This is a genomic window from Chryseobacterium lacus, from assembly GCF_003336205.1.
Lineage (GTDB): Bacteria > Bacteroidota > Bacteroidia > Flavobacteriales > Weeksellaceae > Chryseobacterium_A > Chryseobacterium_A lacus.
This window is the reverse complement of the sequence record NZ_QPIE01000004.1, coordinates 1-115,343: the sequence shown is the minus strand read 5'-3', so window position 1 is coordinate 115,343 and position 115,343 is coordinate 1. Positions and strand designations below refer to the sequence as shown.

The following is a 115,343-nucleotide window of genomic DNA, read 5'->3' as shown; positions in this document are numbered from 1 at the left end:
AGGAGGCTATTAAAACCGTACATGATATGTCGATCAACAGAGAATTAATGAAAAAATTGATCGATTATAAAGCGAGTCATTTAAAAGAATATACGAATTTTATTGTGGATTTTGAGTTTAAAGAAACCAATGTGGATCCTGTATTAACCGTTGTTACCCAAGAACAAGAGACATTTCTGGATATGATGCTAAGTGAGATAAAGGACGAAGAATGTGAGGATGAATTTCAGGAAAATTTCATCAACCGCTGTGCGATCATTGTCACACCCTTAGAACCCTTTATTAACTGGTGTTCCGATTTATTTGCAGAAGAATTGGACTACGAGATTTTACGAGAAACAAGAGTGTATTTGGTGAGCGAAGACATTAAGGATCTGGAAGTGTGGATGCGGAAAAAATATAGCAAAATATTCGAATTTGAATTAGATTCCTGGCGTACTGATAAAAAGAAGTGGCCACAACGGAGAAATTTCAAAATGTTCAAAGAATGGTTTCGGTATGATGTCACCACAACGATCTTTGATTTCGAAAAAACACCTTTTTCTAAGCAGTTTTAACGTTAAAAGCACGTCACCCGATATTCGTACTCCGTTTTTCGGATATTTCCGTTAGTCAAAACTTCGGTGCTCACTACTCCGGATTCAGCTATGGTTCCGTCTGCGGTGCAATCGGTAGTGTTGATGGGTTCTTCGGTTCCCTGCGCGTTCCAGTCGGTAGTCGCCACAACATTATCAGAAGTTCCCTGATAATCAACCGTTCGTTGCCATCTTAGTTGGGAGCAATCACAATCAGTTGTAGAATTGTTACACGCCATCAAAAGCATAGATGAAAGAATAAGAATATATTTCATGATAAATAGTATTTAAACTGAGAATAAACTTGTCTGAAGAAAATATCAAAACTTTCACCATTTACTGCGATGACGGATGAAAAATGAATATCATGTAAAAACAATTTGAATTATTGGAAGTTGATAAAGAAAAATTTAATTTCAAACATTCTGCTAACGAGATTTTCACCGCTGGTCTTCTCTTAAAAAAATACTATCTTTGTTTTCTATGGAAATTATTAAAGAAAAAGTAGCTCACGATATTCTGTTGAAAGCGTACCGCCACATGATGCTGGCCCGTGCAATGGCCGATGTTTACGAGGAAAACAGATCCGTCACTACGTATGTTCATTCCACTTCCCGTGGCCACGAAGCCATACAATTGGCTACCGCTTATCACCTCACAAAAGACGACTGGGTTTCCCCGTATTACCGAGACGAAAGCCTGTTGATGGGCATCGGTTTTGAGCCTTACCGTTTGATGCTTCAGTTATTGGCGAAAGCTGAGGATCCTTTTTCAGGAGGCCGTTCTTATTATTCCCATCCTTCCAGTAGAGAAGAAGATAAACCGAAAATTATCCATCAAAGTTCTGCTACAGGAATGCAGGCGATTCCTACTACCGGTGTTGCGCAGGGAATTCAGTATATCGAAGAATTTAATCTTCAGCAATTTGACAATAATCCAGTCGTTGTGTGTAGTCTGGGCGACAACTCTGTCACTGAGGGCGAAGTAGCGGAAGCATTTCAATTTGCGGCACTTCATCAACTTCCCGTTATTTTTCTGGTTCAGGATAATGAATGGGGAATTTCCGTTACTAAAAAAGAAGCTCGCACTTCTGATGCCTACGATTATGCAGCAGGATTTGTCGGACTGAACAGGATGCGTGTAAATGGAACTGATTTCGCTGAAAGTTATCTGGCGATGAAAAAAGCCGTGGATTTCGTAAGAACGGAACGCAAACCCATGCTCGTATGCGCCTCCACAGTTTTGATTGGCCACCATACTTCCGGCGTTAGAAGAGAATTTTACCGTGATGAAACCGATCTGGAAAAACACCGTGCAAAAGATCCCGGAATACTCTTGAAAAATCACCTGATTCACGACGAAGGTTTTGATGAAAAAAATCTTGATGAAATAGAAATTCAATGCAGAAAAGAAATTGAAGAAGCATTTGAAAAAGCCATAAAAGCAGAGGATCCCAAAGCTGAAAGTGTAGCTGATCATGTTTTTGCGCCAACTCCCATTACCGAAGAAACCGGAACGCGAACTCCTGAAGGACAGGAAAAAATTGTAATGGTGGATGCCGCCATTCATGCGATACAGGAACTGATGTGGAAACATCCCGAAGCTTTATTGTACGGGCAGGATGTGGGTGAAAGAATTGGTGGTGTTTTCCGTGAAACGGTAACATTGGGAGCCAAATTCGGCGTAAAAAGAGTATTTAATACAGCGATTCAGGAAGCTTATATTATTGGTTCTACCGTTGGAATGAGCGCTGTAGGATTAAAACCTATTGTTGAGGTTCAATTTGCGGATTATATTTATCCGGGCATCAATCAGCTGATTACAGAAATATCCAAATCATCTTATCTTTCCTATGGTAAATTTCCTGTGAGCAGTATTATTCGTGTTCCCATCGGTGCGTATGGTGGCGGCGGACCGTATCACAGCGGAAGTGTCGAAAGTATTCTTGCCAATATTAAAGGAATTAAAATAGCCTATCCCAGCAACGCAGCCGACTTCAAAGGTTTGCTGAAAGCAGCGTATTATGACCCGAATCCGGTGATCATGCTGGAACACAAAGGACTGTACTGGAGCAAAGTTCCCGGCACCGAAGATGCTAAAACAATAGAACCCGCAGAAGATTATATCCTTCCGTTCGGCAAAGCCAATCTTATTCTGGAAGCTGATGAATCTGAGATGAAGAAAGGAAGAACAATGGTGGTTGTGACTTACGGAATGGGCGTTTTCTGGGCGAAACAAGCAGCGAAAAAGTTCTCAGGAAGAGTAGAAATTATTGACCTCCGAACATTGATTCCTTTGGATGAAACCCTCATTTTTGAAAGAGTCAAACTTCACGGAAAATGCATTGTACTTACTGAGGAACAAATTCAGAATTCTTTTGCTGAAGCATTGGCACACAGAATTTCAAAAAACTGTTTTCAACATCTGGACGCTCCGGTGGAAGCAATTGGAGCTATGAATCTTCCGGCTGTTCCGATTAATTTAATTCTTGAAAAAGAAATGTTGCCCAACGCAGACAAGCTGGCTGGAGCAATAGAAAATATTTTAAAATCATAAAAAAAGACCTTGGCAACGAGGTCTTTTTCACTTTTTTTGGAATCTAAAAGTCTGGACATTCGGTCTCCCGAAATTCTTTTAGCAGATTTTCAAATACTTTTTGCACCGGCAGAACTTCCTCAATCAGAGAAGACACTTGCCCTATTTCCAGTTCGCCTTCTTCCAGATCACCTTCGAACATTCCCCGTTTTGCGCGGGCACGACCTAAAGTTGCTTTCAGATTCTCGACATTTCTTCCATTCTCGTACAGTTGATCTATTTCTTGAAAAAATTTATTTTTTACCATCCGTACCGGTGCGAGTTCTTTCAAAGTTAACTGAGTATCTCCTTCCCTGAGTTCGGCTATTTTCTGTTTCCAGTTGTCATGCGCGCTCGCTTCTTCAGTAGCCGCAAAACGGGAGCCGATCTGAACGCCGTCTGCACCCAGAATCATCGCTGCTTTCATTTGAGAGCCCAACGCAATTCCTCCGGCAGCAATCAACGGTGTGGAAATGTGTTTTCTCACATTCGGGATGAGACAAAAAGTGGTCGTTTCTTCTCTTCCGTTGTGTCCTCCAGCTTCAAAACCTTCGGCTACTACAGCATCCACACCGGCCTCTTCGCATTTCAATGCAAATTTCGCCGAAGAAACGACATGCGCTACTTTTAATCCTTCTTTTTTCAGGGTTTCCGTATAAGTTTTAGGATTTCCGGCAGAAGTAAAAACAATTTTAACACCTTCTTCGAGAATAATGTTGATAATTTCTTCCAGATTAGGATAAAGCATAGGAACATTCACCCCAAAAGGTTTGTCCGTTGCCGCTTTACATTTTTGAATATTTTCTCTCAAAATATCAGGATACATACTTCCTGCACCAATTAATCCTAAACCTCCACAGTTCGACACTGCCGATGCGAGACGCCATCCGGAGTGCCAGATCATCCCGCCCTGAATAATGGGATATTGAATTTCAAAAAGTTTGGTGATTTTGTTTTGTTCTTCGCTGTACATCTTTTCCGCGATCCCAAAATGTATAAAATTCGACATGTTTTACCTTCAAAAAAATTAATATTTCCTATTTCAACTTGGCTATACTTCTATTCCATTTGTCGTAAATGAGATATAAAGCTGCTCCTGCAAAAGGCAAGAAAATCAGCATGAGTAGCCAAACAACGAGATTGATACCTTTCTCATTTCTCATCATTTGCATAAAAGCAAGAATCAGCAATAAGAAGTAAATTATGGTTCCGAACAACATGAGAAAGGGAGATATGATCATTGTAATAGTTTTAAATTGTAATTTGATTACCAAATGTATTGAAAAGGAATTTATTTCGCAAAAATCCTACCCTTGCAGACTAAAAAAATCCCCCGTTTTTTGAACGGAGGATGAATTTTTCTATTTCGTCAAAATCGCTTTCTGGAGATCGCCTTCGAAAGTACAGTTGGAGTAGCGGTTGTCGATACTGATAAATACGTGCGGAATTCTTTCCTTCACCCATTTGTCGATCATTTCGCTTTTCTTTTTGTTGAGTGCCATTTGCTTGATGCGGTCATAATCGGTTTCAATAGACAATTGGTGTGCAGGAATTGAGTCTTCGATTTTCACCATGGTCACCACTTTTCTGCGGTTCATTTCATCTTCGTATACTTCGGTGATGTCGCCTTTGTTGTACCCTGCAATCTGGTAACCCAAAGTTGGCGGAAGAGAAATTCTTTCCAGTTTATCGGAGCCGTCATTATTGGTCAGGATTCCGGCGTTGAATTTTGTTCTTTTATCGTCTGAAAATTTGTAAGCCGCTTCTTTAAACGTCATTTTCCCATCCATAATCAAGGTTCTGATGCTGTCTAATTCTTTTTTTGCTGCCGCAATTTCGTCGCTATTCGGCGTGGTCGCAATGAGAATATGCCGGGCATCATAAATTTTACCTGCTTTTCTTTCGAGCTGAATGATGTGGAACCCAAATTCCGATTCTATAGGATCGGATATTTCCCCTTCCTGAAGATTTAATGCTGCCGCTTCAAAAGGTTTTACCATCTGCCCGCGGGAAATATTTTTCATCAAACCGCCGTTGGCCGCAGATCCGGGATCTTCCGAATAAATGCGCGCCTGACTTTCAAACGATTCGCCGCTCAGGATGTCCTGCTTTATCTTTTTAAGTCTATTGATAATTTCCTCTTTGTGTGCTTCTGTCAACTTAGGATACATACTGATTTGAGCCAGTGTCACTTCATCTTTTACTTCAGGAAGCTGGAGCTTAAAGGTGTTGTAGAAATCGGTTACTTCGTTTGGCGTTACATCCGCTTTCATAGTGATGCTCTGATATTTTGCCTGTCCGTAATATTGATCAGTATCTATTTTTTCAATAGCATTTTTCATTTCAAAACCCGTTCTGAATTTGTATGCCGAGAGCATAGCTCTTTCATCCGGAAACTGAGAAAGGATCTGATTGTATTTCATCTCCACATTTTCTCTGATGGCGGCGGAACGGTTTTCAATCAGCGTATCTCTTTTGGCCTCGTGAACAATAATTTTATTGATTAGGATGCTTTCCATCACTTTGCATTTATCCAGCATCTGGCTTCCCTGTTGCTTGGCATAATTGATTTGCTCCTCCACATCCGATTCCAGCACTATTTCATCACCTATCACTGCAGCGATACCGTCTACCAACTGTCCTTTTTCCAGCTGTGCTGAGACCTGAACTGAAACTAACACAAAGAAAACTCCCAGTAAAAAAGAGCATTTTATCCTACTCATCCTATATATTTTTTTTAAATCAATCTGCAAATTTATAATTCTAAACCAATTAGGCTTCATTTTTTGTTATAATAATTTCTTAAACTTTAAAATCTAAAAAAAATTATACTTCCACTTCGAATGTTGTCAAATCCTTAAACTGCGCAATTCTTTCCGAAATTTCAGCGGGTGTAATTTCTTTCAATCTTTCAGTTCCGAATTTCTCTACAGTAAAAGATGCTAATGCCGAACCCACAATAATGGCGGATTTCATGGTTTCAAAATCAAAAGTTTCTTTTTTCACGAGATAAGAAGCAAAACCTCCGGCAAAAGTATCTCCCGCTCCTGTAGGATCGAAAACTTCTTCCAGCGGAAGTGCAGGAATGGCGAAAACTTTCCCTTCATGAAACAACAATGCGCCGTGTTCTCCCTTTTTAATAATGACAAATTCAGGACCCATGGCATGGATTTTTTTTGCTGCTTTCACTAAAGAATATTCTCCGGAAAGCTGGCGCGCTTCTTCGTCATTAATGGTAATCACATCTGTTTTCGAGACCATTTCCATCAGCACTTCCCAGGCCGTATCCATCCAGAAATTCATGGTATCCAGAATCACCAGTTTCGGGCGGTGGTTCATTTTTTCAAGAACAGAAAGCTGAACTCCCGGATGAAGATTTCCGAGCAATAACACTTCGGCATCTTGCATAGAATCAGGGATTTTAGGATCGAAATGTTCCAAAACATTCACTTCGGTTACTAAAGTATCGCGGGTATTGAGATCGTTATGATACCTGCCGCTCCAGAAAAATGTCTTTCCTTCTTTGATGATTTCAATTCCTTCGGTATTCACACCACGGTTGTTCAAAAGATCCATATCTTCCTGCGGGAAATCGCCTCCTACTACGGAAACAATCCCGGATTTTACATTCATTACAGAAGCGGCCAGCCCGATGTACGTAGCAGCACCGCCCAATATTTTATCCGTTTTACCGAAAGGAGTTTCGATGGCATCAAATGCTACGCTTCCTACGACTAATAATTTCATTTTTTTAAATTTCAGTTAAATACTATCGTTTTTATTTCCACTCAAAAGTGTCTATCAGATGTTGCATATCTTTTTTCACGTACTCCACTGCCGGAGCCAGAGAATCCGGTTTTGGCCTTGAATTGAAATACAGATACGCCGTTACAAAATGCCGCGTGCTGTCCGTAATATAAAATTGTAGATTGGAAGCGCTCTGGCCTTTCAGCTCATAAAAATTTCCGAAAACTCTTTTTTCAGGATATTCAAAAGATTTTGTATCGATGGAACTGGCCTTTACAGTATGTTCATACACCATTTTCTCCGCTTCTTTAATGTGAGCCTGCAGATCACCTTTGATCGGAAAATAAGTAATAAAAACTTTTCCCTTCATTTCAGGATAATTCAGATAAAACCAGCAGGGCTTTTTCGCATCTTCGATCGCTGCAAAATCTGAAAATTCAAAAGTATAATGACAGTCGTTTTCAAACTTCGCGTATTTTGATTCCGGATATTCGAGCCTCAGCTCACCCGATGGTTTCGGAACAGGGTCTTTCGCACAGCTGATCAAAGAAATGGCAAGGCCAATACAGAAAAAATGTTTTAACATTCTGCAAAAATACCTTTTTTTCTGCGGAAGACAAACAGGATTGTTCCGTCATTTTTCAAAGCGGATTTTCAGATAATTTTCCAGCGGTTTTGGAAATGATTTCGCTGCAGATTGCTCATAATCTACAATATGAAAGCCACCTTCTTCTGCCAAATTTTCAAATTCTTCCTGAGATTTGATGATAAAATGCCGAATGATAACGGTGAGATTCCGGTGTGTCAGCTTATGTTTTATTTCAGTAGAATCCAGTTCGTACGTTTTGTATTTTTCATCAATTTCCGTTGGAAATTCATACAGTTTTTTCCAGATGCTGCTTTCGTTGCGACGTCGAATGAGAAAATGATCACCATGCTGCACAAAAGCATACTGAAGTTGCAGTTCGGTAGGTTTTATTTTTTTGAGTTTTTTAGGAAATTCGTGTACTTTTTTGAGTTGAAAAGCAGTACAATCAGCGTTTAATGGACAAATTTCACAATATGGATTTCTCGGCCGGCAAATTTCGGAACCCAAATCCATCATCGCCTGATTGAATTCACCAGCTTTTCCAAGAGGCATCATCAACAAAGCTAGACTGCTGAAATGCGAAAATGCACCGGTTGTAGAAATATCATAATCATCAGCAAAAATGCGGCTCAATACGCGATAAAAATTCCCATCCACCGCAGGAAGATGGCCTCCAAAACAAATGCTGTGCACAGCGGCTGCGGTATATTTTCCTACTCCTTTCAGCGACAGAATATCGTCATATTCTTGTGGAAAAACCCCTCCGAAATTTTCCATAATCTGATGCGAAGCCTTATGAATATTGAGAGCACGGGAATAATATCCGAGTCCTTTCCAATGAAGAAGCACTTCATCCGAAGAAGCTTCTGCTAAAGTTTGCACGTCGGGAAAACGATTTATGAACCGATGATAATGATTAAGTCCCTGTTGTATTCTGGTTTGCTGAAAAATAATTTCGCAGATCCAGATTTTGTATGGATCATCTGTCTTTCGGAACGGAAGATCTCTTCCGTGTACTGAGAACCATTTCAATAGCTTTACACCAATGCAAAGAAAATCAGGGTTTTGTTTGTTTGTTTTCAAAAATAAGTTTTATATTTGCACACCAAAATTAAAAAGAAAAACAGAAAATGACAAAGGCAGAATTGGTAAATACCATCTCAAGTAAATTAGGGACTGAAAAAGCTGAAACTCAGAAAATTATAGAAGCTTTCATGCATGAGATCAGAAGTGCAATGTATCAGGGTGATAATGTTTATCTGAGAGGTTTCGGCTCTTTTATTATCAAAACAAGGGCAGCCAAGACGGGAAGAAACATTTCTAAGAATACTGCTATTGAAATCCCCGCTCACAATATACCGGCTTTCAAACCCTCCAAAACTTTCACTGAAAAAGTAAAGGCTAAAGTAGCTGTAAAATAATAACTGAGTAATAACATTTTAAATTTTTAGAAATGCCAAGCGGAAAGAAAAGAAAAAGGCACAAAGTAGCCACCCACAAAAGAAAAAAAAGAAGAAGAGCAAACCGACATAAAAAGAAAAAATAAGTCTCTTCTGACTTCAGAAATATATAGTATAGTTGGTGTTTTTTATTTAAAATAAAGTCTCACCGACTATATTTTGTTTTAAGCAAACCCTAACTCCATTTTCATCTATTAAAAATAATCTTATGAAGCAATGAAGAAAGAACTTATTGTATCGCATGAAGATGAGCTGACCAAAATAGCCCTGCTGGAAGACGGCCGCCTTTTTGAACTCCATGAGCAGGAAGACAAAACCGACTTCGTAGTAGGCGATCTGTTTATCGGTAAAGTAAAAAAACTGGCTCCCAACCTGAATGCCGCTTTTGTAAATATCGGGTACGGAAAAGATGCTTTTCTACATTATCACGACTTAGGACCGGAGTTCCTGACCTATAAAAAATTCCTGAAAGACACGCTCAGCAAAAAGCAGACTTCTTCCAGTCTGAAAAATTTTCCCATTCAAAAGGAAATTAATAAAAATGGCACCGTAGACCGTGTCATTGCCAAAGACGATCTCGTTTTGCTCCAAATTACCAAAGAACCTATTTCCACAAAAGGCCCGCGTATTTCTACGCAAATTTCTCTTACAGGCCGATTTCTGGTGTTGATCCCTTTTGACAATAAAGTTTCCATTTCCAAAAAAATAGGTACTGCCGAAGAACGCGAACGCCTGCGCAACCTGATAGAAAGCATAAAACCTGAAGGCTTCGGGGCGATTATCAGAACAGTTGCAGAAGGAAAAAAAGTGGCTGAACTGCACAATGACATGAATCAACTGGTGCAAAAATGGGAAACCACTTTCAAAAATATTCAGAAAAACATCATTCCCAGCAAGGTACTAAGCGAAGACGATAAAGCTTCTGCTATTCTGAGAGACAATTTCAATGCAGATTTCGTGAGCATTATTTGTGATGACGAGCAGATGGTGAGTGATATGAAAAGCTATCTGGAAGTTATTGCTCCGGAAAGAAAAAATATTGTCCAGTATTATGATCATCATATTCCTTTATTGGAATATTATAATGTCGAAAAACAGCTGAAGCAAAGTTTTGGAAAACACGTTAATATTTCCGGCTCCAGAGGTGCTTATCTCGTAGTGGAACACACTGAGGCTTTGCACGTTATAGATGTGAATTCAGGCCCGAATTTATCTTCAGCATCCACCAATAAAGAACATGCTTTGAACGTAAATAAAATGGCTGCAACAGAGATTGCACGCCAGCTGCGGTTGCGGGATATGGGCGGGATTATTGTGGTAGATTTTATCGACATGCCCAATGCAGAACACCGGAAAAACCTGTACGAACATCTGAAAGAAGAAATGAAACGTGACAAAGCGCGACACAAAATTCTTCCGCCCAGCAGATTCGGGCTTATTCAGATCACCAGACAGCGGAACCGTCCGGAAAAACAAATTGAAACCAAGGAAGAAAATCCAAATGCTACAGGAGAAATTCTGGCTCCAATCGTAGTGGTGGAACGCATGGAAGAAGCCATCAGAAACTTTATTCAGAAAGAGAAAGGCAAGCTTTTCCTTCATGTACATCCTTTCGTAGAAGCATATCTTACCAAAGGCCTCATGAGTATCCAAACTAAATGGTACCTGAAGTATAAAAAATGGGTCACCATCATACCACGAGACAGCTACAAGTATCTGGAATACAAGCTTTATAACAGCAAAAAGGAAGAGCTGATGAGCTATTCTAATTAAAACAATTAGTGGAAATTTACATAAATTTAAATAGTTGTAAATGAAATTAAAAAAAACATTTCTCTCAATTGCTACCCTTTTCAGTTTATCTACAATTGCTCAAACTGAGCCCAAATATCCTGAACTTACACAAAATATGAAAAGGGTGGATCTTCTTATTCCGAAAATTCAAGATCCGGAAAATTATAGAGTTGAAGTTCGCTTCGGTACCGAAGTGAAAATATCAGAATGTGAAAACACAAGAAGTTTTGATTTTAATATTAAAAATTTAAAAAAAGATTTCGGGTTGCCAAACCGATATATGTATTATTACATTGGAGAAAACCAACCTATTCAAATTTTGACGTTTACAGAGACGAAAGAATGTAATCCCGATAAACAAATCACCAAAAAAGTACTGAGTGATCAAAATATATTTATAGAAAATATCGCAACTCAGCCCACTCCTTTTTTTATTCCTAAAACTTGGACTGTTGAATATAGACTATGGAAAGTGCATACTGATTTCAAAACCGCTAAGTAAAACTGAAACAACTTATGCGTTTTAATTGAATAACTTTAACCTTTTTTTTTAACATCATCTGTTCACAATTATTAAATTTGAACTATGAAATTTGATGGAAGAGATTTACTGAACAGAATAAAAAATACAAGCCTGTACGGAGAGCACGCTCACTCAGTTTATTCCCCGCCCTACCGCCCTCTTTTTTCTTACGAAGAAATTCTGGAAAAAAATCCGCGTTTTGCGGCAGTCAACATCCTGTTGTATTTTAAAAATAATGAATGGTATTTCCCTTTGATGCAGCGTACAGAGCATGAGCGCGACCGTCACAGCGGGCAAATTTCGCTTCCCGGAGGAAGCCGTGAAGCGCAAGATAACAGTTTTGCCCACACCGCCATCAGAGAAACATCTGAGGAAATGGGAATTGAAAAACCTTACATTCGTATTATCAGGGAAATGTCGCCGGTGTACATCCTTCCCAGCAATTTTTATGTACACCCGTTCGTTTCTTTCACCAAAAAAAATCCGACATTCATTCCACAGAAAAATGAAGTTGTGGAACTGATTGAATTTCCGGTATCAACTTTGCTTCAACTTCCAGATAAACCTGAAATGATGGTGCTTGCCGGTTCGCGAAATGTAGAAGTTCCTGTAATCAATTTTGAAGGTTATCGCATTTGGGGAGCCACTTCCATGATTCTGAGCGAATTCAGCCAGGTTTTGAAAAATATGTAACTTTGCAGATTATGTTAAAACGAATGGCGAAAAAGAACATTTTCACCGATGCATTTGGTACACCGTATGTCTTCAAAAGACTGATTATTTTTATTTTAGGAATTGTTTCTTACAGAAGATTCAACGGGTTCAATAAACTGACGATAACAGGAACCGAACATCTTCTGGATTTGCCCGATTCCAACGTACTTTTTGTTTCTAATCATCAGACTTATTTTGCTGATGTAGCTGCGATGTACCACGCTTTCTGTGCTGTAAATAACGGCTATTTAAACACCATTAAAAATCCGGTATATCTGCTGAACCCCAAAGTAGATTTCTATTACGTAGCAGCGGAAGAAACCATGAACAAAGGGATTCTCGCCCGAATTTTTAAAATTGCAGGCGCTGTTACCGTGAAAAGAACTTGGCGCGCTGAAGGCAAAAATGTAAACCGGTTGCTGGACATGACCGAAGTGGACAATATTATGAAAGCTTTGGACAACGGCTGGGTGATTACTTTTCCACAGGGAACCACTGCCGCTTTTGCGCAGGGAAGAAAAGGAACAGCCAAACTGGTGAAAAACCAAAGGCCCATTGTTGTTCCCATCAAAATAAATGGCTTCAGAAGAGCGTTTGATAAAAGAGGACTTCGCATAAAAGTAACCGGAGTACGTCCGACGCTGGAGTTTAAAAAACCGCTGGAAATAGATTATGAAACCGAAACAGCACAGCAAATTCTGACCAAAATTATGATTTCCATAGAACAGACTGAAGATTTTAATTTATTGCATCAGTATGAAGAAGAACTGAAAGCAAAGAAAAAAGCAGAATTACCTTCCTAATCTCTTTATATGAAAAAAATAACATTCCTGCTCATCTTGTTTTTTATCGCTTCCTGCAACACACAAAAAGTGTATTCCGATTATGATTACAGTTATTCCAGAAGCGGAGGTTTTGCACCTGTGTATGAAAACTTTCTCATCAAAGGGAATAAAGCGCATTATTCTTTCGAAGGCCAGGGAAAGAAAATCAAGAAAAATTTTAAGATTTCTTCCGACGAAATTCAAAAACTAGAAGAAGTATTGGCTGCGAATAATTTTCGGATGATACAGGAAGACCGAAAAAAACTCTACGATTACATCAGTACTACCATAAAAGTTAATGTCGGTCAGCAATCTGCCAGCAAAAGTGACGCAAGTTACATCATGGAACAAGACCAGGAAAAATGGGATCGTGTGACACAGGCTTTTCAGGAGCTTCTGAAATCCAAACTGAATACAAACCCCTAAATTAAATATTAAAGATAGCATGAACATCGCTGACGCCTTTGAGAAAGCACAACATAAAACCCGGGTTCTTGTCGCAGGAAATGAAGTGCAGCAACTGCTTAAAAACATTTTGAACTTTCATGGAAAAAATTTTGATGAGATTACTGAAACTTCCACGGATACAGGAAACGATTTTGCGCTTTATTCCACTCAGGACCTCATCGCAGGTTCCGATTTCCGGCCTAATATCGCACTGATTACAACACCTGTAAATGCTGAGGAAAGCCAATTACTTGTCAGCAAGATGACTTCGGGCGGAGTTCTAATTTATCCAGAAAATCACGTTATTTTCTCGGAAGCGTTACAACAAACCTCAAATTATTTCAGACAACTTCCCTACAGCACCTCCGAATACAGTCAGAAAGACGGCTATTTTATCGCTAAAACATCTTTAGGCGAACTACCCTTGGAAATTCAGAAATCAGACACGATGATGCATCTGGAAGGCCTCAGATTATGTTGTCAACAATTCGGGCTGATGGAAGAAGAATTTTATGAGGCGTTGCTGGCGGTTTCTTCAATGTGATTCTTATAACATAGTCATAAAAAAAAGTCCTTCCACAGTTGCGGAAGGACTTTTTGGTTTAAAAGATTATTAATCAATAATTTCAAATTCTATTGGCATGGTACCTGTTCTGAGGTTTCCGATTTCATCATACGCTGCTTTGGAAAGGTCCAGTGCTCTGGCGGCATGAAACGGGCCACGATCGTTAATAGTTACCACCACACTTTCGCCGTTTCGCAGGTTGGTTACTTTTACTTTAGTACCAAAAGGAAGCGTTCTGTGCGCTGCTGTGAGTTTTGTGTTATGAAAAACCTCACCGCTTGCTGTTTTTCTTCCATTAAATTTGTCGTGATAATACGACGCATAACTTGTTTTTACCTCTTCATTATCTTTGGTATTATTCTTGAAAGAATAAAGGCCAAGAGTTGAAATCATCATTATGATTACGAGAATTCCTCTTTTCATCATTTTGAATTTTTATTGGTTTGACGAGGGCAAATGTAAACTGAAATAATAACCCTTCAGAATTATTGCGTTAATGAAAGTTAATAAAACGTTAAATAAAACTTAAAATTGCTGTGAAACACCGTGAGAAAAGCCTTTCCGAAAGGATGTTAAATAGTGTTAAAAGAAGCGGTTAAAAGTTAATTTAATTAACTAATTCTATTATTCTAACTGATTCCTGAAAAACACATGACATTGATCATCAATTCAATACAAAAATAAAACGCTCAAAAATGAGCGTTTTTTCTATCAAAATGAAAAGATATATTTCTGAAAAGGAAATTATACCAATATTCCATATAAATCGAATTCTTCAGCAGCGGTTATTTTAATATTCATGAAGCTTCCTGAAGAAATATAAACGTTACTGGCTTCCACAAGTACAGTATTATCGACATCCGGAGAATCAAATTCTGTTCGTCCCACAAAATAATTTCCTTCTTTCCTGTCGAAAATACAACGGAATACTTTACCGATTTTTTCCTGATTTTTCTCCCAGGAAATCTGTGATTGCAGTTCCATGATTTCCTCTACTCTTCTCTCTTTCACTTCCTGTGGAATATCGTCCTGAAGATGGTAAGCATGTGTATTTTCTTCGTGAGAATAGGTAAAGCAGCCCAGTCTGTCGAACCGCTGTTCAGCAACCCAGTTTTTCAATTGCTGAAAAACCTCTTCCGTTTCGCCGGGATATCCTACAATCAGCGTGGTACGAATGGCCATATCCGGAGCATATTCCCTGAATTTTCTGAGCAAATCATTTGTTTTTTCGGCGGTTGTTCCTCTTCGCATCGATTTGAGAAGATCAGAATTAATATGCTGCAACGGAATGTCAATATAATTGCACACTTTAGGTTCGGTGCGGATGATTTCCAGAACATCTTCCGGAAACCCTGAAGGAAACGCATAATGCAGCCGAATCCATTCAATTCCGTCCACGGTTACGAGTTCGCGCAAAAGATCTGCAAGTGCTCGTTTCTTATACAAATCTAAACCGTAATACGTGAGATCCTGTGCAATAAGAATCAGTTCTTTAGTTCCGTTTTTTGCGAGATTTCGCGCTTCCTCAGATAACTTTTCTATCGGTTTTGAAATATGACCGCCTCTCATTAAGGGAATGGCACAAAAAGAACACGGCCTGTCGCAACCTTCCGAAATTTTCAAATAAGCGTAATGTTTTGGAGTTGTTGTCAGTCGCTCTCCTACCAGTTCGTGTTTATAATCTGCACCGAGTTGTTTCAATAAAAATGGCAGCTCCCGGGTTCCGAAATACTGATCTACATTCGGAATTTCCTTTTCCAAATCCGGTTTGTACCGTTCGGAAAGACAGCCCATCACAAACACTTTTTCCACTTCGCCTCTTTCTTTGGCTTCTACAGCATCCAGAATGGTATTGATGCTTTCCTGCTTGGCATTATCGATAAAACCACAAGTATTGATCACCACAATATCACCACGATCCTCATGAACAACTTCTTTTCCGTTGGCAGATAATTGCCCCATCAGCACTTCAGAATCCACTACGTTTTTGGAACATCCCAGAGTGATGACATTAATTTTCTTTTTTCCTGTTGATTTTGTGCGCATAGTAAAAGTTCGGATAGATTAAATTGACAACCGCTGAACATCAGAATTGCAGGGTGCAAATTTAGCAATAAAAAAAGAACCATTTCTGATTCTTTAAAAGTTATAGGATATTAAAAATTTCCCTGACTGAAGGCGGGTAGATTTTTATCTTTTTCAGACAGAATAACCTCTGACAATGGCAATTTCCAGTCAATCATGAGATCAGAATCATTCCAAATGATGCCCCCTTCCGATTCTTTGCTATAATAGTTGTCACATTTATAAGCGAAAATTGCAGTCTCAGAAAGCACTGCAAACCCGTGGCCGAAACCTCGGGGAACATACAGTTGTTTCTTATTTTCGCCGGAAATTTCCAGCCCGAACCATTTCCCAAAAGTGGGAGAATCGTGACGTAAATCCACTGCTATATCCCAAACCCTACCTTCCAGACATGATACCAGTTTCGCCTGCGCATGTTCGCCTTTTTGTAAATGAATTCCCCGGAGAACGCCAAAGGTGGATTTTGAAATATTATCCTGAACGAAATGCCCGTTCATACCGGTAATTTCTGTGAATTTTTTCTCATTAAATTTCTCATAGAAATAGCCGCGTTCATCCTCGAAAACAGTGGGTTCTATAATGTAGCAATCCTTCAAAGGAGTTTCAGAGAGGGTCATAATCGATCTTTTATTAAAACATAAAATGTATTGAAAATAATAGCTATATCATTAAAGACGCTTTGATTATCGATATATTTCATATTCAGCCTAAGTTTTTCAGGCATAATTTCCTGTATATACGCTTCTTCGGGATCATTAGATTTTGCAAGAATTTCGCTTTCATTTCTGAATTTAATAGAAGCATAATCTGTGATTCCCGGCTTTACGGAAAGCACTCTTTTTTGTTCATCGTTATAAAGTCGGGTATATTTTTCCACCTCAGGCCGCGGTCCCACAAACGACATATCGCCCATTAATACATTGAAAAGCTGAGGAAGTTCATCCAACTTATAATTCCTGAGATAATATCCTACTGAAGTCACTCTTGGATCCTTATTTCCTATAGTAAGAGCACCTTTATCAAAAGAATTAGGATGCATGGTTCTGAACTTTAAAACCTTGAATACAGAGCCATTTTTGCCGATGCGTTCCTGACTAAAAAGCATTCCGCCCTTACTATCAAAAAGGACAAAAATACCAATTATAATGAACAAAGGGGAGAAAAGGAGAATCCCTAAAGCGGAAAAGAAAATATCAAATATTCGTTTCATTTCCAATTACCCGCTCATAAGATTCTTCAACTACTTTACAGATAAAATCAACCTGGTCATCCTTCAGTTCCGGATAAATGGGAAGTGATATTTCCCGAGAGTAAATATCATAAGAAACAGGATAATCTTCCATTTTATAACCAAGATCCTTAAACAAAGTGAGCATTGGCATTGGGATAAAGTGTACATTTACTGACACTCCTTTATCTGCAATTTCATTAATGATTTCATTCCTTTGGCCTTCAGATATATTTCGGATTTTCAAAGGATATAAATGATAGCTAGAGGTGCGTTGATCATCTTTTAATATCGGAAGCTGAGCCCAAGGTTTGTTATTGAAAAATGCCTGATATCTTTCTCCTACTCTAATTCTTTCTGGAAGTATTTGCCCTGAGTATTTTCTAATTTGAGCCAAACCCATTGCAGCACACAGATCCGGCATATTTATTTTCAATCCTGGAAATACAATATCGTACTGCCAGCTATTTCCGCCACCTTGAGATTTTGTAAAAGCATCTTTAGTTTGTCCATTCAATGTCCATAGCCTGAGAACACGGTACTCTTCTGCATTTTGGAAAGGAGCGGGTAAATTAAGGGATATTGCGCCACCTTCTGCTGTGGTTACATTTTTAACTGCATGAAAAGAAAAAACGGTGATATCCGTCAGTTTTCCTGTTCGTAATTTTTCATAATTAGCTCCAAATGAATGGGCTGCATCTGCTAGCAATAAAATTCTGCCGAGCTTGTGTTGATTTTCTGAATCTGGTGAAAATTTTGATTTTATTTTTTTATTATTCACCAAGTCATTTAACTCCTTATAGTGGCAGGGCAAACCAGCAATATCCACCGGAATAATCACTTTGGTACGCTCAGTTATCGATGCTTCTATTTTATCAATATCAATTGTGAAATCTTCTTTTACGTCTACCATCACTGGAGTGGCACCGCATCTTATCACTGCTAAGGCTGTTGCACAATAGGTATAAGCAGGAACGATGACTTCATCTCCTTTTTTTACACCAAACCACTTTAATACAAGAATAGCTCCAGATGTCCAAGAATTTACACACAGTGTATTATCAACATCTGTGAATCTAGAAATCTCATCTTCAAAAGCCTTGACTTTGGGACCTGTGGTTATCCAACCTGACTTCATAGTGTCCACTACTTCATTGATTATGTCTTGATCAATGTAAGGCGGCGAAAACGGAATTTTCATATATTATTAAAATATTTTATAAATCTGTACATTTTTCTCCCTCGAAAACTCTCAAAAACTTCTAATACAACATATCCTGAATCTCTATAAAACCGCACAGCCTTTTCATTTTCATCATAATCTGTTGTTAAAGCAACGGGTAATAGATCAGGATTGTAATTATTAACCTCCGATTCAAAACCTTTTAAAAGCAACTTCCCATACCCTCTCTTATTTTTCTTGCTGGCTATACTGAGGAGTTCGGCAAATATAATACTATTTTTATCAGATTTAATAATTTTATAACCAACTCTTAAAAGTGAAGCGGGTTTGGCAAAAAGAAGTTTTATTCCAATGAGAAAGAAACTGAGAAAATTATTTTTAACAATTTTTTTGTAAAAACCCCTGTTATCTCTGGTTCCGGCCACAAATCCCTTTACCTCGCCCTCATCTTCCAACACGAGAAGAATGCCGGGTGATTTAAGGAACGCCTTATAAAAAATTCTCAGAAAAGAACTTCCTAAGGATGTTAAAAAAAAATTATGAAAACGGTTCATATGGATCTCCACGATCTCAATAATATCCGATGAGTTAGCTTTCCTAATGGTCATTTTGTGTTTTTAATGATATAAGTGTTTAGCCTTTCAGTCCCGGCTGCACGCGAAAATTTTTCAGCATACAAGTTTAAACTGTTTTTTCGTATTCTTACTACTATTTCCTGCGAATATTGAATCAGTTTTAATGCAGCTTCTTCAAAACCCGTATTATCTTCAGAATGAAACACTTCACCCAATTGAGCTTCTGTAACGAAAGCACGCGCTTCTCCTTCTATTCCGGCTAATAATGGCTTGCCGATTCCGATATAGGCCTGAAGTTTAGAAGGGATAATGCTTTCATAAATCGGATCTTTGATCAAATGTAAGAATAAAGCATCGGCTGCCTGCAGGTATTTACCGATTTCGTTTTCGGAAACCCTTCCGTGTAAAATCACATTTTTGTTATGACCTACTTTTTTTTTTAACAGTTTGAAATCCGTTCCGTCTCCAAAGAAATGAAAAAAAATTTGATGATTTTTTTCAGTGATGTTGTTAATTGCTGAACTCAATTTGGACAGACCTTGATGAACTCCGATATTTCCTGCATACACAATATGAAATCCATTATCTTCAAATTGATATGATGGAGTGATTATAGTAGGATGACTTTCTATCATTGACCAATTGTAGAGAGTCAGAATACGATCTGGCGAAATATTCTTAGAAGCAACGATTTTACGGAAACTCTCTGATACAGTGACAAATAAATCGAAAGTTTTATAATAAAAATGATTTAATAAAAAATCCAAGATATTAATCATCACCTTCGAGTTGATAAAACCCGAAACTCTTATATTTTCCGGAAAAACATCTTGAATATCCAAAAGGATTTTTGATTTGGGTTTAAAAACTTTAATCGCCCACGCACAAAAAATGACAAATGGAGATGACTGAAGAATGTAGTAGAAACTATTTCTTTTTCCGTATTTTAATACAGCCAGAGCCGAAAAAAAACCGAATATAAAATAATTCAGTGCTCGTTTCATACTGTTCAAACTGTGGTCAGCATACGTGAAGACGCGAACGACCTGAATTCCGTCCATGGTTTCTTCTGCAAAAAATTTATTTTTATAGCCGGCATAAATCTTCCCTTTCGGATAATTTGGAAAGCTCGTTATCACGACAGGATTCCATCCTTTCTCCCTAATATTTTTGATGAAATCAATATCTTTCAGATAAGGTTCCGGAGTAAAAAACTGTGCGATATAAAAAAAATTTCTGCTCATTGATTTTCGTTTCATTTCATACGATTCGAAGTTGCATGTTCTAAGAATAAATTTACTAGTTTTTCCACGTATTTATCAGCTGTGAAATTCTTTTTGTAAAAGGAAATAGCTTCTCTTGATTTCTTATGGTACTCATCGGAATCATTAATCATATTCCGGACAGCATCAGCAATTTGCACCGGTGATTTAGGCTCTACAAAGAAACCGTTATCTGGATTTACCATCGTGGGAATCAAACGATATTTTGTAACAATGGGAACACAGCCGTAAGCAAGAGCTTCGAGGACGGAAACAGGTTGTCCTTCGTTGATATAATAGCTTGGTAATAAAAAAAAATGATTTTCGGAAAACTGCCGTGCTTTTTCGTAACCGTATAATCCTTCTGTATAAGTTACTTTACCCTCCAGACGATTTGTCTTGATGAAATTAAAAAAACTTTTTTTTGCTTCTGTTGCAGATTTAAACATTTCATCTTCTCCATCTTCTAAAATTCTCCCGGCAAATACAGCAGTGACATTATGGTTATATTCATTCACTAAAATATTTATGGCTTCCAAAACATCCCAATATCCTTTACCTTCAATTAAATTACTAAGATAAAAAAGTTTTACCGGCTCTTCCTTTTTTATTTGCTTAGGAATCATTGCTGCCATGTCTATTTTCTCAGGAAGCCCGTTAGGAATTGAAATCACTTTGTTATGATAATTTGGAAGAAAGCTAAACTGTTGCTTAGTAAAATCCCCCTCTACAATGATACATTCTACTTTTCGGAAAGTATTCTTGATCATTTCTTGAACTTTCTGACTTTGAGAAGAATAAAACTTGCTATAATTCGCACCGAACTGATGCGCAATAACTTTCTTACCAAATAAATAAGCGACCCGGATAAAAATATAATCTCTCAGAAAACCAACCTTAGACTGTGCTGTATTGATATAAACAAGAGTTAGTTTACTTGTAGTCATCATAACCCAAATGAACTGGAAGATAAGCAGGAAATTATCAATGAGTTTCGTAAAATTAAATTTGCCTGAGACTCTTTTTTTATGAAAATCCGGATCAATAGACTTTCCGAAATCGACCACTTTAGTAGAAATTCCTTTTTCTTCGAGTTTATCCACAATCAACTGAAACATCATCGACTGTCCGTTAACTAAGGTATTGTTCTGTGTGGTGGCTCCCACCATTATCAATTCTTTCATTTAGTCAATCCTATTGATCCATTGCTCAACTTTCAGCAAGCCATCTGTCAGCTTCGTTGTCGGTTTCCATCCTGTTTCACGGTGTATCTTGTCAATGCTTAAAACATTATAAGCACAATCAAAATTTCTGGATAATTTTTCATTCAAGCTGATTGGCTTTTTTGCTATTCGGCTGATTTCATCAACGATTTCTTTTATACTCCGGGCTTCCCCACTTCCAACATTGTACTTTGTGACAGCTCCGGGATGCTTGATTTGAGTAATACATTTTAAAATTGCATCTGAAAGATCATCTACATATACAAAATCCCTGATAACTTTTCCGCCGTTGTAAAGATCTAATAGACCGTTTTCTTTCACAGCCCGGAATGCAAAACCAATTATACCCTGCGGCTTATTAAGATTCTGGTAGGGGCCGTAAACATTTGCCGGACGCAGGATATAACTTTCAAATCCCGAAATACGAGTCAAAAAATCAACATAATTTTCAGTGATTAATTTAGAAAGCCCGTATGTAGATATAGGATATTCAGAAGTTTCTTCAGGAATCGGAATACGTTGAGCCACATCTCCATACACAGTACCGCCCGACGAGAGATAAATGAATTTTTTCATCTGGATACTTCTCGAACTTTGTTCGAGAAAACGGATTACGGGTTGGGTATTAAGCATAAATTCTTCAGCCAAACTGGCGTTTGAACCAGGAACGGTAGCATTTACTAACCAAATAACGGTACTGCAATCCCGAAGAGCATCCAATAATTCATTCAGGATGTTTACATCAAGGGTAATCTGCTGATAATTTTCATCTTCAAAATTTCGAAAAAAACTGCTGCCAATAGCTTTTACTTTCATCCCGTGGGAAAGTAAAAATTCACTTAAATTAGTACCGATGAAGCCTCCTCCACCTACAATAGCAATTATGTTCATAGACAATTTCGGTTAAGTAGTTTATTTTGGTATTGCTTCTGCCAGATGTGGGTTATTCATTTATACGGGTTTTTTAAAAATATATAAATTATCAAGCAAACTATTGATTTCATGTAACGGCACAAATTAACAAAATATATTTTATACATTTATTGAATAATCGTTTTCCATGAGAATATTGCCTACTATTTTTGCTTTCCTTCTTTCATCTTTGCTTTTCAGCCAGAAAATGAATCTTACTGATTTTGCTCATTCCAAAACAGGGGATGACATTCTAAAAGCAGTTTCCATTATTAAAAGAGATTACTCTGCCAAAAAGAAACGAGTTGTACTGGAAATTCCACCAGGGATTTATACACTCACCCAACCTCTTGTTTTAGATAAATACATCAGCTTGGAAGGTGATGCATCAGGAGGAACAGTATTGCAGGTAAAAGTTCAGAATATGGAAGGTATAATTTTAGAAAATAATCGGAGCGAAACTGATATCAACAGTGGCTACAATACAATCCGTAATCTGACCATTACCGGACCTGATTTCGGGAAAAATCCATTCGAATGGAAAGACACCAGCAAAAACAATATCCGAAGTATCGGTATAAAAATTCAGGGATTAAGAAACCGGATTGAGAACTGTACCATAGATGGTTTTTCTATGGAGCGGCATTTTGGTGTCAGGAAGTTATTACAATTACATCAGCGATAATTTCATTAAAAATAACCGTATTGGAATTACTCTTGAAAACACCTCAACTAGTGCTTTCATTAGGGGAAACGAATTGCGGATGAACGGCGCTGGTTTGCTGATAGACCAAAGTTCCTACGCTAATTTTATCAGCAATAATATGATAGAAAATAATCTGGGGAATATGCTGAATGAGCCCAACTCTAAAGATTCTACTGTATCTGCAGGAAATGGATTGATCATCAAAAACTCAACAAACAATTTTGTACAGAATAATTACTTTGAACAACACTATAATAATATTGTGCTTCACAATGCTAAAAACAACTATATTTCTTCCAATTTTTTCGGTGTGACACAGTTGGAAAACAAAACGCAAAACATTTTGAACCTGTCTGGAAAAACATCTCATAATGTTATTCAAAATAATCAAACAATGGGAGCTACACCAAAAACGGATGCGTTACGGATTATCTTACAAAACAACAGTGATTTATCATCGAATGTAATTGACTTTGGGAAAGACAATAATGAAATATTAAAATCAAAATTCGTAGAAAAAACGATTAATGAATGATTCCTATTTCCCGAAAATTTCTTTTACTTTCTGTATTTCCAAAAGAAATTTATTCTTTCTTTCCATATCTCCAAATATCCTTGCAGCAAGTAATTTCAACTGATATTCTCTGAGGAAATTTTTAAGAAACTTTCGTTTGTTTACGGAATATTTATTAAGGTAATAATACAATGCATTCATTTCGCTTTCAAACGCTTTTTCAGAATAAGCTGTTCGATTTCCCACCAGATGATAATATATTTTCTCAGACTTGTATTTCACATGAAAGCCTCCTTTCTGTAATCTGTTGGTAATATCTGGCTCCTCATAATACATGAAAATATTTTCGTCAAACAAGCCAACTTCTTCGAAAGAACTTCGGCGAAGAAAAAGAAAAGCTCCAGCAAGATAATGTTGTTCCGAATTGAATGCTTCTATTCGGTTCATATACTTCATAATCCACCCACTCAATGGATTTTTAAACTCCGGTTTCTGGTAGAAGGAATAATTGGAACCCCCCATTTGCTTATAGCCCAGCAGCGCAAGTGTTATATTTTCTGAAAATTCGGAAAGCACATCGAAAAGTATAGAAGACCCAAAACGTACATCCGGATTCATGATACAAACAATATCCCCTGATGATGCCCGTATTCCAATATTATTGCCTTGTCCATACCCTAAGTTTGTATTATTATGAAGGTATTTTACAGATAGAATCTGATTCAATGAATGAGATTCTGTTATCTTTTTCATCTCTTCAGCGTTTATTCCGGAACTGTTATCTACTACCAGAACTTCCAAGAACTGAGGTTCAATATCTCTGTATTCCTCAATAGAAGAAAGACAGTCATGAATATACTGTTGGGAATTGTACGTGACTATGATTATGCTTACTCTTATTGCCTCCATAATTCTATTAAATAGCGTTCTCTCTGAGGGGTTTTGTGTTTATCAAATACTGATTCATACGGAAAGAATACTGAATAATATTTTGCATTGCCATAATTAGAAATAAACAATTTAATTAACAAAATCCCCGAGAACCCGACAATTACTCCGGAAAGTAAAATTTTGCGTTTAATAGCGTTTATATTTAACGTTTGATCATAAATGAAATCAACGACAAAAATTATCAATGGTATATAAATGTAATTTAATAAACGATCAAAACCAACCAAAACTTGTGACAAAATAGATAGTACTAAAAACGAGGATAATAACCAGTTATGCTCGTCCGAAGTTTTATTTTTAGCAAAATATAAGAGAAATGGGAGAAAAACCAATACTCTTAAAAAGTAAAAAAATACGATTCCTGAACCACTAAATTGAAATCCTAAATAAACGTTTCCTCTTTCAGACATTGCTTCAGTAAAAAACAAAGAACTTAGGACATCATAAAATACAGTTTTACCAATAATTAGTGGTATTGAAATGATGATTGAAAGAAAGACAAACTTACGTGTGAATTTAATCAATTTAAAAAAAGGTAGAAATATTAAAATGACTGCAGAAATATGAAAGAAAAAAGCAAGTAGAACAAACCCGTAATAATGGAACCATTTATTTTTTTTAAAAAAACCGTATGACAACAAAAAACAACAAATAGCCAAGATTTCTCTCTGAATCTCAAAGCCATAATATAAATAAAGTAAATTAATAAATAAGATAAATAAACAAGTAAAAGGCTTGGCAGAATATTTCCATAAAAACCAAAAAAGAACTGAATTGAATATAACTGAATGGACAAACTGATAAAAGTAATAATCTGGGTTGAAGGTTTTACAAACAGCTACCATCAAAATCCACAATGGCTGGTAATTCATTGAATTTTTGAATTCAATAAAGTACAGATAATTCTTAAGTGTGGGATATACAAAAAAATAATTCTCATAAAGTAGAGCATCTCCACCAACCCGATAACGCAGACCAGTCATAAGAGTGCAAATCACAAATAATAAAAAGTAATACGGCTTGAGGAATAATGCCTTATTTCTTATCTCATAATGAAATATTCCAAATAAACAGATAAAAAATATCAATAAGTAAATCATCGTCTTTTCATATAAGAAGATTAACAAAAGTCATTATGGGATGCCGAAAAAACAGCCAGATATTATTATAGAGATACATAATTTATTTTTTCGCCATAGCTATAATCCTGCTGAGTATGTTTCTATAAAACAGGAAATAGATCAGTCCATAAGAAACCAACGCCAACGTACTCCCACTAATAAGTTTCACTGCAACAGTTTCAACATCTTTAACCAAAAAATGTACGGCAACAAAGATAGCAAACGAAATCAAAAAGGGTGGTGAAACAATGGCTATCTGCTTTAAAAGTGATTTATTTAATACGGTTTGTGCAAAAAATGAAGTAATTAAAAATTGTAAAACCTGCTGTATTAAGATTCCGTAACCTATAGCTAAAATTCCATGTTTTACTGTTAACAAAAGTATAGCGAAACCTATAATTTTTGTGATGATTTCAATTTTAAGAAATAATGTTGTTTTATTTTTCACCTGAAAGAGCATCATATTATTCACAATCAATGGATAAAAAGCATATCCCATACACAACAAAGTAAAAACTGGCGCCATATCTGCCCATACTTCAGAAAACAAAAAAATGATAAGAGGCTGGGCAACGGCAGCCATAATAAAAAAAAGAGGAAAAAAAATTAGACAGCAGACAGTGGTATAAAATTGATTCAGTTGGAAAAGCTTGTCATTATCATTTTGATGTGAAGAGAAAAAAGGAAATAATACCCGCTGCAATACATTGGTAAGAACACTGGCTGGCATCTGAGTAAATTGGCTGGCTTTTGTATAAAGTCCTAAATCTGCAGTTCTGAGAACTCTACCAATTAGAATAGGATATGCATTGAAGTAAACAGCCTGAATAATAGCAGAGATCATTATTTTAGAACCAAAAGATAGTAGAGATTTCAAGGAGTTAAAGGAGAAAACCCAATCAGGAGTCCAACGATATCCTATCCACAAGAACAACGCGTTGAATAATGTCATTAATAAATTTTGATACACCAATGCCCATACTCCATAACCGTCAAAAGCCAACCATACCGCTACCCCACCTGAAAGAAACACAGAAAGAAGCGAGTATTTTGCTTGCAAACGAAAATCCATCGCTATACTAAGTTTCGCTTTATGAACCATAATCGAAGAATTGAAAATAATACTGAGTGAAATCACCCGGAGAATAGTTGCAAGATTTTCGATATTAAAAAAAGCTTCCACAGAAGGTGCTGCCAAGAATATCACCAAATAAATAATAGCAGCCGCAAGAATATTAAAATAAAAAACCGTAGAAAAATCTTTCTCAGTTCGATTCAGTTTCTGAATAAGTGCGTTGGAAAAACCCCCTTCGGTAAGGGTGAGGGAAAGGGTTACAAAAACCAAAACTATGGCAATGACACCATAATCCCTAGGCAACAATAAACGTGCAAGAATAAGCTCCAAAACCAGCTGGAGCGCAACGAATCCAAATTTATCCACTGCGCTCCAAAACAATCCTTTGGATATATCTTTGCTATTGTACGTCAAGGGATCAAATTATAGTGTACTTAAAAGGTCGCTTGCAATTTTTATTTATTTGTCAATTTTCCCCACCAACTTTTCTGCTCAGCATTATAACCATACCCATATTTGTTTCCATAGCCGAAATGGTCTTTAGAGACGTCATTCAGGATGAAGGCTGTGTTTTTAATCTTGCCGGATTCTATCTGCTTGTTCGCAAATTCAATCAGACTTTCTTCTGTGTATCCGGAACGGGTTACATAAAGGGTGGCGTCTGCCAGGTTGGAAATGATCAAAGTATCGGTTACCAACATCAGCGGAGCCGTATCTAAAATAATGTAATCATATCTCTTGCGAAGTTCCACCAATAGTTCTTCATAACGTCCATTTCCTAATAACTCCGTAGGATTCGGCGGAATGCTTCCGGAATAAATCACATCTAAATGCGGATTATAAATAGAGACATGGATAAGATCATCAATCTTTTTATCAGGAGAATATAAAAATTCTGTCAGTCCTTCCAAACCTTTTCTGGCTTGATTGTAACGCTGCAACTGCGGATTCCGGATATCTGAACCAATGATAATCACCTTTTTGCCGGGAGTAGCGAGAGTTAGCGATAGGTTTACCGAAACAAATGTTTTCCCTTCCCCTTTCACGGATGAACTCACAAAGATGACCTTGCCTTCCTTCTGTTTAGGTAGCATAAAATTCATATTGGTAATCAAAATCCTGAAGGCTTCGGCCATTGGAGTAAGATCGTTCATTCTTACCAGTTCGGTTTCGCCTTTGCCTAATCTCGGAATTTCCCCGAGAATTGGTTTCCCGTTGGTCAATTTTATCAGATCCTGTTTTGAAAGAATCTTGTCATTCAGAATTTCTTTTACGTAAATAAGTGAAAAAGGAATAATAAGCCCTATCAAAAAAGCTCCTCCCAATACCAAAGCTTTTTTCGGCGAAACTGGTTTTTCCGAAGCATAAGCAGCATCTATAACGCGGGCTTTTGGCGCTGTAATCGCCATAGCAATGGCAGCCTCTTCTCTTTTTTCGAGCAAAAGTAGATACAGGCTTTCTTTTATTTGCTGCTGTCGTTCGATACTGCGGAACATTTTCTCCTGTGACGGAATTCTTGAGATTTTAGAATCTGCTCTTCCCTGTTGAGTTTCAATCTGATTTCTGGTGGCCAACAACGCTGTTCGCCCTTTCATCAGATTTTCGATAATTAATGCTTTAGTAGAAATTAATTGTTTTGAAAGCTCCGCAATCAAAGGATTCTGCGGAGTTGCGTTTTCCATCAATTTTGCCCTTTCCAATACCATCTGGTTATATGCTGCAATCGCCGTGGAAGCACCGCCTGTATTGATGCCTATTCCTGTAGGAAGCGTCTGATCCACTCCTTGTCTTTGTATAAAACCGATAAGATCATTAATAAGCTGAATCTGGGTTTCAGTTTCCAGCAGTTTTGCAGCAGCACTGGCAGAAGTTCCTACATTTAACTGAGCTTCCGTTTCCAGATCGGCAATTCTATTTGTTATTTTGAACCGCTCTTTCTCACCTTCAACAACACCTAATTCTTCCGCAATAATGGCAATACGTTCGTCAATAAAATCTTTGGTTTTCTGAGATTCGGAATTCTTATCCGCAATAGCATCTTCATTATAGGCATCTATCAGCTTTTTCACCATCTCTTTCGCCTTCTTTACATTACTGTATTTCAAGATAATATCAATAACAGTAACATCTTTATTGGCCAAATCTATGGACATTTTCTTCTGATACTCCGTTACTCTTTCTTCCATAGGAGCATAAGCCAACAGCAACTGCCCATCTACCGGATATTTACGAGCATTATAATCTTTGTTTTTTAAGATCATAATATTGGCATAAGGCAGATTGATCAGTTTATTAAAAGTGGTCTTTATAGGATTTGTAAAACCATCGGATTGAAGAGTAATTTTATCTCCGGCAATGGTCAGCTCTACTGGTTCTATCGTTTCTTTATAGTCCTTTTCATTAATCACTTTTACAATCACCGGCGCACTTTCATTGTAACGTTCTGTGGTGAGGAGTCCCTCTTTTTCCAAAACGTGCACCTGCAAATTCAACCCTTCTACTACGGAATTCATGAGCTTTTTTGTTTTGAAAACCTCCACCTCGTTGTCGATACTATTCGTGGACATTCCACCCAATCCGGACAGGTCAGAAAGCATGCTTAGGTCAGAAGACATCCCTTTTTTGGCATCTTTAATCAGCACTTGGGATTTTATCTCATATTCCGGGGCGGTACTTTTGATATACAATACTGCCAATGCAAGCATCGCTAAAACGGTTAATACAAACCAATACCATTTTCTGAGGTAAGGTTTTATAACTTCATTCAGGTTAAGATCTTCCTGGGTATTCTGTGACGTAGATTGATTACTGCTCATCAAATAATTACTTGGATAAAACAACACCCAATACAGTAACGATAATTCCTGCCGCACCTATGTACAGCGGAGTATTGGGGTTCATACGTGATTCTTTTTGTTTGGATTCGTTGGCTGCCACTACAATAACATCGTTCTGTTTCAGCTGATAAAAATCTGAACTGATAATACCGGCATCCCGAAGGTCAAGCGTTTTTTTAACAACTTCATCATTCATTTTTCTCAATACCAGAACATTGTCTCTTTTTCCGTGAATAGTCAGATCTCCAGCGAGACCTAAAGCACTGAGAAGCGTTGCATTTCCATCAGGAACAACGAAAGTGCCGGGATTCCTCACTTCTCCCAAAACGGTTATTTTGTAATTTGCATGCCGAATATTAATCCCAGGATCTTTGATATAAGCAGTCAGGCTGTTTCTCAGTTCGTCCCGAAACATCTCAATCGTTTTGCCTTCCACGGACATTTTTCCGATATAAGGAAAATAAATATTACTTTCAGAATCCACAACATAAGTTGGCCCTGAAACAGTGGTTTGAGAGGCTGTAGGCAAATTAGAATTGGGAAGGCTATATTGCGCAGCGGTTCCGGAACTGTAATTTTGGTTGAATGGTTTTGCCACCTCCATATCGCGGGCTGTCACCATGATCACTAGCTGATCGCCGGGTTGAATAAAGTTTGTGGAATTTGCCAAAACCAGTTGCGTGGCTGTTTGTTCGATATTCTGCATGTAATTCAAGTCATTGGATGGCCGTGATTTACATGAAAACAGCACTAATACTAGACAGGCACTATAAAAAATATGTTTCATTTTCGATCTCAAAAAGAGCGTAAATATATTAATTTTTTATTTGTCCAATGTCTCATATACGGAATTATTGCTTTTGAATTCGGGAACTATAATTTTAAGCAAGGTGACTACTTCCAATTTATCCCTTCTTAAAGCGGCTTTTGTAATTCGGTTCACTAAGGTTTCTATATCACAGAATTCCATGTGTGGATCCTTGGAAATCATAATTTTCTCGTGCGGAGTCGGCAGCGTTTTAGCGCCATCACTCAGCAATTCTTCAAAAAGTTTTTCACCCGGCCGAAGGCCTGTATAAATAATTTTAATATCCACATCAGGTTCTAATCCTGAAAGTTTGATCATTCTTCTCGCCAGATCCAGGATTTTCACCGGCTCGCCCATATCGAACACGAAGATTTCTCCTCCTGATCCCATGGTGCCTGCCTGTAATACGAGCTCACAAGCTTCTGGAATAGTCATGAAAAACCGAACAATTTCCGGATGTGTAATGGTGATCGGGCCTCCTTTTTCAATCTGCTTTTTGAAATGAGGAATTACAGAACCGTTAGATCCCAATACGTTCCCGAAGCGGGTGGTGATGAATTTGGTGGTATTTCCTTCCACATCTTGTAATGCCTGAACCAGCAATTCGGCAGCTCTTTTTGAGGCACCCATCACATTGGTTGGATTCACGGCTTTATCGGTAGACACCATTACAAAACGGTTGACTTTATAAAGACTGGAAAGTGCTGCGATATTTTTTGTACCGAAAGTATTTACCAGAATTCCTTCGTGTGGATTTTCTTCCACCAGCGGAACATGTTTGTATGCCGCAGCATGATACACCATGGAGAATCTGTATTTCTTGAAAAGAGGTTCAATTCGGTGTCTGTTGGAAATGTCCGCCAAAACAAATTTAAATCTGATGTGCGGATACTTTTCTCTCATTTCCAGCTCCACTTCGTATAAAGGTGTTTCTGCTTGATCCAAAACCACAATTAGAGAAGGGTTAAATATGGCTACTTGCCTTACGATTTCGCTTCCAATTGAACCAGCACCGCCGGTCACCAACACTGCTTTGTCATAATGCCTTCTTTTTACTTCTTCATTTTCTATTTTTATCGGTTTTCGGTTCAGTAAGTCTTCAATTTGAAGATTCTTAATGGAACTGCGGATATCATCTCGGAGTTTTTGTACCGGAGGAGATTTAAAAACCTCGAGGTCTTTTTCCAGAAAAAGGTTCACCCAATGGTTCATTTCCTCTTTGGTCATCATTTCTTCTATAATAAGAATACCGTCTGCATCTAATTTATCTTTAGTATTGCTTTCCAGTTTTTTACGATTATAGATAGGTCTCCCTAAAAGTTTTGCACTCTTGGAATCAGTTCTTTGCGTTAAAAAACCGGCCACATGATAAGGCAATGATGGATTATCTAATAATGCTCTTGCAACGGCAATTGCCTGCTCATCTATTCCTAAAACCAGAATTCTTTTTTTGAGACTTGTTCTCCTGAGTTCTCTGGCAAAATGAAAAAATTCTTTCACAAAAAGCCGGAACATGAACAACAGCGTCACCGAAATAGTGAAATAAATAAATAGAAATGTGGGCAGAAATAATTTATTTCCCGTAATAACAAAAGTAATGATATTGAGAATTCCCAAGGTTATCCCTGTGAGAACATTGGCCAGCATAATCTTGAAAAGATCGATAAAGGTGGAATGCCGAATAATACCAGAATATGTTTTAAAAATATACATATATATGGTATTCACCACCAGAATTAGAAGATATTTAGTATAGTTTGGAACTGCTTCAGAGGAGTGAACATGCAATTTTTCCAGCAAATAGAATGAGCCGGAAACCGCTGTCATCAAGATCATGACATCAATAGCCAGCACCACCCATCTGGGCAGATAACGAACATCTGATAAGCTCACCATATTATCGCCGCTGTAAATCCTGTTTTTAAGATTTTGCATGTTCATAATTACTCAATACTATATTTTTTTCATTTATTAATAAAATTTCAGACGGGTCCTCTTTAATGTGTACATTCTCAAAAGAGATGTTACACACTAAACCATTACTTTTTTGAACGTATTGAGAATATTTTCCGCAATTCGGCTTCTATCATCGTCGGTGAGATTGGATCCTGAAGGCAGGCACAAGCCGTTATTGAAAATGGATTCGGCTATTTTGCCACCATAGTAGCGTTCTTTTTTGAATACCGGTTGCAAATGCATCGGTTTCCATATCGGTCGAGATTCGATATTTTCCTGATGCAAAGCTAATCTCAATTCTTCACGCGTCAAATAAGCTGATTGAGGATCAATGGTAATCACAGATAACCAGCGATTTGAAAAATAATCTCCGTTAGGTTCTTTCAGCACTGTTACACCGGGAATTTCCTGAAAAAGATCTTCATAAAAATCATGATTAGCTCTGCGTTGGGCTACCCTGTCATTAATAACTTCCATCTGGCCGCGCCCGATTCCTGCACATATATTGCTCATTCTATAGTTGTAACCCAAATTGGTATGCTCGTAATGAGGTGCGTCATCGCGCGCTTGTGTGGAAAGAAATACGGCTTTCTTTTTATACTCTTTTTTCTTAACAATCAAAGCACCCCCACCGGAAGTAGTGATAATTTTATTTCCATTGAAACTCAATATGGAAATGTCTCCGAAGGTCCCACATTTTTTTCCTTTAAAAGTACTGCCCAAAGCTTCGGCAGCATCTTCAATGATAGGAATTTCATATCTTTTGGAAATGGAACGGAGATCATTTATTTTATAAGGCATTCCATACAAATCGACAGCAATAATCGCTTTGGGTTTTTTTCCGGTTTTTAATCTTTTTTTAATCGCATCTTCTACTGCATTTGGGCAAAGATTCCATGTATCCCGCTCACTATCCACAAAAAGCGCATTGGCATTAAGGTATTTAATAGGATTTGCAGAAGCTGAAAACGTGAGCGACTGGCAGATCACTTCATCATGCGCATGTACATCCAACAGTACCAATGCAAGATGCAAAGCTCCGGTTCCTGAACTTAATGCGGCAACATGAGCACCATTCTGCAAAAAATCTTCCAGGTCCTGCTCAAAACCGTTGACATTTGGACCCAGTGGTGCTACCCAGTTTTCGTCGAATGCCTGTTGAATATATTTCATTTCACCTCCGCCCATATGTGGGGAAGAAAGCCAGATTTTTGTATCCATTATTGATCTTGTATTTTTTTCATTTCAAATTTCTAAATTCAATCGCACGAAAATATTCAGCTTTGTGCTGATAAAGGGTATTATATCCTATTAAACTAAAATTCTTTAGGAGCAGTCTGTACATTATACGGAGAAAAGTTATAAAAAGAAATCCGATTTTGGAAATCAGTGAAAAGCAAAACGCTTTTTTAAAAAGTTCGCACCAGTTCTCCTTGCCGGGCAAAAAGAATAAAATAAGAAATGTAAAATTCGACAGAATATTTTTAAACATTCTTATATTGTGAATTAATGAGTTATGAGTTTTAGGTTTTCGTTTTTCCCTGAAAAAGTGTACACTCTCTTTCAGTCTATTCGCAAATTTACGATTAATTTTCAAAGTTCAATAAAAATATGTTAATCATACCCTCTCATATTCTATTCACTAAGGTTTCCAATAAAAAAAGCAGCCTAAAGCTGCTCTGTTAAAATATCGTTTCAAATCTTATTTTTTGTTCCTCACATTGGCCAAAACATCAGGGAAATAAATGTCTGAAAGATGCTCAAATTCGTCTCCTCTCATGAACATAGAAGCGTCTACTTCTTCATAGGAAGATCTTCCTGCAGCAGCGATCAGTTCATTACAGGTGAGAAGGGTATTTTTATGAAAATGGTATACTCTTTCAGATTTATCTGTCACATCCAATCCTTTGATGAGCATCTTGTCCTGAGTAGCCACACCAGTAGGACAGGCATTGGTATTACATCTTAATGCCTGAATACAACCCAGCGCAAACATAAATCCACGGGCATTGTTACACATGTCTGCTCCCATAGCGATAGCTCTTAGAATATCCAGAGAAGTCAGTACTTTTCCGCTGGCAATGATGCGAACTTTCTCTCTCAGATTATAATTTTTCAAAGTATTATTCACAAAAATAAGTGCAGGTTCCAAAGGCATTCCCACTCCATCAGAAAATTCAGGTGGTGCAGCTCCTGTTCCGCCTTCGGCGCCGTCAACTGTAATAAAATCCGGGAAAATCTGAAGGACATTCATCTGTTCGCAAATATCTTCAAATTCCTTGGTATCACCAATACAAAGCTTAAAACCAACTGGTTTTCCCTGAGAAAGCTCTCTGAGTTGCTGAATGAATTTTAACAATCCTGCAGCGTCGGAAAACGCAGAATGGCCCGGGGGAGAAATAATCGTCATCCCTGGAGTTACGTGACGGATGCGGGCAATTTCCGGAGTGTTTTTAACTCCCGGCAATACACCACCGTGTCCTGGCTTTGCACCTTGTGAAAGTTTGATTTCAATCATTTTCACACTTTCTATTTTAGATTTCTCAGCAAAAAGTTCAGGAGAAAAGTTTCCTTTATCATCGCGACATCCAAAATATCCGGTTCCTATCTGCCAGCAAAGATCGCCTCCTTCCATGTGATAAGGAGAAATTCCTCCTTCACCGGTATTGTGGAAAAACTGTCCTTTTTTGGCTCCGCGGTTCAGAGAAATTTGTGCTCTGTCACTCAGCGAGCCGAAGCTCATCGCGGAAATATTAAACAAAGAAGCAACGTAAGGCTGGGAACATTGTTCATTTCCTACCAATACTTTCGGCAGATCTTCCATCGGAGTTTTGGCATAAATAGAATGCTTTATCCCTTCATATTTTCTGTGGTTCACTTCCAGTTGCGTTCCGAAAGCTACGGTATCACTCAAGTTTTTCGCCCTGCGATATGCAGCGGACCGCTGATGTCTGGGAAATGGTTTGCCATCTGTCTCTCTTTCTATAAAATATTGTTGCATTTCCGGAGAGATCCCTTCAAAAAAATATCGGAAATAGCCCAGAACCGGAAAATTTCTGAGAATAGCATGTTTGGTCTGTGCAGTATTATAAATCCCTACCAGATAAAGACAGGTAAGTAAAACCGGGATCCAGTAATAGGATTTTATGAGCAGTGCCACAATCCAAGTAGCAATAACCAATACAGTACCCCATTTGAAAAACATATCTCTCATGCTTGTGAATTTTTATGGCCAAAAATAATCATTAAAATCATATCTTTTATATTGTTAATCATCTAATATATATCTAAAACATTTATTGAAAACTTCTCAAAGCATTATAAAATATAAACTTCTTTTATGCAAAATTATAGTTTCTAAAATTTAATGAAATCTTTCCTTAGTTATTGAAAAAATCTATAATATTTGATCAAAAATTGCAGATTTTCTGAATAGGTTAATCATCTTAAAATTTCCATTTTCTTATCATACTCTTTCCAGAAAGCGATCAAAAGCAGGAATGACAAAAACAGAGCCGTCGTTTTCGATCTGCTGAAGTGAAACTACCTCAATCTGATTGATGGAATCTGCATCAAACGGCTTTTGAACACGGATATAATTTTCTGTAAAACCATACATTGCTCCCTCTTTATTTTCATGTTCCCAAAGCACCGGAAACCGTTTACCCAACTGGCTTTCATAAAATGCGGTCTTTTTCTTTTCCGAAAGAATCCTTAACATTTTATTTCTTTTCTTTCTTTCCTGAACAGGTACAGCTCCTTCCATGGCGGCGGCTTCTGTATTTTCCCTTTCTGAATAAGTGAAAACGTGCAGGTAAGAAATCGGAAGATTGTTCAGGAAATGATAAGTTTCGAGGAAAAGCTCCTGAGTTTCTCCGGGAAATCCAACAATAACATCCACGCCGATGGCAGCATCAGGCATTACTTTCCTTATTTTGGTAATTCTATCGGCGTAAAGTTGAGTGAGATATCTGCGCTTCATTTTTTTCAAAAGAACATCACTTCCTGACTGTAACGGGATATGAAAATGAGGAACAAAACGTTCGCTTTCCGCCACCAATTTGATGCTTTCGTCCTTCAGAAGATTGGGCTCAATCGAAGAAATGCGGATTCTCTCCACTCCTTCTACCTGATCCAGAGCCTTGATGAGATCTAGAAATGTATGGTCATGTTTCTTATTGCCGAATTCTCCTTTCCCGTAATCTCCGATGTTTACTCCGGTTAACACAATTTCTTTAATTCCTTTTTCCGCAATTTCCTGTGCATTTCGGACTACATTTTCAATGGTATCTGAACGTGAAATACCCCGCGCCAATGGAATGGTACAGTAAGTACATTTGTAATCGCAACCATCCTGAACTTTGAGAAAAGCACGGGTTCTGTCGCCTATGGAATAACTTCCGATGAAAAAATCTGCTTCTTCTATTTCGCAGGAATGCACAACGCCAAAATTTTCGGTTTTCTCCAGATCATCCAGATAACTCAGAATATTGAATTTTTCTTTTGCACCCAACACCATGTCAACACCTTCCATTTCTGCAATTTCTTCCGGTTTCAGTTGTGCGTAACATCCGATTATAATGACCAGTCCATCCGGGTTCGCTTTCAACGCTCTTCGGATATGAAACCTGCATTCTTTATCTGCGGCCTCAGTTACGGAACAGGTATTAATGATATATACGCTGGCTTTTTCCTCAAAGCTCACTTTTTCATAACCTGCATCAGTAAGTTGCCTGGCAATAGTGGAGGTTTCTGCAAAATTTAGCTTGCATCCGAGCGTGTGAAAAGCAGCTGTTTTCATTATTTCTTTTTGCATCGTTTTATAACTGCAAATTTAAGGAATAATTTCTACCTGAGGCGAAGAGACGATCACCAATAAAAAAAAGAAAACTGTACTCATATCGAGTCAGCTTTCCTTCAATTCAATCATTTGTGTTTTTTTGAATCTTAGATTGATGATGCCTTCAATGGTTGTTGGTTTTCACCCTCTTTCTTTAAGCGCAAATTTAATAGGAGAACCTGCTTTATCAAAACTATTATAAGGTAGTTTGACAGGTAGTTTTCAGTTTAAATCCTGACTATCCACCGGGTAGCCACCTTAAAATCTTGTTAATTACAGATTATTTTATCATAGCATTCTTCCGGGAGATTCCATGAACAGGAAGCCGCTTTTTCGTTCAGCCAGGCAATCCTGCGAAGTCCGGTATCAAAAATTCGGATACCTTTCAGATTAAATTCCGGGCTTTTATAAATGTGAAGACTCACTGTGATTCCTATATCATTATTAACAATGGAATGAATCCCGGGATAATTTTCCTGAAAAATCATATTTGCCGGAGCAGAGGTAGCACCGTTATATTCAATAAAATTAGAATTTTCCCGATAGCTGATTTCAGTCAAAAGCCCTTTCAGTACTTTTATTTTGCCCTTCCAATGATAATGATCGTGTATTGCAGTTGCATTATCTGGCCCCCAAATCCGTAAGAAAACAGTACATTCTTCATTGCTGAAAACCGGAATTCTGACGTGCGTATCTTTATCAAGACTGATTTTGTCAATTTCAAAAAGCGCATTATAGTCTTCATAATTGTAGCCGAACAGGTCAGCTATAACCTCATTGAATTCTTTTGGATGAATCGTGAGGTGTTCCAAAGTGCTCACAAGCGGCAAAGCAGCAATTTCGGTTTTCATATTGATAGTCTTTATTATACAATGTAAATTTACCAAGATAAAGCGCAAGTAAACCAGTTGACATGGTGACTTTTATCAGAAAAGCAATTTGATTTCAGATTTTATAAAGAGCAAAATCAAACTTTATATTCTTCTCTTATTTCAGAACCTTCCGCAAAGCATACCGGTGAAGCGTTTTCGGGCAACTCTTCTTCTTGTCTTGGTTTCTGAGAAAATTCCCCGAGTTTCGAAACCCTCTTTTTCTTCAACGAAAAAATATTTCTCAGCAAGTTTGTTAGGAAAAATGGAAACGAAATCTTCTTTTTAAATGGGAACTTCATATATTTTTTCATGAACTCTGATGTTTGTGAAATCAAAATTACACACTTTAAAATTACTTAAAAAATAGCACCACCATCCGTTTTTTATAAATTTAGATGAATATAATTCAGAAATAGAATACTTTTGAAAAAAACTTTTACGATGCAAAATGAACGGAAACTCTGTAGAAATTGTGGGCAACATTTACTTATAGATCAGAAATTCTGCCCCACGTGTGGACAAAAAGCGGATACCGAACGTATCGACTTTCATTTTCTCATCCATGAAATACAACATGGGATTTTCCATGTGGACAAAGGTATTTTATACAGCATCAAAATGCTATTCACGAAACCCGGCCACACCATTCGCGAATATCTGGAAGGAAGGAGAAAAAATCATTTTAAACCCGTGCTTTTTGTGGTTATTCTTGGAACCTTGTGCGGTTTGCTGAATCATTTTGTAATTGAAAATGGAGAAAGGGAGAAGTTTTTTGAAGAAGAAGACGACCCTCAATTAGCTGAAAATCCAGACTTTATCAATATGTCTGATTTTCTGGAAAATATTATAGGTTGGTTCGCCGATCATCTTGCTTTTCTTATCTTACTGATGATTCCTGCCGCTGCGTTGGGATTTTATTTAGGCTTCCGAAAATACAGATTATACTATGCAGAATGGTTGGTGGTTATGACTTTTCTTGCAGGACAGGCTTTGGTGGTTTATTTCTTCACTGAACTAATCGGACACTTTATGGATCGTGATCTCATGGGATTATTTCTGCTGATTGCGATGAGCTTAAATATTTGGACTTTTCTTCAGTTTTTCAAAGGGAAAAGTAAGAAAATTATAATAATAAGAACACTGTGGTCTAACTTTCTGTCCTTTACATTTACTTTTTTCTATGTGATGTTTTTATCTTTAACGCTTCTTCTAGTAGCAATTGTGATGTATGCCAGCGATGAAACATTAGAACAAATGAGTTCGGATGATCTGGAAATTAATATCAATCCGCCAATAAAAAAGGATTCAGCTGCAGCTGCTCCCCAGAACTTAAATCCGTAAACCTGCTGCCATTTTAAGAAATTTTATATCTTTGAAAACTTACCTTAGAATACATGAAAAAAATTGTTTTATCCTTATTACTTTTTACTACTTTTCAATTTACATTAGCACAGCAAATCACGCTCGATAAGATATATTCAGGATATTACCGTGGCAAAGGAATTTCAGGAATAAATTCCATGAAAAACGGCGAACACTACACTGTAATTGAACGGGATGGAATCGCTAAATTCTCCTATCAAACCGGACAGAAATCAGGAATAATAGCGGAAGGAAACTACGAAAGCTATGAATTTTCCGAAGATGAAAATAAAATCCTGTTGCTGAAAGAAAGTCAGCCAATTTATCGACATTCTTTTCTGGGAAAATTTGAAATTAAAGATTTAAAATCACAAAAAACCATTTCGCTGAATAATGGAAACCCTGTTCAGGAACCGAGATTTTCGCCCGATGCGGAAAAAGTGGCTTTTATTTCTGACAACAATCTGTATTATCAGGATTTGAATAATGGAAAAATTACTCAAATTACTCACGACGGAAAAAAAAATCATATCCTGAACGGATTGGCGGATTGGGTATATGAGGAAGAATTTGGCCATGCGCGAATGTATGAATGGACTAAAAATTCAGACGCTATAGTTTTTGTGAAGTTCGATGAAAGCGAAGTAAAAGAAGTCTACATTCCGATTTACGGCGATTTGCTTTATCCGGCGGAAATGCGTTTCAAATATCCGAAAGCAGGCGAAGAAAACGCTAAGGTTTCTGCGCATTTTTACCGCTTAAATACTGGAAATATTTTACCTTTGGATCTGTCGGGTTTTAAAAATTATTACATCCCTAATGTCATTCAGACGGCAAAAGCAGATGAAATGATTTTGATTACTTCAGAGAGAATTCAAAATGCTTCGGATGTTCTGAAAGTAAATACCAAAACAGGATCTGTCACAAAACTCTTCACCGAAACCGACGAAAGATGGGTAGATACGGATAATGTCACGATGGAATTTCTTAAAGACAATTCTTTTCTTTGGGCCAGCGAAAGAGACGGTCATCGCCATCTTTACTGGTATAATGCTGACGGCAAACTGAAAAAGCAAATCACCAAAGGAAACTGGGAAGTAACCGATTATTATGGTTACAATCCGGCCAGCAACGAGATTTTTGTTCAGACAAACCAAACCGGAAGTATTCATAAAGTGATTTCCAAAGTAAATATCTCTAACGGGAAATCTTCTATTGTTTCACAGCGTGAAGGCAACAATTCGGCTAATTTCAGCGGGAATTTTCATTATTTTATTGAAACCTCATCCAACGCTTCCCAGCCTCATACTTTTACGCTGAAAGACAACCAAGGGAAAACCGTGAGACCATTGCAAAACAACAGTGAAATGCTGGATAAATTAAAATCTGACGGCTGGGTTGCCAGAGAATTTATCACGATTCCCAACGAAGCTGGCGATCAAATGAATGCCTGGATCATGAAACCAAAAAATTTCGATCCGAATAAAAAGTATCCATTATTTATGTACCAATATTCCGGGCCCGGATCTCAACAAGTAACCAATTCATGGGACGGAGGCAATGGATTGTGGTTCAGTCATCTTGTTCAGCAGGGATACATTGTAGCTTGTGTTGACGGACGAGGAACAGGCGGAAAAGGAACAAAATTCAAGAAAGTAACCTATATGCAACTGGGAAAATATGAGATCGAAGACCAGATTACTGCCGCCAAATGGTTTGGGAAACAATCCTATGTTGATGCTTCCAGAATTGGAATTTTCGGCTGGAGTTACGGTGGTTATATGGCCGGACTGGCGCTGACCAAAGGTGCAGATGTTTTCAAAACCGGAATTGCTGTGGCTCCCGTTACCAACTGGAGGTATTACGACACCATTTATACCGAAAGATTTATGCGCACTCCGCAGGAAAATCCTTCAGGATATGATGACAATTCTCCCATTCATTTTGCAAAACTGATGAAAGGAAATTTCCTCATGGTTCATGGTACTGCCGATGACAACGTGCATTATCAAAATGCGGCCACCTTTGCAGAAGCACTTATTCAAAACAAAAAGAAATTCCAGTTTATGACTTATCCTGACAAAAACCACGGCATCTACGGTGGAAATACACGGCCACAACTCTATCAAATGATGACAGACTATATTCTTGAAAAGCTGTAAACTATTTAATTTATAAAAATTTAAAACTGATATATGGAAAAAACAAACAACAAACACCCGAAAGGGCTTCCATTTCTTTTTTTCACAGAAATGTGGGAACGATTCGGATATTACCTGATGCTCGGAATTTTTGTGCTGTATATGATTGATCCGAAAGATACTGGTGGATTAGCTTTTTTGGATAAAAACGCTTACGATATTTTCGGAACTTTCATCGCCCTTACCTATCTTACGCCATTTTTAGGAGGTTTTCTTGCCGACAGGGTTTTGGGCTATGTAAAAGCCATCTACATAGGCGGAATTCTGATGGCAGCAGGTTACATTGGTTTGGGTCTTTTTCAGGAAATTCCACTTTTTTATGCATCAATGGGCCTCATTATTTTGGGGAACGGTTTTTTCAAACCAAGTATTTCTACGCTTTTGGGAAACCTGTACACCGAAGAACCTTATAGAGCCAATAAAGATGCTGGTTATAACATTTTCTATATGGGAATCAATATCGGTGCGCTGATTTGTAATTTTGTTGCAGCTTATATGCGAAACAAATATGGTTGGGGACCTGCGTTCATCACCGCCGGTGGAGGAATGCTGTTTGGGCTTTTGGTTTTCACTATGGGAATGAAGCACATCCGTTCAGGAAACATTATCAAACCGGTTCAGGAAGGTGATACCAAGATTTCTGATGTATTGATCAAGGTGTTCTTGCCAGCAATCATTGCGGGGATCATTGGTTGGGTAATTCCGGGTGATATTTTTGGCAGCGACTCTACTGATGCCTTTATTTTCGCTTGTATTCCGGTGATCTACTTCTATGTAATGCTGTATGTAAAAGCCAATGCCGAAGACAAACGTCCCATTGGTGCTTTGCTCGCAATTTTTGCGGTTAGTTTGATGTTCTGGGCAGTGTTCAAACAAAACGGAACTGCATTAACCAACTGGGCGAAGTATTATACCGATCGGGAAATTCCTGCAAGTATTGTGAAACCATTGCAGTCTGTTTATATGATTGATGGGGAACAAGACGAAACGGGAAAACGCGGACAGCTTGGGTTGAGTTACAAAGATCAGGAAGTCCCGGTGTATGATGAGCAATTCCGCGCACAGAAGGACGATCAAGGTGAGGCCCTGAAAGAAACAGGAAAACATATTTATTTCAGGAACCTGAACAGCGAGCAGAAAGAAAAACTCGATGCTAATCCAGATCAGCCCGTTTATCTTTATAATACAGAACTGCTGCAATCAGTAAACCCATTTTGGGTAATTGCGTTAACACCGGTTGTCGTCGGATTTTTCATGTTCCTTCGGAGACGAGGAAAAGAACCAACTACTCCGTCGAAAATCGTACTTGGGTTATTCATTTCGGCACTTTCATGTTTAGTAATGGTAGCCGCCATTTATGCCAGCGGAGGCAGTTTGGATAAAGTATCATCGTGGTGGCTTATTGCTGCGTATGGAGTTATCACCGTGGGTGAACTATGCCTTTCTCCGATGGGATTGTCTTTGGTTTCCAAACTTTCTCCTCCGAGAATTACGGCATTGATGATGGGAGGATTTTTCCTTTCCACGTCTATTGGAAATAAACTGTCTGGTGTACTTGCCAGCTTGTGGTACGGCTATGAGGACAAAGCCAATTTCTTCTGGGTAAATTTCGGATTATTATTATTGGCCACACTTTTAGGGCTTTCTATTTTGAAACAGCTCAATAAAGTAATGAAAGAAAAAGGAGTCAACTAATATTTAATTTTTATTCAATACGATAATCGCAGCCTCAGGTTGCGATTTTTTCTTGTAGTAAATCTTGTCCGATTACCAAAAAAAAGTATATTTGTGGGTCTTAACAATAATTAACATTCAATATGGATACAGCAAAGCCAACACAAGGGCATCCAAAGGGACTTTACTCTCTGTTTTTTACAGAAATGTGGGAACGTTTTTCCTACTATGGAATGCGGGCATTACTAACAATCTTCCTAACGGCGGAATTAGCTACCGGAGGGTTTGGACTTGACCGTTCAGAATCTTTGTCAATTTATGGAGTTTTCACTGCGCTGGTATATCTTACCCCAATTCTGGGAGGATGGTTTGCTGATAAAATTTTAGGCCAGCGAAAATCCATTCTTATCGGAGGTTTGGTAATGGCTATCGGTCAGTTTATGTTGGCAGCCAGTGCTTTTGTAGATTTAATGGGCGATCTGGAAACCAGAAAAAACTTTTTCTACTTAGGGTTAGGAGTATTAATTCTGGGGAATGGTTTTTTTAAGCCTAATATTTCCACCATAGTTGGCGATTTGTATGATAACGATGATCCTCGAAAAGACGGTGCCTTCACCATTTTTTATATGGGTATTAATATCGGTGCTTTTCTTTCTCCTTTTGTAGCCGGAACTTTAGGTGAGAAAGTAGGCTGGCCTTATGGCTATCTTGCTGCAGGTATCGGAATGCTGATTGGTGTTTTGTGGTTCTACGGAAAAAGAAATACGCTGGAAGATATAGGCCTTCCTCCCGGATATAAAGAAAAAGGAATAACGAAACTTTTGCCAAAAGACTGGAGAGACGTAGTCGTTTATACGATTGCCAATGTAGCTTTTGTATTTCTGGTCATGTTTATTTGGAACAATACTTCCGACCTATTCCACACCATTATGGTTTGGGTTCTGGGTATCGCAGGAGCAGGATTCATAGGCCTATCCATCTTCAAAGGAACCACAGGTTCTACAGAATGGACGCGTGTTTTCGTTATTTTAATTCTTGCTTTTTTCAATATCGTCTTTTGGGCAGGATTTGAACAGGCAGGTGGGACATTTAATCTTTTCGCACAGGAAAATACGGACAGAAATGTAAGTGGTTTTGAAATTCCTACCACATGGTTTCAGAATATCAACCCGATTGCAATTGTAACATTGGCTCCTTTATTCTCTATTTTGTGGATCAAACTGGCAGCCAAAAGACTTAATCCAAGAACTCCGGTGAAATTTGCGATGGCGATGTTCATAGGTGCGGTGGCATTTTTCATCATGACTCAGGCTCAAGACAGTGCAGACGCAGGAAATCTGGTAAGCCCAATGTGGCTGGTAGTGGTATATGTACTATTAACCATTGGTGAGTTAATGCTTTCGCCAATCGGATTATCAATGGTTACAAAACTTTCTCCGGGAAAAATCACTTCTATTATGATGGGAGTCTGGATGGCCAGTTTTGCCTTAGGAAATTATCTGGCAGCTACATTAGAGCAAATTCTAACGACTTATGACTTTGACCTCTACCCCTTCATCACCTATTTAATGTTAGGATCAGGAGTTAGCTTATTACTACTTTCTCCCCTATTGAATAAATTTATGAAAGGAATTCATTAATCCCGTTTCCAACCTAAATAATTTAAGACCATCGTTTATTCGGTGGTTTTTTTATACTTTCGTTCAGTAAAACCGAGAAAATGGCACAAACTTTAGAACAAATCCAGAATTTTAAAGGGAAATATCCGAAACAAATCTGGCCGCTTTTCTTCTCCGAAATGTGGGAACGCTTCTGTTTCTACGGAATGCGCGGAATGCTGGTTTTTTTCATGATTTCGCAACTCAATTTAGAGGAAGAACAGGCCAATTTACAATATGGTGCCACACAAGCTTTTGTATATGCATTCACTTTTGTGGGCGGCCTATTTGCTGATAAAATCCTTGGTTTCAGGAAATCCCTTTTCTGGGGCGGATTGTTAATGATTGTCGGAAGTTTAATTCTTGCAACGGACCCTCATCGTTTCTTCTTTCTGGGAATTGCATTCACCGTAGTAGGAACAGGCTTTTTTAAACCGAATATTTCTTCCATGGTTGGCCAACTCTACAAACCCAATGACTCGAGAGCAGATGCTGGTTTTTCGCTTTTTTATGCCGGAATTAATTTAGGCGCATTATTGGGAGGATATTTATGCATCGCCATCGGAAAAGGAGAACTTTTCGGCGAAATAATTCCCGCAGGAATCCGTTGGAATGTCGCTTTTGGTTTGGCGGCGATCGTTATGGTGATCAGTTTAATCAATTTTATATTCACCCAGAAAACGCTCGGAACAATTGGCCTTCAGCCAGGACATCCGCTTTCCGATATCAAATCCGCCATCATTCCGAAATGGAAAGAATATGGTGTTTATGTGCTTTCGCTCATTTTCGTTCCGCTAATCATGATCATGGTTGCAAAAACAGAATATACCGATTATTTCATGTACACCATCGGGCCGCTAACGCTAATTTATCTGTTTTATGAAATGTCAAAAGTGACTTCCGAACAACGCAAAAAACTTTGGGCAGCGTTAATTTTTATTTTGTTTTCTATCCTGTTTTGGGGCATTTATGAACAGAGCGGAGGATCACTCAGTATTTTCGCGGCAAAAAACCTCAACAAAGATTTGTTAGGCCTTGATCCAAATGGTATTAATAATTCCGGAGGTGCATTTTTCATCATTTTTCTAGCACCATTGTTAGGTTTATTATGGATCTGGCTGAGCAAGAGAAAACTCGAACCCAACACCATTATTAAATTCGGGTTAGGTTTCGTCTTTCTCGGTTTGGGTTATTACACTTTATTTGCTACTAAATTTTTTGCCAATGCCGAAGGAATCACTTCTCTGCGGTTTTTCACCATTGCTTTACTCGTCATTACTTTCGGGGAATTATGCCTTTCTCCCATCGGTTTATCCATTATGACAAAACTTTCCACTAAAAACCTTCAGGGAATGATGATGGGATTGTGGTTTTTGGCTTCTGCTTACGGACAGTATGTCGCAGGACTTATCGGTGCCAATATGGCGACTACAAAGTCGGGAACATCCAATCTGGAAGCACTCATCAGCTATGCGGAAGGTTATAAACAACTTGCCATTTATGCCATCGTTGCGGGAATAATATTAATGCTCATCTCACCCTTAGTGAAAAAACTGATGCAGGACGTTCGTTAAACCTTTAACTTTACTGCAAAATAAGCATCCAAATCATAATGAAAAAATTACTCGTTCTCTTTTCTCTTTTTTATATTACCTCGGGATATGCACAACTAAAATGGTACACGCTGGAAGAAGCTGTGGAAGCTCAGAAAATTCAGCCTAAAAAAATTCTTATTGATTTCTATGCCGATTGGTGTGGCCCGTGTAAAATTATGGAGAAAAAAACCTACAACCATCCCGTAATTGCCAAATATCTGAATGAAAACTACTACGCCGTAAAATTTGATGCTGAAGGCAAAAAACCAATCACGCTCTATGGAAGAACTTTTGAAAATTCAGATGCTGCAAACCGGAAAAATAGAAATCCTTTGCATGACTTCACGAAATTCATGAACGTGAACGCCGTTCCCAGCATCATATTTTTGGATGAAAACACCAATCCTATTACGTTGCTTCAAGGAGCACTTACGGCGAAGGAACTGGAACCTTACCTTCCTTTTTTTGCTGAAAATGAACATCTGAAAATTAAAACCCGGGAAGAATGGGAAAATTATCAGAAGAAATTCCGATCAAATATTAAGGATTAATTTCTAGGGCTTCCAGTTTTTTGGAAGTCTTTTTTATTTTCACGAAATTCGAATAAAATTTCAACCTACATTGACTATTGAAACTCCCATAGAATTTCTGAAAAGCATCGGGCCGGAACGCGCAAAGCTGATCAAGGCGGTATTCGGGATTGCGACAGTAGAAGATTTTCTGAACTTTTTTCCGATTCGCTATCTGGACAAAAGCAAAACGTATCAAATAAAAGACCTGAAAGAAAACATGCCCGACATTCAGTTGAAAGGTAAAATAACCCACTTTCAGGAAACCGGAACCGGTCGCGGCAAAAGACTTACAGCCAAATTTCAGGACGAAACGGGAGTCATAGAACTCATCTGGTTTCAATATTCACAATGGATGAAGGAACAGCTTCCCGTGAATCGTGAACTGTATATTTTCGGGAAAGTGAATTTGTTTAATAATCAGTTTTCGTTGCCGCATCCGGAAATTGAAATTGAAGAAAAAAAAGAAAAAGAAGAACGGTTGAAACCCATTTATCCCGGTTCCGAAAAACTGACAAAAAGAGGCCTCAATCAGAAATTCTTCAGTTCAGTACTGAGAAATATCTGTCTGGAAATCCCGAATCTTCTTCATGAAAACCTTCCTGACGACTTAAGGAAATCTTTGAAACTGATGTCCCGTCGCAGCGCTTACCTCAATATTCATTTTCCCAAAAACCTCAAACATTTGCAGCATGCTGACCGAAGATTAAAGTTTGAAGAAGCTTTTTTCTTTCAACTGGGATATGGATTGAAAAAACAACACCATCAGTCTCACAATGTTGGAAATCCTTTTCCGATAGTGGGTGAATATTTCAATAATTTTTACGAAAATCACCTTCCTTTTGAGCTTACCAATGCGCAAAAAAGGGTTTTAAAAGAAATCAGAAATGACATGAAACGGCCTGTTCAAATGAACCGGCTGTTGCAGGGCGATGTGGGTTCAGGAAAAACCATGGTCGCACTTCTTTCCATGTTGATTGCGATGGATAACGGCTTTCAGGCCTGTATTATGGCACCTACCGAAATTCTTGCGCAACAGCATTATCATGGAATTTCCAAACTTCTTGAAAACACGGATATTCAGGTAAAACTGTTGACGGGTTCGACTAAAACTTCTGAAAGAAAAACCATTCATGAAGGCCTGATGAGCGGAGAATTATCTTTGTTGATCGGCACTCATGCTATTGTGGAAGAAACCGTTCAGTTTAAAAATCTGGGACTTGCCATTATTGATGAACAGCATCGTTTCGGTGTTGCGCAACGTGCCAGATTATGGATAAAAAATAAAATTCCGCCTCATGTTTTAATTATGACGGCAACGCCCATTCCCAGAACTTTGGCCATGAGTTTTTATTCAGATCTGGATGTTTCTGTAATCGATGAATTACCTGTCGGAAGAAAAGCCATCATCACGGCACACCGCAGAGAAAAAGACCGGATTTTTGTTTATAACTTCTGTCGGGACGAAATAAAAAAAGGAAGACAGATTTACTTCGTTTATCCGCTGATTGAAGAAAGTGAAACGCTGGATTATAAAAATCTTACGGAAGGATTCGCTCATATTTCTCAATATTTCAGCGGAAATACCGTCAGTATGCTTCACGGAAAAATGTTACCCGCAGAAAAAGAAATAGCCATGCAGCAATTTGCTTCCGGAGCAGTTGATATTTTAGTGGCAACTACAGTAATAGAAGTCGGCGTCAATGTTCCGAATGCTTCGGTAATGATTATTGAAAGCGCCGAACGTTTCGGGCTTTCGCAACTTCATCAGCTTCGGGGAAGAGTGGGTCGCGGTGCGGAACAGAGTTATTGTATTCTGATGACTTCCGACAAACTGACGAATGAAGCACGGAAAAGAATCAAAACCATGTGTGAAACCAACGACGGATTTAAAATTTCTGAAGTGGATATGGAATTGCGCGGACCCGGAGATATTCTGGGAACACAACAGAGTGGCGTGGTGGATTTCAAAAGACTGGATCTTCTGCAGGACAGTGAAATCATCAAAGTTTCCAAAGAAATCGTAGAAAAAATACTGTCGAAAGATCCTTTCCTGAACCATCCCGACCATGAAATGATGAAAAACTATTACACCAAAAACTACAAAGGAAAAAATAAATGGGGAAAGATCTCGTAAAAGAGCCTTTCCTATTCAAAGAGAAGCAATGAGCTCTCAACAAATGGGACATTGGGGAACGAAAAAAGCCGCTTAGCAAAATGCAAAACGGCTCATTAAATTCATTTTGAATTAGTCTCTGCTTCTTCCTCCTCTTGCAACCAGTGCGATAATCAGAATAAAAACCAAAGCGCCAATAACCCAAACCAACGGATTGGACATCCAATCACCGTCCATGCTGCCAGGCTTGTCAATATCTACATCAACGTCCAAATCAGGAGTAGTGTCTTGTGCAAAAGTCAGCACCGACAGAAAAAGAGAGTACAACGCTAACTGTGTCTTTGAAATTAAATTAAAATTTTTCATAATATTATGTATTGGTGTTATCGAATATGGTCCCGAATCAGTTTTAATAGAAGGATAATTACAGCCAAAAGAAATGTAAAATGGAAAAAACCGCCTACATCATACACTATATAACCAACAACCCAAATGATAAATAGTACTGTCGCTAAAATGTAGAAGATATTATATTTCATCATTCATGCTCTTTCCATTGCAATATTTATTGCTTATATATTTCATTTACTTTGTGTCCTATGTCATTTAAAATACTATTAAATAACGATACAAATATCAAAAACCATCGCTTCTGAGCTATTACAACATTCAGATGATTTATTTCAAAATTTGCCAGAAATGCTGTATTAGTCAGGAAAAAGCCTTAGTTTCTTCAGGAAAATAAATGGTGAAAACGGAACCTTCGCCCGGAATTCCTTTTGCACAGATGTAGCCTTTGTGGTTTTCTACAATCTTTTTGCAAATGGCAAGCCCGATTCCTGTTCCTTCAAACTCGCCTTTTCCATGCAGCCTGTGGAAAAGCTGGAAGATTTTATCAGCATATTCCTGTTCGAATCCGATACCGTTATCGGAAAAAGTAATTTTATAATAAGTACCTGGAACTGCTTTGGAAAGGAGTTTTTCAGTAGCCGATTTTACCTTTTCGGAATCTATTTTAATGTAAGGCTTAACGCCTTCTTTGCTGTATTTCAGAGAATTAGAAATTAAATTGGTGAACAACTGTTGAACTTGGAAAGGAACGACTTTCAAAACAGGCAAGTTACTGATTTCCAACTGTGCACGTTTTTCCTCTATAGGGTGATAGATTTCTTCCAAAGCATTATTCATCAGTAAATTCAGGTCACAGACTTCATAGCTTTGCTCTGCTCTCGTTGTTCGGGAGAACTGTAAAAGATCATTAATAAGCGTCCTCATTCTGCCCGATGAAAGTTGTATGCGTTCCAGATATTGTTTCCCAGAATCAGAAAGTTTATCATAATCCTTATCTGTAAGGCGCGAAATGAAGGTTTCAATTTTACGCAACGGTTCCTGAAGGTCGTGGCTCGCTACATAATTGAAAGCCTGAAGTTCCTTGTTGTTGGCTTCCAGAATTCTATTTTTTTCTCTAATGCTGAGTTTATCCAGAATTTCATCCGTCGCATCCTGAGCAATGAAAAGGTAATAATCTCCTACTTCTTTATCGCGAATTATCTTGCTGCTGACATCAATATACCGGAGCTTTCGGTCATTTTTTCTGATAATTCTAAAAGCGAACGACGTAATTTCTTTCTGAATAAAAACAGAAGAAATTTTCATTTTCACCATTTTCAGATCATTGGGATGAATATCTTCTTCGAAGGATTTTAAGAACTGCTCTTCATCGGACAACTCATGCCCGAAAAGCCGGAATAAATTGTCGGATAATATAAACCGATCTTCATCAATAAGATATTGGCAAGTCCCGAAGAATCCGATTTTTTCTGCTTCTTCAAAGGTTTCATTCGCAATACTCAGGGTTTTATTCCGCTCTCTCAGCATCCAGTTCGTGCCTTCCAACTTCAGTTGGCTTTCCACTTCACTGGTGATATCCGTGGTGATTCCGAGTAGAATTCGCTCTCCGGACGGCGACAACACTGATTCGCCAACCATCTGAAAATGCCGTAATTCGCCGTCTTTTGTAATAATACGATACCGAAATGGGATCATACTTCCCGTTTCTATCATAATTTGATATTTCGCGTCTACCCTTTTGCGGTCTTCGGGATGGATATGCTGAAAGAATTTTTCATGATCTGCCTGAAAAGCCTGTGGTTCGTATCCCAAAAGGCGATATTGATTATCCGAAAAATAATATTCCTTCGTTGTATAATCGTAAATCCAGATGCCGTAACCCCCTACTTTTTCTGCCAGTTGGGAAGTGTCTAAGGCAAGTTTAAGTTCATCGTTATTCCTTTTTTGGGTTTTCACATCTTTATTCATTTTATAAAAAGCGAAAACCAGCATTCCCAGAGAAAAAAGAGAAATAATAAAAAGATAGAATGGTGTGGATTTTTGAATATCGATCAGGGTATCTTTTCTTTGATTCAGAAGAATTTCTTCCTCTTCCAGCATCTCCCCTATTTTATCCTGAATGCTTGCCATCACATTTTTCCCTGCCAAAAGCGATTCCTTCATGGTTTCCATATCTTCCTCCCGGGATAATGAAGAAAGTGTTTTATTGACAATATTGTACTTGTAGCGGATCATCATATCCAGTGTTTGCAGATTTTCCTGCTGCACCGGATAATTTATAAAATTCTGCTTCAGCGAGTTTTCCAGAGCAGTAATTTCGATCATTTTTTCGTTAATGATTTTTCGGGCTTCTTCGTGATTTGCTCTCAGGATTACGTTTCTCCTTTCGGTTTCAATATCTTTAAGATCCGAAAAAATATGTTGCAATTTAGCTGAAATCTCATAGGATTGCTGCATCCACTCCACGGATTCTGTTTGCTTCTCCAAATGCTTGTAAGCCAATACCATGAGGAAGAACAGAAGTGCAGCCGCCACGACGAAAATAGCGGCGAGTAAAAAAGATGATTTGTCGAAAAGGATTTTTTTCATCCTTACATTCGGAGCAGGAAGTTGTCCTTATTCAGCCCGGAAGTCTGATATTGCCAATTGATGGTTACCACATCAGACAGGACTTTTTTTAATGTATTAAAATCGTTTGGTTTTTTAATATAAATATTAGCACCGTTCACGAAAGTTTCTTCAATATGTTCTTCGGAAGAAGAAGTAGAATATATAGCGATGGCGATATTTCCGAATCTGGGATTGGATTTGATTTCATGCAGGCATTCTATTCCGTTTTTCTTCGGCATATTCAGGTCCAGAAAAAGGATTTCGGGAAGTATGGAATCCTCGCTATTCAGATAGTCCATTAGTTCAGCGCCGTCGTTGTAGGTCTTCACTTTGGTGTTGATTTTCAGTTCCTCAAAAGCATCGGTGAAGAAAAGCCTGTCGTCCTCGTCATCATCAGCCAGGATGATATGCATATATTCTTTATTCATTATACATTATTATTTTTTATTTGCTATTTCTCTCCTTTTGGAAATAATTTTCTGGAATTGTGAAGGTGTGATTCCTGTTGTATTTTTAAACTGAGTACTCAGATGCGCAACGCTGGAATAGTTGAGCCTATACGCGATTTCCGTCAGAGTAAGTTTATCATTTACAATAAGTTGCTTGGAGTGTTCTATTTTCTGGAGGATAATAAAATTTTCGATAGAAGTATAGGTTACTTCCGAGAAAAGGTTGGAAAGGTATCCATAACTGTGATTCAGTTTTTCGGCCAGATAAACGGAAGCTTTCACATTGACATCTCTTTCCGAGAAAACCATATCCACGATGGTATCTTTTATCTTCTGAACGAGCGCAGATTTTTGATTTTCAATGATCTCAATTCCGTACTCATTCAATTCACCGAATAAGGCTTTCTGTTCTTCTTTTGAGATCTGATCCAGAAATTCCACTTCGCCAAAACTCAGGATTCTGTATTTTATATTTTTATCATTCAGGCGATCTTCCAACACTTTTCGGCAGATGGTATTGAAGTCAAATTTTAGGTAAATTTTCATCGATTATATGCTATTTTGTATTGTAAAGATAAATATATTTTTTTAATAAAGTGCTATGACAATTCCTGCTCACAGCAATTTCCCGTAAGAACTCTCACGGGAAACCACACAAATGATAAAAAATATAATGATGAAAAAATTGTTTTTAAATAATGGTAATGAAATAATTATTGCTCATGTCTTTCCTTATTTTCAGCAGAAATCCTCGTTTTAGGGTTTTGTATATTTTTCTGCATTTATTCTTAAGACCTTCATATTCTGCATTAAAATCATCTGAAGCGAACACCATATTTCGGATATACTTTTCATCCAGATCCAATGAATCTTCGCTATAATTCAGTTTTGTAATTCCAAACTTTTTGTTGAGTTTTATAAAATAATCTTCAAAAATAGTTACGGTATCCATTAATCTAAATTTTATTTGATGTTTTATTCGTTTTTGATGACGAAACAAATCTGCGACTAAAAAAGTGAAACTTCTTTATAAAATTATTTTTTGTTATTATACAATTATCACCGCAACTTTTTAAAGCAAAAATTCCATCAGAAAATCATCCATCACATAATGGTTTCCAATATCGAAAACCGCCTCATCATACACCTTAAATCCTTGAGTGTCATAGAAGAATTTTGCCGGATTGCGTTTGTTCACCGTCAGAATAATTCTTCTGTCATCAGATTGAGAGGCAAACTGTTTCAAAAAATCGAGAGCTCCTTTTCCATATCCATTTCCTGTACTTTCTTTCAGCAAATAAATGCGGTGAAGTTTTGTAGTCAAAGGTTCATAATGCAGTTCAAATCCCATGATTCCCACTCTATTTCCTTCGTGATTTCCAATAAAATAATACTGAAAATTTTCCATATTGAAATGCCTCTTCAGTTCTTCTTCGGAATACATTTTATTCAGCATGTAAGCAATCTGCTCTTCGGAAATAATCCCGGGATAATGTGCATTCCATGATTTCTCGGCAATTTTCCTGATGTCCGGAATGTCCTGTTCTGTCGCTTTTATTATTGTCATTTCACAAAAAAAGCAAGGTTTCATGCCTTACTTTATCATTTTATATAGATTTCATTTCCTCTTTTATTCGCTCGTGCAGTTCTTCCGAAGCAGGAATCAAAGGCAAACGAAGGTGATTTTTAACAATTCCTTTTTCTGCCAGAACCGCTTTTATTCCGCAAGGATTTCCTTCGGCAAAAATAAGGCGGGTGATTTCTACCAAACGGTTATGAATCTGATACGCTTCATTCACTTTTCCCTGAAAAGCCAGCTGTACCATCTCTGAAAATTCTTTCGGATACGCCTGCCCAATAACGGAAATTACACCATCTCCACCAGCTAAGGTAACAGGAAGTGTAAATTCATCATCACCCGAAACTAATGAAAAATGAGCAGGTTTTTTCCGGAGAATATCAAAATATTGCAAAATATTAGGAGCTGCTTCCTTGATCATAAATAAATTCGGGAATTCGTTGGCAAGTCGCAGCGTTGTAACGGCTTCAATATTTTGTCCGGTGCGTGAAGGCACGTTGTAAATAATAATTTTCTTTCCGGTTTCTGCTAAAACCTGATAATGTCTGTATAAACCTTCCTGATTGGGCTTATTATAATATGGTGACACAGAAAGTATGGCCTCAAAATCTGAAAGATCTGCCGATTCTATTTCTCTTTTTACTTCGTACGTATTGTTGCCACCAATTCCCAGCACCAACGGAAGACGTTGGTTATTGATTTTAATCACATGCTGAATAACCTGCTTTTTTTCCTCTGGGGAAAGCGTGGCAGCTTCTGCGGTAGTTCCCAAAACCACCAGAAAATTGGTTCCGTTATCTATATTAAACTCAATAAGTTTGGTTAAAGATTCAAAATCCACAGAAAGATCTTCATTAAAAGGTGTTACCAATGCGACCCCTACTCCTTTTAGTATATTCATTTTAAAAATTTATTCTTCAAAAATACTATTTTTTCTGACAACAATTTTTATGAAAATAAAAAGAAAAGTGGGCATCAAATGTTATATTTGTACGGAATATGGGAACATCAGTCATGAAATTAAAGTTTTCGCTCGCAGTATTGGCCTTGCTGGTTATTTCCGGATGCCGGACAGTTCGGCCTATGACCGCTGTTCATATTCAGGAAAACATTTCTATTAATGCTAATCTTTCCGAAGATCCGGAATTTGTAAAGGTGATTGCTCCCTACAAAAAAGAGCTGGAAAGCAAGATGAATACAAAGATTTCCTACACTTCTGTGGATCTTACGAAGCAAGGCGACAACAGCAATTTGGGAAATTTACTGGCCGATTTTACCTTGCAAGGTGCTGAAGAATGGGCGAAGAAAAATGGAAAATACAGCGTTGACGCAGCTGTCATCAATGTAGGCGGCATTCGGTCTATGATTGGCAAAGGCGATATTCTAACGAGACATATTTATGAAGTAATGCCGTTCGAAAACGAAATTGTCATCGTAAAAATGAGTGGGAAACAGTTGCAAGGACTTTACGATTATTATACTGCTACCCAAAAGAATAATCCTGTTGCTGGATTGCGTATAGAAACCGATGCGGGAAAACCCGTGAAATTTCAAATTGGAGGAAAACCTGTGGTTCTCAACCAAATATATTATATTGCCACTTCCGATTATCTTTCGACCGGAGGCGATCAAATGGATTTTTTTAAATCTGGGGAAATCATCTCTACCGGAATAAAAATGCGTGATTTATTTCTAGAAAAATTCGCAGATGTACCGCAAATTCATGCACCGACCGACATTCGTTTGATTTTTAAAAATAAACCGAACAAAAGCAATGAATAGGAAGAAATTTTTGAAAACGGCAGGAACCGGAGGTTTGGCATTGTCTTTTGCACCACAGTTTTTATGGGCAGAAAATTCCATCCTTACTTCCGCTACGGATTATAAGCTCACCATTCTTCATACCAATGACCAGCACAGCCGTATTGAACCGTTTGATGAAACGTATACGCGAAATCCCAATCAAGGTGGATTTGCGAGAAGAGCAGCACTGATTCAGCAGATAAGACAGGAAGAAAAAAATATTCTGCTTCTGGATTCGGGAGATGTGTTTCAGGGAACTCCTTACTTTAATTTTTTTGGCGGCGAACTTGAATTTAAACTCATGTCGATGATGGGATATGATGCTTCCACCATGGGAAACCACGAGTTCGACAATGGCCTGGAAGGATTTAAAAAAGCACTTCCTCAGGCAAAATTCCCATTTCTGTGTTCCAATTATGATTTTAAAAATACCCTTCTCGACGGCCTTACAAAACCTTACAAAATATTCAATAAAAACGGAATCAGAATCGGAATTTTCGGCCTAGGAATCGAACTGCAAGGGCTGGTTGGAAAAAAGCAATACGGAGAAACAATATATTTGGATCCCGTAGAAATTGCCCAACATTATACCCGTTTTCTGAAAGAAGATAAAAGATGTGACTTGGTAATTTGCTTATCTCATTTGGGATATGAGTATCCCAACCAACCTGAGAAAATATCAGACCGCATCTTAGCTTCCAAAACTGAACATCTGGATCTGATTCTCGGCGGACATACGCATACTTTCCTGAAGGAACCTCAATCGGTTCAGAATTCTTCAGGCAGAACCGTGATCATCAATCAGGTAGGATGGGCAGGACTTCTTCTTGGCCGCCTTGATTTTTTCTTCGATCATAACAAAAAAATACAGAATATTTCCTGGAGAAATCAGGTGATAGATCATCAAATTACAGCTTAAACAAAGATTTATGAAAAAAATAATTTTGTTTTCCACCTTCGTACTGGCATTAGGAATCTTCCACGGACAGTCCATTTCATCAAAAAAATGGAACGATTTATTTTCCTATAATAATGTTTTGGCGATAAAACAAACTCAGGGAGAAATAATAGCCGCTACAGAAAACGGAATTTTTTATTACCATCTTACTTCGGGGGAAATCACCAAATTGTCTAAAGCCAACGGACTTCATGAAGTGAAAATCACAGCTTTCGATTATAATCCCGCTACCAAAACCGGACTTATTGGATACAGGAACGGCTCCATGGATGTCATTACTCCAAGCGGAATTACCTATATTGTGGATATTCCCATTGCTACCGGATTTAATGGTGATAAAAGAATAAATCATATTGCCATCACCGGTGACAAAGCCGTTGTTTCTGCCAATTATGGCGTTTCTATTTTCGATTTAAAAAAGAAAGAATTTTCACAATCCGCATTCTTTGTCACAGGATCCACTTTTGAACCTGCTCTGGAAGCGGTGATGCACGATAACGTTGTGTACGCTGCTACCGCTACCGGATTAAAAACACACGAAATCAATGTCACTTTCCCCGTATACAGCAACTGGCAGACCTTAACTGCTGGCAGTTTCAAACACACGGATGTAGAAGGAATTATTGCATTCTCAACAGCAAATACAGTGTACTATGGCTCCGGAACTGCTTTTAATCAAATCCCTCAGACGTTTGCTGACATCAGCGATATCGTAGTAACAGAGCAACATATTATTGTTACGGATCAGGAAAGAATTTATGTATATACAACGGGCGGTATGGCTCAAAACAACTTGGGCGTTGGTGAAACCTGTAATACGGCAAACTACATCGGAGGACAAATTTATGCGGGCACAAAACTTTCAGGATTGGTTGACACTTCCAAAAGAAAGATAAAACCAGACGGCCCTTTTAACAACCGGGCTTACAGGCTGTATGTGAATGGCGAAAAATTATGGGTCGCTACTGGTGCCCGAGCAGATCGGTATAATGCCTCAGCACCAGATCCGCTGAATTTAGGATTTTATTATTTCAATGGAATGCAATGGGTGTATTCCTCTCATTTTCTGGACAATACCACAACTGTTTATAACGTTTTGGATGTCGTTCCCAATCCCGCAGATTTTAACGAAGTTTTTTTTGTGAATTACACAGAGAAGCCGGGACAGGGTGTTTACAAAATGAAATATGAAGATACTGGTAAAGATTTTTCTTTAACTAAATTTTATCCCACTTCCGTAAACCATTCCTTCAACCGGCCTACAGGATTGGCTTTTGACCAAAATAACGCACTTTTCGGAACGCTTACAGCTCTGCAATTACCCAACGGAAGTTTCACTTCTGGTTTAATGGTGTATGACAAGGCTGCAGATGAATTTAAAACTTCCGGGCTTATGTTGCACAATACGGTACAAAAACCGGTAATTCATGAGGGAAAAATTTGGGTTCCTTTGCCACGCACGAATGCTTTAATGATTCGCGATTATAAAAACACACCGCTCAATTTTTCCGATGACACCCAATATCCGATCATGGATCAGAACGGATTGCCTTCAAGTGCTCAGGGCACAATTTCTGTCGCATTTGATAAGAATGATGATGCCTGGATCGGAACCGATGCAGGACTTCGGATTATGAGTGATGCTTCATCGGCGTATTTAAGCGACCCAAAACTGGAATCCATCATTATTGAACAAAATGGAATTCCTGAAGAACTCTTCAGAGATAATCTCATCCATCAGATTGAAGTAGATACCGGGAATCATAAATGGGTTTCTGTAGACCGAGGCGGAGTTTATTATCTGAGCCCGAACGGAGAACGGATTATCAAACATTTCACAAAAGAAAATTCGCCACTTCCCACCAACAGTGTTACCGACATAAAAGTTGATCACAAAACTGGAAAAGTATATTTTGTGACTTTTGAAGGTATTGTCATGTACCAAAGTGATGTTGTGGATGTAAGTTCCAATTTTGGAAATGTGTTGGTGTATCCGAATCCGGTGGTTTATTCTCATTTCAAAGGACACGTGACCATCCGCGGACTGGCTGAGAAAACCAATATCCGAATTGTAGATACTGCCGGGAATCTGGTGCACCAGGCTGTGGCGAGAGGTGGATTTCATGAATGGAACCTGAATAACCAGCGGGGAAACAGAGTAGCATCCGGAGTTTATTTTGTTTTGATGACCAATGAAGATGGTACCGACAAAGCTACTGCTAAAATTGCTGTAGTAAACTGATGAAAACATACCGCGGATTTCTGCTTTCGTATGTAAAATACGGAGATGCTCATGCTGTTGTCAACTGTTTTACTGACGATGGTTTTCAAAGTTTTTTTATCAGAAATATTTTCTCAAAAAAAAGCAAACAAAGAGCCTTTTTGGCTCCGCTGAACGAAATCAGCCTGCATATTCAAATAAAATCCGGAACGGATTCGCTGAAGGAAGTTTCAAAAATGGAATTACTGAAGCATCCTGAGCTTCAACAGCAGTACAAAGCCGGAGCCGTCTTGTTTTTTACTGCAGATTTTCTGTATCAGGTTCTCAGAAATGAGCAACAAAATGAGGAAATTTATCACGAAATTTCAACCTTTCTCAAACATCTTGAAAAAGGAAATATGAATGTCCATTATATTCTTCTTACCCGATTTCTGAAGATATCCGGAATTCTTCCTTTATCAGGTAATGGCCGGTATCTGGATCCGGAAACCGGAACTTTCAGTGCTTCACAGACGCATCAGCTTTTGGATGAAGAAATTTCAGAACTTTGGAAACAAATCATCAGCGATGTCCATCCTTACGAAATAACTGTTCCTTCAGAACTACGGAAAGAATTTCTTGATAGTGTGTTCCTTTATTATCAGTTACACTTGTCAGACTTCAGGATTCCCGGTTCTCTGGAAGTTGTACAGCAACTTTTTTGATTGCCTTTTCTTCATTAATGCGAAACCATTTTTCATAAATAAAAAGCGAAATAACTGCATATTGAAACCATTCAAAATCAAGTTTGAAACGAGTATTGGCAGCATGGCCAATCATGTAAGGAACAGTGAAATTGAAAAAAACAAGTATTGAAAAATAAAAAAAACGGCGATGAAACCGAAAAAAATAGAACAATGCAAAAACTGTCACAATATTCATCCCTAGTACCATAAATTTCCGGCCGAAAAGAGCAGTGAATCCCTCATCATAATAACGAGCGGGAACATACCAAAGCAGAAATGCATTCTGAATTGCCTTTTTAAAAAAAACGGTTTCCTTTCCGTTCAGCACCCTTAATGTTTCCTTTTTGAATATCTTTTCCATCTCAAATTCGTCTACTGATTTTCTCAAACCTGAGGTGTATCTTTCGTGCTCTTCCGAAATAAGCTGTACTTCCTTTATAATATTCACCTGTGGAACAAAGCCAAAATATACATTATGCCAGAAAGGGGTTTTGGTAAGAATTATTTTATCGAAAACAATATGATTTCGGATAATCCACGGAGAATAAAATACTGAAATGGTGAATAGAATAAAAGCCAATGCTGAAAACCGGATTTTATTCCTCAAATAAAGATATAAAAGCAAAAAAATGACCATCGGAACAGCGACCACTTGCGTCAGAAAAAGTGCTGCGCTGATGAATCCCAGCAAAATAAAATCCGGACGGTAAAATTTATGCCCTATATAAATCTTAAAATACTGATACAACCAGATTAAAAAAATGGGAACAAAAATATTGGTAACCTCTGCAACATTAGAATAATAAAAATAAACCGGTGAAAAAATGAAAAAATAAGCCGTCAATACACCCGCCTTTTCTTTCCTGAAAATCCCTGAAATCCTGATGAGAAGAAATGGTATAAAAAAATAAATAATATGCTGGACAGTGACAAGCGCTTCGAAAGGAAATGCTGGAAAAGCTAACATAAACAGGCTGATAAATAACGGGTATACCGGAAGTTTATAAGCTGTAGGCCCTACATTTATAAATTCTGAATAAATACCATGCTCCACCAGATTTTTAGCAATGTGCCAGTCTTCAAAATACCCTCCGGGAAAATCAAGAGCAAAACTGTACGCTACTTTAGCCAGAAAAACAACCAGATTGAACATCATAAATGTTCGTAAATTCAGAAGTTTGTCAGGAGAAAGTTCAGGAAGTTTCATGTGTCAATTTAATGAAAATAAATATCCTCATACATGACGCCGGCCCGAACAGGCAGCGGAAGCGTATTTTCTTCGGGTACGATAGGGCAATTGTAATCATACGCATTATAAGCGCAATACGGATGATAGGATTTATTAAAATCCAAAAGAATTTCGTTCTCTTTTTCAGGAAGAGTTAAATCCAGATATTTCCCGCCACCGTAAGTCTCAGCGCCGTTGGTTTGATCCCGAAATGGTAAAAACAGATAATTTTTAAATTGCTCATCTTCCAATAAATCAACGATTTGATATACGGAAAGTACCACCTCTTTTCCATCAAGTGTAAAATAAGCTTTTCCGTATTCAATAAATTGTTTGTTTTTCCCCGAGGAAGTGGGAATAAGCATTGGTTTTGCATCCGAAGTTCGGACAAACTTTGCGTTAATACAGTATTTCAAATCTATTGGAAAGAAAGGATGCTGGCGGAAATTCTTCAGATGTTCGCCACGCAAAGGACTTTCCTTTGGATTTCGGTAAGATTCATTCAGGTTTTTCTGAAACTCACGAATGGAGGTCAACGAATTGTTTTCTCTTATTGCACAAGAAGTGAGAGAAAAAATGATTAGAAAAAAAAGGAAATTTTTCATGCCTTAGGAAATTTTAATCCGGTACACATCGGTCCGGTTTCTTTCGATTTTCGGAATATAAAATCCACCGGATTCCGGTATTTGTTCATCCAAACTAAATTGCTTACAGTCAGCAGGAAGTCCTGAAAACACGAGGGTAAACCAGAAATCTTTCATGGGTTGAACTTCTGTCCAGTACGGAAAAACGGAAATATTTTCAGCATGAATCAGCTTACTGTGATGTCCGGAAACTTCATCAATCAAAAAAGTAGTCGGCCAAATCCGAATCAGATTTCCCGGAAAAGGGTTCGCGGGATAACAAACATGGACAATTACCTGCTTTTCTTCCTGCGTTTTAGCCTGCAGTTCTTCTTTAATTTCTTTCGCAATAATGGGCTTTTTAATGGTGCTCATAGTCATGAAATTAAGACAAATTCTGAAAATCAATTCAGAATAGTGGTTAGTTTAGCGTATTGGCTTTCGGCATTCTGCTCCTCATACAAAATGGAATAAATGGTATCGATAATCGGAGTCCGAATATTTTTTTCTTTCGCTGTAGCATAAATCGAGTCGGCAGCATAGTATCCTTCTGCCACCATATTCATGGACTGAATGGCGGATTTCACGGTATAGCCTTTTCCGATAAGATTTCCAAGATTCCTGTTTCTGGAGAAAAGAGAATACGCAGTTACCAGAAGATCGCCCAGATACGCACTTTCATTCACATCGCGCGGTGCTTCGTAAATCGCTTCCAGAAAAGTCTCCATTTCGCGAATTGCATTAGAAACGAAAACGGCGGTGAAATTGTCTCCATAACCCAATCCGTTGGCAATTCCCGCTCCTATGGCATAAATATTTTTGAGAATCGCACTATATTCGTTTCCCAGAATATCTTTGCTGGAATTTACTTTTATAAAAGAGGAACTGAAAATCTCGTGAAGCGTTTTGGCAACCTCATCCTCCACTGTGGCAATGGTAACATAGGAAAGCCTTTCCATTCCAACTTCCTCGGCATGACACGGACCTGCGATCACCGCCTGATTTCGAAATCCAATTTCAAATTCTTCGCGCAGATAATGGGCCACCACATCATTCACTTTCGGAATGATTCCTTTGATGGCAGAAACAAAAATTTTTCCCGAATAGTCCACCGAAAGCTTGTCCATTGCATCAGACAAATAAATAGAAGGCGTTGCCAGAACGATGATATCACAGTTGGAAACGAGTTCATTAATATCTGCAGTAATTTTGAGATTTTTCAGGTTGAAGCTGACAGAGGTTAAATAAGTAGGATTGTGCCCGCGCAGTTCTATGGCTCCTTTCACAAATTCGTTTCGCACACACCAGTGAACCATTTTGCAGTTTTCCACCAACATTTTAACAATTGCTGTAGCAAAACTTCCACTCCCCAAAACACCGACCGCGACTTCAGATTTTTTTTTTCTGCCGGTTTCGTTGTGCCTTCCGGATTTCCCCTTTATTTCAGCCATAATGATCAAGTAAATGCTGCAAAGATAGGCAAATTTTAAACGCTTCTTTAACAGCTCTTATATGATAAAAGAGATCTTTTACACAATTATTTTAAATGCTTTCCGTTTTAAATGAGCTAAAAAGTAAAAAAATGAAAGGGCGGAAATATTTTTTATTTATTTTTACCGTCCTGAAAAAATTGAAGAGAAGCACGAATAATGAAAAAATTGTTAAGTAACAGGAAGGCCGTAGTCCTTCTTCTGAGCAGTCTGGTTATGCTGATATTTGCCCAAACTTTGCTCATCACAAAACTCTGGTTCGGAAAAGATGATAAAACTTATGAAATAAATTTGGTGAAGATCAATACACAGAAAGACAGTGTGGATTATGCCAAAATGAGAAACGATCTTCTGCTAATGGATCATACCGTTCATGATCTGAACGCATTTCTGAAAGCAAAAAAAATCTCCCACAACAGAATAGAAATACTAAAGAAAGACAGTCTTTCCAGCGCTGTTTATCTCGCAAAACAAGCCAATAGATATAGCCAGCAATTGGTGGATCTCCAACAAAAACTCATGCAGGTTCCTTTAGGACTGCCAACAACGGGTGCTATTTCGTCTAATTTCGGAAAGCGCAAAAATCCGATTCCTTACAGAACGGTTATGGCTTCAGTTTCTTCACCGAAAACAACACCGGCTCCCGCCAAACCATCCGCTAATCCACTTAAAATAAAAGAACTCAAAGTAATTTACGAAAAGGACAGCGTGGGGAAAATGGTGAAAAAGATTGTTCCCGTTTATGCTCCGGCAGATCCTAAACCTGAAACTGCGGTAATGGTTTCAAATAAAAGCAGTGCTGTAAAACCTGCTCATCAACATGTTGAAGCAGACCAGATTCAGTTTCACAAAGGAATGGATTTCGCTGTGCCTACGGGAACGGACGTCATTTGCACGGCTGCGGGAAAAGTCATTTTTGCCGGACAAAAAGGTGGTTATGGAAACTGTGTCATCGTCTCCCACGAAAACGGGCTCGCTACTTTATATGCGCATCTTTCGGATATAAAAGTGAAAACCAACCAAATGGTCACTCCCCATCAGGTGATTGGAAAATCAGGAAACAGCGGTCGTTCTACGGGTCCTCATTTACATTATGAAGTTCACAGAAATAATGTTCCAGTGAATCCGAAACTGTTTATGAATTTGTAATTTCAAATAGTTACGAACGGTGAAAATGGTGTGGAAACGCCTCTTCGGGTTTCATTTTGAGAATATTCAACAGAAACCAGGATTTCAGAAAACCATATCCGTAGGAAAATAACTGAATATAGGCCGCTATTACCGACATTCCGGCGATACTGATGTTGCGCGTTTTCCATAATGCATGAAATAGAACCACCCAGGTGTAGATTCCGTACAGCATCAGAACCAAACCTTTTTGCAGCAATAAATATTCTATAAATCCCAGAACAAAACCGATGAGAAAAAGGGAAGGAAACATGAAAGAAAGTTTCACATATTTCGGATGCCGCTGATTGAGTATAGGCCTTGCACAACCAAACTGATACACCTGCCTGGAGAATTTTCCAAAGTCTGTTCTTCGTTTGTGATACACGCCGATGTCATCAAAAAAAGCGGTGCGGAACCCCTTTTCCCAAAGCGTCATGGAAAGATCAGGATCCTCTCCTATTCTCATCTCCGAAAAACCACCTACGGTTTCGAAAGCAGATTTCCTGACACCCATATTGAAACTTCTCGGCTGAAATTTCGTCACCGATTTTTTACTCCCCCGAACTCCGCCGGTGGTAAATACCGAAGTCATGGCGTACGAAATTGCTTTTTGCATCAGATTGAATCCACGGTGTGCTTTATCTGCGCCTCCAAAGGCATCACAAGGAATTTCGGAAATATTTTTTTTGATATTGGCGATGTAATCCGTTTCCACAATCACATCCGAATCCACGAAAACTAGCCAGTCATTTTTTGCCCTTCTCGCACCATAATTTCTGGATAATCCGGGCCCGGAATTTTCTTTCCTGAAGAACTGGATGTTTAAACTTTCGTTGAAAAGCTCAACAGTAGGTCGCAGATTTATCCTGGAACCATCATCCACAACAATAATTTCAAACGCTTTGTCAGTTTGCCGGGTAAGGGAGTTCAACAGTTCGAAAAGTTCATCTTTCCGGTTATAAATAGCGATAATGATGGAAATGGTATTCAATATAACTAATTAAAAATGTAACAATTAGCGATTACTTTTCAAATTTACTTTTCTTGCTTCCCTCATACATCTCATATTGCAGAAATCTCGTTTCCAGTTTTCCGTTGTAGAGTTTTATTTTTCTGGAAGGCCTCAAACCGATTTTCTTCACCGCTTCCAAATCTGAGGAAATGAGCCAAGCTAAAGTATTGGGATAATGCGTCTTGAAAGTATCGCCGATTTTCTTGTAGAAATCATCATCATCAATGCTAATTCTCTCATCATAAGGCGGATTAAAAACGATGAGCAACGGGAAATGTTCTTTTTTACTTTCAAAGAAATTCTGTTTTTTTACTTCTATCACTTCTTCCATCTCCGCGGCTTCGATGTTGATTCGGGCAGCATTCAACATTCTTGCATCGATATCATAACCTACAATTTTTCCGGTAAATTCCTTCACTCGGTTGATACGGAATTCTTTTATTTTCTGAAACAGATCTTCGTCGTAATTGCTCCAGTTCTGAAAGGCAAATTTTTTCCTGAAAATCTGCGCCGGAAGTTCCATTGCTATCATTGCTGCTTCTATAAGAATTGTTCCGCTGCCACACATCGGGTCCAGAAAATTTCCTTTTCCGTCCCAGCCTGCAAGATGAAGCATTCCAGCAGCCAGCACTTCATTAATCGGTGCTTCGCCCTGCTCTTTCCTATAACCGCGCTTGAACAAAGGATCTCCCGATGAATCTAAAGAAATAGTAACAAAATTGCGGTCGATATGAAGATTGAATTTAATATCAGGGTTCTTTGGATCCACGTTAGGGCGTTTTCCGTATTTATCCCGGAAAAAATCAGCAATAGCATCTTTCATTTTCAGCGTCATAAACTGAGAATGGGTAAACCGCTCTGAGTGTACCGTGGCATCTATCGCGAAAGACTGATTAACATTTATGTATTGATCCCAACCGAATCTCAACAACCGGTCATAAAATTTCTGCTCGTTAAATGCTGTAAATTCATAAACGGGCACCAGAATCTTCACGGCAGTTCTTGCGGAATAATTGATCTTGTACAGAAACCCCAAATCCCCTTCGCAATTGACAGCGCGGGTTTTTATTTCCACGTTTTTGCCTCCAAGCTTTTGGATTTCTTCTGCCAAAACAGGTTCCAAGCCGAAGAAAGTTTTTATCTGTATATTGAGATTATCGGTGTTCATCCCGCAAATTTAATTAATTTTGCACAATGGCATGGTTCGAAACGTGGTTCAATACCTCTTATTATCATATTCTCTACAAGGACAGGGATTTTGCGGAAGCTGAGCATTTCATTTCACTTTTGGTGAAAGATCTTGCTTTGAAAAAAAACGCTCATATTATTGATTTGGCTTGCGGAAAAGGCCGTCATTCTTTATTTCTTAATTCCCTAGGCTACAGCGTTTTGGGATTGGATTTGTCTGAAGAAAGTATTTTACATAATAAAGCATTTGAAAAATCAGAAAGGCCTTCGCTGAAATTTGGTGTTCATGATATGAGAAATCCTATACAAGGAGCACCTGTAGATGCGGTTTTCAATCTATTCACAAGTTTTGGTTATTTTGATGACCCTAACGATGACAGAAAAGTTTTTGAATCAGTATCCGATATTCTGAAAGAGAAAGGAATTTTTGTTCTGGATTTTCTGAATGAAAAATTTGTGAAAAACACCTTGTTTCCAGAGAGCATTACCGTGAAAGAAAATATTGAATTCCATATCAGCAAGCGGATTGAGAACCAACATGTGATCAAAGATATTCGGTTTACTGATAAGGGAGAAGACTTTCATTTTTTCGAAAAAGTGAAGCTGCACACTGCGGCCGAAATAAAGGAACTGGCAGAACAATGCGGTTTTGAACATGTAAAAATTTATGGAGATTATCATCTGGCAGCATTTGAACAGGAAAGTTCGCCCAGATGTATCAATGTTTTCAAAAAGCAAAGCTGATGATTGCCATTCTACTGATTTTAAGCGTACTCATCGGAGTCATGTTCGGGAAATTCTTTGGCAACAGACAGAAATTCGCGAAGAATCTTTTAATCCTGAGTGCTGGTTTTTTGATTACCGTTTGTTTAAACGAAATTTTTCCGATGATTTATCATTCGGGTGACAGCCATATCGGAATGTGGGTCATCGGAGGTGTATTGCTTCAGATGCTTTTGGAAAATATGACCAAAGGGTTTGAACATGGCCATTTTCATCACCATTCGGAAAAGGATATTTTGCCCTTGGCGCTTATTATCGGAATGTTTATTCATGCTTTTATCGAGGGAATTCCGTTGGCAGATGAAACTGAAGTATTCTCCTCTTACCTTCAGGGAATTCTGGTGCACAATCTTCCTATATCTTTTATCCTGGGTGCTTTTCTGTTTCGCAACAAGAAATTTTCTGCTTCTTCATGGCTGATTATCATTCTATTTGCACTGGCTTCGCCTTTCGGAATGTTGGCAGGAAATTATATGGATCTTTCTTATCAGCCGTATGCTCTGGCTTTGGTAGGCGGAATTTTCCTTCATATTTCTTCCGTCATTATTTTTGAAAGCAACAAAAACCATAATATCGATTGGGGTAAAATCGGCTTAGTGATTTTGGGAATTGCGGCGGCTATGGTAGCCCATCTTTTTCACCAGCATTAAAAAAACTCCGGAAGAACCGGAGCTTGAATTTTATAAAATTAATTATTCTACATTAAAATTTCCATCCAAAAGTAACTGAGAAGTTATTCCTTTTGTTCTGAACATCGGCTACAGCTGAAGATTCACTGTCTACAAAAGAATTGGCTGAATAATAGGATGAATTGATATTTCCATCATTATATCCGAAAAGAAACGGACTGTTGTACTTCGTGTTACTGTGCTGATAAGCGGCATCCACATAGAAAGACTTGAAATTATAACCAATACCCAAACCTACGGTATTTCTGCTGGATGCAAATAGATTGTTGTATGTCGCCAAAGCATCGCTGCCATCCTGGCGATAAGTATTCATAGAAACCGGTGAAACAGGATTGGAAGCGAAAGCATAACCGCCACGTATCCTAAAATCCTTAATCCTGTACTCCGCCCCTGCTTTTATTTCGGAAACATTATTGGCGTGATCCGAGAAAAAATCGTTCATTTCTGTTTCTGCTGCTCCGCGAACTTTATAATGCGGTTTGGTGATTCCAATGGTATAATCAATATTCATTGAGAAATTCTTACTGGCCACATACCCAGCGCTCAAAGTAGCTTTCAAAGGTGTCCGAAGATTACGGTTTTCTGCTGCCACCCCATCGCTTCCATTGATTTCATAATAATTGAATACCCTTTCTATATGCCACCAAGTGGGCGTTTCCAAAGCAGCTCCCCATCGGAAACCTCCCGGAAGTTTACCCAATGCACCTAAAGACATTGAAAATCCTGAAGCTTTTTCTGAAAAAGGAGTGTATTGTTTGGCAAACTGTTCAAAGAATACTTTATTGGTTGCGATATCACTAACTTTAAATTCTGCTGTGTCAAACTGATCCAACTCAACGGTATGAAAATTAAGTCCTGCACCAAAATAAATATTATTATCGTAATTGGCACCTACACCAATGTTCATTTTGGATTTCAGTCCTCGCCTGTCGTAAGCATGTCGGTTGAGTTCCAAATTATTAATAGCGTTTCCAAACTGAATGGTATTCAACCCAGGTGTTTCAATATAGTCATCTAAAGATTCTCCCGAATAGTTGAATCCAAGATTTACAAATTTCCACGGCGTTTCTGTCAGCAACTGAAAAGTGGCGACACCCCCTACATTTCCTATATTAAAATTGGAATTGGAATAGCTTGCGCTGTTTCCATATAAGGAGCTTTTGTTGGTATAATTGCTGAGCAAAAGTGTACCGGTGATTTCGCTGCTAATCGCAACGCCTAATCCAGCGGGGTTATTGAACAAAGAAGTGGCATCGCCCCCCAAAGCCCCTGTAGCTCCTGCCATCGCATTGAATTTTGCAGTGCCTTCATTTGTGCTTCCTGAATATACTCCGAGTGTATTTCTAACATTTGACACATCCTGAGCCTGAATATAGAATGCTGCGGAAATGCTTAATACAGCTAAAGATTTTTTAATCATATTCTAAATATTTACATTTTTATCTTCTGAACCCTCCTGAACGTGTACTTGAACCGCTGGAACGGACTCCGCCCGAAGAACTCCCGGAACGGAAACCTCCGCTGTCATTGGATCGGATATTAGGCTGCGACCGCTGTGGTTGCTGATAAGTAGGTTGTCTTGGTGAAGTCGGCGTATTGTACCTTGGCGTCGTTTGCTGGCGAGGGGTAACGCTGCTGTTCGGCTGGGTTCTTATATTTGGATTACGAATTCCGGTCGCAGAAGGTTGACGTGTATTGGTATTTCTAATACTTTGATTCTGCATTGATCTGATGCGGTCGTTCCGGAATCCGTTGTAACTGTTTGTCCTTAGTGAATTGCCTTGCGGATGCTGATAAGAGTTGTATAGTCTTCCATTGGCACCACTTCTCATGTAAGGATAAGATGGTCCGTACCCGTAATAATACGGGGAATTCCAGCCCCAGTACGGGTTAAAACCGCCCCAATAATAAGGAGAATATCCAAATCCATAGTACGGATATCCCCAATAGGGATTATACCAAGAAGATCCCCAACCCCACGAAAAACCAAAATGCCATCCGCTGCCCCAATAAGGATTGTATCCCCAAGGACTGTAATATCCCCAAGGAGACCAGCCGTAGTTCCATGAATCGCTGTAATAATTAGTTTCCGATCCAGCGTAAGAGCCCCAATCGGTGCTGCTGCCTTCATCCCAATATTTGCTGTTATCAATCCAGTCTCTGGATCGTACATTTTCAATGTAAGCAGTATTATCGTAATCGTAATAATCACCTACAGTATTTCCGGTATTGTTGGTAATAACACCTTCAGGAAGCGTATCCTTCTCCGGGTCGTAATACACACCATCGGTTTCAGTATAACCGCCAACCTGAACACCGCAGGAAATGAGGATCAAACTGCCTGAAACAGCGAGAATCATACTGGATTTCAGCCCTTCAGATAATTTTTTTAATATATTCTTTTTCATAATAATCTGAAAATTTAATTTTAAATATCTTTGTACAGGTTTAAACAGAAATGATACCATTATTTATGGGAAAATTTCACGTAAATATACATTTTTATTTTAGATGTCTGGCTTAACTAAAAGTTAAAAATAAATACAAAAAATTGAAATAAAAGGAATGGCAAAATTAACTTCAAGAAAAGAAGATTACAGCAAATGGTACAATGAACTTGTGGTAAAGGCTGATTTAGCAGAAAACTCACGGGTTCGGGGATGCATGGTAATAAAACCGTACGGATTTGCAATTTGGGAAAAGATGAAAGATGAATTGGATAGAAAATTCAAGGAGACCGGACACCAGAATGCCTATTTTCCGCTCTTCGTACCGAAAAGTCTTTTTGAGGCCGAGGAAAAAAATGCAGAAGGATTTGCCAAAGAATGTGCAGTTGTCACACATTACAGGCTGAAAACGGATCCAAATAATCCACAGAAACTGATTGTAGACCCTGATGCCAAACTTGAAGAAGAACTCATCGTACGCCCTACTTCTGAAGCCATTATTTGGAGTACGTATAAAAACTGGATTCAGTCCTACCGCGATCTTCCGATTCTCATTAACCAATGGGCCAATGTAGTACGCTGGGAAATGAGAACACGCCTTTTTCTGAGAACAACAGAATTTTTGTGGCAGGAAGGACATACTGCGCATAGCACCAAGGAAGAAGCGATAGAAGAGACCGAAAAAATGCTGGAAGTGTATGCAGAATTTGCTGAAAACTTCATGGCGATGCCGGTAATTAAAGGAATTAAATCGCCATCAGAACGGTTTGCCGGTGCTGTAGAAACGTATTGTATCGAAGCGATGATGCAGGACGGAAAAGCATTACAAGCCGGAACCTCACATTTTCTAGGACAGAATTTCGCTGAAGCTTTCGATGTAAAATTCACCAATAAGGAAGGTGAAATGGAATACGCCTGGGCGACATCCTGGGGAGTTTCTACCCGACTGATGGGAGCGTTAATCATGGCGCATTCCGATGATCACGGATTGGTACTCCCTCCTACTCTCGCTCCTTTTCAGGTAGTGATTGTGCCTATTTTTAAAGGAGAAGATCAACTTCGTCAGGTGGATGAAGTGGCTTTTGAAATTCAAAATAAGCTTAAAGCGAAAGGAATTTCTGTAAAATACGATAATGACAACCAGAACAAGCCCGGATGGAAATTTGCTGAATATGAACTAAAAGGTGTGCCGGTGAGAATCGCTTTGGGTGCCCGCGATTTAGAAAATAAAACAGTAGAAGTAGCCCGACGAGATACCCTCACCAAAGAAGTACAACCTCTGGAAGGAATTGAAAATTACATCGAAGAATTGCTCCAAAAAATACAGCAGGAAATTTATTTGAAGGCCCTAAACTTCCGCGACAGTAATATAACCAAAGTGGATTCTTACGATGAATTTAAAAAAGTACTGGAAGAAAAAGGAGGATTTATTTCCGCACATTGGGACGGAACCGAGGAAGAAGAAGAACAGATAAAAGAAGAAACGAAAGCCACCATTCGCTGCATTCCGCTGGACGCTGAAACAGAGAACGGCGTATCTCTGATCTCAGGAAAGCCCTCTTCAAAGCGGGTTATTTTCGCAAAATCGTATTAAACTTGTTAAATTTTTTGCCGGAAGAATTTATCTTTCAGTAAGTTCTAAACATTTGTTTAAAAAATTTTGTATTAATCCAAACCTAAAGCAGGTTTGGATTAGTTTTTGTATCGCAGAATGTAATATTAAATAAACTATTATGTCTGTAAACATTATTGATCTTATACAAGGACAATTGGGTTCTGCATTGATCACTCGACTGGCAGCGCAACTTCAGGAAAGTGAATCGGGAATCTCCAAAGCCATCAGCGGATTATTGCCAGTGGTTTTTGGAGGAATCGCCAATAATTCCACGCACCCCGCCATTTTAGATGCCGTTACAGGAGATCATCACAGCGCACTTTTAGGAAATCTTCAGGAATCTACAGCAGCCAGCCCTACGATTACGGCGGTCGTTTCCGCGATTCTGGGAGAGAAAACCAACGGAATATTGGATAAGATAAGTGAATTTTCCGGCATCAGTAATGCTTCGTCAGGAAGTTTATTAAATATCGTTGCGGGCGCAATTATAGGTTCCATAGGGAAGTACGCAGCGGATCAGAACATGGAAAGATCTGAAATTTCTACGCTATTAGACAATCAAAAATCAGCAGTAGCGTCAATGCTTCCCATCGGTTTATCGGCATCAGCATTAGGCCTGGAAAATAAATTCGAACAACCTGCGCCATCTCAAGCCACTACATCCGATGCTGAATCTACAGCGCGGATTACCAGAGCCGGGCATACCCATTTGCCGCCGAATCCGGATGACAAAGAAAGCGGTTCTGTTTTGAAATGGCTTATTCCTCTGGTTTTACTCACACTTGCTGCATGGTTTCTTTGGAAACAATGCGACAACCGGGAAACTACATCTACAGAAGATTTACCTTCCGATTCCACCATAATACAGGAAGATACCGTAGCATATCAGGGAAATACTCCTTCCGCCACCATAACAGATATTGACCTGAATGGCACTCCTTTGAAAGGATATGCCAACGGAATGGAGCAGCAAATGATCGACTTTTTGAAATCAGGAAATTATCAGAATGCAGCAAATGACGACGCCTTGAAGGAAACTTGGTATGATTTCGACAATGTTCAATTTCAAATGGGTTCCTATAATAAACTTGAACCCGGATCAGAAGGACAGCTTGAAAATTTGGCGAAAATATTAAAAGCATATCCGGAAGTTAAAATAAAAGTGGGCGGATATACAGATAAAGTGGGCGATGAAGCGGCTAATGTAAACTTATCACAGCAGAGAGCCAATTTCATTAAATCTGAATTGGAAAAACTGGGCGTAGGTTCTCAAGTGACCGGTGCCGAAGGATACGGCAGTCAACACGCCACCATTCCCGCCGATGCCTCCGATGAAGCTCGGGCCGTCGACCGCAGAATGTCAGTGCGATTTACAAAATAAAAAGCAAAGCTGTTTCGGGAGAAGCAGCTTTTTTTGTTGCATAATATAATAAGTTCCAAGTTCATTTGAGTATTACTCTTAAAACGCATCGTTGTCATCAGGTTTAAAAAATAACCATAGAAAAAGTGGCAATAAGGATAATAACTGTGGCAAAATCGGGAAAAGATTCTACTAAAAAACCCCAAATCATGGTGTCAATAAATAAAACTACCGAGATAACCGTAACCCATAAGATCCATTTCAGAAAATTCGTTAGAAGAAAGCTTTAATGATTATAAGTCTTAGGAATCCATTAACCGTAAAATGAGGAGTAATTTTTCGATTAACAGGTTTAACTCCACCAGCATGCAATGTTTAAACTGAGACGGAAACATTTGGTATTCGAGATGGGCCATCATTTAGTTTTTTAGTAGGATCTTCAATACAATATTACCGAAAAATCTTCACCTTACAATAACAGGAAAAATCTGAGCGGATATTTTTCAACACCGAGTCTTCATTTTCAGTATGGGCTCATGCGTTGTATGAAATCTGAGTATTTTGTTTTGAACAAGACGGACGATTATCGGAATAACCAAAAACACAAGAACGTAAATGAAAGAAAAAAATCGCCGCAAACATTACGTTTACAGCGATTTAATAATTATTTTTAATCGATTTTAGCCGTCAATTACTTCACTTCTTCAAAATCTGCATCCTGAACATCATCAGAACCGGTGTTAGCTCCGGCCGATCCCTGTCCTGCATCAGCCCCTTGTTGAGCTTGTGCGTTGTACATTTCTTCGGAGGCAGCCATCCAGGCAGCATCTAAAGCTTCGGTTTTGGTTTTTACAGATTCCATGTCTTTGGCTTCAAAAGCTGTTTTCAGTTCGCTAACAGCTGTTTCAATGGCTGCTTTTTTGTCTGCAGAAAGCTTGTCGCCAAATTCCTTCAGTTGTTTTTCCGTTTGGAAGATCAATCCGTCAGCTTTATTGAAAACTTCCACCTCTTCTTTTTTCTTAGCATCGGCAGAAGCATTTTCTTCAGCTTCGCGCTTCATTCTTTCAATTTCAGCATCAGAAAGTCCGGAACTTGCCTGAATTTTAATCGATTGTTCTTTGCCGGTTCCTTTATCTTTTGCAGATACATGAAGGATTCCATTGGCATCAATATCAAAAATGACTTCAATCTGAGGAACTCCTCTCGGTGCCGGCGGAATATCGGTCAGGTCAAACCTTCCGATTTCTTTATTATCATTAAACATCGGTCTTTCTCCTTGTCCTACACGAATGCTTACCGCAGGCTGATTGTCGGAAGCAGTCGAGAATATCTCAGATTTTTTGGTTGGTATCGTCGTGTTGGCTTCTATTAATTTTGTGAAAACAGAACCCATGGTTTCGATACCCAAAGAAAGCGGTGTAACGTCCAGAAGGAGAACATCTTTCACATCTCCGGTCAGTACACCTCCCTGAATGGCAGCACCGATGGCCACTACCTCGTCGGGGTTTACTCCTTTAGAAGGCTTTTTACCGAAGAATTTTTCAACTTCTTCCTGAATTTTAGGGATTCTCGTAGAACCTCCCACTAAAATCACCTCATCAATATCGCTCGCAGAAAGTCCTGCATCCGTCAGTGCTTTTTTACAAGGCTCCATAGAGCGTTTTACCAAATCTTCGGAAAGTTGCTCAAACTTCGCTCTGGTCAAGGTTTTCACCATGTGTTTCGGGCCAGACGCTGTTGCTGTGATATAAGGAAGATTAATTTCAGTTTGGGTAGAAGCAGAAAGTTCGATTTTGGCTTTTTCAGCAGCTTCTTTCAGTCTCTGCAAAGCGATAGGATCAGCTTTTAAATCCACGCCTTCTTCTTTTTGGAATTCAGAAGCCAGCCAGTTGATGATGACGTTATCAAAATCATCCCCACCTAAATGAGTATCTCCGTTGGTAGAAAGTACTTCGAAAACACCGTCTCCAAGATCCAGAATAGAGATATCAAAAGTACCACCTCCAAGGTCATATACTGCGATTTTCTGGTCTTTATGGTTTTTATCCAAACCGTAGGCTAAAGCTGCGGCTGTTGGCTCGTTGATGATTCTTTCCACTTTCAGCCCGGCAATTTCTCCGGCTTCTTTGGTAGCTTGTCTTTGTGCATCATTAAAGTAAGCAGGAACCGTAATCACCGCTCTGGTAACTTCCTGGCCGAGGTAATCCTCTGCTGTTTTCTTCATTTTCTGAAGAATCATAGCAGAAATTTCCTGAGGTGTATACTCTCTGTCGTCAATTTTTACCTTTACCGAATCGTTAGCTCCTTTTACCAATTCGTAAGGAACTTGTTGGTCATCGTCTGTTAAACTGGAGAAGTGGGTTCCCATATATCTTTTTATAGAAGAAATGGTTTTCTTAGGATTGGTTACCGCCTGTCTTTTTGCAGGATCACCAACCTTTCTTTCACCTTCATCCGTAAATGCTACAATCGAGGGAGTTGTTCTTTTCCCTTCCGCATTAGGAATGACAACCGGATCTTTCCCTTCCATTACTGAAACGCAAGAGTTGGTTGTTCCTAAATCAATTCCAATTATTTTGCTCATATTATTAAATATTGTTTTAATTCTTAAATCCGTTTTGGTTTTTCCTAAAAACATACCAAGCAAAAAATTCTGACAAATTGACAGCATGTCATGTTACACTACTAGAAATGAGAACAATAATTTTAATGACTTACTCATCCCAATTTATATCAATATTTTATGAGTCAGCAATTTGAATCCACACCGGAGCATGATCACTGGTTTTTTCCCATCCCCGTACATGACTGTCCACTACTACTTTTTTTAATCGATCTTTCATTGCGGGAGAAAGCAGAAAATGATCAATACGCAATCCCGCATTTCGCTGATAAGCATTTCGGAAATAATCCCAAAAAGTGTAGATAATTTCATCTGGATAGCGTTCCCGCAACGCATCTGTCCAGCCCTGACCCTGAAGTTCCTGAAACGATTCCCTTACTTCCGTCCTGAAAAGCGCATCATTCACCCATCTTTCAGGTTTATACACATCTTTTTCTTCAGGAATCACGTTAAAATCGCCAGCGAGAATAACGGGTTTCCCGGAAGTAATGAGCAATTCAGCATGAGCTTTCAGCCTTTCCATCCAGCGAAGTTTGTAATCGAATTTGGGGCCCGGATACGGATTTCCGTTTGGCAAATAAAGACAACCAATAATAAGCTCTCCTATTTTTGCTTCCAAATAACGGCTTTGAAGATCTTCCTCTTCGCCTTCCAAACCTCTCCGTCTTTCTTTTGGCGCTTCTTTGGAAAGAATAGCGACACCGTTCCACGATTTTTGTCCGTGCCACAAAGCGTGATATCCTGCGTTTTGTATCGCTTCCAACGGGAATTTTTCCTGGGGTGCCTTCAATTCCTGAAGACACACTACATCCGGCTGAGCTTCTTCCAACCAGCGCAATAAAACGGGCAATCTGCCATTAACGCCGTTTACATTATACGTTGCAATTTTCATTTTGATTTATAATTTTAACACAATTTGCGGATTGATAGTATTTGACATTGTTTTTGCAGCCATTATTGAACCAATTAACAAAATATGAGAGCGATTTGGAACGGTGCCATCGGGTTCGGCTTAGTGAATATTCCTGTAAAGTTGTATTCGGCAACAGAAACAAGTGCCTTAGATCTGGATATGTTGGATAAAAAAGATTTCAGCAATATCCGGTTTAAAAGAGTGAATGAAAAAACGGGGAAAGAAGTGGCTTGGGAAAATATCGTAAAAGGATATAAAATGGAAGACCGCTATATCGTTCTGGATCCTGAAGATTTTGCCGCCGTTAGCCCCGAAAAATCCAAAATACTTTCCGTAAAACAATTTGTAAAAGAAGAAGAAATAGATCCGGCGTATTTTGAAACGCCATATTTTCTGGAGCCTCAGAAAAATGGTGAAGAGGCGTATAAACTCTTACTGAAAGCGCTGATCAAAACAAAAATGGCCGGAATCGGAACTTTTATTCTGCGAGAAAAAGAAATCCTGGGATTGGTCCGACCTTTCGAAAATAAAATACTGATGGTGAACCGCATGCGTTTTCCACATGAAATAAGAAGTTATGAAGATCTGAAAATGCCTTCCGCAAAAGCTTCTAAAACGGAAGAACTGGACATGGCAGAGTCGCTGATCAAACAGTTGGCAACAGAATTTACTCCTGAAAAATTTAAAGATACGTACCACGATGATCTGATGAAAATCATCGAACAGAAAGCGAAAGGAAAGAAAACCAAAGCGATAGAGGAAGAACAACCCGAAAGTGCTCCTTCCGACTTGATGGCGCAACTGAAAGCGAGCCTTGAATCTGGCAAGAAAAAAGCCGGTTAATTTCATTTTTAAACATCATCTATGCCTCTTCAGGAATACAACAAAAAAAGAAATTTCGACGACAGCCCGGAACCGAAAGGCAAGTCCCGCGAAAGCAAAACTGATTTGAAGTTCGTGGTTCAAAGACATGCCGCTTCACACCTTCATTATGATTTGAGGCTTGAAATGGAAGGCGTTCTGAAAAGCTGGGCGGTTCCCAAAGGGCCGTCCATGAATCCTGAAGATAAAAGGCTTGCGATGATGACAGAAGACCATCCTTACGAATACAAGGATTTTGAAGGCAGTATTCCTGCAGGAAATTACGGAGCGGGAGAAATGGAAATCTGGGATTCCGGAACGTATGAGCCTGAGGAAAAAATCAAGGGGAAATCCGACGATCTGGTCATGCGTACAGCTCTTCACAAGGAAAGCCTTAAATTTAAACTCAACGGTGAAAAACTGAAAGGCGGATTTGCATTGGTTAAAATTAAAAATTCAAAGCAGGAAAACGCATGGCTGCTGATCAAACATAAAGATGAATTCGCCACTTCCGAACCGTATGATGCGGAAGAATTTACCGACGAAGATTCCAAAGTAACGGCCTACCTTGAAAAAAAAAATCAAAAAAAAGATAACCGCCAAACCAATACCGTAAAATCCTATAAAAATTACGCACTTTCCTTAGCCCGTGCAGGAAAAGTGAGCGATTATATCGTTCCGATGCTCGCTAAAAACGCCAAAGAACCTTTCGACGACAAAAACTGGGCTTTTGAAATAAAATGGGATGGCTATCGCGCTGTTGCAGACCTTCGGGAAGAACCTCAACTGTACTCCAGAAACGGAATTGATTTTTCCAAAAAATTTAAAAAAATCTACAATCACCTGAAACTCCAGAATCATGAAATGGTTGTGGATGGTGAACTGGTTGCTTATGACCACACCGGAAAACCTAATTTCCAGTTGCTTCAGCAAATGGGTGATCATCCTAACCTGAATGTGGTGTATCAGGTATTCGACATCATCTGGCTGAACGGATATTCCACCGAACAACTCTCCTATCTTCAGCGAAAAGAATTATTAAAAGACGCCCTGAAGGAAAGTGATTATATCCGATACCACGACTATGTTCTGGAAAACGGAAAAGAATTTTTCAAACTTGCTGAGCAAACAGGACTGGAAGGCATTATCGCAAAAAATATTGAAAGTACTTACAGCAGAGGCGTTCGGACTTCAGAATGGTTGAAAATAAAAACCTTGCAAACAGAGGAAGTTTTGATTTGCGGTTTTACCGAACCTCAGGGTTCCAGAAAATTTTTCGGATCATTAATTTTAGGAACTTTTATCGATGGAAAGCTCACTTTCTCGGGACATGCAGGAACGGGATTTACAGACCGGAGCCTTAAAGAGCTCCACGAATTGATGACCCCTTTGATTAGAAAAACATCACCTTTTGAAAAGATACCCAAAACCAATGCGGTGGCAACCTGGATTTCCCCGAAGTTGGTTGCTGAAATTAAATATACTGAGCAGACAAAAGACGGAATTTTCCGTCATCCGGTATTCCTTCATCTTCGGGAAGATAAATCCGCTGAAGACCTGAAACCAGTCGTGTCAGAAAAAATGGATCCTCAACCTACCTTAAAACCAAAAATCGTGAAAGAGAAGAAAGATATTCAGAAAAAAATCGGAAAGCAGGAAGTGAAACTAACCAATCAAAATAAAATCTATTTTCCAAAAGATGAGCTAACGAAAGGCGATGTGGTGGCGTATTACCAAAGTGTTGCTTCCTATATTCTGCCCCATCTGAAAGACAGGCCCCAATCGATGAACCGATTTCCCAACGGAATCGACGGCATGAGTTTTTATCAGAAAGATGCAGCGGACGAAACGCCGGATTGGGTAGAAACCCAAGAAATTTTCTCCGAAAGCAACGAGAAAAACATCAGTTATATTCTCTGTAACGATGCGGCAACCATGGCATACCTTAATAATCTCGGCTGTATCGATCTGAATGTGTGGACCAGCAGAATACAAAATCTCGAAAACCCGGATTATCTGGTTCTGGACCTCGATCCTTCAGAAAAAAACACTTTTGACGATGTTATTGAAACTGCGCTTTCAGTAAAAAAAATACTGGATATTGCTGATATTGAAGGGTATCCAAAAACTTCAGGAAGTTCGGGAATTCACATTTATATTCCCATGGGTGCGAAATATTCCTTCGATCAGGTGAAAGATTTCGCACATATTCTGATGCAGATGGTACAGAAGGAACTTCCGGACCTCACCACGCTGGAACGCAGTCTTCAGAAACGTGACAAAAGCAAGATTTATCTGGACTATTTGCAAAACCGGCGCGGACAAACCTTGGCAAGCGTCTACAGCATTCGCCCGAAAAACGGTGCTCCGGTTTCGATGCCTTTAGAATGGAAGGAAGTAAAACCCGGCTTAAAACCTACCGACTGGAATATTGAAAATGCCAAAGATCGGCTCGATAAAAAAGGTGATCTCTTCAAACCAGTGATAGGAAAAGGAATTGACATGCTGAAAGCCATTAAAAAAATATCGGAATAAAGGTCAGCAGATCTTTATATAATATTCACTTCTCTTTCCAGCACAATGCCGAATTTCTCCTGTACCGAATGGATGATCTGTTCTGAGAAATCATAAATTTCCTGTCCGGAAGCGTTACCTGTGGCATTCACAATCACCAAAGCCTGAAGTTCATGGCAACCCACATTTCCGGATTGGCGGCCTTTCCAGCCACACTGTTCGATAAGCCAGCCGGCAGGAATCTTCACCAAATGGCCTGCGGGATACGACGGCATATCTGGATTTTCTTTTTGCAGGTTTTCAAACTGGGTTAACGGAATGGTGGGATTTTTAAAAAAACTGCCCGCATTTCCGGTGATTGACGGATCCGGAAGTTTGCTTTTTCTGATAGAAATAACGGCTGCAGAAACATCTTGAATCGTAGGATTCTCAACATTCATTGTCTCCAGTTCTTGCTGAATAGCGCCATAACCAGTTTTTACCAAATGCTGATGTGTTGTGAGAGAAAAACTGACTTCCAGAATCACATATTTCCCTTTCCCTTCTCTTTTGAAAACAGATTCCCGATAGCCAAATCTGCACTCTTCTTTATTGAAATATTCGATTTCCAGAGTTTCCAGATTCAGCACTTTGCATTCTACAAAATGATCTTTAATTTCCGTACCGTAAGCGCCGATATTCTGCATTGGTGAGGTTCCCACATTTCCGGGAATTAAGGAAAGATTTTCCAGGCCTCCATAATTCTTTTCCAAACAATACATCACGAAGTCATGCCAGTTTTCACCCGCACCGGAAGAGATCAATACATGATTATCGTCAATAATTTCTTCTTTTATGCCTTTGATATTTAATTTAATAACAAGGCCGGTAAAATCATGCAGGAAAAGAACATTACTTCCGCCACCGAGAAACAGCAACGGAATTGGAGGATTGTTTTTCTGCAACCTGCGATAATTTCTCAAAACAGAAATTAATTCTTCTTCTGAATGAACTTCAGCAAAATAACGGGCAGAAACTTCTACACCGAAGGTATTATGCAATTTTAAAGATACATTTTGAAGCCAATCCATTCTCAGAGCCTGTTTAAATTTTAACGAAATATTTTTAGTATAGGTATTTTAATCATTCTCAATGACACTTTTATGCTCTTTCGGCGTATTTCACCCTTTTATTTTTTAGTTTAGCCCGCTAAAATTTCAACCTAAAAGAGCAAAATCCATCCAAAAATAGCTATAAAATTGAAAATTGTAAAATTTAAACAGGCTCTGAAAAAATAAAGCGGTAAAATTAAAAAATAAAAGCCACGAATCCGAAAATCCGCGGCTGTAATTCTTATGATATTTCATTAAAGATTAAAAGAAATTCTGTATTTTTCCAAAGCATCTTTCAGCAGTTCTACGCTTCTTCTCAAATCTTCTTCTTTCAGAACGTAAGCGATGCGAACCTGTTTTTTTCCCAGTTCAGGATCACTGTAAAAACCGCCTGCCGGTGCCACCATGATCGTTTCATTATTGTTGGAATACACTTCCAGCAACCATTGGGCAAATTTTTCGGTATCATCCACAGGAAGTTCCGCCACACAGTAGAAAGCTCCTTTTGGTTTCGGACAGATCACACCGGGAATTCCGTTTAGTAAATCAACAAGAACATTTCTGCGGTGGGTGTATTCTTCCCGCACATTCCGAATATATTCCTGGTCATTTTCATGCGCTGCAGTGGCGGCAATCTGGCCTAAAAGCACCGGACTGAGCCTAGCCTGTGCGAAAAGCATCGCAGCATCATGAATTTTTTGAGACCGGGTAATCATGCAGCCAATCCGCGCTCCGCACATCGAATATCTTTTCGATTCGGAATCAATAATAATGCAATGGTCTTTCAGTTCTGTAAACTCCAGCATCGAAATCTGCTGATGTCCGTCATACACGTATTCCCGGTACACTTCGTCTGAAATAATGACGATGTCATGCTTCAGTGCGATTTCTGCCAACTTCTTAAGTTCCTCCAACGAATACAGATATCCTGTGGGATTTCCGGGATTACAGATGATAATAGCCTTTGTTCTCGGCGTTATTTTTTTCTCAAATTCTTCAATAGAAGGAAGGGCAAAACCGGTATCAATAGTAGACGGCACCGCAACTACATTCACACGGAAGGTGTTGGCAAAACCATTATAATTGGCATAATAAGGTTCCGGAATAATCACCTCATCCCCATCATCACAAAGGGTGGAGATGGCAAAATTCAAAGCTTCGGAACCTCCGTTCGTCACGATGAAATTATTCGGAGTAAGGTCGGTAAAACCCAAAGAATGATAGTACGTTACCAATGCATTTCTGTATTCTATATTTCCTTCAGAAAGGGCATATTCCAAAACAGTCAGGTCAATATTCCTGATGGCTTCCATCGCCGTTTCAGGAGTTTTGATGTCGGGCTGGCCGATGTTCAGGTGATACACTTTCATTCCCCGTTGCTTGGCCTGAGTGGCGAACGGAACCAGTTTTCTAACTGGGGAAGCAGGCATATTTTCAGCCCTTTTTGATATTTGTGGCATTGCTTTTTTTATTTTCACAAAAATACAAATTTTCGGTCGAAGAAGTGTCTTTTCCAGCACCCATTTTGTGTGTCTTTTTCCCTATCAGCATCTTCGCTTTTTTTATTAAAAATTACATTTACCTTTGCAGAAAGGGAGATTTCAATTTCGACAACATTACTCAATGACAAAGATTCTATTGCTTTCGGACAGCCATTCCTATATCGATGACAGAATTCTTGAATATGCCGGCAAAGCAGATGAAATATGGCATTGCGGAGATTTCGGGAGCATGGAAGTTTTGGAAGAACTGGAAAAGATAAAACCATTGAAAGGAGTTTTCGGAAATATTGATGGCGATAAAATTCGCCGCTGTCTTCCAGAAGTCAATCATTTTCAGTGTGAAAATGTGGAAGTTCTGATGATTCACATCGGCGGTTATCCGGGAAGATACACGCCTTTAGCGCGAAAAGAGATTGCTGAGAAAAAACCGAAATTGTTTATTTCCGGGCATTCGCACATTCTGAAAGCAATGTATGACGATAAAAATACGCTTCTCCACCTGAATCCCGGAGCGTGCGGAAAACAGGGCTGGCATCAGATGAGAACCATGATGCAGTTTGAAATAGATCATGAGGCGATCCAAAATCTACAGATTGTTGAACTGGGAAAAAAATAAAGGTGTGAAAATAAAAGATCAGGTATCGGTGATAGACGAAAATCTTAGCGGAACGGTGACTTCAGTTAACGGAAACCGGGTTATTTTTATAGATGATCACGGATTTACCCATTCTTTCCGCAAGGATCAGCTGGTATTGCGCGAACATTCTTTATACGAAAATCTGCAACTTCAGAAAAAACCGGAGCCTGTAAAAACAAAGTCAAAAAAACATCATAAAAAACATTTCGTTCTGGATCTTCATTTCGGGAAAATGGTGACCCATCCTGAACGTTATGAAAGCTTCGAAAGACTTTTCATCCAGAAAGAAAAATTATTGGAAACCATCGCTTATTGTAGAAAAAACAATCTCAAAAAGCTTGAAATCATCCATGGAATCGGCGACGGCACGTTGCAACAGATGGTGCAGGAAGTGCTCATCAGCCAAACCGGACTGGATTTTCGGAATACAGCGATTCTACATCATCAGTCCGGATCGGTGATGGTAGAATTTATTTAGATTTTTTTTCGGGAACCACTGCAAAACTGGAAGCATAAAATTTCCCGTCTTTAATCTCTCCGGAAACTTTTGCTTTTTTCACCACGTTGCAGAAACCATCGTCTGCGTGAGGATTTCCGTGATCCTTAATGGTAGTGCCTTCCACATAATACACTTTGTTGTCCATTCTGACGGCCAGAGCGCAACCTCTGTCATTTTTCTGATCAAAATTGCACATTCCGCAGGAAGCTTCCACGTATTGATTGGTCACTTTTTTCTGAGCAAAAACAGATACTGAAAGCACCAGCATCATCAGTAAAAACATTTTTTTCATATTCAAATTATTTAAGGTTAAAGGTAAGAAATTAAGACAAATATAAGATAACATTGATAAAACTCATATTGTATTCCCGAATTTTACAACCCAAATAATTTTAATAAATTTGCTCACTTCAAGATGGAAAAACTCAATTTACTTTTTATCCAGGACGGTTTACAATACCAGATGGTGCGTGGCAAAAGCGTTCAGGACGAACAATCTTACTTCGTGAAGGAAGAATCTCCGGCAGATTTCATTTCCCGAAAACTGGAAATGGCGCTGGACAAAAAACACAGCGAAATCTCTGTAGTGTCCGCACTGAACCGTTTTACACTGATGCCCGAAGGTTTCAGCGAACACGAATTGGGCTATGACCTGATCGCATTCAATTCGCCGGTCAATAAAAACGAAGAAGAACTGATGCTCTCTGTCAATAAAAAATATGGAGTGCAGTTTTATTATACTTTCCCGAAAAAGTGGTACGAGATGTTGAAATCCCGGGAACTTCCTGTAAAATTTAATTTCTCAGGCGAAAAATTTCTCAATTCCATCAGCGCAAAAGGTGGAAAAGAAATCCACATCAATCTGTATCACCAGCAGTGTGAGTTTATTGCGCTGGAAAATAAAAAAGTGATCCTGTACAACAATCTTGATATCAATTCTGAGGTAGATTTTCTTTATTTCATCATGTTCAGCATCAGCAAAATTGGTTTTGGTATCAAGGAAACCCGCTTTTTCGTGTACGGAGAAACTTCAGAAAACGAGACTTTTATTTCAGAACTCCGGAAGTTTGTCCGCCATCTGAAAATGATTCATGATAATCAGCCAAAGAAAAATTTCATTCTAAAGTAACGCTTATGTATCGCATTATATCAGGAAAATGGAAAGCCAAAAAAATTGCTGCGCCGAAACATTTCGATGTGCGGCCCACCACTGATTTTGCGAAAGAAGCGCTTTTCAGCATTATCGAAAACCGATATGAACTGGAATTTGCTTCCGTTCTGGATCTTTTTGCGGGCATCGGTTCCATCACGCTGGAGTTCGCTTCCAGAGACTGCCAGGATATTACCAGCGTGGAAATGAATCCTAAACACTGTACTTTTATTTCATCCACCGCGGCGGAACTGGATATGGCTTTACAGATCAGTGTTCAGCGTGCAGATGTCTTTGACTGGCTGAAGAAAAATCGGACCAAAAAACAATACGATATCATCTTTGCAGATCCGCCTTTTGAAATGGATGAAAAGAAATACGGCGAATTGATTTCCCTGATTTTAAACAATAATTATCTGAAAGAAAACGGAATCCTGATTCTCGAACATCAGACGAAAAACATCCCTCAACACCCCAATGTGACGGCTACGCGGAAATACGGAAACGTCAGTTTTTCACTGATTAAAGCCAACGAAAAGGAAGAAAAGGAAGAAAATGAAGAAACTGTCTAAATGCTTTTGGGTTCGTAAAAGAAAAGAAGCTTTTTAGCTGCAAGGTCAAAATCCGACCACGAAGAACACTCAATCTGAAATCCCGCAACGCCGCAGGTTGGAAAATGGAAAATATCTTCTGAAATAGAATTGGCAAAATTGGATATTCCGTTGTTGTGCGAAAACATCGCTACTGAATCCACCTGATCTTCCAGCCCGTAAATTACAGAACGGATTCCATCTTCTGAAGGGCTATACAGTTTCTGATCTGTATGAAGCGATACCTGATAATCCTGATTGAATATTTCACAGGTTCCCAATGCCCTTACCGCAGGACTTGAAATAAAATACTGAATATCAACTTGATTTCCTTTCAGGAATTTTGCCATTTTCACAGCGTCTTCATGCCCTCCGTCGGCAAGCGGCCTATCGAAATCCTCTGTGTCTGCAGGCCAGTCGCTTTTTGCATGGCGTACCAGAATCAGTTTTTTCATAATTTTTGAATTTGGGAAAATAAAATTAAACTATTTCACAGGAACTACAAAACTTTATTTTCAGCTGATCCGTTTTGTAGCGATAGCACGGACAAACTTTTTCTCTTTGCAGGAACAGACACTGTTGGCAATTCCGATCCCCAAAACTGTTTTTCCACAGTTTGTACAGGAATAATACTGATCCGGCAGTATATCCTTTACAGTATCCAGATATTTTTCCGGCCATATCGGAAGCCCGTGCTCGGTTAGTTCCCGTTCGCGGAAGATAATGCTCAGCGTTCCGTTGGTTTCCAGAAGAACATCTTTCACCTGACCGATATGTTCAATATTCTGCATTCTCAATTCTGAAAAAAACTCATCTACACCCAGTTTTTTCTCATGCAGAAACTCCTTGGTAAACTGACCGTTTCTGATGAGATATTCCGGTTTTCCTTCAAAATACAATTCTATTTTTTCTGAGTGCGTCACCAGATAAATGATGATTCTGTAAATCAGAATTGTTACCACCAGTACCGTGGCTGCCACTGCAATGCCCACTTCTTTATAAAACATCGGATCTCCGGCAGCACTTCCCAGCGCAATAATCATCACCATTTCAAAAATCGAAAGCTGCTTTACGCTCCGTTTCCCGGTAAATTTCATCACCAGAATCAGGAATAAAAACATCATCGTAGTTCTGAGTACAACTTCCAGTAAAAACTGAACATTTTCAGTCCCGAAAAAGAGCTCTTCTGCTTTCATATATCAAATTTATAAGGACTAAAAATATAAAATTTGTTTAAATTTGCAGCTATGGGAAAAATTATGGCAATCGACTTCGGCAAAAAACGTACGGGTATTGCTGTTACTGATGATTTACAAATAATAGCCAGCGGGCTGGATACCGTGGAAACCGCAACGCTGATGAACTTTCTTCAGCAGTATTTCTCCGAAAACCAGGTGAAAGAGGTCGTTATCGGACTTCCCATCGATCTCAAGGGAAATCTTTCTGAAATAGAAACCGACATCAGAAAATTTATTGGTGAATTTGAAACCCAGTTCCCGGGGATCACCGTTCATCGTTTGGATGAAAGATTCACCTCAAAAATGGCATCGTTTTTTATCAGCCAAAGTGGCAAGAGCAAAAAAAGAAGGGAGGACAAAAGCCTGATAGACAAAGTGAGCGCTACCCTTATTTTACAGAATTTTTTAGAAAATAAACAAAGATGATACTACCAATCCGGGCTTTCGGAGATCCCGTCCTCAGGAAAGTAGCCCGTAATATAGATCAGGATTATCCGGAGCTGAACACACTGATCCAAAACATGTATGAAACGATGGAAGATGCCAACGGTATCGGACTGGCTGCGCCACAAGTAGGGTTGGATATCCGGCTGTTCTGCATTGATGTGTCTCCATTGGCTGACGATGAAGATTATGCGGATATCGCCGAAGAACTGAAAGGTTTCAAAAAAGTGTTTATCAATGCTAAAATGCTGGAGGAAAGTGGCTCCGAATGGAAATTCAACGAAGGCTGCCTATCCATTCCTGACATTCGCGAGGATATCAAACGTAAAGAAACCATCGTTATCGAATATTTTGATGAAAATTTTGTGAAACATACAGAAACTTTTTCCGATATTCGTGCCCGTGTTATTCAGCATGAATACGATCATATCGAAGGCATCCTGTTTACAGATCACCTTTCCTCGCTGAAGAAAAAACTGGTGAAAGGAAAACTTTCCAAAATCATGCACGGCGATGTGAATGTGAATTATAAAATGAGATTTCCAAAATAATTTTTCACGCACAGAAATGCGTAAGAAACGTTAATAATAAAAATAAAAGAGTATGGAGTTAGAAAAAATTATATCAATTTCGGGAAAGCCCGGACTTTTTAAACTGGTTTCCCAGCTGAAAAACGGATTTATCATCGAAGATGTTACCACCAAAAAGAAAGTAAGCATCGGCAATTCCAGCCAGGTGAGTTTATTGGACAATATCGCCATGTTTACTTTTGATAAAGAAGTTCCGTTGTTCGAGGTGTTCGAAAACATTGCCAAAACAAACGATTATAAAGAAACCATTTCCCATAAATCATCAGAGACTGAACTTCGGGAATTTATGGAAACTGCACTTCCTGATTACGACAGAGACCGCGTGTATCTTTCCGACATCAAAAAACTTGCACAGTGGTACAATATCCTTCAGGCAGCCCGATACATCACTCCGGAAAGTTTCATAAAACCTGAAGCGGAAGAAACAGAAACTCCGGCAGAACCGGCAGAAAAGAAAACAGCTACTAAAAAAACGGATCAAAAACCGGCCAAACCTGCTGCTCCTAAAGTAAAAGAATCTACACACGCAGCAAAATCAGCTCCCAAAAGTACGCACAGAAAGCAAGGGTAGGCTTCTTCCCTTTCAATAACAAAACCTTTCGGAAACGAGAGGTTTTTTTAGTAAATGCACATTGTGATTTAACAAATTCTTATCTTACATCAACATTTTGCGGCCTAAAAATGAATACTTTTGTCTTTAATAAAAGTGATTACAATATGAAAGTAGCATTAATCGGAGCAACAGGATATGTGGGAAATGCCATCCTTAAAGAACTTCTCCACCGTCAATATGACGTAACGGCCATCGCGAGAAACAGTGCCAAAATCGACATCAGCAGCGATCATCTCACCCGGCGAGATCTGAACATCTTCAATACGGAAGGGCTCACCGAGGTCATCAGCGGGCACGACGTGGTCATCAGTGCTTATAATCCTGGATGGACGAATCCAAATCTCCATGAAGAGTATCTCAAAGGTGCCGAAAGCATTCAGAAAGCGGTTGAAAAGTCAGACAGCAAACGGCTGATCGTCATTGGCGGCGCCGGAACTCTGAAAGCAGATGGAAAATTCATCGTGGATGGCCCGGATTTCCCTAAAGAAATCTATCCCGGAGCGAGTGCTGTGAAAAAATACTTTGTAGAAAACCTCAGCAAAAATGAAACACTGGACTGGCAATTTTTCTCCCCTGCAATAGAAATGAATATGTTCAGTGAGGACAAAGACCGCGGAAGAACCGGAAAATACCGCTATAGTACCGACACGCCGGTGCTGGACGAAGAAGGGCGTTCCCGACATTCGGTAGAAGATCTGGCCGTAGCCATTGCCGATGAAATTGAAAATAAACAGTTCATCAGAAAACAGTTTACGGCGGCGTATTAGAATATTCCGGAAAATCAAAACAAAATATTTCGGCAGAATCACCAAATCTGCTAATATAAAACTACGCTAACAATGGGAAGCATGGCTTTCCGGCGTTTGCTTACAAAAAAGAAAATATGAAAAATATAGAATTTGGGTATATGACCTTCGCCGATATGGCACCGGAAACTTCACCCGGAAAAGGCACCAATGCCCGCCAAAGAATACAGGATCTTCTGGAAGAAGTGAAACTTGCAGATGAACTCGGTATTGATGTTTTCGGTATCGGAGAACATCACCGCGAAGATTATTCGGTTTCTTCTCCATCCACCATTCTGGCGGCTGCAGCAGCGATTACAAAAAATATAAAACTGACCAGCGCAGTCACAGTGCTAAGTTCCGAAGAGCCCGTTCGGGTCTATCAACAGTTTGCAACCATAGATCTCATCTCCGGCGGAAGAGCCGAAATCATGGCCGGACGGGGTTCCTTTATTGAGAGTTTTCCTCTTTTTGGATATGACCTGAACGATTATAATGAACTTTTTGAAGAAAAACTGGAACTTCTCCTGTCTATCAACCGGTCTGAAAAAGTCACCTGGAGCGGAAAGCTCCGTGCTCCGATTCATGATCTTGGCGTTTATCCCCGAGCAGTGGAAGGAGAAATTCCCGTCTGGCTGGCTGCAGGAGGAACACCTTCTTCCGCCGTGCGTGCTGCCAAACTGAAACTGCCGTTAATGCTTGCCATTATTGGCGGAATGCCGGAAAATTTTATTCCGTTTATTAAGCTGTATAAAAAGACGGCTTTGGAAAGTGGAGTTTCTGAGAATGACTTACAGGTAGGCATCAACAACCACATTCTTATTGGCGAAAATGATGAGAAAGTTGCCGACGACTTCTTCCCCCATTATGCTGCCATGATGGACAGGGTTGGAAAAAGCCGGGGTTGGCAGCCGATGACGCGACAGCAATATGAATTTATGAGAAGTGAACGCGGCTCCCTGATGGTAGGCAGCGTAGAAAAAGTAGTGAATAAAATCGTGGCGGAACATCAGATGTTCGGATTTACAAGATTTATGGCACACGGCAGCCTCGGAACCACCCCGCATGAACTGACGATGAAATCGCTGGAATTGTACGGTAAGGAAGGCATTCCTGAAGTGAAAAGAAGATTGAATTTTCTATAACATTGATGTACCTGATTTTCCCTACATTGTAGAATTATTTTCAGTACGTTTCACTATAATTCTAAATAATTATGTCAAACATCGAATTAATCATTGAAGAAAAAGCCGCTGATATCGGGAATTTCCTGGTCGGAAGGCTGCTTCCTTTCCGGGGAAAAAGAGCGGTGGGCCCGTTCGTGTTTATCGATCACATGGGTCCGGCAAAACTGGCTGAACATCAGAATCTGGATGTTCCGCCGCATCCACACATCGGACTTTCCACATTGACCTATCTTTTCGAAGGATCTATTTTTCATCGCGACAGTCTGGGTTCCGCAATGGAAATACAGCCCGGTGCGGTCAACTGGATGACGGCCGGCAAAGGAGTCGTGCATTCCGAAAGAACACCGGAATATCTGCGAACCTCCGATACGTCGCTGCATGGTTTTCAGATTTGGGTCGGATTACCAAAGGAACTAGAGCAAATGGAACCCGAATTCCATCATACGGAGGCTTCTGCAATTCCGGCTTGGGAAGAAAATAACGTTCAGTATAAACTGATTGCCGGCGAAGCATTCGGAAAAAAATCACCGGTTCCAGTGTACAGCAAATTGTTTTTCATCGAAATTAAAAATAAAGAGAAAACCAAGATCAACATCGGGGAGCATCTTTTCGGCGAGGTTGCCATGTATGTTCTGGAAGGCACGGTAAATCTTGAAGGAAATGAATTCGGTTCGAAGCAGCTTCTCGTGGCTAAAAATGCCACCCTTTGCGAATTTGAAATGAATGAAAACGCGACGGTATATCTTTTCGGCGGCGAACCTTTTCCTGAGGAACGGTATATTTTCTGGAATTTTGTCAACTCGGACAGAGATGTTATTGAGCAGGCAAAACTCGACTGGCATGATCAGAACCTGAGTGCGTTCCCGAAAGTAGCTGGCGATGAAGATGAATATGTAGCGCTGCCCAAAGCAATCTTAAAACACCGATAAATAAACCCATCACTATGTCAGAAATAAAACACACCAACAACGAGAAAAAAGGCGTTTTCGAAATCTATTCTGAAGGCAAAAAAGCCGGCGAAATGACCTATACCTGGGCAGGAGACGACAAGTTTATTATTGATCACACCGAAGTAGATCCTGCATTCGGAGGAAAAGGACTGGCCAAAGCGCTGGTTGTTGCTGGTGCAGAATATGCACGGGCCAACAATAAGAAAGTAGTTCCTGTATGTCCGTATGCAAAAATAACTTTCGAAAGAAATGCAGAACTGCAGGATGTGCTCTTCAGGTAACATTCATTTACTTTTTATCTGAAAAAGCCAAAAAAAACGATTAAATTTGTGAAAAGCATCTACTTAGAGGAATGTCTTTAGATCTTCCCGGATGCCTATTCACCAATATCCGCTCAATATATGGCACACCTTCCGGAACTTATTGTTGATCTGGCCCTCATTCTCCTTGTGGGAGCCTTTATCACTATTCTGTTTAAAAGGATAAAGCAGCCTCTGGTATTAGGCTATATCATCGCCGGATTTTTAGTAGGCCCTCATTTTACATTAATTCCCACCGTTGTGGATAATGAGAATATTGAGACTTTTGCCGAAATCGGAGTCATCATGCTTCTTTTCAGTCTGGGGCTGGAATTCAGTTTTAAAAAGCTGATGAGTGTGGGAGGTTCCGCCTCTATTACCGCTGTGGTGGAGATTCTTTTCATTGGGCTTGGCGGTTATCTCACAGGATACCTTCTGGGCTGGAAACCCATAGACAGTCTCTTTTTGGGAGGGATGCTGGCCAGTTCTTCTACCACCATTATTCTCAAAGCTTTCGATGAATTAGGATTGAAAACCAGGCAGTTTGCACAGGTGGTTTTCGGAGTTTTAATTGTGGAAGATATTATTGTGATCCTTCTCATGGTATTGCTTTCTACGGTAGCTGTTACCCAGCAGTTTGAAGGTTCGGAGATCATATTTACTATTTTGAAACTGATATTCTTTCTGCTTCTGTGGTTCCTTGTCGGGATTTATTTACTCCCAAGTTTTCTTAAAAAGGCAAGAAAATTTATGGACGGAGAAACCACGCTTATTTTTGCCATCGGTTTGTGTTTCGGGATGGTGGTTCTGGCCACGCAGGTAGGATTTTCTGCTGAATTAGGCGCGTTCGTTATGGGTTCGATTATTGCGGAAACCGTCATGGCTGAAAGAGTGGAACACATCACGATGCCCATTAAACAGTTATTCGGAACGATATTTTTTGTTTCGGTGGGGATGATGATTGATCCGAATGCGATGGTGACCTATGCATGGCCGATTCTGGTGATCACCGCGCTTACATTATTCGGAAAATTTTTCTTCAGCGGACTGGGTGCATTGATTTCCGGGCTTCCGCTCAAACAATCCATGCAGATCGGGATGAGCATGGCACAGATAGGCGAATTTGCTTTCATTGTCGCCACATTAGGATTATCGTTGGGTGTGATTTCAGATTTCCTCTTTCCGATAGCGGTCGGAGTTTCTGCGATCACCACGTTTACGACGCCTTATATGATGAAAATGGCGGATCCTTTCTATGACTGGCTTATGACTAAACTGCCGTCGAGATGGGTAACCCGCATCGAAAATTATTCACTGGAAACCGAGAAGATGAATGCCAATCCGAAGTGGAAGAACATTACCAAGGAATACCTGCGGATTATTATTCTGAACACCATTATTCTGATTGGGATCATCCTGACTTTCAGATTCTTCATTATTCCTTTTATCAACCGGAATATTGAAGTTCCGCTCTATCAGAACATTATTGTTATTATTCTGGGAACCGTGGTTTCGTCTCCTTTTTTATGGGCTATTCTTACCAAAGCACCAAAAATAGCGGAAAAAGACGCACTGAATGACACAGTGACTCTGGCCCTTAACATCATCCGGATTCTTCTGGGAACCTTCCTTATCGGGCTTTTTATCGATCAATTGACTTCCACCAAATATGCAATTATTTTCGCACTGCCGGTGGTGATCTTCCTGCTGTGGTTCTTTTCAACCAAAATTCAGGATGTGTATCAGCGGATTGAAAATCAGTTCATCAGCAATTTTAATGAGAGAGAAACTCAGGATTATCTGAAAAATAAAACCGTACACGATCTCAAACAGCGCAATCTGGAATTTCGGGAAAAACTGAAAACCTGGGATGCCCACATTTCGGTGATGGAAGTGGATCCGCACGCCAAGTTCATCGGAGTCCGCCTGGAAGAACTTCGCTGGAAAGAGAATTACGGCATTAATGTCGTGTACATTAAAAGAGGTGAAAACCTCATCAGCCTGCCTGGCCGCGACAATCGCCTGTTGCCGTATGACAGGGTTGGCATCCTGGGAACCGATGAGCAATTTCAGAATTTCAAGACTGTTTTTGACGAGCGGGAAGAGAAACTGAATGAAATGGAAGTGGGCGAAATTTCACTGATGAAGGTACTGATCGATCCCGACAGCAAATATGTAGGCCATTCGATCCGGCAGTCTCACATTCGCGAAGATCTGGTATCACAGGTAGTCGGTGTAGAAAGGAACGACAGCCGCATTCTAAATCCTGATTCTTCGGAAATCATTCAAGGGGATGACATCCTTTGGCTGGTGGGGAATGCGAAGAAAATCAGAGAATATAAGGAAAACAAAACGTAATTCGCTTGATGGCAGACAGAACAAAGTGAAGCAAATCCATTGTATGCTGTAAACAAAACTCAGGCTAAAAAGAATTTATTTATTACTTCGGTAACTTTGCCAAAGTTTGGAACTTTGGCAAAGTTGGGTCAAATTTTGTCGCTAAAAGTAAATCCATAGATAAACAAATTCTCTACTAAATAAACAGCTAACCGCTGAAAAATTAACGAATTTATTCCTTCTTCTTTCTTTTAGGATCTAATTCACAAAAAAAATCAGACGAATATTCATCTGATTTCTTTTAAAACAAGAAGCCTGAGTATTTATTTTTTAACCAGTTTAGCCGTTTTCACGACACTGCCATCGTTAATTTTCAGCAGATACGCTCCTGTGGTAAGATCTTCCACATTGTAATATTCGGCATAGCGCAAGGTTTTCATCAGTTTCCCTGTCATGTCATAGACTTCAATCGTGGTGGCAGCCCGCTGACTTTCTTTAGGCAGGTTGATTTTAAACTCACTGGCAACAGGATTGGGATACACCACTACCCTGTTGTCATACTGCAGCACTTCATTGGTTCCCAGCACTGCATAATTAATAATGAACGGAACATCCTGTGGATAATCCGGTGCAGTAGCAGGATTTCCTGTATCTATCAAAGGAGTCCAGACATTCGTGATCGCATTCAGCTGGAGTCCGTTAAATTCCGGAAGGCCCCGTGTTCCCGGGATCGTAACCGAAGGGGTAAAACCACCACTCCCCATCACAACATTCTGAAGCTGAAATTTCAACCAGTACGTTCCACTGGCCAGTGTCGTATTTGCAGTTCCGGTGGTCTTCCAGATTTTTCTGGTCGTTCCTACTGCAGAACCCGGAGGCGGCGTGGTAGAATTAAATATTCTGTACATCATCGCATCCGTGCTTGTGGTAAACCTGTTGGTGGTAGCATCACCAAAAACGGATACCGCTCCCGCCACAGAGGGATCGGAACTGAATATTTGCAACCGCAGCGTATTGAAAGGGGATGTAGATCCCACAAACCCGCTTTGATAAGCGAATACCTCTATGGAAGATATTTGCCAGGACTGACCGGCAGGAATGACAAAATCATCGGCCAGAAAGTAGCTTGCAGTTGCAGAATTGTGCGTACTCGTACTGCCGCCACTGGTATTGGATTCTGTTGTATTTCCCGTGTTAGCCTGCGCTTCAGACCATGTATACCCGGCTGGAGCATTGACTCCGCTACCTGTTACCGTGCCGGTGCTAAGCCCGCCGTTACTGTATTGCCCGAAAGCAATAAAAGGCACAATTACCAAAATAGAAAGTAATTTTGTTTTCATAACTAATATTTTAATTTCAACCAAAGTTAATAAATAAAACAATTAATCAATACATTTTTTTTACTGTTTTTAGAGAATGTTTTAAAAATTGATAATAAGGCATGCTGCTTTACTGCAGAACTATTGTATTGATCGGTAACTACGAAGAAAAACACAAAGGTTTGCGCTGACAAACGGACTATCATTGCCCGTATGTTATTTGTTGTGGCAAAGTGGGGAATTTAGTCCTGCAAATTCAATAGGTAGTGGGTACTGCGGCCGCCGGAACCGGATTTCAGGAGAGCCGCTCTTAATATTAGTCATAAAGTCCCAGAGATTCAAACCTCAGCCTGAACTGATGACATCCCGGACAGTAGTTGCCTGCAGTGGGCAGAAATGTGTCAAATGCCTGCAAGGGAGTGCAGGTACAGTTCTGGTCATGTAAGCGGGGATCGGTATAGGGTACCCATTGGGAATTGGGGGATTTGGCCAAAATATCCAGCTCTACGATTTCCGCCGTCGTCATACTGATTGCCGGTACCGTTCGTGAATGTTCAAAATCTGCCATGCCTGCGCCGAATTTAAGTTCCTTTGACTGATAACCACAGCCGCAAGTTGCTTTGATGATTTCGCCCATTCGTGATGATTTTAAAGTGAATTTTAAAGATAGCTTTTTTTTTGGAATTGCAGGCTTTAATGTTCCGTTACTGTAAAGAGGATTGGCACTTATGCTTTCCCATTTTTTTATTATACCGATATATCTCGCAACAACAGTAATTCCGCGGAATAGAATGAATGCTTCAATAAGGATTTAAAGTAAGGATCTTATTCGCAGCCGTGTCGAAGTGACGGAACTTCACAGCAGCGCTCTGGAATGGCGGAGCGGTTATTTGCTGTTCTCCGGCACGAAGTGAGGACACTTCGCGCAGCGGGGGTTTATATGCTTTTGTTTTCTGGCCTTGTAACTCATCTGGTTAGAGTCGCTGATTCATCATCAGCAAGTCCTTGGTTCGAGCCCAAGCTGGGCCACTTCAAATTCCACAACACCCGTTGCGGAATTTTTTTGTCCCCTGAACAGAAAATACCCGCGCGATAATTAGCGGGTGTATAGAACTCATTCTTCAGGAAAACTTTTCCTGCAATAGTCCGTAGGTGGGTATGTTCCTTTTCTTCATGAATTTTTATAGACCGAAGCTAAGCCATTTTCTTAGAAACTTATCCGGCAAACATCTTTTCCTGCTCTATATGGCATTCTAAAGCTTTTTATTGAACTTCCCAGACACAATTACCTTTATCCTTAAATAAACGCTTGGAAAGGTTAAGGAGATATGCCTTTAAGCATACTATATCCATACTATATTCATGCTATATCCATACTATTTATTACCTTTGAGAATCACTAAAATTATCAATAACATGGCAGAGCTTATAGGTATTCTTAAATTTAAGGGAAAGATGGATGGGCTTTCGTTTTATAAAATGAACGGCAAAATTATCGTGCGGAATCCGGGTGGGTTTGACGGCGAAAAGATCCTGAAAGATGAAAAATATGTGAATGTAAGAAAAAACGCCTCTGAATTCGGGCGCTGTTCAAAATTTGGCAGAAAACTGCGGCGGGCTCTCCAGCCTTTTGTAAAGGATTTCCGTGATCCGATCGTTCACGGGAGAGTGGCGAAGATGCTTCACGACATTATGAAGCTGGATCCCGTATCTTCCAAGGGGGAGCGGACGGTGCAACTTGGGCTGCAGCATGGTGAGAGCGGGAAAATCCTTGACGATTTTGTATGGAACACCGGTGACGGAAAGAGATGCCGCTATGATTATGAAAAGCGGACGCTGTTTTTTGACCGTCTTCCTGCACGTAGTACGAAAGCGGTGGTAACGCTGCGGTTTATCAATCCTGATGAGGGGCAGGATCCGCTGGAGTTTGTGGATGCTGTTTTTGAGGTTTCGCTTCCCTGTTCTGAGTTTATTATTTCTGAGGAGGAGGGATTTGAGTCTGTGCAAGCGCATTACCTGAAATTTGCGCTGATCCGGTTTTATGACGCAGATGACTTCCTGTTGGGCGGGAAAACGGCGGTGGTAGTTGGGTAGTTTTGGGAGGTGCTGGTGTTTGGCAGCCACATGTTTTGGAAGATTTAGGTAGAGGTATTATTCGTTACTCAGCATTTGGTATCGCGGTAAAATCCAACCGCTAAAAGCTGGCTTTTGTTTTAGTTTATGACTCCACGATACAATCGTTCGGTAGCAGTGTGATCGTTGGAGGCACGAAGTGAGGACACTTCGCGCAGCTGGAGACCTTTCTGAAAGTCTCCTGTAAATCTTTAAAATCCTTCTTCGATAAACCCATAATGCCAAAAAAGCTCCCGAAGGTTCCGTTCAACAGGCTTTCATTGTTGGCTTTTCAAGTCCGACGAAATTTTATTTATTAGCTGTGATATTATTTTTTGCGATTCAATAATTTCCCAATGTCTTTTCGTTCTTCAAGTCTTTGAATATTTCTCTCGTTGAGGTTTTTCAAAATATTTTTAAGATTCCATTCCGCTGAATTTGCTACTTCGAATTCATAATGAGTGTCAAAAAACTCCCCATAGATCTCGAAAATAATATTTTGACACAAGTCAATTAAATTTTTTGTCTCATCAAGTGTAATATCATTAACTATCGTTGAATTAAATGCATCTTCGTGAGCAAATAATTTGTCACGTTGTAATTTTATATGTGAAATAACGTCTTTATGTCCTTGAATTTTATTTATTTCAGTAAGAATAAACTCTTCGTTAATTTTTAATGAGTGGAAATAATTTCCTTTCTTACATTTTGTGAGAAATTTTAGAATGTTATAGCGTTCATTATCGATGTACAGTTTGGACAATTGTAGCACAATAATTCTCCAGTAATTCACTTTGGTCAAAATGAAAAACGAGTTCTTAAATTTTAAGTCTAGTATGTAAGAAGAAGTATCTTGAGTTTTATACAATTCTCTTAACACTAGATAGGATTCTTTACAAAGAAAGAAAATCTTAACAATTTTTTCAAGATCATCCTTGAACTCGCTTCTTTTAGACATATTCTTGTAATATATTGCACGTAACTTGTATATATGTATGACAAAATCATATAATATACAAACACCGGGCGGGAGATATGTATGACAAACGTCATACTTTATTTTACCAAATATACATAATTACTTAACCGTGCGGCATTGTAAATCCTCTTTCATACTGACCCAGGAAGCATCACCCAATCGCGGTATTTGGTTTGGAGACAAACATAAAGCGCAGCGTAAATAAATGCCGGTGCTGCAAGGAGGGAAACCTGATAACCATTGCCGTTTTCGGACAGCGCGGTCCGCCACCGGAATATCTTTTCGTTATTCAACCTCTGTCTGTAAAATAACCTTTGCGGGTAAGGGAATTTATATGCTGCAGCGAAGAAAAACCGAAGAAAACACTCATAAAGGCTACCAAATGCCACAAAAAAAAGCAGTCCTTCTGAAAAAACTGCTTTGTACCTCTAAATTCTAAAAACGATAACTCCATAGACTGCCAAAAAAGCCCCCGAAGGTTCCGTTCAACAGGCTTTCATTGTTGGTTTTTCAAGCCCAACGAAAGCTTAGTTATTAGCGGGTGCCCTTCTTTTCGCTATTTTTTATTTCAAATTATTTCTAAAGAAACGCTCCAATTTGTCAAACGGAATAACCTCAATTTTGTCATAAAAATCTATGTGTACAGCGTTGGGAACGATGACTAATTCTTTTGGTTCGTTTGCATTTCCAAATGCGGTTTCACTAAAATATCTTGAATGTGCTTTCTCGCCTGCAATAATCAAAAGCGGTCGTGGCGAAATTTCTTTGATGTACGTTAAAATAGGCATATTCATAAATGATAAAGGTGTAGTTGCCATCCAAGAATTTCCTGAATTTACCGAACGTTCGTGATAGCCTCTTGGCGTGCGATAATAATCGTAATATTCTTTTATAAATTGTGGGTCATCATCTTTCGGCGCTTTATTGTATTCTGAATCGTAAGCAAATGTTCCTGCTTCTGCATCTTTCCAGCGTTGTTCGCCTAATTGTTCCAAAGTTTTTGTGCGTTGTTCTAATGTTGTTGCATCGTTATAACCTTTCGACATTACTCTGGTCATATCGTACATTGTGGAAGTAGCAACTGCTTTCACACGTTTATCGATAGCGGTTGCGTTCAAGGCAAATCCTCCGAAACCACAAATTCCGATAATGCCGATTTTTTCCCTGTCCACATTTTTTTGAAGTCCTAAAAAGTCAACTGCTGCACTGAAATCTTCGGTATTAATGTCTGGCGAAGCTAAATTTCTCGGTTCGCCACTACTTTCGCCAGTGTAAGATGGGTCAAACGCCACCACTGCAAAACCTCTTCTTGCCATTTCGTTGGCGTAAAGTCCAGAAGATTGTTCTTTTACCGCTCCAAAAGGTCCGCTGATTGCTAAAGCTGATAATTTTTCGTTTTCTGCATTTTTTGGAAGATACAAATCGCCTGAAAGCGTGATGCCATAACGGTTTTTGAAAGATACTTTTTGACGAGTAACTTTATCGCTTAATGTAAAAGTATAATGTTCTTTTGATGTATTCATTTCTTTTGAATTTTTATTTTGTGCAAATGATTGTCCGATGGTCAGCAGAAATGCGATTGCAATAATTGCTATATTTTTCATCTTATTTTTATTTAATTATTTTCAAATTTTACAACTACATTTCCATTGCCCAATGCCGTTGCAAGTCCGGTTGGGTTGTCAACATAGCCAAGCTTTGTATAGCTGTATGAGGTGTTGAAACTTTTGTAAAACAACACCAATGTATTACTTCCATAAAGCGTTAAATCGCCTACTTTAATATCGCCACCAACGGAAGCATTTATGGGAAGTGGATTGGGCAAATCGAAGTACTTTTCGTTGTTATTTAATTCCGTCATATTGATGGAAAGTGGAAACAGTGCTTTGAACGCATTTGCACTTGGATTATCATACAAAGTTGCGATAAAAACTGTGGTGCCAACTGTAATTTTCATTTTAGTAGTTGAAGGGTTATTATTTGTAGTGCCATTATTTTGGATTGGCGTTGTATCATCATCTTTACTGCAAGCAAAAAGAGAAATGCAAACAAAACACATTAGAATTGCTATAGCTATTTTCATTTTATATTGATTTAATTTCTTTAATAATTTTTGCAGGAATTCCACCCACCACTACATTGTCGGGAACATCTTTTGAAACCACCGAACCTGCTGCAACAACTGCGTTTTCTCCAATCGTAACACCTTGCAAAATGGTAGCATTTGCACCAATCCACGCATTTTTTTTGATGTGAATAGATTTCGGAATTAATGATTGTCTTTCGGCAGGATTTAGCGGATGACTTTCGGTAAGCAAACTCACTTTCGGGGCAATCTGTACATTGTTTTCAATGGTAATTCCACCTAAATCCAGAAAAACGCAATCGAAATTGATGAAAACATTTTTACCAATTTTCGTGTGTTTTCCGTAGTTGATGTGCAAAGGCGTAAAAACCATTACACTTTCATCGATTTCTGTTCCTGTAATTTGGCTCAAAAAACTTCTAATTTCTTCGGGTTCCGTTGCATTATTCATTTGAACTAACAACTTTTTTGTAGCAAAAGAAGCTTCACGCATTTTGTACGCTTGAGCATCGTTTGAAGAAATGGTTTCTCCGTTTTGTAATCTTTCAAAAATATCTGTTGCCTGCATTGCCTTTAATTTATAGGGCAAAGTTAAAAGTATTTTAAAGGTGTTTTGTTACATTTATAGCGCAAGTAATGTCAAATATTACCTATTTTTGTTAAAACCAATTTTTTAATTTGAATAAATATGGCAGAAAATCAAAAAGTAATCTTGTTCAAAACCGCATCAACAGCTCAGTTTCCCGATAATTTTCAAACTAGGTTTCATACCCATATTTATTGCCAAAGTGAAACGGTAAAATTTAGTTTCAATGGTCGAAAATTTCACTGCAAAAAAGGGGAATTTATTTTTTGGTTGGCTGGACTTTCAATTTCAGATTTATCTTTTTCTGCCAATTTTAAACTCTAATGATGCCGGATTGGGAAAAGAGAAAGGAAAAATTAGATACATTTCTTTAATACTACCATGATTTTTCTTGAAGGTTTTTAATGATAAATCTTCTTTAAAAGTACTGCAAACATTCAGCACATATCGCCTGAGAAAGCGTAGTATGGTTAATGGATGTTCCAGACCATATGATTCACTTCAATGGAGATAGATTTATGGCACCGAGATAATTATTTGTGATTTGTCTAAAAAACTAAATAATTTCCCCACTTTTCCGAAATTTTATTATCTTTGCACCGTGCGTTCACTTTCGTTCATATTAGCACTTTTTTTTGCCTTCCTCCTCACTGCACCCTGTAGTGATGTAGTGGCGGCACCAGGAGATAATCATACCGTAGAGCAGAACCAAAAAAAAACCGAAACACAAAAACATTCCGACAACTGCACGCCTTTTTGCACCTGCACCTGTTGTGGAGCACAATTTAGCACCACTACCGTTGCTGAGCTGCCTGTTAATATTGGAATTACCAAATATTCACAGAAGGTAGTTTCTTACACTTCCTCATTTCTGCCGGGTGCACTTTCCGGCATTTGGCAACCACCCAAAATAGGTTAATAATTTTTCCGTTGGTTTCTGCCTGCGGAACAGAGCGGCTATGTTTATAGCCACGCATTGCAGTATAATATCTGTAATGCTTATTCTCTCATTTTTAACCTAAAAAAATAAGGATGCTTAATAGAATTATAGAGTTTAGCATTAAAAACAAACTCATTGTGGGGCTCTTTACTTTGGCACTCATTATTTGGGGGCTTTATAGTGCTACAAAATTGCCCATAGATGCAGTTCCCGACATCACCAACAATCAGGTGCAGATTATTACTTCCACACCTACACTTGCAGCACAGGAAACCGAGCAGTTGGTCACATTTCCAATAGAACAAAGCCTTGCCAATATTCCCGGAATTACAGAAATGAGGTCCATTTCCAGATTTGGATTATCGGTTATTACCGTGGTTTTCAAAGAAGAAGTGGATGTGTATTTTGCAAGGCAATTAATAAACGAAAAACTGAAGGAAGCCGAAGAAAAAATTCCGCAGGGGATTGGCAAACCCGAACTTGGTCCCGTTTCTACAGGTCTTGGTGAAATATACCAATATGTATTGCACCCAAAAAAAGGAGCAGAAAACAAATATTCTCCTACAGACCTCAGAACGATGCAGGATTGGATTGTAGCACGCCAACTCTACGGAACACCCGGTGTGGCAGAAATTAACAGTTTTGGTGGCAAACTGAAACAGTATGAAGTCGCAATTAATCCCTTTCGCCTAAAAGCGATGAATGTAACCATTGCCGACATTTTTTCTTCTTTACAAAAAAACAATGAGAATACCGGAGGCGCCTATATCGACAAAAAACCCAATGCCTATTTTATACGAGGTATAGGCTTGATTTCGGGGCTTGATGATATTGCAAATACTGTCATTAAAAAAGTAAACGGAATTCCGGTGCTCATTAAGGATGTGGCACAGGTTCAGATGGGAAGTGCGGTGAGATACGGTGCATTAACCTTTAATGGCGACAAAGAAGCTGTAGGCGGTATCGTAATGATGCTGAAAGGCGAAAACTCTGCAAGAGTGGTGAGCCGCGTAAAAGAAAAAATGGAAACCATTCAAAAATCCCTTCCGCAGGATGTTGTTATTGAGGCATTTCAGGACAGAACCGATTTGGTAAACCGTGCAATCAGCACCGTAGAAAAAAACCTTGTGGAAGGTGCACTCATCGTAATCCTCGTACTTGTTCTATTTTTAGGCAATTTACGGGCAGGTCTTATCGTGGCTTCTGCTATTCCGCTTTCGATGCTTTTTGCTTTGGGATTGATGAATGTTTTCGGTGTAAGTGCAAACCTGATGAGTTTGGGTGCAATAGATTTTGGACTGATTGTGGATGGTGCCGTAATTATCGTAGAAGCAACCCTGCATTTTCTCGCAGTCCATCACGGAGGCAAAAAACTCAACCAAGCCAATATGGACAACGCCGTAGCGAAAAGTGCTAAAAAAATGATGAATTCCGCAGCATTCGGGCAGATTATTATCCTCATTGTCTATTTGCCAATTCTCTCTCTGCAAGGTATAGAAGGCAAAATGTTCCGACCAATGGCAGAAACCGTTTCCTTTGCCATTCTTGGTGCACTCATACTTTCTTTAACCTATATTCCCATGATGTCCGCTTTGTTTTTGTCTAAAAAAATTACTGACAAAAAAACTTTTGCAGACCGTATGATGGAAAAACTCCACGCTTTTTACCTGCCTTTGTTGAAGAAAGCCATCAAACTGAAATACGCTGTGGTTGCAGCAGCAGTGGCTTTACTTACAGTTGCGCTTGTAATTTTTTCACGAATGGGCGGCGAATTCATTCCGCAACTTCAGGAAGGTGATTTTGCAGTGCACTGCATTTTGCCACAGGGAACTTCATTATCACAAAGTATCGAAACTTCAATGCAGGCTTCAAAAATTTTAAAATCTTTTCCGGAAGTTATTACCGTGGTTGGCAAAACAGGTAGCGCAGAAGTCCCTACAGACCCGATGCCGCCTGAAGCGTCCGACCTTATCGTAACCCTGAAACCGAAAAAGGAATGGAAAAACAGCGGAAAATCTTATGAAGAACTGAGTGCCGAAATGATGGAAAAATTAGAAATGATACCCGGTGTTTTCTTTGAAATTTCACAACCGATCCAAATGCGTTTCAATGAGTTAATGACAGGTGTTCGTCAGGACGTAGCCATTAAGATTTTTGGTGAAAATATTGATACACTTGCAGAATTGGCTCCAAAAGTTGCTAATGTAGTTAAAACAGTGGAAGGTGCTACAGACCCGCAAATTGAGCAAACCGACGGTTTACCGCAAATAACCATTACCTACGACAGAGCAAGGCTTGCTTCCTACGGTATGAATATTGAGGATATTAATCATACAGTAAGCACTGCTTTTGCAGGCGAAAGTGCAGGTGTTGTTTTTGAAAATGAAAGAAAATTTGATTTGGTTGCACGGCTCGACAGCATCAACCGTTCATCTATTGATGATGTGAGTAATCTCTTTATTCCCGGCGAAAACGGAGTACAGATACCGCTTTCGCAGGTGGCAACAGTAGAGTTTAAAGAAGGACCCGCACAAATCAGCCGCGAAGATGGCAAACGCCGTATTGTGGTAGGTTTCAATGTTAAGGGCAGGGATGTGGAAAGTGTGGTAACCGAAATACAAAAAAAACTGAATGATGCAAAAATTCTCCCGGCAGGTTACTATTATACCTATGGCGGAACTTTCGAAAATCTAAAAGAAGCCTCCTCTCGTTTGCAGATTGCAGTTCCGGTGGCATTAGGACTTATTTTCGTCCTGCTGTTTTTTACGTTCAGAAATCTCAAAGACAGTGTTCTCATTTTTACAGCCATTCCCATGAGTGCGATTGGGGGTGTTTTTGCGTTGATGTTACGGGGAATGCCTTTCAGTATTTCGGCAGGTGTTGGTTTTATCGCACTTTTCGGTGTAGCAGTTCTCAATGGAATTGTGTTGATAAGCACTTTCAAAGATTTGCAGCAGTCGGGTGTTCATAATATCCTTCGAAGGGTAATTCAGGGAACAAGTATCCGTTTGAGACCGGTATTGATGACGGCAGCAGTGGCTTCGTTCGGATTTTTTCCGATGGCACTTTCTACAGGTAGTGGTGCCGAAGTGCAACGTCCGTTGGCAACAGTCGTTATCGGCGGTTTGGTTACGGCAACCATTCTTACGCTTTTCGTTTTGCCGTTGCTTTACATTATTTTTAATTCCAAAAATAACTTGAAAACACATCTTAAAAAATTGAAGTCCAAACCTGTAACCATCATTTCATTTTTACTGATTTTTGTTGGGGGAAGTGCCTTTGCCCAACAAAGAATTTCGCCCGAAGAAGCGGTAAATATCGCTTTCCAAAATAATCTGCAATACAGCGTAAATAATGCCCAAATCAGTAAAGCAGAAATTGAAGCCAAAGCCAAAAGAGAAATTCCCAAAACAGGTATTTTTCTTGAAAATGAGGAGATGCGTCCAAGTAAGGCGACAGGTGCATTGCAGTTGGCGGTAACACAAACCATTCAGTGGCCCGGAGTTTACAAGGCAAGAAGAAAATTTTATGAAGAACAAACCCAGTATCACAAGAAAAATAAAAACCTTTTGGACGCAGTAATTCGCAAAGAAGTAAGCGCTTCCTACTATCAGTTGTGGTATTTGCAGGAGGTGGCAAATTTGTATAGTAAGTTGGATGAATATTATACTTCCATGTATAAAGCGGCAAACCTTCGCTTCAAAACAGGTGAAGCAGCCGGTTTGGAAGCCATTGCAGCAGAAGCACGGATGAAGGAATTGCAGGCACGCCTGCAACAAAATCAGCAGGATATTAAAGCGCAGCAACAACAGTTAAGCCTTTTCCTTAATTCTTCGGAAAATTATCTTCCTTTAAAACAGTCGCTGAATAAAATAAAGACGGAAGAAATAATTTCAGACAGCATTCACCCTGCACTCGCATTGCAACAGCAGAATATTGAGATTTCGAAAGCCAATATTGAAATTCAGAAAATGCAGAACAAACCTGATTTTTCAGGACGCATATTTTCTCAAAGCATATTTGGGGTTAAAGACCCAATTACAGGATTTTCTGTGGGTGCTGAAATCCCGATTTTTGGTAAATCCGCCTATAAATCCAAAGTGGAAGCCGCAGAAGCCGATGTGAAACTGCAACAGCAGCAGTTAATTTTTCAGCAAACTGAACTATCAACAAAAAAACAAACAGCATACACCGAAATTATGAAGGCCGAAGAACTGCTGAAATATTATGAAGGAACCGGTCTCATACAGGCAGACCAAATTTTTGATGCTGCCATGTTGAGTTACCGTGCCGGTGAAATTGGCTTTTCGGAAATGTATCAGTTCTTTACACAGGCAGTAGAAATTAGAAAAAACCATTTGCAAGCCCTCAATGATTACAATCAGGCAGTCATTAATTACAACTATTATACAGGAAAATAACCGGTTAAAACTGAATTTAAAATGAAAAAATATATAGCAGTTCTATTTGCAGTTTCTCTTTTACTCTTAGGCTGCAAGAAAGAAACCCAAATCGAAAAAAACAATAGTGAAACTACGGAAGAAAGCCAACACAAAGACGAACACGAAAATCCGAATGTTGCAACCTTCACCAACGAACAGATCAATGCCATCGGGATTGAATACGGCAGTATTGAAAACAAAGAACTTACCAACTCCGTAAAAGTGAGCGGAATGCTTACAGTTCCCAACCAAAACAAAGCATTTGTAACCCCTGTTTATAGTGGTGTAGTGCGTTCGTTGTATGTGCAGCCCGGAAGTTATGTTACCCGAGGTAAGGTAATCGCAACCATTTCCAATCCCGACCTCATTCAGATGCAGCAGCAGTTACAGCAGGTGAATGCGCAAATTAAAATGGCAGAATTGGAAGTAACAAGGGCACAGCAACTTTACAAAGGAAATGCAGCACCGCTCAAAAAATTACAGCAGGCACAGACAGAACTTGCAACCTTACGCAGTCAGCGTTCAGGTTTGCAGAAACAGTTGGGCAGTATTGGTGCTTCACAGGGCTACAATTCTGTACTGTCTGTTCGTGCTCCTATTAGTGGAACAGTGAGTAAAGTCATTGCACAAATTGGCAGTAATGTAGATATGGCTTCTCCCATTGCAGAAATTGTCAACAATTCCTCACTGCATTTGGATATTTATGTGTATGAAAAAGATTTGGTTAAAGTACAACCCGGGCAAACCATTCATTTTACATTAACAAACAGTCCCGCCAAAGAATATGACGCACGCATTACCTCAATTGGAACCGCTTTTGAAGGCGACAGCAAAACCGTTCCCGTGCATGCGGATGTAACCGGAGATAAATCCGGATTAATTGATGGAATGAGCGTTACGGCGATAATCAGTCTTGATACCAAAACTACACCTTCTGTACCTACAGCATCCATAGTAAATGATAAAGGACAGGATTTTATTTTTATCGTTTCGGATGAACATACCGAGAAAGAACATACGGCAATTGCCGAAAACGAAAAAGATGAACACGGTCACACGCATTCAGAACCAAAAAATAATCAGAATAAGAAAACAGCAGGCGAAGTGACTTTTGAAAAAATTCCTGTCGCAAAAGGAACTACCGATTTGGGTTATACGCAGATTACACCTTTAAAACCAATTCCCGCCAATATAAAAGTGGTAACAAAAAACGCCTTTTTTATCTTGGCTAAAATGAATAACACCGGCGAAGAAGGACACGGACATTAAAAAATAATTTACATGAATGATTTATTAAAATACTATTTGCCAATTTTTTACTTAATTGTAATGATGTTTGTATTTGTAATTCCTACTTACAGAGTGTATAAAAAAACCGGCATTAATCCTATTACTTTCGGCAAAGAAGACAATGCTCATAACTATGTGGGAAATATTATGAAAATACTTTTAGGCACTTTGTTAGCGGTAATTATGATGTATAGTGTTGAAAGTATATACCAATATTCAGTCCCCATTTACTATTTGGAAATCAAAATAATAAGAATAGTGGGGCTTATTATTTTGCATCTTTCATTAATTTGGATAATAATCGCACAAATACAAATGAGCAATAGTTGGAGAGTGGGTATTGATGAAAAAAACAAAACAGATTTAGTTACTACAGGACTATTTTCCATCTGCAGAAATCCAATTTTTCTTGGAATGATTTTTTGTGTATTTTCCTTGTTTCTAATAATTCCAAACGCCATAACCTTTTGCATTTTCATCACAGTATACCTCATTATTCAGGTCCAAATAAGATTAGAAGAAGAATACTTGCTTAAAAGCCATGGTGAAAACTACAATAATTACAAACGTAAAACAAAAAGACTTTTATGAAAACAGAACACAAACATATTTACGACGAAAAAGGAAATCAATTGTGCTGCACTCCGCAGGAAGGTAAAATCTATACCGATGCCGGTGCTAAAAAATTGTTAGAAGATAAATGCTGCTCCACAACAGATAAAGCCTATAATAGTACAGGAAATAATTCAAAAACATCCGTAACGCATTCCGACAACGATGGACAAAAGCACGATGAACATTCCGACGAGCACGATCATAGCCACGACAATACGGGTAAATCAACACTGCAACTATTTTTACCATCCGTAATTTCTTTCGTTATTTTAATTGCGGGGCTTGCTTTAGACCATTTGGTAAAACCCGAATGGTTTAAAGATTGGCTGCGGATAGTCTGGTATATAGTTGCTTATATTCCTGTAGGATTTCCTGTTATCAAAGAAGCGTGGGAAAGTATCTTGAAAAAAGATATTTTTTCAGAGTTTTTCTTAATGACTATTGCTACAGTAGGTGCTTTTGCAATCGGTGAATATCCTGAAGGTGTTGCTGTAATGCTTTTTTATGCAGTGGGCGAAGTTTTCCAAACTCTTGCAGTGCAAAGAGCAAAAGGAAATATCAGCAAACTTTTAGACCAAAGACCGGATGAAGTAACGATTTTGGACGGCAATCAGCCAAAAAACATTAAAGCAGAAACCGCACAAATAGGACAAATTATTCAGTTGAAACCCGGTGAAAAATTAGCATTAGATGGTGAACTGATTTCTGAAACTGCTTCCTTCAATACCGCAGCATTAACAGGTGAAAGCAAACCCGATACAAAAAAGAAAGGAGATACAGTCTTGGCAGGAATGATAAATCTTAATGCTGTTTCGCAGGTAAAAATCAACACAGAATATACCAACTCCAAATTGTCAAAAATTTTGGAATTGGTTCAGAATGCTACAACACAAAAGGCAAAAACAGAACTCTTTATCCGAAAATTTGCAAAAATTTATACCCCGATTGTCGTTTTCCTTGCAGTGGCAATTTGTCTGCTGCCATATTTCTTTGTCGCAGATTACAATTTCAAAACTTGGCTTTACAGAGCGTTGGTTTTCTTGGTAATTTCCTGTCCGTGTGCATTAGTAATCTCAATTCCTTTGGGTTATTTCGGTGGAATTGGTGCCGGTAGCAGAAACGGTATTCTGTTCAAAGGAAGTAATTTTTTAGATGCTTTGGCAGAAATCAAAAATGTGGTCATGGATAAAACCGGAACAATGACAGAAGGCGTTTTCAAAGTGCAGCAGGTTTTTATGGAGCAGGGCTTTGATGAAAAAGAAATCCTGAAATACCTCAATATTATTGAAAGTAAATCCACTCACCCCATTGCAACAGCAGTTCACGAATATGTAGGTGAAATTGACCATTCCGTAAATATGGAAAATGTGGAAGAAATTTCAGGACACGGACTTAAAGGAACGGTGAACGGCAAAGAATTCCTTGCAGGAAACTTCAAACTGATGGATAAATTTTCTGTCCCTTATACTGTAGACCACAAATCTGTTGCTGATACCCTTATTGCAGTGGCTTACGGCGGAAAATTTGCCGGCTATCTTACCATTTCCGATAAGATAAAAGAAGATGCAAAAAATACCGTTGATGCATTAATAAAATTAGGCGTAAAACCTACAATGTTGAGTGGTGACAAAACGGCTGTGGTTCAGGAAGTAGCCCAAAAAATTGGAATTACCAATTATTTTGGAGATTTACTCCCCGAAGACAAAGTAAATAAAGTAAAAGAAATAAAAAGCAGGAACGAAACAGTAGCATTTGTGGGAGATGGTGTAAATGATGCTCCTGTTGTAGCATTGAGTGATGTTGGGCTTGCAATGGGCGGTTTGGGAAGCGATGCAACCATAGAAACCGCAGATGTGGTAATACAGGACGACAAACCCTCCAAAATTCCAATGGCAATCAACATTGGGAAACAGACCAAGAAAATTGTTTGGCAGAATATTATTCTTGCATTCGTAGTAAAAGGAATTGTATTAATATTGGGAGCAGGCGGTTTAGCCACAATGTGGGAAGCCGTTTTCGCCGATGTTGGTGTAGCACTTCTTGCAATCCTAAATGCGGTTAGAATACAGAATATGAAATTTTGATAAATATTAATAGCAGTCAGAAAATGATTGCTATTATTTTATTCTTTCAAAGTAAAAGATTTTTTTCCAAAATCCACGCTCTGCCACAGCAAGTTACATAATGAAAATTATACGCACTTTCCAACGCTACGGGGGGTTCCTCCATACAGTTTTGCAGGCAACCGCATTTTTCCATCGTTTCTGCAAAACTGTATTCCCTCACAACCAGCCACCAAGTGCCTATAATTTGAAATTATGTAAAATGCTTTCCTTTCCTTCGGGCAAGCCCTCAGGAGCCACCGCCTTCCAGCGGCCAGGGCAGTTATAATTTACAAGTTCTGTTCCCCAAACGAAAACCTACAAATCCCCACCAACCCTGCTAAGGATGCAGAAAAATGGTGCAGAGAGTTTCGGGATTTGGCCAGTTCCTACAGCCACTGTATTGCTTTTTTTCAGCGGAAAAGTTTAGTGGCAATACAGTCGCTTTCGTCACCACACACAGTAGTATTCCATACTGAAGAAAATTGCTTTCGCTGCCGCCATATTTTCACCACACACCAAAAACAATTCGGTTTCATAGGCAAAGGTTTGTAGTTTGTTTGTGGCGCGTGATGAAAATTCCCAAGCAAAGCATTTTCTTTCAGCATTCCATACCACTGTCTTTCCAGCCGCTTTTTCCATTCCGACACATAAGAAATATTTTAGCAAGATGACTGATTCGTAAAGCACCATTATCCTGCGAGTCTGTTTCCCCAGTTTGCCACCGCTTTCCCAAGTTCCTACAGTATATAGCCGGCATTCACTTTTCGGATTCTGAAGAACCGTTTTTCTCTGCCGTCAATACACTTCCGTCACCGCGCACAGGAGCATAGCACTGTTCCAAGTATTCACAGCACTATGCACCTGTTTTTTCCCATTCTTCCCACAGCCTTGATTACACCTCAATCGAAGATCAGGCACCAAGAAAAAAAAATAAAAAAGAAAGTAAAGGTCTGTTATCAGGAAAATGTGCTGACAATATCAAGCCGTAAACGGTTTTTTGCAAAAACTATTTCCGTGAAATAAAATACGGCAATACTTTTTGCAAAAAAATATTGCATCGCATTTTCCTTCCACACGGTCGGAGCACTTTCTTTTTTTCTTTTTTTTCTTTTGAAAAATTTTCAGCGGAGCAAAATTTTTTAAACCAAAATTATGCTTACAAACAAAGTACGCACTTACTCAGTGCATCGCGAATCGCCCGAACAGGCACTCTACATTTTAAACCGCGGCAGAAATGCCGGAAAACCACTTTTTGAACCCTGCCCGAACTGTTTTATTCTGTATGTCAGCAACACGGAAGAACTGGAAACTTACTACTGGACTTTTTACGCCTTCTGGAAAAACGGTTTCTTTCACCCGCACCTTTGCGGCTCCGTCATTGAAATGCTTCGCCTTTCAGACTTGAAAAAACTGCTTTTGCAATGGATTCAACCCGGCATTGAAAAAGCCAACAGAAACCCGGAAATGGTAAACAAAATCAAATCCACCTGGGAACTGGAGCAGAAGATAGCGCAGCAGTCCAAAGCAGTCCAGGAACTGCAAAACAGTTTAGTCCGCAGGTATTATTTAACAATGTAAATTTCAAAAACTTCCTTCGGGAAGTTTTTTTTATGAAAGAATGACCGGAAAAAAACGCGCCGACCAGCCGCCGGATGCCCTGACTAATTTTTCCACACCCTGACTTTGACTTGATTCACCCTGATTTAACCGATAAGCGCAACATAAAGCATACATATTTCGCCCCTTTATAAGAAACGGTGCAAACGGAGGAAAGCAAATAATAAAGCCGGTCTTATGAACCGGCCTGAATAATTTTCGTTGAAGATAAGCGCCTGATTAAGGCTGTTTTCCTGATTCGCTATGTTGATTTTCCGTAGAATTTTCCCGGAATTTTCGGTTTTTGTTGCCGTATTCTTCGGCACTGACTGCCGTTTGTGATACCGCGCCAATGATCGTTCCGCCCAAAAGCAAATAGCCACCGACCGCAACAACAGTTGCAGGAAGTGCAACCGGAGCAGCCACAAGAACACCGCCAACTGCTGACAAAGCCAGTCCAAGATTACGCACAATTCTGAACCATTTTGGTGTTGGTTCCAATACGCGATCCACTAAGTTTAAATTTCTATTTTTCATTGTCTTGATTTTTAATTTGATTCAACTCGATTTTATTGATTCTTTGTTCCAAATATTCAACCTTCTGATTGAGAAGATCGTAACTGTTCTTAAACTCGGTTTTGATGACCAGTGCCATTGTCTTGACCTCTGTCATATCCCTTTCCATACTTTTAAAGTCGGTGTGCAGTTGCCGGATAAAGTAGGCCACTACCGCCAAAAGAACACTGCTGGTAAAACCAAAGAACACGCTCACTGTGATTTCATTTTCCATAATGTCCATTTCTTAGAATTGAAAATTATTACTGATTTCAATCTGATTATCTTTTCCGGTAGCGGCTTCATACAGTTTTTTGTAAACCTGTTTGTAAGCGTCCACGCTTTGCAGAACCTGAAAATCGCCGTCCTTTTTGATGTAGGAAAGTCCGACAAGCGGACAACCTGCAGTCTGTTCAATCGTGTTTCCGATATGAATGTACACCGAGCTGAATGTCGGAAGATCGGCAATCTCTATCATTCCTTTGTGGATTGGTCCATATTTTGGGAAATACGTTTTGTTCATTCCTCCCCAGGTATTTAAACGGAGTTTAAAGATGCCTTCCGGAATGGCTGTTTTCTTCATAATCTTTACTTTACGGATTTTATCTTCCAGGAGAAAACACTGAAAAATGCCGTCAATGTATAAATGTGAGAGTGTAGAATTTTTGCCTTCTGCAACTCTGATGATTTTTGTTTTCATAACTGATTAAGTATTTGTGAAATAGTAAAGTGAAACAAAAAAGGCTTCCCTGTTCGGGAAGCCCTTTGAAGATTTTATCCTAAAATACTTCCTCAATTTTGAGACAGTTTCCGGAGGCAAATGGATAATAGTTTCCGTTCACTTCCTGAAAGAACTCAATGCCGATACACTGAACCACCGAAGCGTTTGCAGCCAACACAGGAGCTCCCGGAAGTGTTGCTGTAATGGTTGAACCTGCATAAGCCGCATTCAAAGGAATGTATGGAGAATAAGCGATGTTGGTTAACTCGTTGTTCACCATATCGTCCGGCTCGTAACTTCCAGTAGTTGGGTTGTAAGAAAAATCAGAAAGAACAGCCAAAGCGTTAATCAGTCTGAAGTGCGTGGATCCTGAAGGAGCAGAAATCAAATCAGCAGGATTAAACGCCGCCACGATGAAATCTGAAGAAGTTCTTCCTGCATCCGGCTCAATGTCATACGGAGCATTGAAGATCCCGGAGATAGAAAGATTCTTGTTGAACTCGAATCCAAGCAGATAATTTCTCTGTGTTGAAACTTCCACCTTTCTGTAACCTCTCGCTTCGGTTCCGTCCTCCAGGTTGATTTTCTTCATAATTGAAGTCAAACGACCTGTAACCTGAGGATCTGTAAATTTTCCCATAAGAGCAGACAGAGCCGTTCTTAATGATTTGCCGACTTTGGCGCAGCCGCCAAATTCGTTCATATTTTCCCTTGTTCTTTCGAACTCGGGCGCATTGTTCACCTGTTCAGCAGTTGGACCGCCAACCATACCGGCGAAAAATCCTTCCTGTCCTTTGATTTTGAAATGCCTAACGTCGCCGATTGTTCCGACGTATTTCATGAGGCCTTTTTGTCTTGCCATGATAATAAATATTTAAAATTGAAAAAGAATGAAAAACACTGTTGTCTAGACAGATACAAATTTCATTTATTAACTTTGAAAAAACAATAGTTAAAATACTGAAAACCAATGAAATACAGTGCAATTAGTGCAAACCATAACGAAATGGAAGGCAGCACAACAGGAAATGAAAGTCTAAAATATTTCCAAATCCCGAACAGCCATGTGGAAACTTTTTGGATCGTTGAAGAAGTCCTGGACGGAGACAGTCTGAAAGTAAAACAGGAATTCACACAGGAAAGGCGCGAAATTCGACTTTACGGCTTGGATGCACCGGAAGTTCATTTATCAAGAAAAATGCGCGAGGATGAAGCGAAAAGCCGTATTCCTGCTTCGCTTTTGCTTCAATACGGACTGATGAGTTTGGATTATGTTTTGAATGTGTGTCCACCTGGTACGAGGATCACACTCATAACCGAACTTGACAACAGAACAGATTTTTGGTTGAGAGATTTGGCGTATGTCATTCTGCCTAACGGCGAATGCCTGAATGAGCTCTTAATAAGCAATGGCTTTGCTAAAGCAAGCCAATCATATTATTGTTCTATACTTCCTGAATATCAGCAGTTAAATTTCCTTGCAAAACAGAATAAGGCGGGAATCTATCTGTTTACCGAAGTTTTTTAATTTGTTATACTTATGTTGTATCTAATTAATGAATAAGGTAAGGAAATGTAGTGTTTATGGGACTTTGCATAAAGACTTGTAATAATACAATGTTGAACTAAACCTCCGGTAGCTTTTCCCATTCACCGTTTTAGTAATTTTGTTTTTATTAAACCCTAAAAAACATATAAAATGGCTACAAAAAAAAATCTCCGGAGGAGTTAAGGACTA

At 39.1% G+C, this 115,343-nt stretch carries 110 protein-coding genes, 1 tRNA gene and 1 pseudogene (1 of these 112 running past the window's edge); 52 read left to right on the top strand and 60 right to left on the bottom strand.

Translation table 11 applies throughout. The features are described from left to right. Positions 1–557, top strand: partial view of a hypothetical protein gene (locus DQ356_RS06030; RefSeq protein WP_114303581.1) — the 3' portion only. It extends 70 nt beyond the left edge of the window; 557 of the gene's 627 nt are visible here — the last part of the coding sequence; its start codon lies off the left edge, out of view; it ends in the stop codon at positions 555–557. Between the two features lie 2 nt (positions 558–559). Here the strand turns inward: DQ356_RS06030 and DQ356_RS06025 are convergent, their stop codons facing one another. Next, positions 560–850 carry a hypothetical protein gene (locus tag DQ356_RS06025; RefSeq protein WP_114303580.1) on the bottom strand — a complete coding sequence of 97 codons (291 nt, stop codon included), beginning with the start codon at positions 848–850 and terminating at the stop codon, positions 560–562. A 208-nt stretch (positions 851–1,058) separates the two neighbouring features. Here DQ356_RS06025 and DQ356_RS06020 point away from each other — a divergent pair, with 208 nt between their 5' ends. Next, complete coding sequence (locus tag DQ356_RS06020; RefSeq protein WP_114303579.1) at positions 1,059–3,131, top strand: alpha-ketoacid dehydrogenase subunit alpha/beta; 2,073 nt, start codon at positions 1,059–1,061, stop codon at positions 3,129–3,131. Positions 3,132–3,174: 43 nt separating this feature from the next. Here the strand turns inward: DQ356_RS06020 and DQ356_RS06015 are convergent, their stop codons facing one another. The 6 genes from DQ356_RS06015 to mutY all read right to left on the bottom strand — a co-directional run bounded on the left by DQ356_RS06015 (position 3,175) and on the right by mutY (position 8,568). Continuing rightward, positions 3,175–4,158 (bottom strand): NAD(P)H-dependent flavin oxidoreductase, encoded by a 984-nt coding sequence (locus DQ356_RS06015; RefSeq protein ID WP_185123771.1) that lies wholly within the window; start codon positions 4,156–4,158, stop codon positions 3,175–3,177. Between the two features lie 28 nt (positions 4,159–4,186). After that, entirely contained in the window at positions 4,187–4,390 is a 204-nt protein-coding gene (locus tag DQ356_RS06010) for a hypothetical protein (protein ID WP_126723238.1), read from the bottom strand. Between the two features lie 120 nt (positions 4,391–4,510). Next, positions 4,511–5,872, bottom strand: a complete 1,362-nt coding sequence (locus DQ356_RS06005) for a peptidylprolyl isomerase (protein ID WP_114303577.1) — start codon at positions 5,870–5,872, stop codon at positions 4,511–4,513. Between the two features lie 103 nt (positions 5,873–5,975). Continuing rightward, on the bottom strand, positions 5,976–6,896 hold the full coding sequence (locus DQ356_RS06000; protein ID WP_114303576.1) for a PfkB family carbohydrate kinase: 921 nt from the start codon (positions 6,894–6,896) through the stop codon (positions 5,976–5,978). Positions 6,897–6,927: 31 nt separating this feature from the next. Beyond that, positions 6,928–7,482 carry a gliding motility lipoprotein GldD gene (gene gldD, locus DQ356_RS05995; RefSeq protein WP_114303575.1) on the bottom strand — a complete coding sequence of 185 codons (555 nt, stop codon included), beginning with the start codon at positions 7,480–7,482 and terminating at the stop codon, positions 6,928–6,930. Positions 7,483–7,530: 48 nt separating this feature from the next. Continuing rightward, the gene (gene mutY / locus DQ356_RS05990) at positions 7,531–8,568 is read right to left on the bottom strand and encodes an A/G-specific adenine glycosylase (protein WP_114303574.1); all 1,038 of its coding nucleotides are present in this window, start codon (positions 8,566–8,568) and stop codon (positions 7,531–7,533) included. Positions 8,569–8,615: 47 nt separating this feature from the next. Between mutY and DQ356_RS05985 the strand changes: the two genes are divergently transcribed. The 7 genes from DQ356_RS05985 to DQ356_RS05955 all read left to right on the top strand — a co-directional run bounded on the left by DQ356_RS05985 (position 8,616) and on the right by DQ356_RS05955 (position 13,791). Continuing rightward, the gene (locus DQ356_RS05985; RefSeq protein ID WP_114303573.1) at positions 8,616–8,906 is read left to right on the top strand and encodes an HU family DNA-binding protein; all 291 of its coding nucleotides are present in this window, start codon (positions 8,616–8,618) and stop codon (positions 8,904–8,906) included. Between the two features lie 255 nt (positions 8,907–9,161). After that, on the top strand, positions 9,162–10,718 hold the full coding sequence (locus tag DQ356_RS05980) for an Rne/Rng family ribonuclease (protein ID WP_114303572.1): 1,557 nt from the start codon (positions 9,162–9,164) through the stop codon (positions 10,716–10,718). 40 nt (positions 10,719–10,758) lie between these two features. Further along, complete coding sequence (locus tag DQ356_RS05975; protein WP_114303571.1) at positions 10,759–11,241, top strand: ecotin family protein; 483 nt, start codon at positions 10,759–10,761, stop codon at positions 11,239–11,241. Between the two features lie 84 nt (positions 11,242–11,325). Continuing rightward, on the top strand, positions 11,326–11,955 hold the full coding sequence (locus DQ356_RS05970) for an NUDIX hydrolase (protein WP_114303570.1): 630 nt from the start codon (positions 11,326–11,328) through the stop codon (positions 11,953–11,955). A gap of 23 nt (positions 11,956–11,978) precedes the next feature. After that, complete coding sequence (locus DQ356_RS05965) at positions 11,979–12,779, top strand: lysophospholipid acyltransferase family protein (protein ID WP_114303569.1); 801 nt, start codon at positions 11,979–11,981, stop codon at positions 12,777–12,779. A gap of 9 nt (positions 12,780–12,788) precedes the next feature. Then, the gene (locus DQ356_RS05960) at positions 12,789–13,226 is read left to right on the top strand and encodes a hypothetical protein (protein ID WP_114303568.1); all 438 of its coding nucleotides are present in this window, start codon (positions 12,789–12,791) and stop codon (positions 13,224–13,226) included. A 19-nt stretch (positions 13,227–13,245) separates the two neighbouring features. Then, the gene (locus tag DQ356_RS05955) at positions 13,246–13,791 is read left to right on the top strand and encodes a hypothetical protein (RefSeq protein ID WP_114303567.1); all 546 of its coding nucleotides are present in this window, start codon (positions 13,246–13,248) and stop codon (positions 13,789–13,791) included. A gap of 69 nt (positions 13,792–13,860) precedes the next feature. Here DQ356_RS05955 and DQ356_RS05950 read toward each other — a convergent pair whose 3' ends face one another. The 9 genes from DQ356_RS05950 to DQ356_RS05910 form a co-directional block, all read right to left on the bottom strand. Further along, on the bottom strand, positions 13,861–14,238 hold the full coding sequence (locus DQ356_RS05950; RefSeq protein ID WP_114303566.1) for a septal ring lytic transglycosylase RlpA family protein: 378 nt from the start codon (positions 14,236–14,238) through the stop codon (positions 13,861–13,863). A 318-nt stretch (positions 14,239–14,556) separates the two neighbouring features. Beyond that, positions 14,557–15,858: a 30S ribosomal protein S12 methylthiotransferase RimO gene (rimO, locus tag DQ356_RS05945; protein ID WP_114303565.1), complete on the bottom strand. Its 1,302-nt coding sequence runs from the start codon at positions 15,856–15,858 to the stop codon at positions 14,557–14,559. Between the two features lie 110 nt (positions 15,859–15,968). Next, on the bottom strand, positions 15,969–16,514 hold the full coding sequence (rfbC, locus tag DQ356_RS05940) for a dTDP-4-dehydrorhamnose 3,5-epimerase (RefSeq protein WP_114303564.1): 546 nt from the start codon (positions 16,512–16,514) through the stop codon (positions 15,969–15,971). Next, positions 16,511–17,107, bottom strand: coding sequence for a sugar transferase (locus DQ356_RS05935; RefSeq protein WP_114303563.1), 597 nt, complete (start codon positions 17,105–17,107; stop codon positions 16,511–16,513). The genes rfbC and DQ356_RS05935 overlap by 4 nt, the downstream gene beginning before the upstream one ends. Next, complete coding sequence (locus DQ356_RS05930) at positions 17,091–18,326, bottom strand: DegT/DnrJ/EryC1/StrS family aminotransferase (RefSeq protein ID WP_114303562.1); 1,236 nt, start codon at positions 18,324–18,326, stop codon at positions 17,091–17,093. The genes DQ356_RS05935 and DQ356_RS05930 overlap by 17 nt, the downstream gene beginning before the upstream one ends. Then, the gene (locus DQ356_RS05925; protein ID WP_228420680.1) at positions 18,323–18,862 is read right to left on the bottom strand and encodes a GNAT family N-acetyltransferase; all 540 of its coding nucleotides are present in this window, start codon (positions 18,860–18,862) and stop codon (positions 18,323–18,325) included. Before DQ356_RS05925 ends, DQ356_RS05930 begins: the two co-directional genes overlap by 4 nt. A 50-nt stretch (positions 18,863–18,912) precedes the next feature. Further along, positions 18,913–20,127 (bottom strand): glycosyltransferase family 4 protein, encoded by a 1,215-nt coding sequence (locus DQ356_RS05920; protein ID WP_166413065.1) that lies wholly within the window; start codon positions 20,125–20,127, stop codon positions 18,913–18,915. Between the two features lie 11 nt (positions 20,128–20,138). Beyond that, positions 20,139–21,329 (bottom strand): glycosyltransferase family 4 protein, encoded by a 1,191-nt coding sequence (locus tag DQ356_RS05915; RefSeq protein WP_114303559.1) that lies wholly within the window; start codon positions 21,327–21,329, stop codon positions 20,139–20,141. Further along, positions 21,330–22,259, bottom strand: coding sequence for an NAD-dependent epimerase/dehydratase family protein (locus DQ356_RS05910; protein WP_114303558.1), 930 nt, complete (start codon positions 22,257–22,259; stop codon positions 21,330–21,332). Positions 22,260–22,428: 169 nt separating this feature from the next. Between DQ356_RS05910 and DQ356_RS05905 the strand changes: the two genes are divergently transcribed. Then, positions 22,429–22,965, top strand: coding sequence for a right-handed parallel beta-helix repeat-containing protein (locus tag DQ356_RS05905; protein ID WP_114303557.1), 537 nt, complete (start codon positions 22,429–22,431; stop codon positions 22,963–22,965). Further along, the gene (locus tag DQ356_RS05900) at positions 22,904–23,521 is read left to right on the top strand and encodes a NosD domain-containing protein (RefSeq protein ID WP_114303556.1); all 618 of its coding nucleotides are present in this window, start codon (positions 22,904–22,906) and stop codon (positions 23,519–23,521) included. The genes DQ356_RS05905 and DQ356_RS05900 overlap by 62 nt, the downstream gene beginning before the upstream one ends. A gap of 3 nt (positions 23,522–23,524) precedes the next feature. Here DQ356_RS05900 and DQ356_RS05895 read toward each other — a convergent pair whose 3' ends face one another. From DQ356_RS05895 to DQ356_RS05845, 10 genes are all read right to left on the bottom strand, one after another. After that, a complete protein-coding gene (locus DQ356_RS05895; protein ID WP_114303555.1) occupies positions 23,525–24,409 on the bottom strand; it encodes a glycosyltransferase family 2 protein in 885 nt (294 codons plus the stop codon). Beyond that, positions 24,397–25,551 carry an EpsG family protein gene (locus tag DQ356_RS05890; RefSeq protein ID WP_114303554.1) on the bottom strand — a complete coding sequence of 385 codons (1,155 nt, stop codon included), beginning with the start codon at positions 25,549–25,551 and terminating at the stop codon, positions 24,397–24,399. Before DQ356_RS05890 ends, DQ356_RS05895 begins: the two co-directional genes overlap by 13 nt. Positions 25,552–25,633: 82 nt before the next feature. Beyond that, positions 25,634–27,061, bottom strand: a complete 1,428-nt coding sequence (locus DQ356_RS05885) for a lipopolysaccharide biosynthesis protein (protein ID WP_114303553.1) — start codon at positions 27,059–27,061, stop codon at positions 25,634–25,636. Between the two features lie 41 nt (positions 27,062–27,102). Next, on the bottom strand, positions 27,103–29,463 hold the full coding sequence (locus DQ356_RS05880) for a GumC family protein (RefSeq protein WP_114303552.1): 2,361 nt from the start codon (positions 29,461–29,463) through the stop codon (positions 27,103–27,105). A gap of 7 nt (positions 29,464–29,470) precedes the next feature. Next, positions 29,471–30,190, bottom strand: a complete 720-nt coding sequence (locus DQ356_RS05875) for a polysaccharide biosynthesis/export family protein (RefSeq protein WP_166413061.1) — start codon at positions 30,188–30,190, stop codon at positions 29,471–29,473. Positions 30,191–30,307: 117 nt separating this feature from the next. After that, positions 30,308–32,233, bottom strand: a complete 1,926-nt coding sequence (locus DQ356_RS05870; RefSeq protein WP_114303550.1) for a nucleoside-diphosphate sugar epimerase/dehydratase — start codon at positions 32,231–32,233, stop codon at positions 30,308–30,310. Between the two features lie 90 nt (positions 32,234–32,323). Then, positions 32,324–33,469, bottom strand: coding sequence for a DegT/DnrJ/EryC1/StrS family aminotransferase (locus DQ356_RS05865; RefSeq protein WP_114303549.1), 1,146 nt, complete (start codon positions 33,467–33,469; stop codon positions 32,324–32,326). Positions 33,470–33,950: 481 nt separating this feature from the next. Beyond that, positions 33,951–35,462, bottom strand: a complete 1,512-nt coding sequence (locus DQ356_RS05855) for an FMN-binding glutamate synthase family protein (protein ID WP_114303547.1) — start codon at positions 35,460–35,462, stop codon at positions 33,951–33,953. A 252-nt stretch (positions 35,463–35,714) separates the two neighbouring features. Further along, a complete protein-coding gene (gene mtaB / locus DQ356_RS05850) occupies positions 35,715–37,049 on the bottom strand; it encodes a tRNA (N(6)-L-threonylcarbamoyladenosine(37)-C(2))-methylthiotransferase MtaB (protein WP_228420656.1) in 1,335 nt (444 codons plus the stop codon). Between the two features lie 308 nt (positions 37,050–37,357). Next, positions 37,358–37,939: a cupin domain-containing protein gene (locus tag DQ356_RS05845; protein ID WP_114303545.1), complete on the bottom strand. Its 582-nt coding sequence runs from the start codon at positions 37,937–37,939 to the stop codon at positions 37,358–37,360. A 444-nt stretch (positions 37,940–38,383) separates the two neighbouring features. On the opposite strand from DQ356_RS05845, the gene DQ356_RS05835 reads away from it, so the two are divergent. The 7 genes from DQ356_RS05835 (at position 38,384) to recG (ending at position 49,156) form a co-directional block, all read left to right on the top strand. After that, positions 38,384–39,301: a DUF3667 domain-containing protein gene (locus DQ356_RS05835; protein WP_126723237.1), complete on the top strand. Its 918-nt coding sequence runs from the start codon at positions 38,384–38,386 to the stop codon at positions 39,299–39,301. Positions 39,302–39,354: 53 nt separating this feature from the next. After that, positions 39,355–41,484, top strand: a complete 2,130-nt coding sequence (locus DQ356_RS05830) for a S9 family peptidase (RefSeq protein ID WP_114303542.1) — start codon at positions 39,355–39,357, stop codon at positions 41,482–41,484. Positions 41,485–41,517: 33 nt separating this feature from the next. Then, on the top strand, positions 41,518–43,218 hold the full coding sequence (locus DQ356_RS05825) for a peptide MFS transporter (protein WP_114303541.1): 1,701 nt from the start codon (positions 41,518–41,520) through the stop codon (positions 43,216–43,218). A 122-nt stretch (positions 43,219–43,340) separates the two neighbouring features. Further along, entirely contained in the window at positions 43,341–44,837 is a 1,497-nt protein-coding gene (locus DQ356_RS05820; protein WP_114303540.1) for a peptide MFS transporter, read from the top strand. An 80-nt stretch (positions 44,838–44,917) separates the two neighbouring features. After that, positions 44,918–46,429 carry a peptide MFS transporter gene (locus tag DQ356_RS05815; protein WP_114303539.1) on the top strand — a complete coding sequence of 504 codons (1,512 nt, stop codon included), beginning with the start codon at positions 44,918–44,920 and terminating at the stop codon, positions 46,427–46,429. A 38-nt stretch (positions 46,430–46,467) separates the two neighbouring features. Further along, positions 46,468–47,001: a thioredoxin family protein gene (locus tag DQ356_RS05810; protein WP_114303538.1), complete on the top strand. Its 534-nt coding sequence runs from the start codon at positions 46,468–46,470 to the stop codon at positions 46,999–47,001. 70 nt (positions 47,002–47,071) lie between these two features. Further along, on the top strand, positions 47,072–49,156 hold the full coding sequence (recG, locus tag DQ356_RS05805; RefSeq protein WP_114303537.1) for an ATP-dependent DNA helicase RecG: 2,085 nt from the start codon (positions 47,072–47,074) through the stop codon (positions 49,154–49,156). Between the two features lie 111 nt (positions 49,157–49,267). On the opposite strand, the gene DQ356_RS05800 is transcribed toward recG, so the two are convergent. The 8 genes from DQ356_RS05800 to dapA form a co-directional block, all read right to left on the bottom strand. Next, positions 49,268–49,501, bottom strand: a complete 234-nt coding sequence (locus DQ356_RS05800; RefSeq protein WP_114303536.1) for a hypothetical protein — start codon at positions 49,499–49,501, stop codon at positions 49,268–49,270. A 17-nt stretch (positions 49,502–49,518) separates the two neighbouring features. Beyond that, positions 49,519–49,674 (bottom strand): lmo0937 family membrane protein, encoded by a 156-nt coding sequence (locus tag DQ356_RS11440; RefSeq protein WP_394337250.1) that lies wholly within the window; start codon positions 49,672–49,674, stop codon positions 49,519–49,521. A 172-nt stretch (positions 49,675–49,846) separates the two neighbouring features. Continuing rightward, on the bottom strand, positions 49,847–52,075 hold the full coding sequence (locus tag DQ356_RS05790) for a PAS domain-containing protein (RefSeq protein ID WP_114303534.1): 2,229 nt from the start codon (positions 52,073–52,075) through the stop codon (positions 49,847–49,849). Between the two features lie 2 nt (positions 52,076–52,077). Beyond that, positions 52,078–52,524, bottom strand: a complete 447-nt coding sequence (locus tag DQ356_RS05785; protein WP_114303533.1) for a response regulator — start codon at positions 52,522–52,524, stop codon at positions 52,078–52,080. 9 nt (positions 52,525–52,533) lie between these two features. Then, complete coding sequence (locus tag DQ356_RS05780; protein ID WP_114303532.1) at positions 52,534–53,091, bottom strand: helix-turn-helix domain-containing protein; 558 nt, start codon at positions 53,089–53,091, stop codon at positions 52,534–52,536. Between the two features lie 145 nt (positions 53,092–53,236). Further along, the gene (locus DQ356_RS05775; protein ID WP_114303531.1) at positions 53,237–53,497 is read right to left on the bottom strand and encodes a hypothetical protein; all 261 of its coding nucleotides are present in this window, start codon (positions 53,495–53,497) and stop codon (positions 53,237–53,239) included. A gap of 120 nt (positions 53,498–53,617) precedes the next feature. Continuing rightward, positions 53,618–54,112, bottom strand: a complete 495-nt coding sequence (locus DQ356_RS05770) for a GNAT family N-acetyltransferase (protein ID WP_114303530.1) — start codon at positions 54,110–54,112, stop codon at positions 53,618–53,620. Positions 54,113–54,152: 40 nt separating this feature from the next. After that, positions 54,153–55,025, bottom strand: coding sequence for a 4-hydroxy-tetrahydrodipicolinate synthase (dapA, locus tag DQ356_RS05765; RefSeq protein ID WP_114303529.1), 873 nt, complete (start codon positions 55,023–55,025; stop codon positions 54,153–54,155). Between the two features lie 113 nt (positions 55,026–55,138). On the opposite strand from dapA, the gene DQ356_RS05760 reads away from it, so the two are divergent. Genes DQ356_RS05760 through recO form a run of 4 tightly spaced genes read left to right on the top strand, consistent with a single transcriptional unit; the run spans position 55,139 to position 59,810 of the window. Then, on the top strand, positions 55,139–55,906 hold the full coding sequence (locus DQ356_RS05760) for a 5'-nucleotidase C-terminal domain-containing protein (RefSeq protein ID WP_114303528.1): 768 nt from the start codon (positions 55,139–55,141) through the stop codon (positions 55,904–55,906). Beyond that, on the top strand, positions 55,899–56,846 hold the full coding sequence (locus DQ356_RS05755) for a bifunctional metallophosphatase/5'-nucleotidase (RefSeq protein ID WP_114303527.1): 948 nt from the start codon (positions 55,899–55,901) through the stop codon (positions 56,844–56,846). Before DQ356_RS05760 ends, DQ356_RS05755 begins: the two co-directional genes overlap by 8 nt. 10 nt (positions 56,847–56,856) lie before the next feature. Continuing rightward, positions 56,857–59,127 carry a type IX secretion system anionic LPS delivery protein PorZ gene (gene porZ, locus DQ356_RS05750; protein ID WP_114303526.1) on the top strand — a complete coding sequence of 757 codons (2,271 nt, stop codon included), beginning with the start codon at positions 56,857–56,859 and terminating at the stop codon, positions 59,125–59,127. Beyond that, the gene (gene recO / locus DQ356_RS05745; RefSeq protein ID WP_114303525.1) at positions 59,127–59,810 is read left to right on the top strand and encodes a DNA repair protein RecO; all 684 of its coding nucleotides are present in this window, start codon (positions 59,127–59,129) and stop codon (positions 59,808–59,810) included. Before porZ ends, recO begins: the two co-directional genes overlap by 1 nt. Here recO and DQ356_RS05740 read toward each other — a convergent pair. Genes DQ356_RS05740 through DQ356_RS05725 form a run of 4 tightly spaced genes read right to left on the bottom strand, consistent with a single transcriptional unit; the run spans position 59,767 to position 63,133 of the window. Continuing rightward, the gene (locus DQ356_RS05740) at positions 59,767–61,038 is read right to left on the bottom strand and encodes a glycosyltransferase family protein (protein ID WP_114303524.1); all 1,272 of its coding nucleotides are present in this window, start codon (positions 61,036–61,038) and stop codon (positions 59,767–59,769) included. The genes recO and DQ356_RS05740 overlap by 44 nt on opposite strands. 8 nt (positions 61,039–61,046) lie before the next feature. Further along, positions 61,047–61,664 carry a DUF1684 domain-containing protein gene (locus DQ356_RS05735; RefSeq protein ID WP_114303523.1) on the bottom strand — a complete coding sequence of 206 codons (618 nt, stop codon included), beginning with the start codon at positions 61,662–61,664 and terminating at the stop codon, positions 61,047–61,049. A gap of 3 nt (positions 61,665–61,667) precedes the next feature. Further along, positions 61,668–62,057, bottom strand: coding sequence for a hypothetical protein (locus DQ356_RS05730; RefSeq protein WP_114303522.1), 390 nt, complete (start codon positions 62,055–62,057; stop codon positions 61,668–61,670). Positions 62,058–62,086: 29 nt separating this feature from the next. Beyond that, complete coding sequence (locus tag DQ356_RS05725) at positions 62,087–63,133, bottom strand: NAD(P)H-dependent glycerol-3-phosphate dehydrogenase (RefSeq protein WP_114303521.1); 1,047 nt, start codon at positions 63,131–63,133, stop codon at positions 62,087–62,089. 198 nt (positions 63,134–63,331) lie between these two features. Here DQ356_RS05725 and DQ356_RS05720 point away from each other — a divergent pair, with 198 nt between their 5' ends. After that, entirely contained in the window at positions 63,332–64,321 is a 990-nt protein-coding gene (locus tag DQ356_RS05720) for a M23 family metallopeptidase (protein ID WP_114303520.1), read from the top strand. 10 nt (positions 64,322–64,331) lie between these two features. Here DQ356_RS05720 and DQ356_RS05715 read toward each other — a convergent pair whose 3' ends face one another. Together DQ356_RS05715 and DQ356_RS05710 are read right to left on the bottom strand one after the other, a co-directional pair. Further along, complete coding sequence (locus tag DQ356_RS05715) at positions 64,332–65,333, bottom strand: glycosyltransferase (RefSeq protein WP_114303519.1); 1,002 nt, start codon at positions 65,331–65,333, stop codon at positions 64,332–64,334. Positions 65,334–65,364: 31 nt separating this feature from the next. Beyond that, entirely contained in the window at positions 65,365–66,522 is a 1,158-nt protein-coding gene (locus DQ356_RS05710; protein WP_114303518.1) for a THUMP domain-containing class I SAM-dependent RNA methyltransferase, read from the bottom strand. A gap of 26 nt (positions 66,523–66,548) precedes the next feature. On the opposite strand from DQ356_RS05710, the gene DQ356_RS05705 reads away from it, so the two are divergent. Further along, the gene (locus DQ356_RS05705) at positions 66,549–67,286 is read left to right on the top strand and encodes a class I SAM-dependent DNA methyltransferase (protein ID WP_114303517.1); all 738 of its coding nucleotides are present in this window, start codon (positions 66,549–66,551) and stop codon (positions 67,284–67,286) included. After that, positions 67,286–67,975 (top strand): ZIP family metal transporter, encoded by a 690-nt coding sequence (locus tag DQ356_RS05700; RefSeq protein ID WP_114303779.1) that lies wholly within the window; start codon positions 67,286–67,288, stop codon positions 67,973–67,975. Before DQ356_RS05705 ends, DQ356_RS05700 begins: the two co-directional genes overlap by 1 nt. Before the next feature lie 52 nt (positions 67,976–68,027). Here DQ356_RS05700 and DQ356_RS05695 read toward each other — a convergent pair whose 3' ends face one another. Together DQ356_RS05695 and DQ356_RS05690 are read right to left on the bottom strand one after the other, a co-directional pair. Then, positions 68,028–69,434 (bottom strand): OmpP1/FadL family transporter, encoded by a 1,407-nt coding sequence (locus DQ356_RS05695; protein WP_114303516.1) that lies wholly within the window; start codon positions 69,432–69,434, stop codon positions 68,028–68,030. A gap of 19 nt (positions 69,435–69,453) precedes the next feature. Continuing rightward, the gene (locus DQ356_RS05690; RefSeq protein WP_114303778.1) at positions 69,454–70,422 is read right to left on the bottom strand and encodes a DUF5320 domain-containing protein; all 969 of its coding nucleotides are present in this window, start codon (positions 70,420–70,422) and stop codon (positions 69,454–69,456) included. Positions 70,423–70,579: 157 nt separating this feature from the next. On the opposite strand from DQ356_RS05690, the gene proS reads away from it, so the two are divergent. Both proS and DQ356_RS05680 read left to right on the top strand, forming a co-directional pair. Beyond that, positions 70,580–72,055, top strand: a complete 1,476-nt coding sequence (gene proS, locus DQ356_RS05685; protein WP_114303515.1) for a proline--tRNA ligase — start codon at positions 70,580–70,582, stop codon at positions 72,053–72,055. 139 nt (positions 72,056–72,194) lie between these two features. Next, a complete protein-coding gene (locus DQ356_RS05680) occupies positions 72,195–73,457 on the top strand; it encodes an OmpA family protein (RefSeq protein WP_114303514.1) in 1,263 nt (420 codons plus the stop codon). Between the two features lie 670 nt (positions 73,458–74,127). Here DQ356_RS05680 and dnaK read toward each other — a convergent pair. Together dnaK and xth are read right to left on the bottom strand one after the other, a co-directional pair. Continuing rightward, a complete protein-coding gene (dnaK, locus tag DQ356_RS05675; RefSeq protein ID WP_114303777.1) occupies positions 74,128–76,020 on the bottom strand; it encodes a molecular chaperone DnaK in 1,893 nt (630 codons plus the stop codon). Positions 76,021–76,177: 157 nt separating this feature from the next. Then, the gene (xth, locus tag DQ356_RS05670; RefSeq protein WP_114303513.1) at positions 76,178–76,951 is read right to left on the bottom strand and encodes an exodeoxyribonuclease III; all 774 of its coding nucleotides are present in this window, start codon (positions 76,949–76,951) and stop codon (positions 76,178–76,180) included. A gap of 84 nt (positions 76,952–77,035) precedes the next feature. Here xth and ku point away from each other — a divergent pair, with 84 nt between their 5' ends. Together ku and ligD are read left to right on the top strand one after the other, a co-directional pair. Continuing rightward, entirely contained in the window at positions 77,036–77,815 is a 780-nt protein-coding gene (gene ku / locus DQ356_RS05665) for a non-homologous end joining protein Ku (RefSeq protein ID WP_114303512.1), read from the top strand. A gap of 21 nt (positions 77,816–77,836) precedes the next feature. Further along, positions 77,837–80,368: a DNA ligase D gene (gene ligD, locus DQ356_RS05660; protein ID WP_114303511.1), complete on the top strand. Its 2,532-nt coding sequence runs from the start codon at positions 77,837–77,839 to the stop codon at positions 80,366–80,368. 14 nt (positions 80,369–80,382) lie between these two features. Here the strand turns inward: ligD and murB are convergent, their stop codons facing one another. Together murB and DQ356_RS05650 are read right to left on the bottom strand one after the other, a co-directional pair. Next, positions 80,383–81,417 (bottom strand): UDP-N-acetylmuramate dehydrogenase, encoded by a 1,035-nt coding sequence (murB, locus tag DQ356_RS05655; protein ID WP_114303510.1) that lies wholly within the window; start codon positions 81,415–81,417, stop codon positions 80,383–80,385. A gap of 275 nt (positions 81,418–81,692) precedes the next feature. Continuing rightward, positions 81,693–82,898, bottom strand: a complete 1,206-nt coding sequence (locus tag DQ356_RS05650) for a pyridoxal phosphate-dependent aminotransferase (protein WP_114303509.1) — start codon at positions 82,896–82,898, stop codon at positions 81,693–81,695. Positions 82,899–83,061: 163 nt separating this feature from the next. Here DQ356_RS05650 and DQ356_RS05645 point away from each other — a divergent pair, with 163 nt between their 5' ends. Then, complete coding sequence (locus DQ356_RS05645) at positions 83,062–83,556, top strand: metallophosphoesterase family protein (protein WP_114303508.1); 495 nt, start codon at positions 83,062–83,064, stop codon at positions 83,554–83,556. Further along, positions 83,537–84,055, top strand: a complete 519-nt coding sequence (locus DQ356_RS05640; RefSeq protein WP_317048686.1) for a Smr/MutS family protein — start codon at positions 83,537–83,539, stop codon at positions 84,053–84,055. Before DQ356_RS05645 ends, DQ356_RS05640 begins: the two co-directional genes overlap by 20 nt. Here DQ356_RS05640 and DQ356_RS05635 read toward each other — a convergent pair. Next, positions 84,048–84,368, bottom strand: a complete 321-nt coding sequence (locus DQ356_RS05635; RefSeq protein WP_166413060.1) for a DUF6370 family protein — start codon at positions 84,366–84,368, stop codon at positions 84,048–84,050. The genes DQ356_RS05640 and DQ356_RS05635 overlap by 8 nt on opposite strands. Before the next feature lie 123 nt (positions 84,369–84,491). On the opposite strand from DQ356_RS05635, the gene DQ356_RS05630 reads away from it, so the two are divergent. Further along, entirely contained in the window at positions 84,492–85,205 is a 714-nt protein-coding gene (locus tag DQ356_RS05630; RefSeq protein ID WP_114303507.1) for a DUF3822 family protein, read from the top strand. Positions 85,206–85,210: 5 nt separating this feature from the next. Then, positions 85,211–85,798, top strand: a complete 588-nt coding sequence (gene rsmD / locus DQ356_RS05625; protein WP_114303506.1) for a 16S rRNA (guanine(966)-N(2))-methyltransferase RsmD — start codon at positions 85,211–85,213, stop codon at positions 85,796–85,798. Here rsmD and DQ356_RS05620 read toward each other — a convergent pair. Together DQ356_RS05620 and DQ356_RS05615 are read right to left on the bottom strand one after the other, a co-directional pair. Continuing rightward, positions 85,795–86,271, bottom strand: a complete 477-nt coding sequence (locus tag DQ356_RS05620) for a SixA phosphatase family protein (protein ID WP_114303505.1) — start codon at positions 86,269–86,271, stop codon at positions 85,795–85,797. The two genes, rsmD and DQ356_RS05620, sit on opposite strands and share 4 nt — an antisense overlap. Positions 86,272–86,331: 60 nt before the next feature. Next, positions 86,332–87,012, bottom strand: coding sequence for a DUF421 domain-containing protein (locus tag DQ356_RS05615; RefSeq protein WP_114303504.1), 681 nt, complete (start codon positions 87,010–87,012; stop codon positions 86,332–86,334). 51 nt (positions 87,013–87,063) lie between these two features. Here DQ356_RS05615 and ruvX point away from each other — a divergent pair, with 51 nt between their 5' ends. From ruvX to DQ356_RS05575, 8 genes are all read left to right on the top strand, one after another. After that, entirely contained in the window at positions 87,064–87,480 is a 417-nt protein-coding gene (gene ruvX / locus DQ356_RS05610) for a Holliday junction resolvase RuvX (protein ID WP_114303503.1), read from the top strand. Then, on the top strand, positions 87,477–88,049 hold the full coding sequence (def, locus tag DQ356_RS05605; protein ID WP_114303502.1) for a peptide deformylase: 573 nt from the start codon (positions 87,477–87,479) through the stop codon (positions 88,047–88,049). Before ruvX ends, def begins: the two co-directional genes overlap by 4 nt. Before the next feature lie 52 nt (positions 88,050–88,101). After that, the gene (locus tag DQ356_RS05600) at positions 88,102–88,659 is read left to right on the top strand and encodes a DUF5606 family protein (protein WP_114303501.1); all 558 of its coding nucleotides are present in this window, start codon (positions 88,102–88,104) and stop codon (positions 88,657–88,659) included. Positions 88,660–88,805: 146 nt separating this feature from the next. Continuing rightward, the gene (locus tag DQ356_RS05595; protein WP_114303774.1) at positions 88,806–89,468 is read left to right on the top strand and encodes an NAD(P)-dependent oxidoreductase; all 663 of its coding nucleotides are present in this window, start codon (positions 88,806–88,808) and stop codon (positions 89,466–89,468) included. A 116-nt stretch (positions 89,469–89,584) separates the two neighbouring features. Continuing rightward, a complete protein-coding gene (locus DQ356_RS05590) occupies positions 89,585–90,631 on the top strand; it encodes an Atu2307/SP_0267 family LLM class monooxygenase (RefSeq protein ID WP_114303500.1) in 1,047 nt (348 codons plus the stop codon). 71 nt (positions 90,632–90,702) lie between these two features. Next, complete coding sequence (locus DQ356_RS05585) at positions 90,703–91,602, top strand: pirin family protein (protein ID WP_114303499.1); 900 nt, start codon at positions 90,703–90,705, stop codon at positions 91,600–91,602. A gap of 14 nt (positions 91,603–91,616) precedes the next feature. Further along, positions 91,617–91,904 (top strand): GNAT family N-acetyltransferase, encoded by a 288-nt coding sequence (locus DQ356_RS05580; RefSeq protein WP_114303498.1) that lies wholly within the window; start codon positions 91,617–91,619, stop codon positions 91,902–91,904. A 120-nt stretch (positions 91,905–92,024) separates the two neighbouring features. Further along, positions 92,025–94,280: a cation:proton antiporter domain-containing protein gene (locus DQ356_RS05575; RefSeq protein ID WP_114303497.1), complete on the top strand. Its 2,256-nt coding sequence runs from the start codon at positions 92,025–92,027 to the stop codon at positions 94,278–94,280. Between the two features lie 302 nt (positions 94,281–94,582). On the opposite strand, the gene DQ356_RS05570 is transcribed toward DQ356_RS05575, so the two are convergent. Beyond that, complete coding sequence (locus DQ356_RS05570) at positions 94,583–95,599, bottom strand: T9SS type A sorting domain-containing protein (RefSeq protein ID WP_114303496.1); 1,017 nt, start codon at positions 95,597–95,599, stop codon at positions 94,583–94,585. 295 nt (positions 95,600–95,894) lie between these two features. Next, entirely contained in the window at positions 95,895–96,215 is a 321-nt protein-coding gene (locus DQ356_RS05565; protein ID WP_114303495.1) for a hypothetical protein, read from the bottom strand. A 318-nt stretch (positions 96,216–96,533) separates the two neighbouring features. Between DQ356_RS05565 and DQ356_RS05560 the strand changes: the two genes are divergently transcribed. Beyond that, a tRNA-Ile gene (locus tag DQ356_RS05560) sits at positions 96,534–96,607 on the top strand. Positions 96,608–96,994: 387 nt separating this feature from the next. Beyond that, the gene (locus tag DQ356_RS05555) at positions 96,995–97,672 is read left to right on the top strand and encodes a hypothetical protein (RefSeq protein WP_114303494.1); all 678 of its coding nucleotides are present in this window, start codon (positions 96,995–96,997) and stop codon (positions 97,670–97,672) included. A 346-nt stretch (positions 97,673–98,018) separates the two neighbouring features. On the opposite strand, the gene DQ356_RS05550 is transcribed toward DQ356_RS05555, so the two are convergent. Beyond that, positions 98,019–98,648 carry an AbiU2 domain-containing protein gene (locus DQ356_RS05550; RefSeq protein WP_114303493.1) on the bottom strand — a complete coding sequence of 210 codons (630 nt, stop codon included), beginning with the start codon at positions 98,646–98,648 and terminating at the stop codon, positions 98,019–98,021. A gap of 215 nt (positions 98,649–98,863) precedes the next feature. On the opposite strand from DQ356_RS05550, the pseudogene DQ356_RS11455 reads away from it, so the two are divergent. Then, positions 98,864–98,980: pseudogene (locus tag DQ356_RS11455) on the top strand (IS91 family transposase); the annotation flags it as partial. 252 nt (positions 98,981–99,232) lie between these two features. Here DQ356_RS11455 and DQ356_RS05545 read toward each other — a convergent pair. The 3 genes from DQ356_RS05545 to DQ356_RS05535 form a co-directional block, all read right to left on the bottom strand. Next, positions 99,233–100,273 carry an alpha/beta fold hydrolase gene (locus DQ356_RS05545; RefSeq protein WP_114303492.1) on the bottom strand — a complete coding sequence of 347 codons (1,041 nt, stop codon included), beginning with the start codon at positions 100,271–100,273 and terminating at the stop codon, positions 99,233–99,235. Positions 100,274–100,284: 11 nt separating this feature from the next. Then, positions 100,285–100,626, bottom strand: coding sequence for a cyclophilin-like fold protein (locus DQ356_RS05540; protein WP_228420654.1), 342 nt, complete (start codon positions 100,624–100,626; stop codon positions 100,285–100,287). Between the two features lie 127 nt (positions 100,627–100,753). After that, positions 100,754–101,323 (bottom strand): sugar O-acetyltransferase, encoded by a 570-nt coding sequence (locus tag DQ356_RS05535; RefSeq protein ID WP_114303490.1) that lies wholly within the window; start codon positions 101,321–101,323, stop codon positions 100,754–100,756. Between the two features lie 120 nt (positions 101,324–101,443). Here DQ356_RS05535 and DQ356_RS05530 point away from each other — a divergent pair, with 120 nt between their 5' ends. The 6 genes from DQ356_RS05530 to DQ356_RS05500 all read left to right on the top strand — a co-directional run bounded on the left by DQ356_RS05530 (position 101,444) and on the right by DQ356_RS05500 (position 110,712). Next, positions 101,444–101,665, top strand: coding sequence for a hypothetical protein (locus tag DQ356_RS05530; protein WP_185123770.1), 222 nt, complete (start codon positions 101,444–101,446; stop codon positions 101,663–101,665). Positions 101,666–101,885: 220 nt separating this feature from the next. Beyond that, positions 101,886–102,260: a DUF6660 family protein gene (locus DQ356_RS05520; RefSeq protein WP_114303489.1), complete on the top strand. Its 375-nt coding sequence runs from the start codon at positions 101,886–101,888 to the stop codon at positions 102,258–102,260. A gap of 113 nt (positions 102,261–102,373) precedes the next feature. Continuing rightward, on the top strand, positions 102,374–106,702 hold the full coding sequence (locus DQ356_RS05515) for a CusA/CzcA family heavy metal efflux RND transporter (RefSeq protein WP_114303488.1): 4,329 nt from the start codon (positions 102,374–102,376) through the stop codon (positions 106,700–106,702). 21 nt (positions 106,703–106,723) lie between these two features. Continuing rightward, positions 106,724–107,992 (top strand): efflux RND transporter periplasmic adaptor subunit, encoded by a 1,269-nt coding sequence (locus DQ356_RS05510; protein ID WP_166413058.1) that lies wholly within the window; start codon positions 106,724–106,726, stop codon positions 107,990–107,992. Positions 107,993–108,004: 12 nt separating this feature from the next. Beyond that, positions 108,005–108,604 (top strand): methyltransferase family protein, encoded by a 600-nt coding sequence (locus DQ356_RS05505; protein ID WP_114303487.1) that lies wholly within the window; start codon positions 108,005–108,007, stop codon positions 108,602–108,604. After that, the gene (locus tag DQ356_RS05500; protein WP_114303486.1) at positions 108,601–110,712 is read left to right on the top strand and encodes a heavy metal translocating P-type ATPase; all 2,112 of its coding nucleotides are present in this window, start codon (positions 108,601–108,603) and stop codon (positions 110,710–110,712) included. Before DQ356_RS05505 ends, DQ356_RS05500 begins: the two co-directional genes overlap by 4 nt. Positions 110,713–111,143: 431 nt before the next feature. Here DQ356_RS05500 and DQ356_RS05495 read toward each other — a convergent pair whose 3' ends face one another. Continuing rightward, positions 111,144–111,380 carry a hypothetical protein gene (locus DQ356_RS05495; protein WP_126723236.1) on the bottom strand — a complete coding sequence of 79 codons (237 nt, stop codon included), beginning with the start codon at positions 111,378–111,380 and terminating at the stop codon, positions 111,144–111,146. Positions 111,381–111,885: 505 nt separating this feature from the next. Between DQ356_RS05495 and DQ356_RS05490 the strand changes: the two genes are divergently transcribed. Next, complete coding sequence (locus DQ356_RS05490) at positions 111,886–112,311, top strand: DUF6943 family protein (protein ID WP_114303484.1); 426 nt, start codon at positions 111,886–111,888, stop codon at positions 112,309–112,311. A gap of 258 nt (positions 112,312–112,569) precedes the next feature. Here DQ356_RS05490 and DQ356_RS05485 read toward each other — a convergent pair whose 3' ends face one another. From DQ356_RS05485 to DQ356_RS05470, 4 genes are all read right to left on the bottom strand, one after another. Then, the gene (locus DQ356_RS05485; RefSeq protein ID WP_114303483.1) at positions 112,570–112,866 is read right to left on the bottom strand and encodes a hypothetical protein; all 297 of its coding nucleotides are present in this window, start codon (positions 112,864–112,866) and stop codon (positions 112,570–112,572) included. Then, on the bottom strand, positions 112,856–113,119 hold the full coding sequence (locus tag DQ356_RS05480; protein WP_114303772.1) for a hypothetical protein: 264 nt from the start codon (positions 113,117–113,119) through the stop codon (positions 112,856–112,858). Before DQ356_RS05480 ends, DQ356_RS05485 begins: the two co-directional genes overlap by 11 nt. A gap of 12 nt (positions 113,120–113,131) precedes the next feature. Further along, positions 113,132–113,584 carry a DUF5675 family protein gene (locus DQ356_RS05475; RefSeq protein WP_114303482.1) on the bottom strand — a complete coding sequence of 151 codons (453 nt, stop codon included), beginning with the start codon at positions 113,582–113,584 and terminating at the stop codon, positions 113,132–113,134. A 79-nt stretch (positions 113,585–113,663) separates the two neighbouring features. Next, the gene (locus DQ356_RS05470) at positions 113,664–114,467 is read right to left on the bottom strand and encodes a hypothetical protein (RefSeq protein ID WP_114303481.1); all 804 of its coding nucleotides are present in this window, start codon (positions 114,465–114,467) and stop codon (positions 113,664–113,666) included. A 108-nt stretch (positions 114,468–114,575) separates the two neighbouring features. Between DQ356_RS05470 and DQ356_RS05465 the strand changes: the two genes are divergently transcribed. Beyond that, a complete protein-coding gene (locus DQ356_RS05465) occupies positions 114,576–115,133 on the top strand; it encodes a thermonuclease family protein (RefSeq protein WP_114303480.1) in 558 nt (185 codons plus the stop codon). The last annotated feature ends 210 nt before the right edge of the window (positions 115,134–115,343 follow it).

What these genes read in the sequence shown, in the direction of transcription:
- DQ356_RS06025 (WP_114303580.1), bottom strand. Translation starts at nt 850, where the DNA reads ATGAAATATATTCTTATTCTTTCATCTATGCTTTTGATGGCGTGTAAC.
- DQ356_RS06020 (WP_114303579.1), top strand. Translation starts at nt 1,059, where the DNA reads ATGGAAATTATTAAAGAAAAAGTAGCTCACGATATTCTGTTGAAAGCG.
- DQ356_RS06015 (WP_185123771.1), bottom strand. Translation starts at nt 4,158, where the DNA reads ATGTCGAATTTTATACATTTTGGGATCGCGGAAAAGATGTACAGCGAA.
- DQ356_RS06010 (WP_126723238.1), bottom strand. Translation starts at nt 4,390, where the DNA reads ATGATCATATCTCCCTTTCTCATGTTGTTCGGAACCATAATTTACTTC.
- DQ356_RS06005 (WP_114303577.1), bottom strand. Translation starts at nt 5,872, where the DNA reads ATGAGTAGGATAAAATGCTCTTTTTTACTGGGAGTTTTCTTTGTGTTA.
- DQ356_RS06000 (WP_114303576.1), bottom strand. Translation starts at nt 6,896, where the DNA reads ATGAAATTATTAGTCGTAGGAAGCGTAGCATTTGATGCCATCGAAACT.
- gldD (WP_114303575.1), bottom strand. Translation starts at nt 7,482, where the DNA reads ATGTTAAAACATTTTTTCTGTATTGGCCTTGCCATTTCTTTGATCAGC.
- DQ356_RS05985 (WP_114303573.1), top strand. Translation starts at nt 8,616, where the DNA reads ATGACAAAGGCAGAATTGGTAAATACCATCTCAAGTAAATTAGGGACT.
- DQ356_RS05980 (WP_114303572.1), top strand. Translation starts at nt 9,162, where the DNA reads ATGAAGAAAGAACTTATTGTATCGCATGAAGATGAGCTGACCAAAATA.
- DQ356_RS05975 (WP_114303571.1), top strand. Translation starts at nt 10,759, where the DNA reads ATGAAATTAAAAAAAACATTTCTCTCAATTGCTACCCTTTTCAGTTTA.
- DQ356_RS05970 (WP_114303570.1), top strand. Translation starts at nt 11,326, where the DNA reads ATGAAATTTGATGGAAGAGATTTACTGAACAGAATAAAAAATACAAGC.
- DQ356_RS05965 (WP_114303569.1), top strand. Translation starts at nt 11,979, where the DNA reads ATGGCGAAAAAGAACATTTTCACCGATGCATTTGGTACACCGTATGTC.
- DQ356_RS05960 (WP_114303568.1), top strand. Translation starts at nt 12,789, where the DNA reads ATGAAAAAAATAACATTCCTGCTCATCTTGTTTTTTATCGCTTCCTGC.
- DQ356_RS05955 (WP_114303567.1), top strand. Translation starts at nt 13,246, where the DNA reads ATGAACATCGCTGACGCCTTTGAGAAAGCACAACATAAAACCCGGGTT.
- DQ356_RS05950 (WP_114303566.1), bottom strand. Translation starts at nt 14,238, where the DNA reads ATGATGAAAAGAGGAATTCTCGTAATCATAATGATGATTTCAACTCTT.
- rimO (WP_114303565.1), bottom strand. Translation starts at nt 15,858, where the DNA reads ATGCGCACAAAATCAACAGGAAAAAAGAAAATTAATGTCATCACTCTG.
- rfbC (WP_114303564.1), bottom strand. Translation starts at nt 16,514, where the DNA reads ATGACCCTCTCTGAAACTCCTTTGAAGGATTGCTACATTATAGAACCC.
- DQ356_RS05935 (WP_114303563.1), bottom strand. Translation starts at nt 17,107, where the DNA reads ATGAAACGAATATTTGATATTTTCTTTTCCGCTTTAGGGATTCTCCTT.
- DQ356_RS05930 (WP_114303562.1), bottom strand. Translation starts at nt 18,326, where the DNA reads ATGAAAATTCCGTTTTCGCCGCCTTACATTGATCAAGACATAATCAAT.
- DQ356_RS05925 (WP_228420680.1), bottom strand. Translation starts at nt 18,862, where the DNA reads ATGAACCGTTTTCATAATTTTTTTTTAACATCCTTAGGAAGTTCTTTT.
- DQ356_RS05920 (WP_166413065.1), bottom strand. Translation starts at nt 20,127, where the DNA reads ATGAGCAGAAATTTTTTTTATATCGCACAGTTTTTTACTCCGGAACCT.
- DQ356_RS05915 (WP_114303559.1), bottom strand. Translation starts at nt 21,329, where the DNA reads ATGAAAGAATTGATAATGGTGGGAGCCACCACACAGAACAATACCTTA.
- DQ356_RS05910 (WP_114303558.1), bottom strand. Translation starts at nt 22,259, where the DNA reads ATGAACATAATTGCTATTGTAGGTGGAGGAGGCTTCATCGGTACTAAT.
- DQ356_RS05905 (WP_114303557.1), top strand. Translation starts at nt 22,429, where the DNA reads ATGAGAATATTGCCTACTATTTTTGCTTTCCTTCTTTCATCTTTGCTT.
- DQ356_RS05900 (WP_114303556.1), top strand. Translation starts at nt 22,904, where the DNA reads ATGGTTTTTCTATGGAGCGGCATTTTGGTGTCAGGAAGTTATTACAAT.
- DQ356_RS05895 (WP_114303555.1), bottom strand. Translation starts at nt 24,409, where the DNA reads ATGGAGGCAATAAGAGTAAGCATAATCATAGTCACGTACAATTCCCAA.
- DQ356_RS05890 (WP_114303554.1), bottom strand. Translation starts at nt 25,551, where the DNA reads ATGATTTACTTATTGATATTTTTTATCTGTTTATTTGGAATATTTCAT.
- DQ356_RS05880 (WP_114303552.1), bottom strand. Translation starts at nt 29,463, where the DNA reads ATGAGCAGTAATCAATCTACGTCACAGAATACCCAGGAAGATCTTAAC.
- DQ356_RS05875 (WP_166413061.1), bottom strand. Translation starts at nt 30,190, where the DNA reads ATGCAGAATATCGAACAAACAGCCACGCAACTGGTTTTGGCAAATTCC.
- DQ356_RS05870 (WP_114303550.1), bottom strand. Translation starts at nt 32,233, where the DNA reads ATGAACATGCAAAATCTTAAAAACAGGATTTACAGCGGCGATAATATG.
- DQ356_RS05865 (WP_114303549.1), bottom strand. Translation starts at nt 33,469, where the DNA reads ATGGATACAAAAATCTGGCTTTCTTCCCCACATATGGGCGGAGGTGAA.
- DQ356_RS05855 (WP_114303547.1), bottom strand. Translation starts at nt 35,462, where the DNA reads ATGAGAGATATGTTTTTCAAATGGGGTACTGTATTGGTTATTGCTACT.
- mtaB (WP_228420656.1), bottom strand. Translation starts at nt 37,049, where the DNA reads ATGAAAACAGCTGCTTTTCACACGCTCGGATGCAAGCTAAATTTTGCA.
- DQ356_RS05845 (WP_114303545.1), bottom strand. Translation starts at nt 37,939, where the DNA reads ATGAAAACCGAAATTGCTGCTTTGCCGCTTGTGAGCACTTTGGAACAC.
- DQ356_RS05830 (WP_114303542.1), top strand. Translation starts at nt 39,355, where the DNA reads ATGAAAAAAATTGTTTTATCCTTATTACTTTTTACTACTTTTCAATTT.
- DQ356_RS05825 (WP_114303541.1), top strand. Translation starts at nt 41,518, where the DNA reads ATGGAAAAAACAAACAACAAACACCCGAAAGGGCTTCCATTTCTTTTT.
- DQ356_RS05820 (WP_114303540.1), top strand. Translation starts at nt 43,341, where the DNA reads ATGGATACAGCAAAGCCAACACAAGGGCATCCAAAGGGACTTTACTCT.
- DQ356_RS05815 (WP_114303539.1), top strand. Translation starts at nt 44,918, where the DNA reads ATGGCACAAACTTTAGAACAAATCCAGAATTTTAAAGGGAAATATCCG.
- DQ356_RS05810 (WP_114303538.1), top strand. Translation starts at nt 46,468, where the DNA reads ATGAAAAAATTACTCGTTCTCTTTTCTCTTTTTTATATTACCTCGGGA.
- DQ356_RS05800 (WP_114303536.1), bottom strand. Translation starts at nt 49,501, where the DNA reads ATGAAAAATTTTAATTTAATTTCAAAGACACAGTTAGCGTTGTACTCT.
- DQ356_RS11440 (WP_394337250.1), bottom strand. Translation starts at nt 49,674, where the DNA reads ATGAAATATAATATCTTCTACATTTTAGCGACAGTACTATTTATCATT.
- DQ356_RS05790 (WP_114303534.1), bottom strand. Translation starts at nt 52,075, where the DNA reads ATGAAAAAAATCCTTTTCGACAAATCATCTTTTTTACTCGCCGCTATT.
- DQ356_RS05785 (WP_114303533.1), bottom strand. Translation starts at nt 52,524, where the DNA reads ATGAATAAAGAATATATGCATATCATCCTGGCTGATGATGACGAGGAC.
- DQ356_RS05780 (WP_114303532.1), bottom strand. Translation starts at nt 53,091, where the DNA reads ATGAAAATTTACCTAAAATTTGACTTCAATACCATCTGCCGAAAAGTG.
- DQ356_RS05775 (WP_114303531.1), bottom strand. Translation starts at nt 53,497, where the DNA reads ATGGATACCGTAACTATTTTTGAAGATTATTTTATAAAACTCAACAAA.
- DQ356_RS05770 (WP_114303530.1), bottom strand. Translation starts at nt 54,112, where the DNA reads ATGACAATAATAAAAGCGACAGAACAGGACATTCCGGACATCAGGAAA.
- dapA (WP_114303529.1), bottom strand. Translation starts at nt 55,025, where the DNA reads ATGAATATACTAAAAGGAGTAGGGGTCGCATTGGTAACACCTTTTAAT.
- DQ356_RS05760 (WP_114303528.1), top strand. Translation starts at nt 55,139, where the DNA reads ATGAAATTAAAGTTTTCGCTCGCAGTATTGGCCTTGCTGGTTATTTCC.
- DQ356_RS05755 (WP_114303527.1), top strand. Translation starts at nt 55,899, where the DNA reads ATGAATAGGAAGAAATTTTTGAAAACGGCAGGAACCGGAGGTTTGGCA.
- porZ (WP_114303526.1), top strand. Translation starts at nt 56,857, where the DNA reads ATGAAAAAAATAATTTTGTTTTCCACCTTCGTACTGGCATTAGGAATC.
- recO (WP_114303525.1), top strand. Translation starts at nt 59,127, where the DNA reads ATGAAAACATACCGCGGATTTCTGCTTTCGTATGTAAAATACGGAGAT.
- DQ356_RS05740 (WP_114303524.1), bottom strand. Translation starts at nt 61,038, where the DNA reads ATGAAACTTCCTGAACTTTCTCCTGACAAACTTCTGAATTTACGAACA.
- DQ356_RS05735 (WP_114303523.1), bottom strand. Translation starts at nt 61,664, where the DNA reads ATGAAAAATTTCCTTTTTTTTCTAATCATTTTTTCTCTCACTTCTTGT.
- DQ356_RS05730 (WP_114303522.1), bottom strand. Translation starts at nt 62,057, where the DNA reads ATGAGCACCATTAAAAAGCCCATTATTGCGAAAGAAATTAAAGAAGAA.
- DQ356_RS05725 (WP_114303521.1), bottom strand. Translation starts at nt 63,133, where the DNA reads ATGGCTGAAATAAAGGGGAAATCCGGAAGGCACAACGAAACCGGCAGA.
- DQ356_RS05720 (WP_114303520.1), top strand. Translation starts at nt 63,332, where the DNA reads ATGAAAAAATTGTTAAGTAACAGGAAGGCCGTAGTCCTTCTTCTGAGC.
- DQ356_RS05710 (WP_114303518.1), bottom strand. Translation starts at nt 66,522, where the DNA reads ATGAACACCGATAATCTCAATATACAGATAAAAACTTTCTTCGGCTTG.
- DQ356_RS05705 (WP_114303517.1), top strand. Translation starts at nt 66,549, where the DNA reads ATGGCATGGTTCGAAACGTGGTTCAATACCTCTTATTATCATATTCTC.
- DQ356_RS05700 (WP_114303779.1), top strand. Translation starts at nt 67,286, where the DNA reads ATGATTGCCATTCTACTGATTTTAAGCGTACTCATCGGAGTCATGTTC.
- DQ356_RS05695 (WP_114303516.1), bottom strand. Translation starts at nt 69,434, where the DNA reads ATGATTAAAAAATCTTTAGCTGTATTAAGCATTTCCGCAGCATTCTAT.
- DQ356_RS05690 (WP_114303778.1), bottom strand. Translation starts at nt 70,422, where the DNA reads ATGAAAAAGAATATATTAAAAAAATTATCTGAAGGGCTGAAATCCAGT.
- proS (WP_114303515.1), top strand. Translation starts at nt 70,580, where the DNA reads ATGGCAAAATTAACTTCAAGAAAAGAAGATTACAGCAAATGGTACAAT.
- DQ356_RS05680 (WP_114303514.1), top strand. Translation starts at nt 72,195, where the DNA reads ATGTCTGTAAACATTATTGATCTTATACAAGGACAATTGGGTTCTGCA.
- dnaK (WP_114303777.1), bottom strand. Translation starts at nt 76,020, where the DNA reads ATGAGCAAAATAATTGGAATTGATTTAGGAACAACCAACTCTTGCGTT.
- xth (WP_114303513.1), bottom strand. Translation starts at nt 76,951, where the DNA reads ATGAAAATTGCAACGTATAATGTAAACGGCGTTAATGGCAGATTGCCC.
- ku (WP_114303512.1), top strand. Translation starts at nt 77,036, where the DNA reads ATGAGAGCGATTTGGAACGGTGCCATCGGGTTCGGCTTAGTGAATATT.
- ligD (WP_114303511.1), top strand. Translation starts at nt 77,837, where the DNA reads ATGCCTCTTCAGGAATACAACAAAAAAAGAAATTTCGACGACAGCCCG.
- murB (WP_114303510.1), bottom strand. Translation starts at nt 81,417, where the DNA reads ATGGATTGGCTTCAAAATGTATCTTTAAAATTGCATAATACCTTCGGT.
- DQ356_RS05650 (WP_114303509.1), bottom strand. Translation starts at nt 82,898, where the DNA reads ATGCCACAAATATCAAAAAGGGCTGAAAATATGCCTGCTTCCCCAGTT.
- DQ356_RS05645 (WP_114303508.1), top strand. Translation starts at nt 83,062, where the DNA reads ATGACAAAGATTCTATTGCTTTCGGACAGCCATTCCTATATCGATGAC.
- DQ356_RS05635 (WP_166413060.1), bottom strand. Translation starts at nt 84,368, where the DNA reads ATGAAAAAAATGTTTTTACTGATGATGCTGGTGCTTTCAGTATCTGTT.
- DQ356_RS05630 (WP_114303507.1), top strand. Translation starts at nt 84,492, where the DNA reads ATGGAAAAACTCAATTTACTTTTTATCCAGGACGGTTTACAATACCAG.
- rsmD (WP_114303506.1), top strand. Translation starts at nt 85,211, where the DNA reads ATGTATCGCATTATATCAGGAAAATGGAAAGCCAAAAAAATTGCTGCG.
- DQ356_RS05620 (WP_114303505.1), bottom strand. Translation starts at nt 86,271, where the DNA reads ATGAAAAAACTGATTCTGGTACGCCATGCAAAAAGCGACTGGCCTGCA.
- DQ356_RS05615 (WP_114303504.1), bottom strand. Translation starts at nt 87,012, where the DNA reads ATGAAAGCAGAAGAGCTCTTTTTCGGGACTGAAAATGTTCAGTTTTTA.
- ruvX (WP_114303503.1), top strand. Translation starts at nt 87,064, where the DNA reads ATGGGAAAAATTATGGCAATCGACTTCGGCAAAAAACGTACGGGTATT.
- def (WP_114303502.1), top strand. Translation starts at nt 87,477, where the DNA reads ATGATACTACCAATCCGGGCTTTCGGAGATCCCGTCCTCAGGAAAGTA.
- DQ356_RS05600 (WP_114303501.1), top strand. Translation starts at nt 88,102, where the DNA reads ATGGAGTTAGAAAAAATTATATCAATTTCGGGAAAGCCCGGACTTTTT.
- DQ356_RS05595 (WP_114303774.1), top strand. Translation starts at nt 88,806, where the DNA reads ATGAAAGTAGCATTAATCGGAGCAACAGGATATGTGGGAAATGCCATC.
- DQ356_RS05590 (WP_114303500.1), top strand. Translation starts at nt 89,585, where the DNA reads ATGAAAAATATAGAATTTGGGTATATGACCTTCGCCGATATGGCACCG.
- DQ356_RS05585 (WP_114303499.1), top strand. Translation starts at nt 90,703, where the DNA reads ATGTCAAACATCGAATTAATCATTGAAGAAAAAGCCGCTGATATCGGG.
- DQ356_RS05580 (WP_114303498.1), top strand. Translation starts at nt 91,617, where the DNA reads ATGTCAGAAATAAAACACACCAACAACGAGAAAAAAGGCGTTTTCGAA.
- DQ356_RS05575 (WP_114303497.1), top strand. Translation starts at nt 92,025, where the DNA reads ATGGCACACCTTCCGGAACTTATTGTTGATCTGGCCCTCATTCTCCTT.
- DQ356_RS05570 (WP_114303496.1), bottom strand. Translation starts at nt 95,599, where the DNA reads ATGAAAACAAAATTACTTTCTATTTTGGTAATTGTGCCTTTTATTGCT.
- DQ356_RS05565 (WP_114303495.1), bottom strand. Translation starts at nt 96,215, where the DNA reads ATGGGCGAAATCATCAAAGCAACTTGCGGCTGTGGTTATCAGTCAAAG.
- DQ356_RS05555 (WP_114303494.1), top strand. Translation starts at nt 96,995, where the DNA reads ATGGCAGAGCTTATAGGTATTCTTAAATTTAAGGGAAAGATGGATGGG.
- DQ356_RS05550 (WP_114303493.1), bottom strand. Translation starts at nt 98,648, where the DNA reads ATGTCTAAAAGAAGCGAGTTCAAGGATGATCTTGAAAAAATTGTTAAG.
- DQ356_RS05545 (WP_114303492.1), bottom strand. Translation starts at nt 100,273, where the DNA reads ATGAAAAATATAGCAATTATTGCAATCGCATTTCTGCTGACCATCGGA.
- DQ356_RS05540 (WP_228420654.1), bottom strand. Translation starts at nt 100,626, where the DNA reads ATGAAAATTACAGTTGGCACCACAGTTTTTATCGCAACTTTGTATGAT.
- DQ356_RS05535 (WP_114303490.1), bottom strand. Translation starts at nt 101,323, where the DNA reads ATGCAGGCAACAGATATTTTTGAAAGATTACAAAACGGAGAAACCATT.
- DQ356_RS05530 (WP_185123770.1), top strand. Translation starts at nt 101,444, where the DNA reads ATGGCAGAAAATCAAAAAGTAATCTTGTTCAAAACCGCATCAACAGCT.
- DQ356_RS05515 (WP_114303488.1), top strand. Translation starts at nt 102,374, where the DNA reads ATGCTTAATAGAATTATAGAGTTTAGCATTAAAAACAAACTCATTGTG.
- DQ356_RS05510 (WP_166413058.1), top strand. Translation starts at nt 106,724, where the DNA reads ATGAAAAAATATATAGCAGTTCTATTTGCAGTTTCTCTTTTACTCTTA.
- DQ356_RS05505 (WP_114303487.1), top strand. Translation starts at nt 108,005, where the DNA reads ATGAATGATTTATTAAAATACTATTTGCCAATTTTTTACTTAATTGTA.
- DQ356_RS05500 (WP_114303486.1), top strand. Translation starts at nt 108,601, where the DNA reads ATGAAAACAGAACACAAACATATTTACGACGAAAAAGGAAATCAATTG.
- DQ356_RS05490 (WP_114303484.1), top strand. Translation starts at nt 111,886, where the DNA reads ATGCTTACAAACAAAGTACGCACTTACTCAGTGCATCGCGAATCGCCC.
- DQ356_RS05485 (WP_114303483.1), bottom strand. Translation starts at nt 112,866, where the DNA reads ATGAAAAATAGAAATTTAAACTTAGTGGATCGCGTATTGGAACCAACA.
- DQ356_RS05480 (WP_114303772.1), bottom strand. Translation starts at nt 113,119, where the DNA reads ATGGAAAATGAAATCACAGTGAGCGTGTTCTTTGGTTTTACCAGCAGT.
- DQ356_RS05475 (WP_114303482.1), bottom strand. Translation starts at nt 113,584, where the DNA reads ATGAAAACAAAAATCATCAGAGTTGCAGAAGGCAAAAATTCTACACTC.
- DQ356_RS05470 (WP_114303481.1), bottom strand. Translation starts at nt 114,467, where the DNA reads ATGGCAAGACAAAAAGGCCTCATGAAATACGTCGGAACAATCGGCGAC.
- DQ356_RS05465 (WP_114303480.1), top strand. Translation starts at nt 114,576, where the DNA reads ATGAAATACAGTGCAATTAGTGCAAACCATAACGAAATGGAAGGCAGC.